The organism is Jezberella sp., from assembly GCF_964834465.1.
The window spans coordinates 1-115,343 of record NZ_CBAZRM010000006.1; the positions used below are offsets into that span (position 1 = coordinate 1).

111 protein-coding genes and 3 tRNA genes (1 of these 114 running past the window's edge) are annotated in these 115,343 nt (G+C 52.9%); 41 read left to right on the plus strand and 73 right to left on the minus strand.

Annotation, left to right across the window (positions count from 1 at the left end):
- Positions 1-302 precede the first annotated feature (302 nt).
- Complete coding sequence (locus AC1W8Y_RS05695) at positions 303-1,361, plus strand: alcohol dehydrogenase (RefSeq protein WP_482013511.1); 1,059 nt, start codon at positions 303-305, stop codon at positions 1,359-1,361.
- On the opposite strand, the gene recO is transcribed toward AC1W8Y_RS05695, so the two are convergent.
- The 18 genes from recO to AC1W8Y_RS05785 all read right to left on the minus strand — a co-directional run bounded on the left by recO (position 1,322) and on the right by AC1W8Y_RS05785 (position 17,016).
- Positions 1,322-1,945 carry a DNA repair protein RecO gene (recO, locus tag AC1W8Y_RS05700; protein ID WP_482013512.1) on the minus strand — a complete coding sequence of 208 codons (624 nt, stop codon included), beginning with the start codon at positions 1,943-1,945 and terminating at the stop codon, positions 1,322-1,324. The genes AC1W8Y_RS05695 and recO overlap by 40 nt on opposite strands.
- On the minus strand, positions 1,938-2,837 hold the full coding sequence (gene era / locus AC1W8Y_RS05705; protein ID WP_482013513.1) for a GTPase Era: 900 nt from the start codon (positions 2,835-2,837) through the stop codon (positions 1,938-1,940). Before era ends, recO begins: the two co-directional genes overlap by 8 nt.
- The gene (gene rnc / locus AC1W8Y_RS05710; protein WP_482013514.1) at positions 2,834-3,592 is read right to left on the minus strand and encodes a ribonuclease III; all 759 of its coding nucleotides are present in this window, start codon (positions 3,590-3,592) and stop codon (positions 2,834-2,836) included. The genes era and rnc overlap by 4 nt, the downstream gene beginning before the upstream one ends.
- Entirely contained in the window at positions 3,592-4,479 is an 888-nt protein-coding gene (lepB, locus tag AC1W8Y_RS05715) for a signal peptidase I (RefSeq protein ID WP_482013515.1), read from the minus strand. Before lepB ends, rnc begins: the two co-directional genes overlap by 1 nt.
- Positions 4,480-4,502: 23 nt before the next feature.
- Complete coding sequence (gene lepA / locus AC1W8Y_RS05720) at positions 4,503-6,296, minus strand: translation elongation factor 4 (RefSeq protein WP_482013516.1); 1,794 nt, start codon at positions 6,294-6,296, stop codon at positions 4,503-4,505.
- Positions 6,297-6,455: 159 nt separating this feature from the next.
- Positions 6,456-7,931 (minus strand): Do family serine endopeptidase, encoded by a 1,476-nt coding sequence (locus AC1W8Y_RS05725; protein ID WP_482013666.1) that lies wholly within the window; start codon positions 7,929-7,931, stop codon positions 6,456-6,458.
- A 121-nt stretch (positions 7,932-8,052) separates the two neighbouring features.
- On the minus strand, positions 8,053-9,060 hold the full coding sequence (locus AC1W8Y_RS05730) for a MucB/RseB C-terminal domain-containing protein (RefSeq protein ID WP_482013517.1): 1,008 nt from the start codon (positions 9,058-9,060) through the stop codon (positions 8,053-8,055).
- Positions 9,057-9,620: a sigma-E factor negative regulatory protein gene (locus tag AC1W8Y_RS05735; RefSeq protein WP_482013518.1), complete on the minus strand. Its 564-nt coding sequence runs from the start codon at positions 9,618-9,620 to the stop codon at positions 9,057-9,059. The genes AC1W8Y_RS05730 and AC1W8Y_RS05735 overlap by 4 nt, the downstream gene beginning before the upstream one ends.
- A gap of 11 nt (positions 9,621-9,631) precedes the next feature.
- The gene (gene rpoE, locus AC1W8Y_RS05740) at positions 9,632-10,231 is read right to left on the minus strand and encodes an RNA polymerase sigma factor RpoE (protein ID WP_482013519.1); all 600 of its coding nucleotides are present in this window, start codon (positions 10,229-10,231) and stop codon (positions 9,632-9,634) included.
- A complete protein-coding gene (locus AC1W8Y_RS05745) occupies positions 10,228-10,740 on the minus strand; it encodes a hypothetical protein (protein ID WP_482013520.1) in 513 nt (170 codons plus the stop codon). The genes rpoE and AC1W8Y_RS05745 overlap by 4 nt, the downstream gene beginning before the upstream one ends.
- Before the next feature lies 1 nt (position 10,741).
- The gene (fabF, locus tag AC1W8Y_RS05750; RefSeq protein ID WP_482013521.1) at positions 10,742-11,971 is read right to left on the minus strand and encodes a beta-ketoacyl-ACP synthase II; all 1,230 of its coding nucleotides are present in this window, start codon (positions 11,969-11,971) and stop codon (positions 10,742-10,744) included.
- Between the two features lie 94 nt (positions 11,972-12,065).
- Complete coding sequence (gene acpP / locus AC1W8Y_RS05755) at positions 12,066-12,302, minus strand: acyl carrier protein (RefSeq protein ID WP_482013522.1); 237 nt, start codon at positions 12,300-12,302, stop codon at positions 12,066-12,068.
- Positions 12,303-12,361: 59 nt separating this feature from the next.
- Positions 12,362-13,105 (minus strand): 3-oxoacyl-ACP reductase FabG, encoded by a 744-nt coding sequence (gene fabG, locus AC1W8Y_RS05760; RefSeq protein WP_482013523.1) that lies wholly within the window; start codon positions 13,103-13,105, stop codon positions 12,362-12,364.
- 12 nt (positions 13,106-13,117) lie between these two features.
- Positions 13,118-14,056 (minus strand): ACP S-malonyltransferase, encoded by a 939-nt coding sequence (gene fabD / locus AC1W8Y_RS05765; RefSeq protein ID WP_482013524.1) that lies wholly within the window; start codon positions 14,054-14,056, stop codon positions 13,118-13,120.
- Positions 14,057-14,117: 61 nt separating this feature from the next.
- A complete protein-coding gene (locus AC1W8Y_RS05770) occupies positions 14,118-15,104 on the minus strand; it encodes a beta-ketoacyl-ACP synthase III (protein WP_482013525.1) in 987 nt (328 codons plus the stop codon).
- A complete protein-coding gene (plsX, locus tag AC1W8Y_RS05775) occupies positions 15,101-16,171 on the minus strand; it encodes a phosphate acyltransferase PlsX (RefSeq protein ID WP_482013526.1) in 1,071 nt (356 codons plus the stop codon). Before plsX ends, AC1W8Y_RS05770 begins: the two co-directional genes overlap by 4 nt.
- Positions 16,172-16,220: 49 nt before the next feature.
- Complete coding sequence (rpmF, locus tag AC1W8Y_RS05780) at positions 16,221-16,403, minus strand: 50S ribosomal protein L32 (protein ID WP_106227879.1); 183 nt, start codon at positions 16,401-16,403, stop codon at positions 16,221-16,223.
- A 73-nt stretch (positions 16,404-16,476) separates the two neighbouring features.
- On the minus strand, positions 16,477-17,016 hold the full coding sequence (locus tag AC1W8Y_RS05785; RefSeq protein ID WP_482013527.1) for a YceD family protein: 540 nt from the start codon (positions 17,014-17,016) through the stop codon (positions 16,477-16,479).
- A 79-nt stretch (positions 17,017-17,095) separates the two neighbouring features.
- Here AC1W8Y_RS05785 and AC1W8Y_RS05790 point away from each other — a divergent pair, with 79 nt between their 5' ends.
- Genes AC1W8Y_RS05790 through AC1W8Y_RS05800 form a run of 3 tightly spaced genes read left to right on the plus strand, consistent with a single transcriptional unit; the run spans position 17,096 to position 19,253 of the window.
- A complete protein-coding gene (locus AC1W8Y_RS05790) occupies positions 17,096-17,701 on the plus strand; it encodes a Maf family nucleotide pyrophosphatase (RefSeq protein ID WP_482013528.1) in 606 nt (201 codons plus the stop codon).
- Entirely contained in the window at positions 17,698-18,420 is a 723-nt protein-coding gene (locus AC1W8Y_RS05795) for an SAM-dependent methyltransferase (RefSeq protein WP_482013529.1), read from the plus strand. The genes AC1W8Y_RS05790 and AC1W8Y_RS05795 overlap by 4 nt, the downstream gene beginning before the upstream one ends.
- Positions 18,420-19,253, plus strand: coding sequence for an N-acetylmuramoyl-L-alanine amidase (locus tag AC1W8Y_RS05800; protein ID WP_482013530.1), 834 nt, complete (start codon positions 18,420-18,422; stop codon positions 19,251-19,253). The genes AC1W8Y_RS05795 and AC1W8Y_RS05800 overlap by 1 nt, the downstream gene beginning before the upstream one ends.
- Here AC1W8Y_RS05800 and AC1W8Y_RS05805 read toward each other — a convergent pair.
- From AC1W8Y_RS05805 to AC1W8Y_RS05820, 4 genes are read right to left on the minus strand one after another with little or no spacing between them, the layout of a single operon-like run.
- Positions 19,172-19,843 carry a protein-methionine-sulfoxide reductase heme-binding subunit MsrQ gene (locus AC1W8Y_RS05805; RefSeq protein WP_482013531.1) on the minus strand — a complete coding sequence of 224 codons (672 nt, stop codon included), beginning with the start codon at positions 19,841-19,843 and terminating at the stop codon, positions 19,172-19,174. The genes AC1W8Y_RS05800 and AC1W8Y_RS05805 overlap by 82 nt on opposite strands.
- 22 nt (positions 19,844-19,865) lie before the next feature.
- The gene (gene msrP, locus AC1W8Y_RS05810) at positions 19,866-20,834 is read right to left on the minus strand and encodes a protein-methionine-sulfoxide reductase catalytic subunit MsrP (protein WP_482013532.1); all 969 of its coding nucleotides are present in this window, start codon (positions 20,832-20,834) and stop codon (positions 19,866-19,868) included.
- A gap of 55 nt (positions 20,835-20,889) precedes the next feature.
- The gene (locus AC1W8Y_RS05815; protein WP_482013533.1) at positions 20,890-21,570 is read right to left on the minus strand and encodes an HAD-IIIA family hydrolase; all 681 of its coding nucleotides are present in this window, start codon (positions 21,568-21,570) and stop codon (positions 20,890-20,892) included.
- Positions 21,567-22,571: an RluA family pseudouridine synthase gene (locus AC1W8Y_RS05820; RefSeq protein WP_482013534.1), complete on the minus strand. Its 1,005-nt coding sequence runs from the start codon at positions 22,569-22,571 to the stop codon at positions 21,567-21,569. Before AC1W8Y_RS05820 ends, AC1W8Y_RS05815 begins: the two co-directional genes overlap by 4 nt.
- A 418-nt stretch (positions 22,572-22,989) precedes the next feature.
- Between AC1W8Y_RS05820 and AC1W8Y_RS05825 the strand changes: the two genes are divergently transcribed.
- Both AC1W8Y_RS05825 and AC1W8Y_RS05830 read left to right on the plus strand, forming a co-directional pair.
- A complete protein-coding gene (locus AC1W8Y_RS05825; protein WP_482013535.1) occupies positions 22,990-25,932 on the plus strand; it encodes an Rne/Rng family ribonuclease in 2,943 nt (980 codons plus the stop codon).
- A gap of 67 nt (positions 25,933-25,999) precedes the next feature.
- Entirely contained in the window at positions 26,000-26,257 is a 258-nt protein-coding gene (locus AC1W8Y_RS05830; RefSeq protein ID WP_482013536.1) for a hypothetical protein, read from the plus strand.
- Here the strand turns inward: AC1W8Y_RS05830 and AC1W8Y_RS05835 are convergent.
- The 5 genes from AC1W8Y_RS05835 to AC1W8Y_RS05855 are packed head-to-tail and all read right to left on the minus strand — an operon-like array spanning position 26,233 to position 34,169.
- Entirely contained in the window at positions 26,233-27,504 is a 1,272-nt protein-coding gene (locus AC1W8Y_RS05835; protein ID WP_482013537.1) for a CaiB/BaiF CoA transferase family protein, read from the minus strand. The two genes, AC1W8Y_RS05830 and AC1W8Y_RS05835, sit on opposite strands and share 25 nt — an antisense overlap.
- A gap of 35 nt (positions 27,505-27,539) precedes the next feature.
- Positions 27,540-29,330 carry an acyclic terpene utilization AtuA family protein gene (locus tag AC1W8Y_RS05840; RefSeq protein ID WP_482013538.1) on the minus strand — a complete coding sequence of 597 codons (1,791 nt, stop codon included), beginning with the start codon at positions 29,328-29,330 and terminating at the stop codon, positions 27,540-27,542.
- The gene (locus AC1W8Y_RS05845) at positions 29,327-31,348 is read right to left on the minus strand and encodes an acetyl/propionyl/methylcrotonyl-CoA carboxylase subunit alpha (RefSeq protein WP_482013539.1); all 2,022 of its coding nucleotides are present in this window, start codon (positions 31,346-31,348) and stop codon (positions 29,327-29,329) included. Before AC1W8Y_RS05845 ends, AC1W8Y_RS05840 begins: the two co-directional genes overlap by 4 nt.
- Positions 31,348-32,517, minus strand: a complete 1,170-nt coding sequence (locus AC1W8Y_RS05850; protein WP_482013540.1) for an acyl-CoA dehydrogenase family protein — start codon at positions 32,515-32,517, stop codon at positions 31,348-31,350. The genes AC1W8Y_RS05845 and AC1W8Y_RS05850 overlap by 1 nt, the downstream gene beginning before the upstream one ends.
- A 26-nt stretch (positions 32,518-32,543) precedes the next feature.
- Entirely contained in the window at positions 32,544-34,169 is a 1,626-nt protein-coding gene (locus tag AC1W8Y_RS05855) for an acyl-CoA carboxylase subunit beta (RefSeq protein WP_482013541.1), read from the minus strand.
- Between the two features lie 106 nt (positions 34,170-34,275).
- On the opposite strand from AC1W8Y_RS05855, the gene AC1W8Y_RS05860 reads away from it, so the two are divergent.
- Both AC1W8Y_RS05860 and AC1W8Y_RS05865 read left to right on the plus strand, forming a co-directional pair.
- A complete protein-coding gene (locus AC1W8Y_RS05860; RefSeq protein ID WP_482013542.1) occupies positions 34,276-35,040 on the plus strand; it encodes a TetR/AcrR family transcriptional regulator in 765 nt (254 codons plus the stop codon).
- A gap of 2 nt (positions 35,041-35,042) precedes the next feature.
- Positions 35,043-35,894 (plus strand): enoyl-CoA hydratase-related protein, encoded by an 852-nt coding sequence (locus AC1W8Y_RS05865; protein ID WP_482013543.1) that lies wholly within the window; start codon positions 35,043-35,045, stop codon positions 35,892-35,894.
- A gap of 72 nt (positions 35,895-35,966) precedes the next feature.
- On the opposite strand, the gene accD is transcribed toward AC1W8Y_RS05865, so the two are convergent.
- The 6 genes from accD to pncB form a co-directional block, all read right to left on the minus strand.
- On the minus strand, positions 35,967-36,848 hold the full coding sequence (gene accD / locus AC1W8Y_RS05870; RefSeq protein ID WP_482013544.1) for an acetyl-CoA carboxylase, carboxyltransferase subunit beta: 882 nt from the start codon (positions 36,846-36,848) through the stop codon (positions 35,967-35,969).
- Positions 36,845-37,705, minus strand: coding sequence for a tryptophan synthase subunit alpha (gene trpA / locus AC1W8Y_RS05875; protein ID WP_482013545.1), 861 nt, complete (start codon positions 37,703-37,705; stop codon positions 36,845-36,847). Before trpA ends, accD begins: the two co-directional genes overlap by 4 nt.
- A 14-nt stretch (positions 37,706-37,719) precedes the next feature.
- Positions 37,720-38,919: a tryptophan synthase subunit beta gene (trpB, locus tag AC1W8Y_RS05880; RefSeq protein ID WP_482013546.1), complete on the minus strand. Its 1,200-nt coding sequence runs from the start codon at positions 38,917-38,919 to the stop codon at positions 37,720-37,722.
- Positions 38,920-39,068: 149 nt separating this feature from the next.
- A complete protein-coding gene (locus AC1W8Y_RS05885) occupies positions 39,069-41,213 on the minus strand; it encodes a RelA/SpoT family protein (RefSeq protein WP_482013547.1) in 2,145 nt (714 codons plus the stop codon).
- Between the two features lie 6 nt (positions 41,214-41,219).
- The gene (locus tag AC1W8Y_RS05890) at positions 41,220-41,570 is read right to left on the minus strand and encodes a RidA family protein (RefSeq protein WP_482013548.1); all 351 of its coding nucleotides are present in this window, start codon (positions 41,568-41,570) and stop codon (positions 41,220-41,222) included.
- Positions 41,571-41,594: 24 nt separating this feature from the next.
- Positions 41,595-42,770 carry a nicotinate phosphoribosyltransferase gene (pncB, locus tag AC1W8Y_RS05895; RefSeq protein WP_482013549.1) on the minus strand — a complete coding sequence of 392 codons (1,176 nt, stop codon included), beginning with the start codon at positions 42,768-42,770 and terminating at the stop codon, positions 41,595-41,597.
- 131 nt (positions 42,771-42,901) lie between these two features.
- On the opposite strand from pncB, the gene fdxA reads away from it, so the two are divergent.
- The 11 genes from fdxA (at position 42,902) to AC1W8Y_RS05950 (ending at position 52,515) form a co-directional block, all read left to right on the plus strand.
- Positions 42,902-43,231 carry a ferredoxin FdxA gene (fdxA, locus tag AC1W8Y_RS05900; RefSeq protein WP_482013550.1) on the plus strand — a complete coding sequence of 110 codons (330 nt, stop codon included), beginning with the start codon at positions 42,902-42,904 and terminating at the stop codon, positions 43,229-43,231.
- A 5-nt stretch (positions 43,232-43,236) separates the two neighbouring features.
- Complete coding sequence (locus tag AC1W8Y_RS05905; protein ID WP_482013551.1) at positions 43,237-44,067, plus strand: ferredoxin--NADP reductase; 831 nt, start codon at positions 43,237-43,239, stop codon at positions 44,065-44,067.
- A gap of 173 nt (positions 44,068-44,240) precedes the next feature.
- Entirely contained in the window at positions 44,241-45,470 is a 1,230-nt protein-coding gene (locus AC1W8Y_RS05910; protein ID WP_482013552.1) for a polyhydroxyalkanoate depolymerase, read from the plus strand.
- A gap of 10 nt (positions 45,471-45,480) precedes the next feature.
- A complete protein-coding gene (gene rsxB / locus AC1W8Y_RS05915) occupies positions 45,481-46,110 on the plus strand; it encodes an electron transport complex subunit RsxB (RefSeq protein ID WP_482013553.1) in 630 nt (209 codons plus the stop codon).
- Positions 46,107-46,745, plus strand: coding sequence for an endonuclease III (nth, locus tag AC1W8Y_RS05920; RefSeq protein WP_482013554.1), 639 nt, complete (start codon positions 46,107-46,109; stop codon positions 46,743-46,745). The genes rsxB and nth overlap by 4 nt, the downstream gene beginning before the upstream one ends.
- 119 nt (positions 46,746-46,864) lie before the next feature.
- Positions 46,865-47,638, plus strand: a complete 774-nt coding sequence (locus tag AC1W8Y_RS05925; RefSeq protein ID WP_482013555.1) for an ABC transporter ATP-binding protein — start codon at positions 46,865-46,867, stop codon at positions 47,636-47,638.
- Positions 47,635-48,345, plus strand: coding sequence for an ABC transporter ATP-binding protein (locus AC1W8Y_RS05930; RefSeq protein ID WP_482013556.1), 711 nt, complete (start codon positions 47,635-47,637; stop codon positions 48,343-48,345). The genes AC1W8Y_RS05925 and AC1W8Y_RS05930 overlap by 4 nt, the downstream gene beginning before the upstream one ends.
- Before the next feature lie 158 nt (positions 48,346-48,503).
- The gene (locus AC1W8Y_RS05935) at positions 48,504-49,667 is read left to right on the plus strand and encodes an ABC transporter substrate-binding protein (RefSeq protein ID WP_482013667.1); all 1,164 of its coding nucleotides are present in this window, start codon (positions 48,504-48,506) and stop codon (positions 49,665-49,667) included.
- 72 nt (positions 49,668-49,739) lie between these two features.
- Positions 49,740-50,627, plus strand: a complete 888-nt coding sequence (locus tag AC1W8Y_RS05940) for a branched-chain amino acid ABC transporter permease (protein WP_482013557.1) — start codon at positions 49,740-49,742, stop codon at positions 50,625-50,627.
- Positions 50,624-51,607 carry a branched-chain amino acid ABC transporter permease gene (locus AC1W8Y_RS05945; protein ID WP_482013558.1) on the plus strand — a complete coding sequence of 328 codons (984 nt, stop codon included), beginning with the start codon at positions 50,624-50,626 and terminating at the stop codon, positions 51,605-51,607. Before AC1W8Y_RS05940 ends, AC1W8Y_RS05945 begins: the two co-directional genes overlap by 4 nt.
- A 35-nt stretch (positions 51,608-51,642) precedes the next feature.
- Positions 51,643-52,515 (plus strand): metal-dependent hydrolase, encoded by an 873-nt coding sequence (locus AC1W8Y_RS05950; protein ID WP_482013559.1) that lies wholly within the window; start codon positions 51,643-51,645, stop codon positions 52,513-52,515.
- Here the strand turns inward: AC1W8Y_RS05950 and AC1W8Y_RS05955 are convergent.
- From AC1W8Y_RS05955 to AC1W8Y_RS05965, 3 genes are read right to left on the minus strand one after another with little or no spacing between them, the layout of a single operon-like run.
- Entirely contained in the window at positions 52,512-53,069 is a 558-nt protein-coding gene (locus tag AC1W8Y_RS05955) for a biotin transporter BioY (protein WP_482013668.1), read from the minus strand. The genes AC1W8Y_RS05950 and AC1W8Y_RS05955 overlap by 4 nt on opposite strands.
- 12 nt (positions 53,070-53,081) lie before the next feature.
- Positions 53,082-53,681 (minus strand): energy-coupling factor transporter transmembrane component T family protein, encoded by a 600-nt coding sequence (locus AC1W8Y_RS05960; protein ID WP_482013560.1) that lies wholly within the window; start codon positions 53,679-53,681, stop codon positions 53,082-53,084.
- Complete coding sequence (locus AC1W8Y_RS05965; RefSeq protein WP_482013561.1) at positions 53,678-54,358, minus strand: energy-coupling factor ABC transporter ATP-binding protein; 681 nt, start codon at positions 54,356-54,358, stop codon at positions 53,678-53,680. The genes AC1W8Y_RS05960 and AC1W8Y_RS05965 overlap by 4 nt, the downstream gene beginning before the upstream one ends.
- A 54-nt stretch (positions 54,359-54,412) precedes the next feature.
- On the opposite strand from AC1W8Y_RS05965, the gene msrB reads away from it, so the two are divergent.
- Genes msrB through AC1W8Y_RS05985 form a run of 4 tightly spaced genes read left to right on the plus strand, consistent with a single transcriptional unit; the run spans position 54,413 to position 56,441 of the window.
- Positions 54,413-54,817, plus strand: coding sequence for a peptide-methionine (R)-S-oxide reductase MsrB (gene msrB, locus AC1W8Y_RS05970; RefSeq protein ID WP_482013562.1), 405 nt, complete (start codon positions 54,413-54,415; stop codon positions 54,815-54,817).
- A gap of 12 nt (positions 54,818-54,829) precedes the next feature.
- Positions 54,830-55,393, plus strand: coding sequence for a septation protein A (locus AC1W8Y_RS05975; RefSeq protein ID WP_482013563.1), 564 nt, complete (start codon positions 54,830-54,832; stop codon positions 55,391-55,393).
- Complete coding sequence (locus AC1W8Y_RS05980; RefSeq protein WP_482013564.1) at positions 55,390-55,668, plus strand: BolA family protein; 279 nt, start codon at positions 55,390-55,392, stop codon at positions 55,666-55,668. The genes AC1W8Y_RS05975 and AC1W8Y_RS05980 overlap by 4 nt, the downstream gene beginning before the upstream one ends.
- On the plus strand, positions 55,665-56,441 hold the full coding sequence (locus tag AC1W8Y_RS05985; RefSeq protein WP_482013565.1) for a peptidylprolyl isomerase: 777 nt from the start codon (positions 55,665-55,667) through the stop codon (positions 56,439-56,441). The genes AC1W8Y_RS05980 and AC1W8Y_RS05985 overlap by 4 nt, the downstream gene beginning before the upstream one ends.
- A gap of 62 nt (positions 56,442-56,503) precedes the next feature.
- Here the strand turns inward: AC1W8Y_RS05985 and ligA are convergent, their stop codons facing one another.
- Genes ligA through smc form a run of 3 tightly spaced genes read right to left on the minus strand, consistent with a single transcriptional unit; the run spans position 56,504 to position 63,162 of the window.
- Entirely contained in the window at positions 56,504-58,537 is a 2,034-nt protein-coding gene (ligA, locus tag AC1W8Y_RS05990; RefSeq protein WP_482013566.1) for an NAD-dependent DNA ligase LigA, read from the minus strand.
- 17 nt (positions 58,538-58,554) lie between these two features.
- On the minus strand, positions 58,555-59,616 hold the full coding sequence (locus AC1W8Y_RS05995) for a cell division protein ZipA C-terminal FtsZ-binding domain-containing protein (RefSeq protein WP_482013567.1): 1,062 nt from the start codon (positions 59,614-59,616) through the stop codon (positions 58,555-58,557).
- Positions 59,617-59,631: 15 nt separating this feature from the next.
- Positions 59,632-63,162: a chromosome segregation protein SMC gene (gene smc / locus AC1W8Y_RS06000; RefSeq protein ID WP_482013568.1), complete on the minus strand. Its 3,531-nt coding sequence runs from the start codon at positions 63,160-63,162 to the stop codon at positions 59,632-59,634.
- Between the two features lie 156 nt (positions 63,163-63,318).
- On the opposite strand from smc, the gene lplT reads away from it, so the two are divergent.
- Complete coding sequence (lplT, locus tag AC1W8Y_RS06005; RefSeq protein WP_482013569.1) at positions 63,319-64,620, plus strand: lysophospholipid transporter LplT; 1,302 nt, start codon at positions 63,319-63,321, stop codon at positions 64,618-64,620.
- Positions 64,621-64,663: 43 nt separating this feature from the next.
- On the opposite strand, the gene AC1W8Y_RS06010 is transcribed toward lplT, so the two are convergent.
- Both AC1W8Y_RS06010 and tsaB read right to left on the minus strand, forming a co-directional pair.
- The gene (locus AC1W8Y_RS06010) at positions 64,664-65,455 is read right to left on the minus strand and encodes a uracil-DNA glycosylase (RefSeq protein ID WP_482013570.1); all 792 of its coding nucleotides are present in this window, start codon (positions 65,453-65,455) and stop codon (positions 64,664-64,666) included.
- Positions 65,452-66,702 carry a tRNA (adenosine(37)-N6)-threonylcarbamoyltransferase complex dimerization subunit type 1 TsaB gene (gene tsaB / locus AC1W8Y_RS06015; protein WP_482013571.1) on the minus strand — a complete coding sequence of 417 codons (1,251 nt, stop codon included), beginning with the start codon at positions 66,700-66,702 and terminating at the stop codon, positions 65,452-65,454. The genes AC1W8Y_RS06010 and tsaB overlap by 4 nt, the downstream gene beginning before the upstream one ends.
- Before the next feature lie 123 nt (positions 66,703-66,825).
- On the opposite strand from tsaB, the gene ompR reads away from it, so the two are divergent.
- Together ompR and AC1W8Y_RS06025 are read left to right on the plus strand one after the other, a co-directional pair.
- Positions 66,826-67,560, plus strand: coding sequence for an osmolarity response regulator transcription factor OmpR (gene ompR / locus AC1W8Y_RS06020; protein WP_482013572.1), 735 nt, complete (start codon positions 66,826-66,828; stop codon positions 67,558-67,560).
- The gene (locus tag AC1W8Y_RS06025; protein WP_482013573.1) at positions 67,532-68,479 is read left to right on the plus strand and encodes an ATP-binding protein; all 948 of its coding nucleotides are present in this window, start codon (positions 67,532-67,534) and stop codon (positions 68,477-68,479) included. Before ompR ends, AC1W8Y_RS06025 begins: the two co-directional genes overlap by 29 nt.
- On the opposite strand, the gene ispF is transcribed toward AC1W8Y_RS06025, so the two are convergent.
- Positions 68,425-68,925: a 2-C-methyl-D-erythritol 2,4-cyclodiphosphate synthase gene (gene ispF, locus AC1W8Y_RS06030; protein ID WP_482013574.1), complete on the minus strand. Its 501-nt coding sequence runs from the start codon at positions 68,923-68,925 to the stop codon at positions 68,425-68,427. The genes AC1W8Y_RS06025 and ispF overlap by 55 nt on opposite strands.
- Positions 68,916-69,644 carry a 2-C-methyl-D-erythritol 4-phosphate cytidylyltransferase gene (gene ispD / locus AC1W8Y_RS06035; protein WP_482013575.1) on the minus strand — a complete coding sequence of 243 codons (729 nt, stop codon included), beginning with the start codon at positions 69,642-69,644 and terminating at the stop codon, positions 68,916-68,918. The genes ispF and ispD overlap by 10 nt, the downstream gene beginning before the upstream one ends.
- 45 nt (positions 69,645-69,689) lie before the next feature.
- Between ispD and mfd the strand changes: the two genes are divergently transcribed.
- Together mfd and serB are read left to right on the plus strand one after the other, a co-directional pair.
- Complete coding sequence (gene mfd / locus AC1W8Y_RS06040; protein ID WP_482013576.1) at positions 69,690-73,127, plus strand: transcription-repair coupling factor; 3,438 nt, start codon at positions 69,690-69,692, stop codon at positions 73,125-73,127.
- A gap of 43 nt (positions 73,128-73,170) precedes the next feature.
- Positions 73,171-74,028: a phosphoserine phosphatase SerB gene (gene serB, locus AC1W8Y_RS06045; protein ID WP_482013669.1), complete on the plus strand. Its 858-nt coding sequence runs from the start codon at positions 73,171-73,173 to the stop codon at positions 74,026-74,028.
- A gap of 95 nt (positions 74,029-74,123) precedes the next feature.
- On the opposite strand, the gene AC1W8Y_RS06050 is transcribed toward serB, so the two are convergent.
- The 22 genes from AC1W8Y_RS06050 to tpiA form a co-directional block, all read right to left on the minus strand.
- Positions 74,124-74,429 carry a DUF2818 family protein gene (locus tag AC1W8Y_RS06050; protein ID WP_482013577.1) on the minus strand — a complete coding sequence of 102 codons (306 nt, stop codon included), beginning with the start codon at positions 74,427-74,429 and terminating at the stop codon, positions 74,124-74,126.
- Positions 74,430-74,451: 22 nt separating this feature from the next.
- Positions 74,452-75,936 (minus strand): NADH-quinone oxidoreductase subunit NuoN, encoded by a 1,485-nt coding sequence (gene nuoN / locus AC1W8Y_RS06055; protein ID WP_482013578.1) that lies wholly within the window; start codon positions 75,934-75,936, stop codon positions 74,452-74,454.
- Positions 75,937-75,944: 8 nt separating this feature from the next.
- Positions 75,945-77,447 (minus strand): NADH-quinone oxidoreductase subunit M, encoded by a 1,503-nt coding sequence (locus AC1W8Y_RS06060; protein ID WP_482013579.1) that lies wholly within the window; start codon positions 77,445-77,447, stop codon positions 75,945-75,947.
- Positions 77,444-79,480, minus strand: coding sequence for an NADH-quinone oxidoreductase subunit L (gene nuoL, locus AC1W8Y_RS06065; protein ID WP_482013580.1), 2,037 nt, complete (start codon positions 79,478-79,480; stop codon positions 77,444-77,446). Before nuoL ends, AC1W8Y_RS06060 begins: the two co-directional genes overlap by 4 nt.
- Before the next feature lie 17 nt (positions 79,481-79,497).
- On the minus strand, positions 79,498-79,806 hold the full coding sequence (gene nuoK, locus AC1W8Y_RS06070; RefSeq protein ID WP_482013670.1) for an NADH-quinone oxidoreductase subunit NuoK: 309 nt from the start codon (positions 79,804-79,806) through the stop codon (positions 79,498-79,500).
- A complete protein-coding gene (locus AC1W8Y_RS06075; RefSeq protein WP_482013581.1) occupies positions 79,806-80,456 on the minus strand; it encodes an NADH-quinone oxidoreductase subunit J in 651 nt (216 codons plus the stop codon). Before AC1W8Y_RS06075 ends, nuoK begins: the two co-directional genes overlap by 1 nt.
- 18 nt (positions 80,457-80,474) lie before the next feature.
- Positions 80,475-80,963, minus strand: a complete 489-nt coding sequence (gene nuoI / locus AC1W8Y_RS06080; protein ID WP_482013582.1) for an NADH-quinone oxidoreductase subunit NuoI — start codon at positions 80,961-80,963, stop codon at positions 80,475-80,477.
- Between the two features lie 28 nt (positions 80,964-80,991).
- Entirely contained in the window at positions 80,992-82,068 is a 1,077-nt protein-coding gene (gene nuoH, locus AC1W8Y_RS06085) for an NADH-quinone oxidoreductase subunit NuoH (RefSeq protein WP_482013583.1), read from the minus strand.
- Entirely contained in the window at positions 82,068-84,395 is a 2,328-nt protein-coding gene (gene nuoG, locus AC1W8Y_RS06090) for an NADH-quinone oxidoreductase subunit NuoG (RefSeq protein WP_482013584.1), read from the minus strand. Before nuoG ends, nuoH begins: the two co-directional genes overlap by 1 nt.
- 14 nt (positions 84,396-84,409) lie before the next feature.
- On the minus strand, positions 84,410-85,777 hold the full coding sequence (gene nuoF / locus AC1W8Y_RS06095; protein WP_482013585.1) for an NADH-quinone oxidoreductase subunit NuoF: 1,368 nt from the start codon (positions 85,775-85,777) through the stop codon (positions 84,410-84,412).
- Positions 85,774-86,268, minus strand: a complete 495-nt coding sequence (gene nuoE / locus AC1W8Y_RS06100) for an NADH-quinone oxidoreductase subunit NuoE (protein ID WP_482013671.1) — start codon at positions 86,266-86,268, stop codon at positions 85,774-85,776. Before nuoE ends, nuoF begins: the two co-directional genes overlap by 4 nt.
- A 32-nt stretch (positions 86,269-86,300) precedes the next feature.
- Positions 86,301-87,557, minus strand: coding sequence for an NADH-quinone oxidoreductase subunit D (locus AC1W8Y_RS06105; protein WP_482013586.1), 1,257 nt, complete (start codon positions 87,555-87,557; stop codon positions 86,301-86,303).
- A 2-nt stretch (positions 87,558-87,559) separates the two neighbouring features.
- Entirely contained in the window at positions 87,560-88,180 is a 621-nt protein-coding gene (locus AC1W8Y_RS06110) for an NADH-quinone oxidoreductase subunit C (protein WP_482013587.1), read from the minus strand.
- Between the two features lie 22 nt (positions 88,181-88,202).
- Positions 88,203-88,682, minus strand: coding sequence for a NuoB/complex I 20 kDa subunit family protein (locus tag AC1W8Y_RS06115; RefSeq protein ID WP_106227940.1), 480 nt, complete (start codon positions 88,680-88,682; stop codon positions 88,203-88,205).
- A 24-nt stretch (positions 88,683-88,706) separates the two neighbouring features.
- Entirely contained in the window at positions 88,707-89,066 is a 360-nt protein-coding gene (locus AC1W8Y_RS06120) for an NADH-quinone oxidoreductase subunit A (protein WP_482013588.1), read from the minus strand.
- Between the two features lie 207 nt (positions 89,067-89,273).
- The gene (locus AC1W8Y_RS06125) at positions 89,274-90,482 is read right to left on the minus strand and encodes a porin (protein WP_482013589.1); all 1,209 of its coding nucleotides are present in this window, start codon (positions 90,480-90,482) and stop codon (positions 89,274-89,276) included.
- Positions 90,483-90,746: 264 nt separating this feature from the next.
- Entirely contained in the window at positions 90,747-91,949 is a 1,203-nt protein-coding gene (locus AC1W8Y_RS06130) for a porin (protein ID WP_482013590.1), read from the minus strand.
- 342 nt (positions 91,950-92,291) lie between these two features.
- Positions 92,292-93,494, minus strand: coding sequence for a porin (locus AC1W8Y_RS06135; protein WP_482013591.1), 1,203 nt, complete (start codon positions 93,492-93,494; stop codon positions 92,292-92,294).
- Positions 93,495-93,829: 335 nt separating this feature from the next.
- Positions 93,830-95,041, minus strand: coding sequence for a porin (locus tag AC1W8Y_RS06140; RefSeq protein ID WP_482013592.1), 1,212 nt, complete (start codon positions 95,039-95,041; stop codon positions 93,830-93,832).
- Between the two features lie 441 nt (positions 95,042-95,482).
- A tRNA-Leu gene (locus tag AC1W8Y_RS06145) sits at positions 95,483-95,567 on the minus strand.
- A 146-nt stretch (positions 95,568-95,713) separates the two neighbouring features.
- A complete protein-coding gene (gene secG / locus AC1W8Y_RS06150) occupies positions 95,714-96,151 on the minus strand; it encodes a preprotein translocase subunit SecG (protein WP_482013593.1) in 438 nt (145 codons plus the stop codon).
- A 29-nt stretch (positions 96,152-96,180) separates the two neighbouring features.
- Positions 96,181-96,969: a triose-phosphate isomerase gene (gene tpiA, locus AC1W8Y_RS06155; RefSeq protein WP_482013594.1), complete on the minus strand. Its 789-nt coding sequence runs from the start codon at positions 96,967-96,969 to the stop codon at positions 96,181-96,183.
- A gap of 85 nt (positions 96,970-97,054) precedes the next feature.
- Here tpiA and AC1W8Y_RS06160 point away from each other — a divergent pair.
- The 3 genes from AC1W8Y_RS06160 (at position 97,055) to AC1W8Y_RS06170 (ending at position 98,671) form a co-directional block, all read left to right on the plus strand.
- Positions 97,055-97,144, plus strand: a tRNA-Ser gene (locus AC1W8Y_RS06160).
- 202 nt (positions 97,145-97,346) lie between these two features.
- Positions 97,347-97,724, plus strand: coding sequence for a nucleotide pyrophosphohydrolase (locus AC1W8Y_RS06165; RefSeq protein WP_482013595.1), 378 nt, complete (start codon positions 97,347-97,349; stop codon positions 97,722-97,724).
- A gap of 191 nt (positions 97,725-97,915) precedes the next feature.
- Positions 97,916-98,671, plus strand: a complete 756-nt coding sequence (locus AC1W8Y_RS06170) for a metallophosphoesterase (RefSeq protein ID WP_482013596.1) — start codon at positions 97,916-97,918, stop codon at positions 98,669-98,671.
- A 29-nt stretch (positions 98,672-98,700) separates the two neighbouring features.
- Here the strand turns inward: AC1W8Y_RS06170 and AC1W8Y_RS06175 are convergent, their stop codons facing one another.
- From AC1W8Y_RS06175 to AC1W8Y_RS06190, 4 genes are read right to left on the minus strand one after another with little or no spacing between them, the layout of a single operon-like run.
- Positions 98,701-100,494 carry a peptide ABC transporter substrate-binding protein gene (locus AC1W8Y_RS06175; RefSeq protein WP_482013597.1) on the minus strand — a complete coding sequence of 598 codons (1,794 nt, stop codon included), beginning with the start codon at positions 100,492-100,494 and terminating at the stop codon, positions 98,701-98,703.
- A gap of 41 nt (positions 100,495-100,535) precedes the next feature.
- A complete protein-coding gene (locus AC1W8Y_RS06180; protein ID WP_482013598.1) occupies positions 100,536-101,213 on the minus strand; it encodes a glycosyltransferase in 678 nt (225 codons plus the stop codon).
- Positions 101,182-102,237 carry a tetratricopeptide repeat protein gene (locus tag AC1W8Y_RS06185; RefSeq protein WP_482013599.1) on the minus strand — a complete coding sequence of 352 codons (1,056 nt, stop codon included), beginning with the start codon at positions 102,235-102,237 and terminating at the stop codon, positions 101,182-101,184. Before AC1W8Y_RS06185 ends, AC1W8Y_RS06180 begins: the two co-directional genes overlap by 32 nt.
- A gap of 34 nt (positions 102,238-102,271) precedes the next feature.
- Entirely contained in the window at positions 102,272-103,201 is a 930-nt protein-coding gene (locus AC1W8Y_RS06190) for a tetratricopeptide repeat protein (protein ID WP_482013600.1), read from the minus strand.
- Positions 103,202-103,424: 223 nt separating this feature from the next.
- On the opposite strand from AC1W8Y_RS06190, the gene moaA reads away from it, so the two are divergent.
- From moaA to AC1W8Y_RS06225, 7 genes are all read left to right on the plus strand, one after another.
- A complete protein-coding gene (gene moaA / locus AC1W8Y_RS06195) occupies positions 103,425-104,447 on the plus strand; it encodes a GTP 3',8-cyclase MoaA (RefSeq protein ID WP_482013601.1) in 1,023 nt (340 codons plus the stop codon).
- Positions 104,448-104,536: 89 nt separating this feature from the next.
- Positions 104,537-105,772 carry a molybdopterin molybdotransferase MoeA gene (locus AC1W8Y_RS06200; protein ID WP_482013602.1) on the plus strand — a complete coding sequence of 412 codons (1,236 nt, stop codon included), beginning with the start codon at positions 104,537-104,539 and terminating at the stop codon, positions 105,770-105,772.
- A 3-nt stretch (positions 105,773-105,775) separates the two neighbouring features.
- On the plus strand, positions 105,776-106,039 hold the full coding sequence (locus tag AC1W8Y_RS06205; protein WP_482013603.1) for a MoaD/ThiS family protein: 264 nt from the start codon (positions 105,776-105,778) through the stop codon (positions 106,037-106,039).
- 12 nt (positions 106,040-106,051) lie between these two features.
- Positions 106,052-106,552 (plus strand): molybdopterin synthase catalytic subunit MoaE, encoded by a 501-nt coding sequence (gene moaE, locus AC1W8Y_RS06210; RefSeq protein WP_482013604.1) that lies wholly within the window; start codon positions 106,052-106,054, stop codon positions 106,550-106,552.
- Positions 106,553-106,610: 58 nt separating this feature from the next.
- The gene (gene mobA / locus AC1W8Y_RS06215; RefSeq protein WP_482013605.1) at positions 106,611-107,240 is read left to right on the plus strand and encodes a molybdenum cofactor guanylyltransferase MobA; all 630 of its coding nucleotides are present in this window, start codon (positions 106,611-106,613) and stop codon (positions 107,238-107,240) included.
- On the plus strand, positions 107,237-107,719 hold the full coding sequence (gene moaC, locus AC1W8Y_RS06220) for a cyclic pyranopterin monophosphate synthase MoaC (protein WP_482013606.1): 483 nt from the start codon (positions 107,237-107,239) through the stop codon (positions 107,717-107,719). The genes mobA and moaC overlap by 4 nt, the downstream gene beginning before the upstream one ends.
- A gap of 138 nt (positions 107,720-107,857) precedes the next feature.
- Positions 107,858-107,944: transfer RNA gene (locus tag AC1W8Y_RS06225), tRNA-Leu, on the plus strand.
- Positions 107,945-107,979: 35 nt separating this feature from the next.
- Here AC1W8Y_RS06225 and AC1W8Y_RS06230 read toward each other — a convergent pair.
- From AC1W8Y_RS06230 to AC1W8Y_RS06245, 4 genes are read right to left on the minus strand one after another with little or no spacing between them, the layout of a single operon-like run.
- Positions 107,980-108,708, minus strand: a complete 729-nt coding sequence (locus AC1W8Y_RS06230; RefSeq protein WP_482013672.1) for an amino acid ABC transporter ATP-binding protein — start codon at positions 108,706-108,708, stop codon at positions 107,980-107,982.
- 26 nt (positions 108,709-108,734) lie between these two features.
- Entirely contained in the window at positions 108,735-109,421 is a 687-nt protein-coding gene (locus AC1W8Y_RS06235) for an amino acid ABC transporter permease (RefSeq protein WP_482013673.1), read from the minus strand.
- A 16-nt stretch (positions 109,422-109,437) separates the two neighbouring features.
- Positions 109,438-110,187, minus strand: coding sequence for an amino acid ABC transporter permease (locus tag AC1W8Y_RS06240; protein ID WP_482013607.1), 750 nt, complete (start codon positions 110,185-110,187; stop codon positions 109,438-109,440).
- 55 nt (positions 110,188-110,242) lie between these two features.
- Complete coding sequence (locus tag AC1W8Y_RS06245; RefSeq protein WP_482013608.1) at positions 110,243-111,157, minus strand: amino acid ABC transporter substrate-binding protein; 915 nt, start codon at positions 111,155-111,157, stop codon at positions 110,243-110,245.
- A gap of 330 nt (positions 111,158-111,487) precedes the next feature.
- Between AC1W8Y_RS06245 and mdeB the strand changes: the two genes are divergently transcribed.
- The 3 genes in view from mdeB to AC1W8Y_RS06260 are tightly spaced (at most 51 nt apart) and all read left to right on the plus strand, a layout consistent with a single transcriptional unit that may run on beyond the window.
- A complete protein-coding gene (gene mdeB, locus AC1W8Y_RS06250; protein WP_482013609.1) occupies positions 111,488-114,121 on the plus strand; it encodes an alpha-ketoglutarate dehydrogenase in 2,634 nt (877 codons plus the stop codon).
- Between the two features lie 14 nt (positions 114,122-114,135).
- Positions 114,136-114,720 carry a PIN domain-containing protein gene (locus AC1W8Y_RS06255; protein WP_482013610.1) on the plus strand — a complete coding sequence of 195 codons (585 nt, stop codon included), beginning with the start codon at positions 114,136-114,138 and terminating at the stop codon, positions 114,718-114,720.
- A gap of 51 nt (positions 114,721-114,771) precedes the next feature.
- Positions 114,772-115,343, plus strand: the 5' portion of a protein-coding gene (locus AC1W8Y_RS06260; protein ID WP_482013611.1) for an alpha/beta fold hydrolase. It continues 445 nt past the right edge of the window; the window shows 572 of its 1,017 coding nt (coding positions 1-572); its start codon is at positions 114,772-114,774; the stop codon falls past the right edge of the window.

Genomic DNA, 115,343 nt, shown 5'->3' on the forward strand with positions numbered 1-115,343 from the left:
CCGTCAGACCGGATCGCACGTCGAAAGAGGTTTGTGCGTGGTCACGCGCGGGATGTTGTAGCAGAGGCCGCAAGGTCAATGCGAGAGCCCGCGAACCCCTCGCAATCTGCCTCCAGAACCCCCTGCCTTTAGGCATGGGGAGAGTTCAGCAGGTATTAAAACAATTTTGTGTTCAGCCCGATATCGTTGAGCGGCTGGTTTTAATGATCAACATTGCCTCACCGAGCTGAGGCCGTCGCGATGAACCAGGTTATGTCACAATACCAATTGCTATTCTTAAAAATATAGACGGAGACAAAGTCATGAAATGTTATTGCGTCATCAACTTCCAACAAGCCCTGCAGATGGTAGACCGCCCTACCCCAGCGCCCACAGGTACGCAAGTATTGCTACAAGTGCGCGCGGCGGGTGTTTGCCATAGCGACCTGCATATTTGGGAAGGCGGTTATGACCTGGGTCATGGCAAACGCCTTTCGCTAAAAGATCGTGGTATCAACCTACCCTTGGCGATGGGGCATGAAACAGTCGGTACCGTCGTCTCGCTGGGCCCCGAAGCCACGGGCGTCGAAAAGGGTAAAAACTATGTGGTGTTCCCCTGGATTGGTTGCGGCAAATGCGTGGCCTGTCAGGATGGCATGGAAAACCATTGCTCCGCCCCTCAATACTTGGGCGTTTATCGTGACGGCGGATATGCAGACCATATCGTCGTGCCCGATGCACGATACCTGATTGATATTGGTGACTTGGATCCAGCAACAACGGCCCCTTATGCCTGTTCAGGGCTGACAACGTACAGTGCGTTGAACAAAGTCGGGGCCAAAACCTTTCAGAACCATCCCATTGTCATCATGGGCGCAGGTGGCCTCGGGCTCATGTGTCTTGAGCTCGTCAAAGCGCAGGGTGGCGCGGGCGCTATCGTGGTCGATATCGATCCCGTTAAACGCCAAGCGGCGCTCGACGCGGGCGCGATAGCTGCCATTGATGGCAATGCACCCGATGCCGCACAGCAAATCATCAAAGCCAACGGTGGCAAAATGGTTCAAGCGGTCATCGATTTGGTAGGTGCCCCCTCAACCACGCAAATCGGTTTCGACAGCATCATCAAAGGTGGCAAACTGATTATTGTTGGTTTGTTCGGTGGTGCTTCGCCATGGCCGATCGCGTTTATCCCCATGCGGGCGATGCACATCATCGGCAGCTATGTCGGCTCACTACAAGAGTTTCATGACTTGATGGCGTTGGTAAGGGCGGGTAAGGTCAAGCCGATTCAAGTGACTCGTCACAACCTCAGTGAAGCGGATGCTGTTCTGTCATCACTGCATCAGGGTAAGGTCACAGGTCGGGCTGTTTTGACTGCCTGATATTTTTGTAGTGCAAGAAACACCTGTCGAGTAGCCAAGGGCTTACCCGCCAGGTGTTCAGTCAGTTGCTCACGCAACAGCGTACGTAGTTCAGGCTCTTTTTGCGGGTCATTGAAGTCTGGCTCTTCAACATCCAGACCGTATCCTGTCTCTCTCAATAGTATCCATTCAAAACGACGTAAAGCACCTGCCGCAGCATCACCTGCTGCCAGTCGCTGCAAGGTTGTCACGTAGACATCGAATAAACCAGGATGAGCATCTTCACGAGGCAACAAGCGAAAGAGCAATTCGTTGAGATACCAACAGGACATCATGGCAGGCCCCGTCAAGGCATGGATACCTGCACACTCGGCACGCGTCAACGTCTTCACCTCACCCGCACCTGTCCAAGATAGCAACAACGGTTGAAACACCGACAGTACCGACCTCAACGCAGAATGAGGTCGTTTGGCCCCTTTTGCGACCATGGTGACCCAGCCATGATCTCGGGTAAAAGTTTGAAGAATGAGGGAGGTTTCTCGCCAGGCGGTTGAATGCAACACATAGCCTGGTACTTCATGCACGCGTTGCGTGCGTTTATTCATAGCCCAGGTCGCGCAGACTGCTCTCTTTATCTGCCCAGCCTTTGCGAACTTTGACGTACACCTCTAAGTGCACCGGCTTATCCAGCAGTTTGGCGATATCTTGTCTGGCTTCCGATGCAATACGTTTCATGTGACCACCGCCCGCCCCTAACAAAATGGGGCGATGGCTGTCGCGTTCGACAATAACGCATGCAGAAATCTGAGCCCCTTTATCGGTCTCATCCCAAAGCTCAATCATGACCGTACAGGCATAAGGTAGCTCATCGCCGACCAAGCGGAAGATTTTTTCGCGAATCAGTTCAGCCGCGATAAATCGCATCGAACGGTCAGTCAATGTATCTGCTTCAAAAAATGGTTCATTTTCGGGCAGACGCTTGGCGATCTCATCGAGCAACTGATCCAGCTGATGCTTTTTGTTGGCGCTGACCGGCACCACGGCATCGAAAGGGTACTGGGCCACAATGCCACCGACAAAGGGATACAGTTCGTCACGATTTTTTATCTCGTCAATCTTACTGATCACCAAAATCGTTCGCGCTGGCGCATGCAAGAGAGACAGCAGTTTGGCATCACCAGGCGACCATTTGCCTGCTTCGACCACGAACAGCACGACATCCACGTCAGCCAAAGTCTGGGTGACGACGCGATTCATCATCTTGTTCATGGCACCGCCATGCCGTGTCTGAAACCCGGGGGTATCGACAAACACGAATTGTTCGTCATCGCGCGTCAGCACGCCCTGAATGCGGTGTCTGGTCGTTTGCGCTTTGCGCGAAACGATGGAGATCTTGCTGCCAATCAAGGCGTTGGTCAACGTCGACTTGCCAACGTTCGGTCGCCCCACCACTGCGATAAAACCACAACGGTGGGCGGGTGCTGTCGCATCTGTCATTTGAGTTCCTGAGCGACCGCAACGGGTAAGGTTAACTGAGTAGTTTTACGCGCACGGCTGGCGCGCTTTTTGGCGGGTGCCGGATTGGCTGCCAGTGCAGCTTCAAGCGTGAGTTTGGCGGCAGACTGTTCTGCAGCCCGACGACTGGATCCTGCCGCTACCAACTTAAGATCAAGAATAGGCACGCTGCACTCGACCTCAAACTGCTGACTATGCGCGGCGCCGTGTGTCGCAATCACACTATAAATCGGCAAGGCGAGCTTGCGACTTTGTAAAAACTCTTGTAGCAACGTCTTGGCATCCTTGCCTAAGGTCAACGGATCAACGCTCGCCAGGATCGGAACATACAGACTCTCGATCACATGTTTGGCCGCCTCAAAGCCGCCGTCAAGAAAGACCGCCGCAAGCACTGCCTCGAACGTGTCGGCCAAGATCGAAGGCCGTCTAAAACCGCCACTCTTGAGTTCACCTTCGCCTAGGCGCAAATACCGGGATAAATCAAGCTTCTGTGCAATATCAGCTAAAGACGCCTGCTTCACCAAGTTCGCTCTGACCCGAGAGAGATCCCCCTCGTCTAACGAACCATAGTGCGTGAACAGCAATGCCGACACAGCCACGTTAAGCACTGAGTCGCCCAAAAACTCGAGCCGCTCATTGTGCCTTGCCCCGTGACTGCGATGCGTCAAAGCCTGCTCAAGCAGAGCAGGCTTTTTGAAGGTGTAGTCGATCGAGGATTCAAGTACGGCGAGTGACATTAGTTAAAAGTACCGATGCGGCCCAGGCTGCCAAAGTTCATCCAAATAACAAAAGCGCGTCCAACAATATTGCGATCAGGGACAAAACCCCAATAGCGCCCGTCCAGACTGTTATCCCGATTATCGCCCATCATAAAGTAACTGCCCGCCGGGATGGTGCATTTGACACCATTGCTAAGATACTCGCAGTTTTTACGGTCAGGGAAATTCCAGGTTGGAGACAAATCCTGATATTTTCGCTCATCAAGCAGTATTTTGTGATTAACATCGCCCAACTGCTCATTATATTCAGCAGTGTAAGCAACGCGATCAGGCTCAAAGTATTCGCCCGCTTTGGTTCGAACGACTTCTTTGCCATTGATAAAGAGCTTTTTATCCAGGTAAGCGAGTTCATCGCCTGGCAAACCGACGACGCGTTTAATGTAATCAAGGCTGGGGTCGACTGGATATCTAAACACCATCACATCACCGCGTTTGGGGGAACTCACGGGGATAATTTTCTCGTTCAAGATGGGCAACCTGATCCCATACGTGAATTTATTCACCAAAATCAAATCACCGGACTCAAGCGTCGGCAACATCGACCCTGAGGGGATTCGAAAGGGTTCGACCACAAACGAGCGTAAGACAAACACGAACAAAATCACCGGAAAAAAGCTCACTGCGTACTCGACCAACCAATTCGTGCGGCCTTGAGTAGCTCGCAACTCAGTCTCGTAACCTTGTGCCTCTTCTGTCGATAATCCAGCCCAATTGGGCCTGGCGTTCGCCAGGGCCTGCTCGACTCTCGCGGCTCGTGCACGGCGAAGCCAGAAATAATCAAGACCGTAAATCACTCCAGTAAACACCAAGAGGATGAACAATATCAGTGCGAAATTCCAATTCATAGTTGACCTGAGTGGCAAAAATTTTATTTATCTTCTACCTGCAAGATGGCCAAGAAGGCCTCTTGCGGGATTTCAACACTACCGACTTGCTTCATGCGCTTCTTACCTGCCTTTTGTTTTTCAAGCAGCTTTTTCTTTCGGCTGATATCACCGCCATAGCACTTCGCCAAGACGTTCTTGCGCAATGCCTTGACGTTTTCGCGCGCGATGATTTCTGCACCAATCGCCGCCTGAATGGCCACATCGTACATTTGCCGGGGGATCAGCTCGCGCATTTTGGAAACGACTTCACGGCCACGGTATCTCGCGTTCGAGCGGTGACAGATGGTGGATAAGGCGTCGACCTTGTCCGTGTTAATCAAAACATCCACCCGAACCACATCAGCCGAACGATACTCTTTAAACTCGTAATCCATCGACGCGTAGCCGCGCGACACCGACTTTAACTTATCAAAAAAATCAAGCACGATTTCAGCTAGCGGGATCTCATAGTGCAAGTGCACTTGGCGGCCGTGATAGGTCATATCGAGCTGATTGCCGCGCTTACTGTTACACAACGTCATCACCGCACCAACATATTCTTGCGGCATGAAAAGCGTCACCGTGACGATCGGCTCGCGAACCTCTTCCAGTTTACCAACCTCGGGCATGCGCGAGGGGCTCTCGATATGAATCACGGTGCCATCGCGTTGCAAGACCTCGTACACCACCGACGGGGCAGTGGTGATGATGTCCATATCGAATTCACGCTCGAGCCGCTCTTGCACGATCTCCATGTGCAACAGGCCCAGAAAGCCACATCTGAAACCAAACCCGAGTGCTTGAGAAACCTCAGGCTCAAACATCAGCGCCGCGTCGTTGAGTTTGAGCTTCTCGAGCGAGTCACGTAGTTGATCATACTCGCTGCTTTCAACGGGATAAAGACCTGCAAAGACCTGTGGCTTGACTTCTTTAAACCCAGGCAGCGCACGGTCAGCGGGCTTACCGGCAATCGTGATCGTATCGCCCACTTTGGCATCGGCCAGATCTTTGATCCCAGCAATGACAAATCCGACTTCACCCGCAGACAGTTCAACACGGGGTTGCGACTTGGGTGTAAAGACCCCAATCTGTTCGCACAAATGAGCCGCACCGGTGGCCATAAACAAAATTTTATCTTTAGGCTTTAATTTGCCATTCACGATTCGAACCAGCATCACCACACCAACGTAGTTATCGAACCATGAGTCGATAATCAAAGCCTGCAACGGTGCTGTCGGATCACCCACCGGGGCTGGGATTCGCGCAACAACCGCTTCGAGGATTTCGTCGATCCCCATGCCAGTCTTAGCACTCGCTAAGATCGCATCGGTGGCGTCGATGCCGATCACATCTTCAATTTCTTCGCGTGCACCTTCGGGATTGGCAGACGCCAAATCCATTTTATTCAGGATGGGGACAACTTCAACCCCTAGCTCGATCGCGGTGTAACAGTTGGCAACCGTCTGCGCTTCTACCCCTTGAGATGCATCGACGACCAATAACGCCCCCTCGCAGGCCGACAAGGACCGGCTCACCTCGTATGAGAAATCGACGTGACCAGGCGTGTCAATCAAATTAAGCGCATAGATCTGACCATCTGCAGCCTTGTACTGCAAGGCTGCCGTTTGAGCTTTGATGGTGATCCCGCGCTCGCGCTCAATATCCATTGAATCAAGAACCTGGGCTGACATCTCACGGTCTGCAAGACCGCCACAGCGCTGAATTAAACGATCTGCGAGGGTGGATTTGCCATGGTCAATATGGGCAATAATCGAGAAATTGCGGATGTGCTGCATAACGCCTGAGAAGAAGTCTAGCCGCCTGGGCGAGCCTAACGAAGGCTGCCAATCGAGCAAAAGGGGCGATAAACGCCCCTTACGATGCGGCAAACCCCTATTCTAGCCTTTCTGCATAGAAATATTGGTCGCCGCCCAACTTACTGGCAATATCTGCAACTATTCTTCGCTTTTACCCTGCCGAATCACCATCCACTGCGTTTGCTCACCTCGGCGAACCATCAAACCAACGGGCTTGTTCTTGTCGGTTGACCCGATTGTCTTAGCGAGCTGCTCCGGGCCGGTCACATCGATGTCGTTGACGGCCAGAATGATGTCGCCCTCAGCAATGCCTGCTGCGGCAGCCAAACCAGTAGCCTGGTTGACCAAAGCGCCACCTTTGATGCGCAACTTCTTCTGTTGCTCGGCGGGTACTGCAATGACCGTCATCCCCAATACTTCGGTGGTTTTTTCGGTCTTTTTATCCTCGGGAGTGGCTTCCTTTTCAGCCGCCTTATCCGTGACCTTCATCTGAGCAACGGTCACGCTCAGCGTCATTGGTTTACCTTTACGCCAGACTTCAAGCGATGATTTGGTGCCTGGCTTGGTCTCACCCACCAAGCGCGGCAAATCAGACCATTTCACGATCGATTTACCATTGAATTTGAGGATCACGTCACCTGGTTGAACACCCGCTTTATCAGCCGGTGTGTCGGCCTCAACGCCACTCACCATCGCCCCCTCTGCACGAGGCAAACCCAACGCCTCTGAGACTTCCTTAGTCACCTCGCCAATTTGTACGCCGATACGACCGCGGGTAACTTTGCCATTCGAGCGTAACTGGTCAACAACCAGCATAGCCTCATCAATTGGAATCGACAGAGACACACCCATATAGCCGCCACTGCGGGACACAATCTGCGAATTGATCCCAACAACTTCGCCATTCAGATTGAGTAACGGGCCGCCGGAATTGCCCGGATTAACGGCTACATCGGTTTGGATAAAGGGCAAATACTCACCTGTATCGCGACCAATGGCGCTGACGATACCTGAGGTGACGGTAGACTCAAGCCCAAACGGTGATCCGATGGCAAGCACCCACTGGCCCTTTTTGAGCAACTTGGGGTTACCAATTGCTAGCGCCGTCATACCCGTTGCATTGATTTTGATCAAAGCAACATCTGAGCGTTGATCGCTACCAATAACCTTTGCTTTATATTCCTTGCCACCGGGGACGGTGACCATGATCTCTGAAGCACCATCGACCACGTGGTAGTTGGTCAGAATATAGCCATCCTCAGAGATAAAAAAGCCGGTGCCAATACCACGTGGCACGGATCGTTGTTCTGGTTCAGGTTGGTTTTTACCTTGAGGACCGGGCTTTCCTTGAGGGGGAAGTGGTGGCATCCCCGGCATTTGAAAGTCTGGGCCAAAAAAGTGACGGAAAGCCTCGTAGGGATCTTGCCCGCCACCGGGTCCAAAGCCCGGTTGTCGCACTGCCACCATTGCTGAGGTGCGGATATTGACAACCGCAGGCTCAACCTTTTCAACGATGCTTGTGAAATCCGGCAACGCCACCGTCGGCATCGGCACGGTATTTTGAGCATGCGAAATAGTTGGATTGATCACACAGACGCCAACGAGCAGCGCCATTGTCAAACCCAGCGTCACCAACGTACGATGGGTCATCTGGCGAGGCAGATGACAAGATAAACGATACATATTTTGCATCTTGAACTCCGTTAATTGCTAGGGCCGCGAAGTATGCGCGGCGTTACTCAGGCTGATATTTAATCGATGTTGCGATCTGTTCGACGGCGCGAGCAGGAACCTCACCCAACACTGTCAACCAAAAATGCCCCACTTGCACGCCGTACAAGTTCACCGATCCGTTACGTGCAGGACCATGAGGCTTATAGTCAGACCGCTCTTCGTGATAAGGTTCAATAAAAATTGAGATCGTCGCCAGACCATCGGACAAAATCAGTTGATTCACCAACCGGTCACCGGCAAATACTCGACTGACTTGAAGCGTTGAAACAAAGCCCGGTGGTGCTGGGATCCGCCACCCGAGGGCGAAGAGATCAACGGGTTTCTCGTTCGGTTCAATCGTTCGCCAAGTATCAATTGGCCAGGACGGCTCAAGATCTTTGTCGGTAATGTGGGGATTGATCGTCAATTGTGCAAAAGAAATTTGTTCAATGAGACGGGCTTCGTCTGACACGGTTCGCGCCCTGAGCAACAATCCTGTCTCATCGTCTGCACACAACCGGTAGCCAAATCGGTAATCGTCCTTGGGGATGATATCCACGACCCGACACGCCCGCCCGGCGACCCGATTCAAATCGGGGCGCACCTGAATCCGGTAGTGATGATCAATGGCGCCTGGATCGGAAAGCAGCAAACCGGGAAACAAATCGCCCTGCCGACGCTGATGCCTAATGATCTGTGCCTCTGGAATCAACTCACGCACCTCATTGTTTAAACGAAGAGACTCTCGAGGCTTTCCGTCTAACTGTTCGAGACGCTCACGTTCATCCTTGCCATCGAACGTGTGAATAATTCGGGAAGACTGCATGGTATGGCCATGCTGATAAGCGAACACGCCCCGATAATTTAATTGATGAGCAGCACGCTGCATCATCACTAACAACGCCGCGTTTTCAGGCCAAGGTTGACGCCCTGCTGCCTCAACCGAGGATTGAGCGTGCGCTGGGGCCAACCATAGCGCGATGACGATTGCCACACACCCTTTGACCCCGCCTTTATGCTTGAGAATCACTTTATGCCACCAAACGATACTTGTCTGACAGCGGCAGGGCCGGCAAGCTGTCGGTGGGCAGCCACGTAATCGGGCGCAATGGACGACTCGGTGGCGTCAGCTGAGGCTGCAGTCACCGCAGAGACAGCAGGTTTAGACAAAGCAATGCTCGCTTGCCCCGATGCAGGCCCCATATCTGGTGCAAAGAAAGGTTTAACGACCCAAACCACAGCTGCCACTGCGGCTGCCATGGCAAACGATGACACACCATACTGACGCCACAAGCTCTGCTTGTTCGTGGGTGCAGGCGCAATTGATCTGGGGGCAAGCACAACAGCTTCTTGGGCAAGCGCCTTCGTCAGACGCTCTTCAAACGAAGAACTGACCGGCACAGCCAATGCTGGTGTACGCAAGACATCACCGATCAAATGGTAGGTTTGCCATGTTTGACGAGCACCTTCAGACATCGCAGCTGGGGGCAACTCGGTTTCCAGGTCGCCATCCATCCAAGCGGAAATCGATTGTGCTAAGTGCTCATCGAGGATGAGTTTCTCGTGTATCGGGTTCGCGGATTTGGTCATAATGTGATCTCCTACCAACGTTTGTCGCCGTTGCCACCCAGAACGGGCCGCAACTTTGCTGCAATAGCTTCCCGAGCTCTGAAAATACGCGAACGAACCGTCCCGATCGGGCAGTTCATCGTTGCAGCGATATCTTCATAGCTCATCCCTTCAATCTCTCTCAGTACGATCGCCGTCCGAAGATCTTCAGGTAAATCTTCGATACTTTTGTTGACGGTTTCCGCGATTTCTCGGCTCGCCATCGCGGATTCGGGCGTATTGTTATCTGTTAGGTTGTCAGTTTCGTTAAAAGTTTCACCATCTTCGTTCTCATACGCATTCGGCGCGCTGGGACGGCGGCTATTACTGGCTAACCAATTACGGCCGGTATTGATGGCAATTCGATACAGCCAGGTGTAAAAGGCACTTTCGCCTCGAAATTGAGGCAAGGCGCGATAGGCCTTGATAAAGGCTTCTTGCGCAACGTCCTCTACCTCTGAAGGGTCTCTGACCATCCGAGACAGCAGACGAATGATTTTGCGCTGATATTTCAATACCAGCAGATCAAATGCCTGACGTTCTCCTTGCTGAACTCTGGCGACAAGTTCAGCGTCAACATCTCGTTCACTCAAACCTTATCTCCGAAGTACCGCAATCGGTCACCCTGCCGTTGTCGCCAGTTAGTCAGCATTGAAAAATAACGAAATACCTGTTGATCGTATGGATGGAAAGCGGTTCGCCAAACCATGACATTGACTGATTTTCTGGCATTTTTTGTACCTTGGTCGCACTCACCCGCTGGTATCAATGTCAGATAATACCCAAACACACTCTTTATACACTGAGACAACACCACCGTTTGGAGATCCCCGCGCGGGCCTCGCAAACGCCAGTCTCGCTGTGAGTCAAGCAGCAAAGACCATCCATTGACCTTTTTTTTCACCATTTGTTCCCACTTATTTTGAATCAAGATAGGCGCTAGCGCTGAAAACACGATGGCAGCCAACGGGGCATCGTTGAAAATTAACGTGGCGGCGGTCGACGTTGCGATAAAGACAGCCAGCCAGAAACGAATTCGGCTTACCGTGCGTGGTATATCCAACGCAACAGTAAGCCGTAATCTTGCTAATGGATCGGTCAAATTAGATTCGACGCACAGCCATTGATCCGTTGGTACCCCCAAATCCGAATGAATTTGATAGTGCGACGTCGATTTTCATGTCTCGAGCCGTGTTAGCACAATAATCCAAATCGCACTCAGGGTCTTGATTAAAGATGTTAATCGTTGGTGGTGAAATCTGGTGATGCACAGCAAGCGTCGTAAACACCGCCTCAATGCCACCAGCCGCCCCTAACAAATGCCCAGTCATTGATTTGGTCGAATTGACCACCAAGTTCTTGGCGTGATCACCAAACGCAAGTTTCAAGGCTGCCGTTTCATTTTTATCACCTAACGGTGTCGACGTCCCGTGGGCGTTGACATATTGCACCTGATCGGGATTGATTGCCCCGTTGCGCAACGCAAGTGCAATCCCGCGACGCGGCCCGTCGCGGTCTGGTGCCGTGATGTGATGCGCATCCGAGCTCATTCCATAGCCAGCGAACTCGCCGTAAATTTTTGCGCCACGCTGCTTAGCGTGTTCGTATTCTTCAAGCACCAAAACGCCAGCACCCTCACCCAGCACAAAGCCATCCCGATCGACATCCCACGGCCGCGAAGCGGTGGTTGGATCATCATTACGGGTCGATAGCGCACGCATGGCGGCAAAACCGCCGATGCCCAGCGGTGACACCGTCGATTCGGCCCCGCCTGCCACCATCACATCGGCGTCACCATACTCAATGAGTCGAGCAGCATCACCGATCGAGTGCAGACCGGTGGTACAAGCCGAGACAACCGCGTAGGACGGGCCCTTCAACCCCAGCATGATGCTGAGATGCCCTGAAATCAAATTGATGAGAGATGCTGGCACGAAAAACGGTGAAATCCGCCGAGGGCCACGCTCTAAGTAGTCAGAGTGTGTCTCTTCAATGCGCTGCAGTCCGCCAATGCCAGAGCCAACAATGACCCCAACACGATCTGCATTCTCTTCAGTGATGGTCAACCCCGCATCTTTCCAGGCTTGAACACCCGCAGCGATGCCGTAATGGATGAAGGTATCCATCGTACGAGCTTCTTTGACAGGAACATAAGCACTGACGTCAAACGCTTTGACTTCGCCCGCAATGTGCGAGTTGAAAGCAGCAGGATCAAATCGCGTGATGCGCCCAATCCCAGATCGACCATTGACGATATTGTCCCAAGCTGTGGCGATGTCATTGCCTACTGGGCTGACAATGCCTAAGCCCGTAATGACGACGCGTCGTTTCACAGACTACTCCTTACATACTTGAGGGTCAACGTACCACATTGACCCAAGAGGATCGGCGCTGCAGGGCAGCAACCAATCCAACCTGAAACGGCGATTAGGCCGAATGTGAAGTGATGTAATCAACGGCCTGTTGAACAGTCGTAATTTTTTCAGCTTCTTCGTCAGGGATTTCAGTCTCGAACTCATCTTCAAGTGCCATGACCAACTCGACCATATCGAGCGAATCGGCACCGAGGTCGTCAAGGAATGAAGACGCGTTTTTGATCTCGGCTTCGTTAACGCCAAGTTGTTCAGCGACAATCTTCTTGACGCGCTGTTCGATGCTTTCCATGCAGATCTCCAAAAGGAAAAGTCCCGCGCATTATAGCGAAGCGGGGAAAAAAAAACTGGTTACAAATACATTCCGCCGTTCACATGGAGGGTAATCCCTGTGATATAGGCGGCCGAGGGTGAAGCCAAAAAGGATACCGCGTGTGCAATATCAGCTGCTGAACCTAAACGACCCAGCGGAATTTGCCCGAGCAACGCGGCAGTCTGTTGATCATCCAACGCTTTGGTCATATCTGTTTCAATGAAACCAGGAGCAACGCAATTCACCGTCACGTTGCGGCTTCCCAGCTCGCGAGCGAGGGCGCGACTCATCCCTGCAACACCTGCTTTGGATGCCGCATAGTTTGCTTGGCCGGGATTACCACTTGACCCAACAACAGACGTGATGTTGATGATTCTGCCCCATCGCGCTTTCATCATCGGTTTCATCACGGCACGGCTCAAGCGAAAGACCGATTTCAAATTCGTATCGATCACCGAATCCCATTCGTCATCTTTCATTCTCATCGATAAATTGTCGCGCGTAATACCGGCGTTATTCACCAGAATTGCAACCCCACCTGCTTTGCTCAGGCTATCGACGAGTGCATCACAGCCGGCGGCATCCGTCACATTGAGAACGACCCCTTGCCCGCCATAGGGTTTGAGCATCGCTGTCACTTCAGCGGCACCTGGTTCTGTGGTTGAGGTACCAGTCACCACAGCACCGCGGCTGGCGAGCTCTAGGGCAATGGCCTTACCAATGCCTCTCGAGGCGCCTGTGACCAGGGCTATCTTGTCTTTGAGTTCCATGTTTTTTTCCATTGACGCGTGCAATCAGGCGCCTAGCTTGACGGCCTCGATCGCCGCTTGCATCGAATCGGGATCGGTCACCGCAAAGGATTGAAGGTCAGGGTCAATGCGTTTGACCAAGCCTGACAACACCTTGCCAGGACCGCATTCAACGATATGGGTGATGCCCATCGCCTTCATCGCCTGAATAATTTCTACCCATCGTACGGGATGCCAGGCCTGTCTGATCAAAGCATCAACAATTGCCGCCGGCTCATTTGGCATCGCCACATCAACGTTATTGATCACTGGGATCAAAGGGGATTTCAAGGTCAGCTTTGCTAGGGCAACTTGCAGAACATCTGCTGCTGGCTTTAACAAACTTGAATGAAAAGGAGCAGATACGGGCAGCTGTATGGCACGCTTAGCGCCGGCGGCCTTCGCTGCTGCCATTGCCCTTTGCACGGCCGTTGCGTGTCCCGCAATCACCACTTGCATTGGGGCGTTGTAATTAACCGCTTCGACGACTTCACCTTCAGCCGCAGCCAAACAAGCATCACGCACCACCTGATCTTCAAGACCGAGCACAGCCGCCATGGCACCCGTGCCCACTGGCACAGCCGCCTGCATCGCATCGGCACGAACTCTAACAAGTCTCACCGCATCGGCCAGCGACAATACCCCTGACGCCGTCAATGCTGCATACTCACCCAAGCTATGGCCTGCCATGACGCTGGCCTGAGGACCACCGGCAGAAAGCCAAGCTTGATAGGTCGCTAAGCCTGCGGTCAACATCACGGGTTGAGTATTCGTGGTGAGGTTGAGCTCTTCGGCTGGGCCGGTGGCCATCAACGCAGCCAAATCAGTGCCCAGTGCCTCAGAAGCCTCGGATACAACGCGAGCCACCTCAGGATGATCTGTCCAAGCATCAAGCATGCCAACTGACTGCGACCCTTGACCAGGAAATACAAACGCAAATTTCATCACGGTATTTTTTAAAATTTACAAATTAATGCGGGAGTGTAAGCGAGGTTCGCTAATTAGACTACATTTTTACGAGAACCGAGCCCCAGGTGAAGCCCCCACCCACGCCCTGCAACAATAACAACTGTCCCGGTTGAATGCGTCCATCACGGCGAGCAACATCCAGTGCAAGCGGCACACTTGCCGCCGACGTGTTGGCGTGTTGATCAACGGTCACCACTACTTTTTCAATGGCGATGTCGAGTTTGCGTGCCAGGAAATTAAGAATACGGATATTCGCTTGATGGGGGATGAGCCAATCCACATCCTTCAGGTCAAGACCCGCCTGCTCGACCACGGCTCTTGCCGATCTATCGAGCACAGTCACGGCTTGTTTGAATACCGCCTGGCCATCCATTCGCAAGAATGGATCGCCCACCACTTCGCCGTGCGAAACATTGCCTGCCGCTTTCAGAATATCCATTTGGCTACCGTCAGCACGCAATTCTGCTGCCATGACACCAGGCGTTTCAGAGGCACGTAACACGACCGCACCCGCCCCATCGCCAAACAACACGCAAGTACCGCGGTCAGACCAGTCAAGGATGCTCGAAAACACCTCAGCGCCAATCACCAATGCGCACTTGGCGCGACCCGCACGAATGAAACTGTCTGCGGTCGTCAAAGCATAGACAAAGCCACTGCAAACGGCTTGCACATCAAAAGCTGCGGCCCCCCGATTACCAAGGCCTGCCTGCACCAGACAAGCCGTACTCGGAAAAACAAAATCGGGGGTCGAGGTAGCAACAATGATTAAATCCAGCTCGCTGGCATCCATCCCTGCATCGTGCAGGGCAGCTTTAGCAGCATGAATAGCCAACTGGCTGGTGGTGACGCCGGGGTCAGCAATATAGCGCTGGCGAATACCCGTTCGATCGACAATCCATTGGTCAGAGGTTTCAATCCCTCTGGTGGCCAACTCAGCGGCCAGATCGTCGTTAGTGACACATCGAGGAGGCAAGTAACTCCCTGACCCTACAATTTTTGAATAAGACATGGCAGCTGTCATGCATTGTCTCCTGCAGCGCTCTGTGTATCCAGTGTTCTGGATTGATTCATCTGGGCTATCGAAGCGGTGATGCGGTCTAAAAGACCGGTACTAACCGCGCTGCTTGCTCGTTCAAGCGCGCAACTAAAACCGAAGACATCTGCCGAGCCGTGGCTTTTGATCACAACCCCACGCAAGCCCAGCAGCGCCGCACCGTTATATTGACGATTATCCACGCGTCGACGAAAGCGTGACAACACCGGCATGGCGGTGAGGCCCATCAACCGTGTCAACCAACTTCGATTGAATTCTTCTTTGATCATGCTGCCTAGCATGCGAGCCAGCCCTTCGGCTGACTTGAGCACAACATTGCCAACAAAGCCGTCACAGACAACCACATCAACGGTACCTTTGAAAATGTCGTTGCCTTCGACGTTGCCATAAAAGTTCAGATTGCTGGTTCGCAACAAGTCAGCGGTCTGCTTGACGACATCGTTACCTTTGATGACTTCTTCGCCGATATTGAGTAGACCGACAGAAGGCTGTTGACCCGAGGCGTTGGCTTGCGCCAGCGCGATCCCCATGATGGCAAACTGAAAAAGATGTTCTGCGGTGCAGTCGACGTTCGCGCCCAGATCGAGCATGATCGTCGCGCCGCCCGTTTGATTAGGCAGAAACGTGGCAATGGCCGGACGGTCGATCCCGTCGAGCGTTTTAAGCACGTACCGAGAAATTGCCATCCACGCACCCGTATTGCCAGCCGACACACAGGCGTCAGCCAACCCGTCCTTGACCAGTTGGGCAGCCACGCGCATGGAAGAATCTTTTTTGCGCCGCAAAGCGACCTCGACCGGGTCATCCATCTGGACAACCTCGGAGGCAGGAATCACCTGATACCGGGCAGGGTCAACATCGGGATATGACTTCTTAGCAGAGGCCAAGGCCGCTTGAATGTCGTCAGGGAGACCGACGAGTAACAAAGCGACATCCGGGTACTTCTGGGCAAATGCTAGACAGGCGGGAACAGTCACGGGCAAACCCGAATCCCCCCCCATGCAGTCAACCGCGATGCGAATAGCGTAGACCACGACTAATTAACGCGTCACACAAATGAGCGACATGCGCCTTAGACCAAGCTTACTCGTCTGCCTTCGTTTTTAGAACCTTGCGACCACGATAAAAGCCATTGGGGCTGATGTGGTGACGCAGATGCTGCTCGCCAGTATTTGGCTCAATCGCTGTTGGCGGATTGATGATGAAATCATGCGAGCGGTGCATGCCGCGCTTGGATGGTGACTTTTTATTTTGCTGAACAGCCATGACTACTCCTGTGGATCTGCTAATTGTACGACAGACCGCTTAATGACAAACAACGCTTAATAAACAAACAAATTTACTTACTCTTCATGTTGAGCTGCCCCAACACAGCGAAAGGGGATGGTCGCTTTGCCGCTTCAGGCTCATTCGTCGACCCCGCTTCATCAACCGACGTCTCAACCACACATGCTTCATGCTTCGGGACGTAGGGCACTTCTAAAATCAATTCATCTTCTATTAGCTCACCCACATCAAATCTGGGTGAACCCACAATCTTTTCTGGCGCATCAGGGTCATCTTCTTCTTGATTGTCAGTATCAAGCTCAGACGCTTGCCTGACCAACTCAAGCACAACTTGGTGATTGATATTCAGTGCCAAATCACCCAGACACCGTTGACACTCAAGCACAATGGTCGTCTGCACGCCTAAACTCAATCTTGGGCGGCCGTCTAAGCTTCGAAGACCTGATAGTTTGTACTGCACCATGCTTGAATCGGGTTGCTCTGGCAAACCCTCAAGTAATCGCTGAAGCCGGCTGACATTAAACTCGCCAACAATTTCTTGCTCACGACGCGCAAACTCAATTGCATCAACCTGTGGGGGATAACCGTGCATATAGCCATCCGAGCAAAATGCAGCAAAGCATAAGATAATACCGTGTTTTCACTGACATCGTCAATCATAGCGAGCACTTATGTCCGACATGCACCACACGCTAATCCTGGGTTCTAGCTCTCGGTATCGTCAAGAATTACTGCGACGATTAAGAATTCCTTTCCTGACAGTTAATCCGGAAATCGACGAGACCCCACGACCAGGCGAATCTCCTCAGACGCTAGCGCTCAGATTATCCAAAGAAAAAGCCATGGCGGTCGCACACCAGTATCCTGAGGCAGTCGTCATTGGTGCCGATCAGGTGGCCAGTCTGCACAACCAGCCTCTGGGCAAAGCCGGCGCACCATCAGCTGCCAAAGAGCAACTGGCAAGACTCTCTGGTCAAACAGTCGTCTTCCACAGCGCCATGACGGTGCTCTTTAAAGGCCAGATGCAAACCTGTGACACCCCAACCACCTGTGTGTTTAGACAACTCGACGCGAAAGCGATCGAACGCTATGTGGACCTTGATCAACCCTGGGATACGGCAGGTTCGGCAAAAGCAGAGTGTTTGGGTATTGCGTTAATGCACAGCATGACCAGTACCGACCCCACTGCTATCATTGGATTGCCGCTCATTGCCTTGACTGGCATGCTTGCCGCGGTGGGGCTTGATCCTCTCGAATACGCTCAAACTAATTTATGACGACGAACAACGGCACCCTGCACTTAATCCCGGTCGGCCTAGGCGAGGCCGCTATTGACCATTGGTTACCCACCGCTGCACAAACGCAAGCGGCAACGCTCAGGACTTATATTGCTGAGAATGCCAAAACGGCTCGGGCCTTTTTAAAGCTCACACCCTTAACAGGGCCATTACAGGACATCACCATTCATGAACTTGGCCCCCGCGTTGACGACAAAACATTGACGGTCTGGTTGCAACCCCTTCGACAAGGGATTGATATCGGCTTGGTCTCTGAGGCAGGTTGTCCTGCTGTGGCAGATCCGGGCGCCCGAGCCGTCGCGCTTGCCCATCAGTGGGGGGTCTGCGTCAAACCCTGGGTCGGCCCGTCGTCACTATTGCTTGGGCTGATGGCCAGTGGTTTAGATGGTCAGCGATTTGTTTTTCATGGCTATGCCCCCGTTGATGGCACTGACCGAGCTCGCCAGATCAAAGTGTGGGAGCAAGCGTCAGCCAAACAAAAGCAAACGCAGATGTTGATTGAAACCCCGTATCGAAACCAGGCGATGTTCACCACTTTGATCGAACAACTCAAGGGCAACACCCGGTTGTGTATCGCCCGATCATTGACCACAGCAGACGAGTACGTGAGAACGCTCACCGTCAATCAATGGAAGCAACTCACGCCCCCAACTCTCGATAAACATCCAACCCTTTTTCTTTTTCAGGCAGCCGAATAATGCGCACCCTGATGCTTGGCAGAACGCTTGGTCTCGCTTGGTTGATCTTGCTCGCGGGTTGCACCCCGAACTCGACCCGCACGAGTGGCAACCTCAAGATTGATGAGTCCCTATCGAGTCACGCCAAAAAGGCAAGGATCGAGGTCATCGTGCTGCACTACACCGCATCAAATACGCCGATTGCAAAATTGACACTCACGCAAGAGGAAGTCAGCGCGCATTATTTAGTCTCAGATGAAAACCCGCCAGTGATTTATCGAATCGTGCCTGAAACCTTCAGCGCTTGGCATGCGGGGGAAAGTAGCTGGTACGGGAAGGCAAGCCTGAACTCAAACTCAATCGGTATCGAGATCGTTCACCCCGGTTGGGTCAAGAATGCAACAGGCAGCGTTGGTCCTGCTTATCCAAACGATCAAATCGATACAGTGATTAAACTCGTCAAAGACATCGCCGATCGGTATCAAGTGTTACCCGAAAATATTGTGGGGCACAGCGACGTCGCACCTATGCGAAAACAAGACCCGGGACCTGCCTTCCCCTGGAAACGATTATCAGAGGCAGGTTTGGGCCGATGGTATAACGAAGCGCAGGCTCACCAGCATTTGCAAAAATTCAATGCTAATGGGGTTCCCGATGCCAGATGGTTTCAAATCCAACTCAAACGGGTCGGCTACGGCATCCTCGAAACGGGTCGATTAGACAACCAAACGAAAGCTGTCATCGGGGCATTTCAAATGCACTATCGACCAAGTCAGGTATCTGGATTACCTGATGCAGAAACGGCAGCACGTTTGTTGGCATTGCCAACGACGGGTAGCGGTTTGAATTTTTGATGGGCCCATCTGCCCACGCGCCAGGCCAGCAGCAAAAACAACACAGCGGCATAAATCGACACCGTCTGAAAGTTATGTTTGGCCGCTTTGTGCCACCAATAATGCAAAATTGCCAAGCCACCGATCAAGTAGATGAACTGGTGCAAACGTTGCCAGCGTTTACCAAGTCGTTTCATTGAGAATTGATTGGACGTCATTGCTAAAAGGGACATGAGCAGAAAAGCGGTGGCCCCTACCAGAATAAAAGGCCTCTTCGCGATATCACTGACCATATCAGTCAATTCGAAACCTTGATCCCAACCGCTCCAGGCGAGCATATGCAAGGTGCAGTAAAAAAAAGCAAACAACCCGCACATGCGCCTGAGTCGCACGAGTGCGGGCTGCTTTAATGCCTGACGGATGGGGGTGATGGAAAGCGTGACCAGCAAGCAAACCAGTGTCCATGTCCCGGCCGAACGCGTCAAAAACTCAGCCGGATTCGCCGTTAAACCGTCATTGAAACCCAGCCATACCCAACGGCCCAAGGGAAACAAACCCAGTAAAAACAGGAAAGGTTTTAAGCGTCCAACTTGCTTTGCGGATAAAGACATAGCAACCTTGCTGGGATAAATTTTAGAAATTCTTGACCAGATCCATGCCTTGATAGAGTGAGGCGACCTCGGTCTGATAACCGTTGAACATCAGCGTCTTTCTGCGCTTGCTAAACAGCCCATCCTCCCCAATCCTTCTCTCGGTCGCTTGACTCCAGCGGGGGTGCGACACCTCGGGATTGACGTTGGCATAGAACCCATATTCATTGGCAGCCGCTTTCATCCAACTAGACACTGGCTGCTTTTCAACAAGCCGAATCTTCACTATCGATTTCGCAGACTTGAACCCGTACTTCCAGGGCACGACGGCTCGCACTGGCGCACCATTCTGATTTGGCAGCACTTTGCCATATAAACCGAGCGTCAGAAGCGTCAAAGGATGCATCGCCTCATCCATCCGAAGGCCTTCGTTATAGGGCCATTGAATCACGCGAGCACTGACGCCCGGCATGTTTTCTGGCTGCAAGGCCGTCACAAATTCGACATACTTGGCATTGCCGGTCGGCTGAACCTGTTTCAGCAGTTCGGATAGTGAATAACCGACCCAGGGGATCACCATCGACCAGCCTTCAACGCAACGCATGCGATAGATGCGGTCTTCGAGTGGCGCTAATTTACGCAAATCATCGATATCAAAGGTTTTAGGCTGAGCCACTTCACCCTCAACCGTCAGCTTCCAGGGAGAAGTCTGCAAGGTGTGTGCATGCTGCGCGGGATCGGCTTTATCCAGCCCGAACTCATAGTAATTGTTATAAGACACCACATCTTTCTCGGAGGTGGTCGACTCCATCACCACGTATTTGGCGTTGGGGGTGGAGGGTAATTTATCCAACGGCGCGGGCGCTGCCGCAAAGATGTCTGTTGACAGGCCAGATAAGCTCGCGCTCGCTGCCATCAGCCCAGCGGATTTCATCCATTCACGTCGGGAATGCCAAACGGCTTCAGGGGTTATTTCTTTAGGTGAAACCTTAGGATAACGATAGACAGACATTCAAAACCCCTTTTCGATCAGGCTATTTAGCCGCAACAAGACAATCTTACACAGATTAAGACGTTGAATTGACAGATTGTGGCCCTGATTTCTCTAGTAGCCAAGCCCGTAATTGCGAAACATCGGATGCCAATCCGACATGCGGACACTTTTTGAGTTCTTCAGGCGGGTGCGCGCCATAGGTTACGCCCAAGCCGTGCACACCTGCATTGGCTGCCATCTGCAGATCATGCGACGTATCACCCACCATAACAACCTCTTCGGGTGAGACCATCAGCTCATCGATAAGTTCAAGCAACATCCCTGGGTGCGGTTTGCCAAAGGTTTCATCGGCACATCGTGTGGCTGCAAAATGCTGACCCAAGTCGCTTGCGGCCAACGCGCGGTTCAAGCCCACCCGACTTTTACCAGTTGCCACCGCTAGCGTGACGCCCTGCCCCCTCAACGCACTCAACATATCAGCGGCGCCGTCGAAGAGTTTTAGGCCATGATCTTTCGACAAATAATGATAGCGGTAGCGTTCAAGAAAAAGAGGCGCCATGCTTTCTGATAATTGAGGCACCGCCTTGCGCAGTGCTTGATCCAGCGATAAGCCAATGACCCAGGCCGCTTCAGCATGACTGGGTACGGGCAATTCAAGATCATGGCAGGCGAGGCGAATGGATTGCGCAATGCTGTAGGTGGAATCCATCAAGGTTCCGTCCCAGTCAAACACAACAACTGAATAGGGTTTCATGGCTGATGATCGGCGGGTTGATTAAGGCGAGTCAGGATGCGCTCGCAAGCAGCAGGCAGAGGCGCCTTTAATATGAGCGGCGCTTTCGTGACCGGATGGGGCATTTCTAACTGATGTGCATGCAAAAACATTCGGTTGAATCCTAGCAGACGAAAGTGGTCTTTCGTGTCATCTTTGCCATATTTATCGTCTCCGACAATCGGAAACCCACTCGACGCCAAATGCACGCGAATCTGATGGGTACGACCTGTGCGCAATTCGGCATCCACCAGACTGTATTGACCAAAACGTTTGACCTTCGAGACGATCGTGTGTGAAGGCTGCCCGAGCGGGTCAACTTTGACCCTGCGCTCGCCCGATTGGGTTGTCCATTTACTGAGTGGGGATTTAATGTGCTGCCGGTCGTTGACCCAGTCACCCTCCACAAGAGCATAGTAATGCTTATGACCGAGACCTTCGCGAAACATGTCGTGCAGGCCGAGCAAGGCATTGCGCTTTTTAGCAATGAGCAGCAAGCCCGATGTATCTCTGTCCAAGCGGTGAGCAAGCTCTAGAAATTTTGCCTCAGGCCGGGCCATGCGCAATTGTTCGATCACCCCGAACGACACCCCGCTACCCCCATGAACCGCCACGCCGGCCGGTTTATCGATCACCAGCAGGCCATCATCCTCAAACACGATCGGGAATTCAGCAGCAGGCACGTGCGGGGTTTGGTTAGGCGCTGGCAGACGCATAGGAGGGACGCGCACCATGTCGCCCACCTTGAGTTTGGCATCCGGCGCCACGCGGCCTTTGTTAATCCGCACCTCGCCGCCCCTGACCGCTTTATAGATATGACTCTTGGGCACGCCTTTGCAGAGTCGCAAGAGAAAATTATCCAGCCGTTGGCCCTCGTGTTCGACGGTCACTTCAACCATTCGCACGACAGGCGCGTTCTCTCGATCAGCTTGAGGTTTTTTCGGTAAAACCATGTTTTCTTTGCGCATTACGAAAAGCGGCATATAATCGGGAGGCCTTTAAGGGATAAGAAAGCCCTCCGGCGTAGAGATGCAGACTTATTTGTCGCGTCTCCGTCTGGATCGCGAACGACATTGTACCGTTTGCTTTTTTATCCCCCGGGTAACTGGTTGCTGATCCTTTTTCAGCAAGACACCGTCGTATCCCCGCACCAGGCGATTTGAATATCGTCGTCTGTTGTTCTCAGCACCTTTAATACTGTCACCCACTATTGTGATCCTGACCATTTTGCTGAACGAACCTAGCGCCCCAAGGCGCACCGTGCTGGTCTGACCGACCACCAGCCTTTTGCGCCTGTCCATGGTGCAAGGCTCGTCTTGCTTGTTTGAGTGCTTCGCCCCTCAGTTTCCCGTGGCGGCTTGTCGCCTTTGCGATTTGCCAATTGAAACGGAGAAACTACACATGAAACGCATGTTGTTTAATGCAACGCACCAGGAAGAACTGCGTGTTGCGATCGTCGATGGCCAAAAGCTCATCGACCTCGACATTGAAACCGCCGGTCGCGAACAGCGCAAAGGCAATATCTATAAAGCTGTCATCACACGCATCGAGCCTGGTCTTGAAGCGTGCTTTGTCAATTACGGCGAAGAGCGTCACGGATTCCTTCCCTTTAAAGAAGTCGCTCGGTCTTATTTCAAAGAGGGTGTGGACGTTCGCACCGCTCGCATCCAGGATGCCCTGAAAGAAGGTCAAGAGTTGATCGTTCAGGTCGAAAAAGAAGAACGCGGCAACAAAGGGGCAGCCCTCACCACCTTTATTTCGCTCGCTGGACGATATCTGGTGCTGATGCCCAACAATCCGCGCGGCGGCGGTGTGTCGCGCCGCGTCGAAGGCGAAGACAGACAAGAACTGCGCGAGAACATGGATCAGCTCAATATCCCCACCGGCATGAGCATCATTGCTCGCACCGCAGGGATTGGGCGCTCTGTTGAAGAGCTGCAGTGGGATTTATCCTATCTGATGCAACTCTGGACAGCCATCGACGGTGCGGCCAAAGAAAACGCTGGCCCCATCCTGATCTACCTTGAATCAAGCCTGGTGATCCGTGCCATCCGTGATTATTTCTCGGCAGATATTGGTGAGATTCTCATCGACACCGACGATATCGCAGACCAAGCCAGCGCCTTCATGAGCGTGGTCATGCCGGATAACGTCTCGCGCGTGAAGCGCTACCAGGACGACGTCCCTCTCTTTTCACGGTTTCAGATCGAACACCAGATTGAGACCGCGTACTCTCGGACGGTTGATCTGCCTTCAGGCGGCTCGATCGTCATTGATCACACCGAAGCCCTAGTTGCGGTTGACGTCAACTCTGCCCGCGCAACCCGCGGTGCTGACATTGAAGAAACGGCCCTGCGTACCAATCAAGAGGCAGCAGACGAAGTTGCCCGTCAATTGCGTTTGCGCGACTTAGGTGGCCTGATCGTGATCGACTTCATCGACATGGAAGACACGAAAAATCAGCGTTCTGTCGAAAACCGTTTGCGCGACGCCCTGCACTTTGACCGCGCCCGCGTTCAGATGGGCAAGATCTCACGCTTCGGTCTCATGGAGCTTTCCCGCCAGCGCTTACGTCCTGCACTGAACGAAGGCTCGCACATCACTTGCCCTCGTTGTAACGGCACGGGTGTCATTCGTGATGCCGAGTCGAGTGCGCTGCAAGTCCTGCGTTTGTTGCAGGAGGAGGCCATGAAAGAAAACACGGCAGCCGTTCATGCTCAGGTGCCAGTCGACGTGGCGACCTTCTTGCTCAACGAGAAGCGTAGCGACATCACCAAGATTGAATCCAGACTCAAAGTGAATTTGATTCTGATTCCTAACCGTCATCTTGAGACGCCTCATCATCACATCGAACGCCTGCGTCACGACGATCCTCGCCTGGAAGACGTCAAAACCAGTTTCGACCTGGTGGATGCGCCTTCAACAGACATGAGCTGGGCGCCAAAAGAGCAAGAAGTCATTGCTAAACCAGAAGCGTTGGTCAAAGGGATTACGCCTGCCAAGCCGGCACCGGTGTCGAGCCCTTCTCCCGCTCGGACAGCAAAAGCAGTCAGCGAAGTAAACACTGAAACGCCTGGATTGTTCAAGCGGCTGATGGGCTGGTTAACCGGTAGCAGTGCGTCACCGGCTGAACCTGTTGCAGCGCCTGCAGCGACCGAGACACGTGACCGACCTCGCCGTGAAGGCGGCGATCCACGCCGTGGCAATGGTCGCAATCAGCGTGGTCGTCGCAATAATGAGCCCAGAGGTGAGAACCGCAATAAAGTGAATGGCGAGGAGGTCTCTACAGACAATAATCGTCGGCCACCGGCCAAGCAAGCACGTGATGAGGATCGTGACAACCCTGCAACGCGCGCGCCGGCAACCAATAGCGGTGAACAGAGCGAAGACCAAGGTTCACGTAACAATCGCAATCGTCGCGGTCGTGGTCGTAACCGTCGAGAAGATGGTCAGGATGTCTCGCGCGTAGCTGCGGATGACGAGAAATTGCAAGGGCTGGATTCCGTCGACGCGGCTCAGTCAGCTGGGTTCGCCAAATCGCAAGCGGACACTCAAACTGATGAGTTGGATACGTTGCGCGATGAGGTTCAAGCGGGTGAACAAAGTGATCCAGAACGCAAACGCCGTCGTCGTCGCAGCCGTCGTGGTCGTCGCCCTAACGAAGATGGTCAAACGACCCAAGGCAGTGACGAACAACAGGCAGATCTTGAGCACGGTGAAGATGATGCCGATCAAACCTCGATTGATACGCACTCAACAAGCGTACAGCCCACGCAGGCGGTGGCACTGCACCCAGCAACGGGCTCAGCAGATTCAATGGCATTCTCTGTCCCGGCGTCAGTGTCTGTCACCCCAGTCGCTGCACATGAGACCCAGCCTGCGCATAGCGTGCCAGTGGTTGCAACAGCCGCTGCCGTGCCAGTGATGGTTGAATCGGTTGCGTCGACACCTGTCGCGGCACCTGCTTTGTTCCCGACGACGGCACCTTCCGCCGACGCCTCGGCTGCCGTTTCAGCCCCGGTAGTGCAGACGGCAGTTGCTGCCCCCGAGGTTGTGGCGCCGGTGGTTGACACAGCCGTCGCTGAAACCGCCGTCGATGCCAAGTCGATAGCAGCGCCTGCACCGGTCGTCACGCCAGCCCCTGCACCGGTTGCCGACAAGGCAACGTTGCATGCCATCGTGCAAGCAGCCGGATTGACATGGGTCGAGAGCAACCCAGACCGCGTCGCTCAGGCACTGGTCAGTTTGCAAACCGTCGTGCCACAGAAGCTGGGCCGCGAACGCAAGCCCCCGGTCATTGTCTCAAGTGCACCATTAGTACAAGTCGAGACACGACAAGGATAACCAGTCGTTGATCTCGGTAAAAAGGGCAATCGATTTGATTGCCCTTTTTATTGGTTGCGCGAAATCAATGAATGGAAGTCAAGAGGTCGTCGCCATCGGCTCGGCAGGGATGACGAATATGAAAGCCAAAATGCCCGATCGCGTTGAAACACTTGATGAACTTAAGGATCGACTGGAAACCCTATTCACCGATTCAACCATAGACATGAATGCTTTCCGTACCCATCAATTGTCTTTCGTGGTACCCGGCACACCAAAGTCTGTGATAAGCCAGTTGTCACGAACAACAGACGCCTCAAATCAATCTCGCCCTGCAATCACCTGAGCCGCTTTCAACGCCTCAATCTCGTCAGTGGTCAGCGTTAACCAGTCTCGCAAGATTTCATTAGTATGCTCACCTAACAGGGGTGGCGCACGACGATAGTTAACGGGGGTGTCAGAGAAACGAATTGGGTTAGCAATCAAAGGCACTGCTTTACCCAACCCATGCGGCAATTCAAACCGAGTTTCGAGATGCTGCACCTGAGGGTGAGCCATTGCTTGCGCATAGTCATTAATTGGCCCTGCGGGTACCCCTGCTTTCAGAAAAACTTCTTCCCAGTGCGCACGTGGTTGCTTGCACATGACTTCTGCAAAGCAGGCGCGCAAAGCGGGGAGATTGACCATCCGTGCCGGGTTATCGACAAAGCGCGGGTCGGTTGCCCACTCAGGGTGCCCCAGCGCTTTAGACAGGGCTGAAAACTGGCCTTGGTTTGCGCTAGCGATAATAATGTCGCCGTCGGCACAGGGAAACACACCGTACGGGGTGATCGCAGGTGATGCGTTACCCGTGCGTTGCGGGACTTTACCCGTGTTCATGTAATTTGAGAGTTGACCAGAACTCAGGGCCATCGAAACCGCCAACAAAGACAAATCGATGTATTGACCTTTGCCTGTCTCATCTCGGTGATGCAGAGCCGCCAAGATAGACACTGACGCGTACATGCCAGTAAACAAGTCGATCAAGGGCACCCCAGACCGCTGAGGCCCACCCCCGGGTAAATCGTCACGCTCACCCGTGACGCTCATTAAGCCGCTCAGGCCTTGAAACAAATAGTCGTAGCCAGGTCGTTTAGCGAAAGGGCCGTCCTGACCAAACCCCGTCACCGAGCAATAGATAAGACGTTCGTTCAGGGCGGACAACGATGGGTAATCCAACCCATAGCGTGCCAGATCACCCACCTTGTAATTTTCGATACAGATATCAGCCTGCATGGCAAGCTGGCGGATGAGCGCTTGGCCTTCTGGTTTTGACAAGTCGACCGCCATCGAGCGCTTATTGCGATTGGCCGACTGAAAATACGATGATTCACGTGTCGGTTCGCCGTTGGCGTCTGGCACCCAGGGCGGTCCCCATTGTCTCGATTCATCCCCGGGGCCAACGCGTTCTATCTTGATGACGTCAGCACCAAGATCACCGAGTAACTGCGTACACCAAGGGGCCGCCAGCACACGCGACAAATCAAGGACACGCAAAGCTCGCAATGGTCCAGTCGCTTCATTTTTTGTTTTCACTGTCTTTTGATCAGTCATTTTTATCTTTGTCTCCAACTTGTCGCCATGCTAAGTCATTTTTTTGCAAGCGACAACAATCGGCTGGGCACACGCACCGGCATGTCCAGCAGTATTTGTGCAAAAGACTTGGCCAGTGGGTCAGACCGCAAGCTCGACGTCCCACCACCGCCCAAGGCCTGATGTAACAAGAAGTTCACCGCATGAATCCCAGGCAAATCAAACCGTTCAACCTCACCTTCGACCAAATGTGCCAAGTAGCTTTTGACTCGTTCTGCGGTGAGCTGCTGGCGCAAGAGCGGCAGGTACTCGGCTCGACGGGCGATCACGCCAATATTTGCGTCGTTCCCCTTGTCGCCACTGCGCGCCCAGGCGATCGTCACCAGTGGGACGTCAAGACCATCGGTGCCCATGCCCTCACCTGCCTCCACCACCGAGACCTCGGTCGGATCGCTTCGCACGATAGCGTCGACCATGGGCATTTCCAGCATCTGATCGCCCACACTGACCTGCACGTTTACCTGACGCTTGTCGATGAGAAAGGAGAATAGCCTGATGACCGGTTGAATATCTGCTCGTCCCCCGAAGTGACTTCGCGTGCCTGGCCCCATCGAGGTACCCGCAGAGATTGATTCTTTTTGCAGAAATACCAGCGCCTTTGCGTGTGCGTGGCGAGCCCCGATCCGCAACACCAATTCGCGTGACGCTTGAATCTGTGCGTGCGCACCATAATGAGACTCGCAGCCAAGCAACTCGACGCGATGTTCGCTGTAGTCTCCAAACCCATTGGTTTGAAGTTGTCGGCGCGTGCGAATCAGCAGGGCCTCTGCAGTCTTATGGGCTTTCGTGATGGCATCGATCCCCCTGATCAACTGATGCGTCGTAATCTGATAACCATCCTGCCACGTCACGCTCACTTTATAGGATGGCGATGGGGGACGTCCGACGGCGTGATCGATTCGCACGCGGTTTGCATCGATTTGTCGAATCCGCACTTGCCTGAAATCACAGACAACATCCGGAAGTTCGTAACGAGCGGGATCCCCAATTTCGTACACGAGTTGTTCAGCAGCTGCCCCAACACACACTAGCCCACCCGTATTGTCAGGTTTGATCAAATCAAAACTGCCATCTTCGCTGACCTCAAGCACGGGATAGCCGATGTTGGCCCAATCGGGCACCTCTTGCCAATCGGTAAATAAACCCCCCGTGGCTTGTGCGCCGCATTCGATCATGTGACCCGCTAGACTACCTTGCGCAAGACGATCCCAATCCTGCCAACTCCAACCAAATTCATAAGCTAAAGCACCCAAGGTCACGGCGCTGTCGACACACCGCCCGGTCACCACGATCTGGGCACCTTCGGCCAGTGCCCTGGCAATCGGTTGCGCCCCTAAATAGGCATTCGCTGACAATACCTTAGCGGGAAGCGTCAAGCCACTCTGCATCTCGACGATCCCCTGTTCACGCAGACCGTCAATCAATGGAGAAACATCGTCGCCCAACACCACTGCCACCGTGGGATCAAGACCCAGTTCACGGGCAACATCCCTGATCGCCTGCGCGCAAGCCTGAGGATTCAAACCGCCAGCATTCGCGATCAGTTTGACGCCTTGTGCCATACATTGTTGCAGATATGGTTTGATCACCGCGCTGACAAAGTCGGTCGCATAGCCCAACTGAGGGTCTTTCATTCTGGCGCGTTGCAAGAGAGACATGGTCGTCTCTGCCAGATAATCAAAGACGACATAATCCAGTTCGGGAACACTCAGGAGTTGAGGCATCGAGATGGTTGAATCACCCCAAAAACCACTGGCGCCTCCTATTCGCACGATCGCCTTATTCATGTGGATGCCTTTGGTACCGAACCATCCACCGTAGCCTTGATTCGAACCAGCACCCGACCTGCCATCACTTGATCGCCAGACTGACAAGACACCTCTTGAATCTCACCATCGATTGCTGCAAATAGGGTGTGCTCCATTTTCATCGATTCGATCACGATCAGCGGATCACCGGCTTTGAGGTGTTGACCAACCAGCACCGGTACTTGCGCGACTCGCCCTGCCAGAGGGGCTCGAACCACCCCGGCGTTTGCCGATACCCCAGCATCTTTAGCTTCGTGAACGTGGGTCAAGTCAGTTGCACAGTAAAACGCCCCTGCGTGCTGCAACCAGCACTGCCCTTGACTCGCCACCGCGAAACGGACTTGATGGCGCTTGCCATTCAGGTCAAACGTCAGTAGCGATGGTGTTTGATCGACATGCATCAGAGAGACCACCTCTTCATTGCGGTCAACGGATAGTCGCACTTGCCCTGCAACACTGGTCGCATCAACAGACCAGAGCCGGGCGGGCAAACCATCGAACGCCACTTTAGTGACATGATTTAAACCCAGTGCGTTGGTCCAACTACCCCCTGTTGCTGCCCGAGTCAAGAGCACCGCCGCAGCCACTTCGACCACTTGGGGCGTTTGGCGCCGAGCCATGACCTCATCGTCAAAGCATTCATCAATAAAGGTGGTGGTGGCATGCCCCTCTTTGAAGCGTTGATGCGCTAAACAGGTTTGCAAGAAAGGCAAGTTATGCCGAAGCCCGAGCAAGACCGTCTGATGACACGCGTTAAGGAGTTTATTAATGCATATTTCACGGGTGTCGCCCTGCACCATGATCTTGGCGAGCATCGAATCGTAAAAGGCAGAAACTTCAAGACCTGCGTATAGCGCCGCATCAGTGCGTGCCGTCGTCGAAGGATCCCAGGCGAGTACTCGACCGGTTTGTGGCAAGAAGCCAGACGTCGTGTCCTCGGCACACAAGCGAACTTCCATGGCGTGTCCCGACCAAGTGATGTCCTCTTGAGCCAGAGGCAGAGGCTGACCCATAGCCACCTTCAGCTGCCACGCGACCAGATCAAGGCCTGTCACCAACTCGGTCACCCCATGCTCGACTTGAAGACGAGTATTCATCTCCATGAACCAAAAATTGCCATCATCACCCAACAGAAACTCAAGCGTACCAGCGCCCACGTACTGGATCGCTTGACCCGCAGCGACCGCAGTCGCCCCCATTCGACTTCTCAGCGCGGCATCAACGGCGGGTGACGGTGATTCTTCAATTAACTTCTGATGGCGTCGCTGAACCGAGCAATCCCGCTCGCCCAAATGAATCACGTTGCCCATTTGATCGCCAAAGATTTGAACTTCGACATGCCTTGCATTCAAGATCGCTCTTTCAAGAATCAGTTGATCTGAACCGAACGATGCCAACGCCTCAGATCTAGCCGACTGCAAGGCCGTTAAGACATCACGCTGGTCGCGAACCAGTCGCATCCCGCGACCACCGCCGCCGGCAGCTGCCTTGACCATCAACGGAAAGCCAATCCGAGCTGCTTGACCGATCAGGGTTTTATCATCTTGAGCCGCGCCCTGATACCCTGGGATACAAGGCACCCCTGCCGCGATCATGATGTCTTTTGCCTGAGCCTTATTACCCATCAACCGGATGGCTTGAGCAGAGGGCCCAACAAAGACCAGCCCTTGCGCGACCACCGCTTCTGCAAACTCGGCATTCTCGGCCAAGAACCCATAACCGGGGTGTATGGCGGTTGCGCCACTGGCCTTTGCCGCAGCAATGATTTTTGGGATCGAGCGATAAGATTCGGCAGCAGCACTGGATCCAAGACAAACCGCTTCATCCGCGTACGTCACATGAGGACTGTTGCGATCCGCTTCTGAATAAACGGCGATCACTCGCAACCCCTGTTGACGAGCCGTGCGCATGATGCGCAAGGCGATCTCACCACGATTGGCCACCAAGACAGAATCAAAAGAAGCGTTCATCACCGGCACATCCATGACGTTCTTCATTAGGCTGGACGTTTAGGCAAAATGCCCATGTTCTTACAAATGATTTGCAGCATCACTTCATCAGCGCCACCGCCAATCGAAATCAACCGCAGATCGCGATACGCACGTGACACGGGGTTGTCCAAGGTAAACCCCATCCCACCCCAATACTGCAAACAAGCATCGGTGACTTCCCGGCAAAGCCGGCCCACTTTCAGTTTGGCCATCGAGGCGAGTTGAGTCATGTCTTCACCAGCCATATGCGTATCAGCGGCACGATAGACTAATGAGCGCAGCAGCTCTACCTCGGTCTTGAGCTCGGCCAATTTAAAGTGGACCACTTGGTTATCAAGAATCGGCCGCCCGAATGCGACGCGACCGCGGGTATATTCAATGGTTTCGTTGATGCACATATCCAACGCTGTGACGCGTCGCGCCGCGGCGGACAGACGCTCTTCTTGAAATTGCATCATCTGATAGATAAAACCTTTGCCCTCTTCGCCAATCAGATTGCGCTGCGGTACGCGGACATCGTCGAAAAAGATTTGCGCGGTATCAGACGACCACATACCGATCTTGTCAATTTTCTGAACGGTAACCCCTTTAGCTCGTTTGCCATTTTCTTTTAACGGCACGCAAATCAATGATTTGCTTCGATGAGGGGCATCACTTGAAGTATTCACCAACAAACAGACCCAATCGGCCTGTGTCCCGTTGGTGATCCACATTTTAGATCCGTTGATGATGTAGTCATCCCCGTCTTTACGTGCATGCGTTTTAATCGACGCGACATCCGATCCTGCACCGGCTTCAGAAACGCCAATGGAAACGACGTGCTCACCAGAGATCGCTGGCGCCAAGAAATTCCGTTTCAAGTAGTCAGAACCAAATTGCGCCAAGGCGGGCGTGGCCATATCCGTCTGCACGGCAAGTGCCATGCTCACCCCTTGTGCTGCGATGCTGCCGATGGCTTCGCAAAAGGCGATTTCAAAGGAGTAATCCAAACCCAGCCCACCGTATTCGACTGGCTTATGAACCCCTAAATAGCCTAACTTGCCCATTTTTCCAAACACTTCGTGGGCCGGAAAAATCCCCGCACGTTCCCACTCGTCCACATGGGGATTGACTTCTTTGTCGATGAATTGCCGCACGCTATCCTGCAGTGCGATGTGTTCGCTGGTGTAATGCATTACGTCTCCTTGATATCTTTTTTAATTTAAAACCGAGCTACGCCGTACTGGATAGGATTGAGCGTTTTCGATTGCGCCTCGCGGCACGTGGATAACGTCAGTGCGAGCACGCGACGTGTGTCTCGCGGGTCGATGAGGCCGTCATCAAGCATCAGACTACTGGTGTGAATGGCGCCAGACTGTCGTTCAAAATTTTCAATGATGGCCTGCTTCTGCTGATCAAGTGCTGCCCGATCAGGCGCCTCGCCTCTGCGGGCCGCCACCCCCATAGCGACGATCTCCATCGTGTCAGCAGCTTGCTGCCCACCCATGACGGCTGTTTTTGCGTTGGGCCAACTGAAGACGAAGCGAGGTCCGAAGGCTCGTCCACACATGCCGTAATGCCCTGCACCAAAAGACGAGGCACACAAAAAGGTGATTTGCGGAACACGAGCGTTGGTGAGCGCCTGAATCATTTTTGACCCATGCTTGATCATGCCAGCTTCTTCTGAGGCTCGTCCAACGATAAAGCCCGTGGTGTTCTGCAAATAAACAATCGGCGTGCCTGCTTGATCACACAACTGAATAAACTGCGCCGCCTTGGTTGCCCCTTGCGGATCAAGCGGTCCGTTATTACTAATAAAGGCTACCGCATGCCCTTCCAAAAACCCTTGAACACAAAGCGTTGCTGACCCGTAACTCGCTCTGAACTCGGTAAACACTGAGCCGTCCACCAAACGGGCAATCACTTCATGCATATCGACGGGTTTTCGCGTGTCTGTTGGCATAATGCCAACAAGTTCATCAATATCCAGCGCAGGCGATAAAAACGAACGCGTCTCGCCGAGAGCTTTGTCGCGATTCCAGTCTAGATTGCGCACAATCTCTCGTGTGAGTGTAATGGCATGGGCGTCGTCTTCTGCCACAAAATCAGCAAGACCTGAAACAGTTGCATGCATATCAGCGCCACCCAAGTCTTCTTCGGTGGCAATTTCGCCCGTTGCAGCCTTCAGCAACGGCGGGCCCGCGAGAAACGCACGCGCCCGACCGCGCACCATCACGACATAATCCGAAAGACCAGGCAAATAGGCACCACCCGCCGTCGAAGAGCCGTGCACACAAGAGATAACCGGTAGCCCTGCAGCAGATAAGCGAGCAAGATTGCGAAACATGCCACCACTATTGACGAAACGTTCAACTCGATAACTACGCAGATTTGCACCAGCACTTTCAACCAATTGGATGAAGGGTAATTTATTCTCTAAGGCAATTTCTTGACAGCGCATGATCTTTCGACCAGTCATGTTCTGCATCGCGCCCGCCTCGATGCCCGAGTCATTGACCACCACCATGACGCGTACGCCATGAATGAAGCCAATGCCAGCGATGACCGCACTGCCAGGAATACTGGTTGCGGGATCTGGATTTTCGATGCCGCAATAGCCCGCAAGACTCATCAATTCAAGAAAAGGTTGACCGGGGTCGAGCAGCCTGGCTAGTCGATCCCGAGGCAACAACTGCCCTCGTTTTGCAAAGCGGTCTGCGGCACGTTGCGACGCAATGACGGTGCGCTGCTGTAGCGACTTCACCTCATCGATCAGCGCATGCATCGCGGCACGTTGCTCACGATAGGCGGCCGAAAATGAGTCAATGGCGGTTGAGAAAACTTGCATACGGGAGCGCTTTGCCTCTAAGATAGCTTATGGTTTTTGTTGCATTAAAATATAATACGATTGAATTATTTCGTCAAACGCCGACCGAACAGTCGATGGTCAAACAATGAGTCAGAAAATAAAATCTTCGCCAGCCTCTTCAGCCAAAACGCCGACCTCAAACCCTTCTGCGCAAGTACGTTCAATCGAAACCAAGCTTGAGTTAATACGCGCAGCTGAAAAGCTTTGCGCCCTGAACGGATTACTCGGTGTATCGATTCGGCAAATTGTGGCTGAAGCAAACCAGCGCAATGCCTCGACCATTCACTATCACTTTGGTTCTCGGGATGCCTTGATTTATGCGATTTGCGAACACCGCATGATCGAAATCGAAAAAGATCGAGCGCAACGCCTGGCTCATTTTTTAGAGCAACCTCATCAAACGTCAGATCGTGTCGTTGAACTGCTGAGCGTATTCATTTGGCCGAGCGTTCAACCGATCATCACTCACCACGGCCACAGCTATTTCCGGCGTTTCTTAGCGCATAGTTTCGTGAATGGCGGTGTTGACTTACCGGGCTTTATCAAAGGCAAGTTCGACACAGGCATGAGGCAAATTGCGGGATTAGTGCAACAAGAAGTGAAGCATTTATCTGAAGCAACTTTTCGCCTTCGGTGGGCATTGATGGTGAGATCAGTAACTTATCTACTTGCCAACCTTGAAGCGCGCGCCGAGGGATTATCAAAGGCAAAGGCGACCTCACTGCTGCAGCGCGGTGTTCTGGACATCAGCAAAAGCTTTGCCGGCATGCTGCAAGCCCCTGAACACAGCTTACCGTCTGCTGATATCGACCCAAACGCGAAGTCAATCACGAAAAAGAGAAAACGTTAACCATGAATACCAGCGAAAAAGACGAGGCCATCCAACAAGAAACCATTGCGGGTTTTTTGCTCTTGACCTTCAACCAGCCAGATATACGTAACCCGCTTGGGCCAAATGTCGTTGCAGCACTCTCATCGGCCATTGATCAAGCCAGCCTCGATCCCAGCATACGCGCAGTGGTGCTCAGAGGGTACGGGTCAGTTTTTAGTGCCGGGGGTAATCTTGGCAATTTCCAAGAGCGCTTGGCGGCGCCGATGAATGCAGATGGTAGCGATCCCATCGCGACCAGCAATCGCTCCTTTGGGACTTTTTTAGAGCAATTAAGAAAGTTTCCCAAACCAGTGGTGGTTGCCGCTCAAGGGGCAGCCATGGGTGGCGGTGCTGGCTTAGTGGCCGCTGCTGACATCTCGATGGCGATTGTCGACACCAAATTCTGCTTCACAGAAGCCAAACTGGGTTTACTGCCGGCACAGATCCTACCATTCGTGATTGAACGTATCGGCGCTAAAGCCGCGCGCCGATTGATGCTAACCGCCGAAAGGTTCAACGCAAGCGACGCCTTGCAGCTAGGTCTGGTCGATTTTGTTGAGCCGGATATGGATGCCATGCGCAACCGACTGGTAGCCGTCCTCGACAACATCAGTGCCTGCGGCCCAAATGCAGTCATGGCAACCAAGCGACTGTCTTACCGCAATGATTGGGCAGTTTCCGAGCGGGGGCTCACCACACTGCTCGATGATTGCGCGACCGCCTTTGCGCAAGCCATGCGTGATGAAGCACACGAAGGCTTAACCGCGTTGCGCGAAAAACGCCCTGCCTCTTGGAAGACCAGTTTTCCGCGTGAAGCCCTCATGGTTTGGTAAGTTCAAGACAACAAAAAACCCAGACCTGATCACAGTGCCTGGGTTGCTTTCATCATCACGATTGACGCTCGTCTAACTAACCACCGCGTCAATCGCTTGATTGGTCAGCAGCGCCAATAACTTGGCGATTTCTTGGCGCAGCTGGCGACGATCAACCACCATATCTACGGCACCTTTCTGCTGTAAAAACTCTGACCGTTGAAAACCCTCGGGCAATTTTTCGCGCACAGTCGATTCAATCACACGCGGCCCAGCAAAGCCAATCAAGGCACGGGGCTCAGCGATCACCACGTCACCCATAAAAGCAAAGCTGGCAGAAACACCACCCATGGTCGGATCGGTCAAGACACTGATGAACGGTTGGCCCGCTTCAGACAGGCGAGTCAGCATGGCATTGGTCTTGGCCATTTGCATGAGCGAGAAAAGGCTCTCTTGCATGCGTGCGCCACCTGAGGCTGCGACACAAATAAACGGGATACGGTGCTCAATGGCTGTTTGAACACCGCGAACAAAGCGCTCACCCACGACCGAGCCCATTGAGCCGCCCATGAATTGAAACTCGAAGCACGAGACTACGCAGGGAATGGTCATGATCGTCCCACTCATCGTGACCAGCGCATCTGTTTCACCGGTTTGCTCAACCGCTTCTTTCAGACGATCCGGATATTTTCTCGAGTCTTTGAACACAAGCGGATCACCTGACTGGATGTCGGCGCCGATCTCAACACGCCCTTCTATGTCCAGTAGCGAATCAAGTCGGGTGCGGGCGTTGATCCGCATGTGATGATCACATTTTGGACAGACGTGTAAATTTGCTGACAAGTCTTCGCTGTAAAGGACCGCCTCGCACGACGGGCATTTCGCCCACAGTCCCTCAGGTACTCTTCTTGCAGCGATATCTGCCGGCAACGCCTTATTGATTCGAGGCGGCAGTAATTTACCCAACCAACTCATGAGTGCCTCCCAGTGGCCCCACGCCCCTGATCGAGCGCCAGGCGTATCGTATGCAACCAAGCCGCGCCTGCCTTGATCGCCGCGTCAGACTGTTGATCGACTGGCAAACCTGCCCAAGCCTTTGTCATGGTGTCGATCAGCTTACTGCCAATCACCACGGCATCGGCGACTTGACCGATTTGCTGCGCGCTCTGACTATCGCTGATGCCAAAGCCAACACCGACAGGTAAAGTGACGTGCTTGCGAATACCCGCCAAGCGTGTCGCCACATCATTGACATCCAGGTTACCCGCACCTGTGACCCCATTGAGCGACACATAGTAGACGTAACCCTTGGCCATCTGGCCAACGGCTTTGATTCTGTCTTCTGTCGAGGTTGGTGCCAACAAGAAGATGGGGGCAATGTGATGCTGGGCCAACATGTCGGCGAATTGCGTGATTTCTTCAGGAGGGTAATCAACCACCAGCAAGCCATCAACCCCAACCACCTGGGCTTTTTCGGCAAACGCCTTTTGTCCCATGCGCTCAATCGGATTGGCATAGCCCATCAAAACGATGGCGGTCTGTTGATCGGTTTCACGAAACTGAGCCACCATATCCAACACGTGCCTCAAGCCCACGCCGAGTCGGATCGCATGTTCTGACGCACGTTGGATCACAGGACCGTCTGCCTGGGGATCCGAAAAAGGGATACCCAATTCGATGACGTCAGCACCCGCTTGAACGAGCGCATGCATCAGCGGCACGGTTGATTCACGTAATGGATTGCCCGCAGCGATATAAGGGATCAGCGCAGCGCGGTTTTGAGTGGCGGCACGGGTAAACGCGCGACCGATACGATTTATATTCAAAGACATCTACCTATCAACCTTTACAGCGTCAGACCTGAGTGTTGAGCGACTGTGTTCATATCCTTGTCGCCCCGACCTGACAAGCTCACCAAAATAACTTGGTCGGGACGCATGGTCGCCGCCAGCTTGGCTGCGTGTGCGAGTGCGTGTGAAGTCTCAAGGGCCGGAATAATCCCTTCGATGCGGCAACAATGATGAAAAGCTGCCAACGCCTCTTCGTCTGTCACACTGACATATGATGCGCGGTCACTGTCTTTTAACCAGGCATGTTCGGGACCAACGCCTGGGTAATCCAGACCAGCAGAAATCGAGTGAGTCTCAATCACCTGACCGTCTTCATTTTGCAAAACATAAGTACGATTGCCATGCAAGACACCCACAGTCCCTGCGGTCAGTGAGGCAGAGTGTTTGCCTGTCGCAATGCCCTCGCCTGCAGCCTCAACCCCCACGAGTTTGACGCCCTCGTGCGGGATGTAGGGGTGGAAAATCCCCATGGCATTAGAGCCGCCACCGACGCAAGCAATGACGCAATCCGGTTGCTTACCTGCGTAGAGTGGCATCTGTTCAATGGATTCATTGCCAATCACAGAATGAAAGTTACGCACCATCATCGGGTAAGGATGTGGACCAGCCACAGTACCGATGATGTAGAAGGTGTCGTCGACGTTGGTGACCCAGTCACGCATCGCTTCGTTCAACGCATCCTTCAGGGTTTTAGACCCGGATTCGACGGGGACAACCGTCGCACCCAGCAACTTCATGCGGTAGACATTAGGCGCCTGACGCTTGACGTCTTCGCTGCCCATGTAGACCACGCACTCCATCCCGTAGCGTGCGCAAACGGTGGCGGTAGCAACACCGTGTTGGCCAGCACCCGTCTCTGCGATGATGCGTTTTTTGCCCATGCGTCTGGCCAACAGGGCCTGACCCAGGCTGTTGTTGATCTTATGCGCACCGGTATGACAGAGGTCTTCGCGTTTGAACCAAATCTGCGCCCCCCCCATCTCTTCTGACCAGCGTTTGGCGTGATAAACCGGCGTTGGACGGCCTACAAAGTGTTTGAGCTCGTCGGCAAATTCAGCGAGAAAGTCGGGGTCGTAGCGATATTTTTCGTACGCGACACGCAGTTGTTCGATCGCCTGCATCAAGGTTTCAGCAGCAAAAACACCGCCGTAAGGGCCAAAGTGCCCGCGGGCATCAGGAAAATCATAGGGTTTCAAAACGGGCTCCCCAAAAAAGGACTGATGTAGGCAACAATATGCCATTCATCCACAGCACTCAATCGTCAAGTTTAGCAGTATGTGCCAATAAATATCGCTAGTGTCGGTAGGGGCTTACGCTGAGTTTGCCTCTCGAACGATCGCCTGGTTTAGCGCCGTGTGGCACTCATGACGCCTTTGACATCCATCAATGCTTGCAAGCCACGTTGCAACTCGACGCCATCATGCACTTCAACGGTGAACCCCATCTGGGCTAACGACCGTTTACTCTGAGTATTGACGGCGACCACGTTGAGTCTGAGTCGAGCGAAAACTTCGGAAAGATCTCTCAGCAAGCCTGAACGGTCTTGCGCCTGCACAAGCAAATCAACGGGATAAACGACGCCCGTGGCAACCGCGCCCCACGCGACGTCAATGACTCGCTCAGGCTGTCGCGCCCGCAACTCAGTAAAACTTGAGCAGTCGGTTCGGTGAACCGAAACGCCGCGACCGCGCGTGACGAAGCCTTGAATCTGATCGGGTGGCGCTGGGCGGCAGCAACGCGCCAACTGGGTCAATAGAGAATCTACCCCAACCACCAAGACACCGCTCTTGCCACCCTGCGCCGCATTGCCGGCACTCGAATGATGGGTAACTAAATCCTGTGCCCCGATCTCTTGGGGCGCTTCGACCGGTTGGAAGGCACTATCAATCTGCCGCAGACTGAATTCTTCTTTTGCCGCCGAGACGTATAGATCTTCAGCATTGGCAAACCCGAGTTGTTGTGCAAGTTGAGACAGATTAACGGCGGTTTTACCTAAGCGCTGCAATTCTTTTTCGACCAGCACTTGACCCTGCACGACGCGTTGCTGCAACTCGATGGCATTGAACCACGCTCGTACTTTAGCCTTGGCCCGATGACTGGCCAGAAAGCCAAGCTGTGGATTGAGCCAATCGCGAGAAGGTCCTCCCGATTTCGTCGTCACAATTTCGACCGTCTGCCCCGTTTGCAATTTGGTTTGCAGTGGCACCATTTGACCGTCAATGCGAGCCCCTCGGCAACGGTGTCCCAGGTCAGAATGTAAGTGGTAAGCAAAATCGACCGCTGTCGCCCCCACGGGGAGTTCAATCACGCGGGCTTGGGGAGAAAGGACATAGATCCGGTCGTCTTGAGGGACGGCCAAGGGGATTGAGGTGGTCCCCTTGCCGCCCGCATCGGCCTTCCAGGCAAGCAGCTGCCTCATCCAGGCCAGTTGACGGTCATAGCGACCTGAGGCGCTGACTTGTCCCCCTTTTGCACCAGACTCTTTGTAGCGCCAGTGGGCCGCCATCCCGAATTCAGCGAACTCGTGCATGGCTTGCGTGCGGATCTGGATCTCGAATGGTCTGCCTTGATCGTCTGCGACAACGGTATGCAGAGACCTATAACCATTGGGTTTAGGGCGCGATACATAATCATCGAATTCGTTAGAAACGGGCACCCAGCGCTCATGCACAACGCTCAAGGCCGTGTAACAATCGCGCTCGTCATCAACAATGATTCGCAACGCTCGCACATCAAACAGCTCGCTAAATTCAATCTGTTTCGTCAGCATCTTGTTATGGATACTGTAGATGTGTTTGGGTCGACCCGAGACCTCCGCCTTTACGCCTAACTCGGCCAACGATCGAGTCAGCTGATCGATCGACGCTTGTATAAATAGCTCACGTTCGACTCGCTTTTCTTCAAGCAAACCAGCGATCGCTTTATAGCGCTGAGGGTCGGTAAAACGAAAGGCCAGATCTTCCATTTGCCACTTAAGTTGCCAGATGCCCAGGCGATTAGCTAATGGTGCGTACAAATCAAGCGTTTCGCGTGCCAGAAGGGGATCGCACGGGGTTTTCGATGCAGCAAACCAGCGTAAGGTTTGAAGTCGGGACGCAAGGCGAATCAGCACGATGCGCAAGTCAGCAGCCATCGCCAACAGCATCTTGCGCAACATTTCTTTTTGACCACTGCTATCGGACGCCGTTGAATCCGCGCCGCTCACGATGGAGCCAAGCCGCAGCAAGGCCTTGGTGCCTTGAACCAAGGACGCAATTTCAGCGCCAAAGGTCTGACTTATTTCGTCGTGCTGCGAAGATCCAACCGCCTCAGGAAGGCCGATCAACAACGCAGCAGCCTGAGTCACCGCATCGGCCTGAATATCTCGCAAAATGTCTGCAGACCCCGTCGCGTGAGCAAAATAAGACTCGCCAGCCGGGGTCTCGAGCGCTGCGCAGCGGGGCTCAGCCCATTGCCTCACCCTGCCGAGTAAATCGGCGTCCTCTTTCATCCCCGCTTAGACGGCTGCCGTCACCACAATCTCAACTTTGTAATCAGCATTTGCCAATCGTGCTTCGATGGTCGCGCGCGGCGGGGCAAAGCCCTCTGCAACCCAAGCGTCCCACGCTTTATTCATGCCGTCAAACTCTTTCATATTGGCAACAAAAATCTGAGCCATCAGAATGCGGGTCTTGTTGGTACCAGCTTGCGCGAGCAAACTGTCGATGGTTGCCAAGATCTGTGCCGTTTGACCGGTGATGTCCTGCGTCACATCATCGGCGACCTGACCTGCCAGATAAGCCACGCCGCCGTGCACGGCCATATCGGAAAGACGCTTTCCTACGTTGACTCGAGTAATGTCGCTCATTGAGACTCCTTCAGTAACTTACATTTAAACAGGGGGTAGTTCAAACACTTGCCGCAGGTAGGCAAGGTAGGCTTGATCATCGCACATCGTTTTCTCGGGTGCATCCGACACTTTAGCGACAGGCTGACCATTACATCTCACCATTTTCATGACAATCTGCAAAGGTTCGTGCCCCAAATCGTTGGTGAGATTGGTACCAATACCAAAAGAAGTTTTACACCGACCCGCAAAACGCCGAGTGATTTCAATGGCGCGCGGAATCGTCAATGCATCAGAGAACACCAGGGTTTTGGTTCTGGGGTCGACGCGATTGTTGGCGTAGTGGGCCAGCATTCGCTCGCCCCAATCCAACGGATCCCCAGAATCATGCCGCGCACCATCAAACAGTTTGCAAAAGTACATGTCGAAATCGCGTAGAAAGGCATCAAGCCCATACACGTCGGATAAGGCGATACCTAGGTCACCCCGATACTCTTTTGCCCATGTCTCTAACGCAAATACTTGAGAATCTCTCAGTCGGGGGCCCAACGCTTGGCAGGCTTGAAGGTACTCGTGCGCCATCGTCCCTAAGGGGGTGACCCCATGCTTCATGGCAAACCAAACGTTGCTGGTGCCAGCAAAGTGTTCGCCCATCTGGGCCTTCATGGTCAAGACAACTTCTTCATGCCAGGCATGCGAAAACCGGCGGCGTGTACCGTATTCTGCCACTCTGAACTGCGCGAGATCGGGGGCATCGAGAACAAGATGCATCTTGGTTTGTAGCCGTTTGCGGCCCTCCTCCCAAGGCGGATTAGGGCAAACGTTACGAAAATATACTTCGTTGACAATCGCCAACACGGGGATCTCAAAAAGAATCGTGTGCAGCCATGACCCTTTGACCGTAATCTCTATCTCGCCGGGGTTCTGGCCTTCAGTGACTTCAATTCGTTTTTCAGACAGTTGAAAAAAGTCGAGAAAGTCAATGAAATCGCTTTTGATAAAGCGCAACCCACCTAAGTAGGTTAGTTCTTGTTGGGTAAACCGCAGCTGGCACAACGCTCTGATTTCGCTGCGGATTTCTTCCATGTAGGGGCGCAGGTTCACCCCGGGCGTTCTGCAACGGTACCGGTATTCAACCTGTGCGGCCGGAAAATGATGCAAAACAACCTGCATCATCGTGAACTTATACAGGTCGGTATCGAGTAGTGACTTAATAATCATGATTTTTCAACAATGAGCCTAACCATAGCATAGCCGCCATGATCGATAGGGCTTTTCGGGCCTCTTTCGCACGATTAGGTAAAATCCCTGATCTGTACTTCTGCAAATAACTTTAAACGCTGGTGAGCCCGATGACGCACGTCGTGACTGAAAACTGTATCAAATGCAAATTTACCGACTGTGTCGATGTCTGTCCGGTCGATTGCTTCAGAGAGGGGCCGAACTTTCTCATCATCGATCCCGACGAGTGCATTGACTGTGCAGTCTGTATCCCTGAGTGCCCTGCAAACGCTATTTTCGCTGAAGAAGATTTGCCCGCGGATCAAGTTAAATTCATCGCCCTGAACGCCGAGCTGGTGAACTCGCCCGCGTTTACCAGCATTAGTCGGTCGAAAAAGCCACTTCCTGATGCTGACAACTGGAACGGCATGACCGACAAACTCAAATACCTTGAAAGGTAATTAGCTTGGGTAACGCGAGCGACGCAAGCGAGGCCAATAACGACCTTCGGTACACCACCCAGACGGTGACCGCGACCAAGGTCTGGCTGGATGAGAAATTGTTTTCGCTGCGCGTCACGCGCGATACAGCGTTCAATTTTTTACCGGGTCAATTTGCGAGACTAGGGCTCTCAGTCGATGATCAGAGCGGTGGTGTAACCCCAAACCAGTGGCGCGCGTATTCCATGGTATCCGCCCCGGCAGACGACGAACTTGAGTTTTTGTCGGTGCTCGTCCCCAACGGCACGTTCAGTCCACCCATGGCGAAGCTCTGCGTTGGTGATCGGATTTTCGTCGATAAGACTGTCTATGGATTTTTGACCCTTGAGCGGTTTATCGACGGAGAAGACCTCTGGTTGATCTCCACCGGCACTGGCCTATCGGCCTACCTTGCGATGCTGCGAGATGACGCGGTCTGGTCCAAATTTAAAAGAGTGATTCTCATTCATGGGGTAAGGCAAGCCAACGAGCTTGCTTACCGCGAGGAGTTGCTCGAGATGATACAAGCTGGCAAATCGCTCATCTATTTACCGGTGACCTCGCGAGAGCCGACCGACAAAGCACTGTCACCCCACGTCCACCCGACGCTCACGACTGCCGCACGAATGACAGACCTGCTATCCACCGGCGAGCTTGAGCAAAGATTGCAAGTACCGCTCAACGCTGAAACATCGCGAATCATGTTGTGCGGCAATCCTGCGATGGTGACCGACATGCGCGCACTGCTGGCTGCGCAAGGGTTCGCTGCGGGCCGCCGTGGCGTGCCGGGCAATCTTGCGGTTGAAAACTACTGGTGATTCCTAGTATTAACGCGCACAAATGGACTTTGTTCGTCGTACTTTAGCCACAAAGCAGAGGTAAAACACTTAGTTCACTCGACTTGTTGCGGCGCAGCATTGGTTTGAGCGATAATAAGTTTGAGCCATAGTAATCTACCAACGCTAATCACAACTATTATTGGGACACCGGCATGCTTTATAAGTTGCATGATGAAGTACAGCACGCAATCCTCGGGCCGATGGCTGCCTTTGCAAATATCAGCTCAGCTCTATTTTCTCATCCTAGCAGCCCACTTGCCTACACACCGTTGGCGCGCAACCTTGCTGCGGGTTACGAACTGATTCATCGCTTGGGCAGACGCTACGAAAAGCCCGAATGGATGTTGACCGAGACTGAAGTCAACGGCAACAAAGTCGCTGTCACGATCGAGACGGAATTGGCGACGCCCTTTTGCAATTTGATCCATTTTGCGCGAGACCTTCCCGCCAAGACCGCCGTGACACAGCCCAAAGTCCTGGTGGTCGCGCCACTGTCGGGTCATCATTCAACACTCTTGCGCGATACCGTCCGAGCCCTTATCCAGAACCACGACGTTTATGTCACTGATTGGGTAGACGCACGCATGGTCCCGTTGTCTCATGGCCCATTCCACCTGAACGATTACGTCAAATTGGTTCGCACGTTTGTAGAACACCTGGCGCCAGACCTGCACGTCATTTCAGTTTGTCAGCCAACCGTTCCAGTGCTTGCCGCGATTTCACTCATGGCGTCGGACAAGAGCCCAGCATTGCCAAAAAGTATGGTCATGATGGGGGGGCCAATCGACCCCCGCTGCTCACCCACTCAAGTAAACCGGCTGGCGACCACGCGGCCCTATGAGTGGTTTGAGGATCAAGTCATTCATCCCGTTCCTCCGCGCCATCCAGGCTTTGGTCGTCGGGTGTACCCCGGGTTTCTGCAACACGCCGGGTTCATTGCCATGAATCCTGATCGCCATATGAAATCTCACTACGATTTCTACCTCGATCTGTTGCGGGGCGATGATGACGATGCGCAAGCACACCGCCGTTTCTACAACGAATACAACGCCGTGCTGGATATGCCCGCTGAGTTCTATCTGGACACCATCCGCATTGTGTTTCAGGATTTCGATTTGCCCAACGGCACTTGGGAAGTCGACGGAAAGCTCGTAAAACCAGCAGATATCAAGTCTGTGGCCTTGTTCACGATCGAAGGCGAATTGGACGACATCTCTGGCGAAGGTCAAACCAGAGCCGCTCAAGATCTGTGTAAAAACATCCCGAGTGCTCGCAAAAAGCATTACACCGCGCCTGACTGTGGCCATTACGGTATTTTTTCGGGTAGCCGCTGGCGCAACGCCATTTGTCCGCAGATAGCCGAGTTCATCCGCCAGGCCTGATGGTTTTCGTATGCTAGCCGATCAGATCAACGATCTGCTGCCTCAGACCCAGTGCACAAAATGCGGCTATCAGGGATGCCGACCTTACGCTGAGGCGATTGCCTCAGGTGGGGCGGCGATCAACCGATGCCCGCCAGGTGGGGATGATGGCATCATCAAACTGGCCAGACTGCTGAAGCAGGATGCCATCCCGCTGGATCTTACTTGTGGCACGCATCGTCGCCTACAGGTGGCCGTCATTGACGAACAACACTGTATTGGGTGCACGCTTTGCATACAGGCATGCCCGGTTGACGCCATTGTCGGTGCGGCGAAACGCATGCACACCGTGATCGCAGATCACTGCACAGGTTGCGATTTATGCCTTCCCCCCTGCCCGGTGGATTGCATCAGCATGGTGGATGTTGAACCCGAGCGAGCCTGGACATCGGCCGATGCCTCACTCGCCAAAGGGCGCTACCTTGCGCGTCTGAACAGAGCAACCAACACGCCCGACACGCTCAGATTTGATCCTCCTGACGCTTCACCGGATGCGGCTTCCAACGCCTCACCGGTGGGTTCGCCGGCGACTCAAGAGGACAAGCAAGCGCTGATCGCTCAAATGCTCGCTCGCGCGCGCGCGCGCCGCGCAGACCCATGAACAAGCTCAAACGGCACGAAATTTTCTCTCGCTTACGGACGGCGAACCCCAGCCCCACGACAGAACTTGAGTACGCGAGCGTCTTTCAGTTGTTGATCGCCGTTATCTTGTCGGCACAAGCGACCGACAAATCGGTCAACCTTGCCACACGCAAATTGTTCCCAAGCTACGGCACGCCTGACGCCCTGCTCGCGCTCGGTGAAGCTGGGTTATGTGATTACATTAAAAGTATCGGTCTCTACAAAACCAAAGCTAAGAACGTCATCAGCACCTGTGCTTTGCTGATCGAGCGGCACGACGCAGAAGTGCCACAAACAAGAGAAGCGCTAGAGGCCTTGCCCGGCGTTGGTAGAAAAACCGCCAATGTCGTGCTGAATACAGCCTTTGGTCAGCCGGCAATGGCGGTCGATACTCATATCTTTCGAGTGTCCAATCGAACGGGGATCGCCCCGGGCAAAGATGTCCTCACCGTCGAGAAGAAACTCCTCAAATTTATCCCCGAAGAATTCCTGCTTGACGCCCACCACTGGCTTATCTTGCAAGGGCGTTACGTCTGTGTCGCAAGAACACCCAAGTGCCCACAATGCGGCATCGCCGATCTATGCGAATATCGAAACAAGACCAAGGCACAGTGAGTTAACCTAAAGTCAAGTCGTCCGAGCGAAAATTGGGCACTATGACAAACCCGAATTGAAGTTTTAGTCACATTTGCTCATACTCGAACATCTATATCGGTATTTTCGGAATCTCCAGCATGAGCGACATTATTCTTCAGACTCAGGGGCTCACCAAAGAGTTCCGCGGCTTTGTAGCCGTCAACGATGTCGCGCTCAGCGTCCAACGCGGGCACATTCACGCATTAATTGGCCCTAACGGGGCAGGCAAGACGACTTGCTTTAACTTGCTCACAAAATTTTTGGCACCCACTCGAGGCAAGATTCATTTCAACGGCATCGACATTACTGAAGATCGCCCTGCGCAAATTGCCCGGCGCGGGATTATTCGTTCGTTCCAGATTTCTGCTGTTTTCCCGCATCTGACGGTTCTTGAGAACGTGCGTATTGGCCTGCAACGGCAGACGGGGCTGTCTTTTCATTTCTGGCGCAGCGAGCGCTGCCTCGATCAACTCAATGATCGTGCAAGGCAACTGCTAGATCAAGTAGATCTCGGCGAGTTTGCCGACACGATCACCAGCAGTCTTCCATACGGACGCAAACGCGCCCTTGAAATTGCGACGACCCTCGCGATGGAGCCCGAGCTCATGCTTCTCGATGAACCGACGCAAGGCATGGGGCATGAGGATGTCGAACGAGTCACGCAGCTGATCAAACGAGTCAGCGAAGGTCGCACCATTCTGATGGTCGAACACAATATGAGTGTGATTTCTAAAATCGCGAGTCAAATCACGGTGCTGGCCAGAGGATCCGTTCTCGCGGAAGGTGACTATGCCAGCGTATCCCGCAATCCGTTGGTCATGGAGGCCTATATGGGCACCACCCAGGGCGAACTCGAAGGAGCCCACGCATGACCACGCCAGCGCTCGAGATTTCAGGCCTGAACGCCTGGTATGGTGAATCTCATATCCTGCACGGGGTAGATTTGACGGTCAATCAAGGTGAGGTCGTGACCTTGCTCGGCCGAAACGGGGCTGGTCGCACGACCACCCTGCGGTCTATCCTGGGGCTCACTGGCTCACGTAAAGGTTCTATCCGTATCCACGGTACTGAATCCATTGAAATGCCCACGTACAAAGTCGCTCACCTTGGGGTCGGTTATTGCCCAGAAGAAAGAGGGATTTTTGCTAGCCTTTCTTGTGAAGAGAATCTGCTTTTGCCACCCCCCGTTGGCGCGCTGGGCGGCGGTATGTCGTTGTCAGAAATATATGAAATGTTTCCCAATTTGCTTGAGCGAAAGAACTCGCCTGGCACTCGCTTATCTGGCGGTGAGCAGCAAATGCTGGCAGTGGGGCGTATCCTGCGAACGGGTGCAAATCTGCTGCTGCTCGACGAAATCTCAGAGGGTTTAGCACCGGTGATCGTGCAAGCACTCGCGAGAATGATCACGACGCTAAAAGCCAAGGGCTACACCATCGTGATGGTCGAACAGAACTTTAGGTTTGCGGCGCCGCTAGCGGATCGCTTTTACGTCATGGAGCACGGGCAAATTGTCGAGCACTTCGACGCTAAAGAGCTGGCTTCAAAACAAGGCGTCCTGAACGAACTGCTTGGGGTTTAAGCCCGAAGTTCCTTGTATGATCGCAGTCTTGATAGTTGTTACCACCGTTATCCCTTATTTTGCACCGGCGCATGAGCCAGTTTTGGCACTTGCCCACCAAGGAGAATGTCTTGAAATTAAGTAACTTGAGCGCAGCACTGCTTTTGGCGGGTCTCGGTATGAGTACCCAAATCGCATCAGCGGCAGTGTCCGATGATGTCATTCGAATTGGTTACATCACCGACATGTCTGGTGTTTACGCTGATATCGACGGCCCCGCTGGCGCCGAGGCGATCCGCATGGCCATTGAAGACGCCGGTGGTAGTATCAACGGCAAGAAAATCGAATTGCTGGTGGCAGACAATCAAAATAAATCAGACATCGCGACCGCACGCGCCCGAGAGTGGTTCGATCAGAAAAATCTCGACGTGTTGATCGGCGGCACCAACTCAGGCGTAAATTTAGCGCTGGCAACCGTGGCTGCTGAGAAGAAAAAGCCCTTTATTTCAATTGGTGCGGGCACCTCCGATCTCACCAACAAGCAATGTACGCCCTACACCGTTCATTACGCCTACGACACCGTTGCGATGGCACGTGGCACGGGTGGTGCAGTCGTTAAAGATGGTGGTAAAACCTGGTTCTTTTTGACAGCTGACTACGCCTTTGGTCAAGCACTTGAGCGTGACACAACAGCCGTGATCAAAGCGAACGGCGGTGAAATCAAAGGTGCCGTCAAAGCCCCGCTCAATACCTCGGATTTTTCTTCCTTTCTGCTGCAAGCGCAAGGGTCTGGCGCTCAAATTCTCGGCTTAGCGAATGCCGGCGGCGACGCTGTCAATTCTATTAAAGCGGCTGACGAGTTTGGCATCACCAAAACCATGAAAATGGCTGGCCTGTTGCTGTTTATTAATGATATCCACGCACTGGGCTTGAAAGCAACACAGGGCATGTATCTGACGGATGGTTGGTACTGGGATCAAAGCGACGCCTCGCGTGAGTGGACGAAAAAATTTGTCGCTCGCAGCAAACATCAGCCTTCCATGTTGCATGCTGCCGATTACTCTTCAGTGAGCTTTTACCTGAAGGGGGTCAAAGAGACTGGTTCGGACGACGCTGAGACCATGATGAAATGGATGAAGTCCAACAAGGTCAATGACTTTTTTGCCAAAGACGGTTACGTCAGGGCAGACGGTCGCATGATTCATGAAATGTATCTCATGCAAGTGAAAACACCGGCCGAATCGAAAGCACCTTGGGATTACTACAAAGTGCTCGCGGCGCTGCCCGGTGAAGACGTGTTCACCAAATTATCCGAGTCGACTTGCTCGCTCGTGACCAAGTAACACTCTCAGGCCCCTGTTCTCTCTCGACAGGGGCCTTTTAGTACAGATTATTTTCTTGCTGCGCCACACACGATGATGACAATTTTTGGTATCCCAATACAAGCTTTTCTGGGCCAGCTCTTGCTAGGCCTGGTGAATGGCTCTTTTTATGCAATTTTGTCTCTCGGTTTAGCCGTTATATTCGGCCTTCTCAACGTCATCAATTTTGCGCACGGTGCACTCTATATGTTGGGTGCCTTTCTTGCTTGGATGGGTATGTCTTATCTGGGCTTGAATTATTGGGTCATGCTCGCTGTTGCGCCGATCTTGGTGGGTATATTCGGCATCTTCATTGAAAAATTCCTGCTCAAGCATCTCTACAAGCTTGATCATTTATATGGCCTGCTGCTGACGTTCGGGATCACACTGATGCTAGAGGGATTATTGCGAAGCTTTTACGGGGTGTCCGGCCAGCCCTACGCGACACCTGACGCCCTTCGAGGCGCGACTAACTTGGGCTTCATGATTCTGCCGAATTACCGCGCCTGGGTGGTTGTCGCGTCGGTCGTGGTGTGCTTCTTCACCTGGTTCATCATCGAACGAACCCGTCTTGGGGCTTTACTGCGCGCCGGGACAGAAAATCCTCGACTGGTCGAAGCGTTCGGGGTCAATGTCCCCTTGATGGTAACGCTCACCTATGGCTTTGGCGTCGCGCTCGCTGGGTTTGCTGGCGTCTTAGCAGCACCCGTGCTGCAGATTTCGCCCCTGATGGGATCTAACCTCATCATCGTTGTGTTTGCCGTGGTCGTGATTGGTGGCATGGGATCCATTCTTGGTGCCATTGTGACTGGCCTCGGCTTAGGGATTATCGAAGGACTTACCAAAGTTTTTTATCCTGAAGCCTCAAGCACCGTGGTTTTCATCATCATGGCCATCGTCCTCTTGTTCCGTCCCGCCGGGCTCTTCGGTAAAGAAAAATGAATCGTCAAGCTTTTGGTTATCTTGTCTTTCTGGTCCTGCTGGCGCTCGTGCCGGCAGCAGGGATTTATCCTATCTTCGTGATGAAAGTCATGTGCTACGCCTTGTTTGCATGTGCTTTTAATCTCTTACTGGGTTACACCGGGTTGCTCTCCTTCGGCCATGCCGCTTTCCTCGGGACATCGGCATACACGCTCGGTCACGCGATCAAAGTTTGGGGATTCTCACCAGAACTGGCGATTGTCGTTTCAGTCTTGGCCGCCGGGCTACTTGGTTTGGCGATCGGTGCTCTCGCCATCAAACGCAGCGGTATTTATTTCGCGATGATTACCCTTGCCATGTCACAAATGGTGTTCTTCTTCTTTCTGCAAGCCAAGTTCACCGGGGGTGAAGATGGTCTGCAAGGGGTGCCACGCGGGGTGTTATTCGGATTCGTCGATCTCAAGAACGATAACAACCTTTACTTCCTCGTGATGGGTATCTTTGCGCTCGCTTACTTTCTGATCTGGCGCATCGTTCACTCACCGTTCGGTCAAGTGCTCAAAGCGCTGCGTGAAAACGAAGCCAGAACGACCTCTCTCGGTTACGACGTGGATAATTACAAGCTATTGGCCTTTGTGCTGTCTGCCATGCTAGCTGGGCTTGCAGGCGCCACCAAAACGCTGGTATTTGTGTCTGCCACTCTCTCTGATGCAACCTGGCAAATGTCAGGCTTGGTGGTGTTGATGACACTCGTGGGTGGGATGGGTACCTTGGTCGGGCCTGTCGTGGGTGCCTTCATCATTGTTTTGTTAGAAAACAAGGTTGGGGATTTCGGTGCCGCGATCTATGCTTGGACGGGTATCGAGTGGTTTAACCATTTAGGTGAGTCCGTCACGATTGTCATTGGTTTGATTTTTGTCATTTGCGTACTGGCTTTCCGCAAAGGGATAGTGGGTGAGCTCAATGCTTGGGTCGATCGTCGTCGAAGCGCCCGAGTTTGATGCTTTGCAATTTCAACTTTTTTTTGAGATAACCAATGATTTCTCTGAAAAGAACCGCTTTGCACTGCGCTCTGGCGTTTGTCACGCTTTGGGCTGGTGCAGGATTTGTTGCTGGCGTCGCAGCGCAAACTACCCAAACGACATCTGATCTGTCGAACGTACGTCCTGCCATACAAGTCGAATGGTTAGGCCAGGCTGGGTTTCGTATCACGACCCCTGGTGGCAAATTGATCGTGGTCGACCCCTGGATCAAAGGTGGCCCCAAAGCCCCCGCCAAGTACAAAGATGATTTAGCTGCCCTCGGTAAGATTGATTTGCTGTTGGTGAGCCACGGGCACGTTGACCACTTAGGTGACGCCCCTGAATTAGCAAAGATGAATAAAACCAAGCTGTATGGCCCCGCAGATATGGTGACCCCCTTAGTCACCATTGGCGCCCTGCCAAGCGAACTGGGCCATCGGTTCAACAAATCAGGCACGGTCAAGCCTCTCGATGGCATTAAGGTCACCGCGGTCAAAGCTGAGCACTCGTCCTTGATCGTTTGGCCAGATGCACAGGGCAAGCCCGTCAGTTATGCGGCTGGCGAGCCCATTGGTTTCATCATCGAGTTAGAAAACGGTTTCAAAATCTGGCATATGGGCGACACCGGCTTGTTTAGCGACATGTCGTTTATTGCACAGTATTACAAACCCGACCTCGTCATGATCCCGATTGGTGGCAACTTCACCATGGGGCCTACAGAAGCCGCTTATGCGATCAAGACGTGGGTCAAACCCAAGATGGTCTTGCCCATGCACTACAACTCAAACCCCATGACGCCAGGTACTTTGGCTGAGTTTGAAGCTGCCATGAAAGGCAGTGACATCAAGATAATCCGGATGACTGAAGGTCAAACCGTTAATTTCTAAACCCGAATAGATCGCTTCACCTGATAAGCCAGCACTGAAGCGATCGCTGCCTTGGCAACGTCGATCGGGATAAATATCGCAACGGCCAGTAGTGCCTTCAGTGGCGTGAGGCCTGTGACCCAAATCATCCACGGTACGCCGAGCGCGTAGACCACCACCACCCCACCCATCACCCCAGCAAAGGTACCCAAGGCCATTTGGCTACCTGGGGATTTGACCGCCCACGCTGGGCTTTTTGAACGATAGCCAAGCAAGCCGACGACCGCAGCGCCGGGTATCATGCCCAGCAGAAAACCACCCGTTGGCCCAGTTAGAACGGCGAGCCCGGCTCTCCCCCCAGGTAACACAGGGATCCCGATCATGGCCATCGACACATAGAGCAACACCGCCAATGCCCCCCGCAGCGGCCCTAACATCAAACCAATCAACATGACCCCCAGCAGTTGTAGCGTCACAGGGACGGGAATCACCGCAATCGGCATGGGTGGCACCAGTGACAGGGCGACCAAGAGCGCTGTCATCAAGGCAATCAACACCAGATCAATCGTTTTCAATTTCAATTTTTATTACCTGTTTAGTTGCCGGGCATCGATGGCATCAGCGATGTCTTGGGCACGTTTCAACGTCCGTACCATCATGGGCACGATACAAATCAATAGATGACGATCTAACCCGCGTGAGATCTGCGCCTCGCGGATTTCACGCCATTGTAGGGACAGTTCGGGGATTAATCTCAGCGTAAGTCCAAACGTCAGGGCAACTTTTTCGCTGTCCACCCAACCGAGCCGAGCAATAGGCGTTAAGAAGGCTTGTACGACATCCATCAGGGCTGAAACAGGCGTTGTCATTGACAACGCCAAGGCAAGCAACAACAAGGTGCTCATTCTCAGGCTTGTCACTAACGCTTGCACCCATCCCTGTAACCAGGTGCTGTAAGCAGCAATCACCACCATGAACCAGAAAAATGGTTTGACGCTTTGCCATAACCGCGGCGTCAACAACTTCGACGTTGCCAATACTAACAGTGCAAAGACAAAAGCGAACGATTGCAGCAAAAGCGTCTGCACGCCTAACAACAGCGATGACACCACGAGCAAAAACAATAACTTGTCACCCGCTCGCCGACGGTGCAACCATGAATCAATCGGGCCTTGTCTCACGCTCATCTGTCGCACTCGGTTTCATACCAAGCGATCGCAGCCGACGCGTCAGCATCGTGCACGATGCGACCTTGATCAATCACCAGCACACGATCCATCTCTTTGAGCAGAGACAAATCATGGCTCACGACGATACAGGGCTGTGTCAGTGCGGCGAGCAAACGTACAAAACGCCTCGCATGCTTGAGATCGAGTTGAGTGGTGGGCTCGTCAAAGACGAGAATCTCTGGTGATGTTGCTAGCACCGCCGCCAAAGCCACGAGCTGTTTTTCACCGCCCGAGAGGGTATGAACCACTCGATCAATCAAATGCTCGCCCGCTACCTGCTCAAGCGCTGCACGGACGTGCTGAACTCTAACCGCCCGCTCGGCAAAGCGCCTTTTGAGGCCTAGATCGATATCTTCCCCGACAATCGGCAACACCAACTGATTGTCGGGGTTTTGAAAAATAAAGCCGACGCGTCGTCGAATCTCTGTCAAGTGCACCGAGACATCCAGCCCATCAAGTAATACTTGACCTTGGTCGGGGCGTTGTAAACCATTAAACAGCCGAAGCCACGTGCTCTTGCCAGAACCATTGGCACCTAAAATACCCACCCGTCTCTCGGACAACTCGCAAGAAAGATCATGCAGAATGATTTGACCGTCTTTTTCAACGGTGACATTTTTAAACTGGATTAACATGGATGGGGATTATGCAACAGAACTTTTCCCAAACTTTCGACTCAAAGCAGAGCTATGGCAAAAATAAACAAAACTGATGCAGAGTGGCAGCAGCAACTCTCCCCCCAAGAGTACTACGTTGCCAGACAGAAAGGCACTGAACGTGCCTTCACAGGCCGGTATTGGGATCATAACGAGCACGGCATCTATCGCTGCGTGGGTTGTGGTACAGCACTGTTCGCCTCGGATACCAAATTCGATGCAGGCTGCGGCTGGCCAAGCTATTTTGATCCGATTAATCCTGAAAACGTCCGCGAAGAAAAAGACACGAGCCACGGAATGGTTCGTACCGAAGTCATTTGCAACGTGTGCGACAGCCACCTCGGACACGTGTTTCCGGATGGTCCGCCCCCTACTGGGCTTAGATACTGTATCAACTCGCTTTCGATGACTTTTGAGCCAATCGACGGCAAGAATTAAACCAAGTAAGACATGAAAAAATTCCTCTTCGACCTCTTCCCGCTGATCCTGTTTTTCGTCGCCTACAAAATCAACGGGATGTACTTTGCGACAGCCGTCGCCATTGCAGCGGGCATTGCCCAACTCATTTGGCTAAAGCTGACTAAAAAACCCATCGAAAGTATGCACTGGATCAATCTGGGGGTCATTGTGGTGTTTGGTGGCGCGACCCTTTGGTTACAAGATGACACTTTCATTAAATGGAAACCAACGGTTTTGTATTGGATTTTTGGTGGTTCACTGCTGATTGGTCAGATTGCTCTCAAACGCAATTTGATGCAAAAGTTGCTTGGCGAAAAAATTGTGATGTCCCCACAAACCTGGTCAAAAATGAACCTGAGCTGGGGGATTTTCTTTGTTTGTGCGGGTATCGCTAATTTATTTGTCGCGTTTTCAGGGCACTTCACCTTAGACCAGTGGGTCAACTTCAAGGTCTTCGGTTTAATGGGGCTTCTGATTGTGTTTGTGATTGGCCAATCCATCTGGCTGGGCAAGCACATGCAACCCGTCTCTGACGAACCCACAGACCAGCCATGAGTCAAAATCCGCACTACACCCTTTTACTTGAAAGACTTGAAACCTTGAAAGCAACTGAACTACTGCTTGAGGATGAATCCCATCTTCATGCGGGTCATGCTGGCAATCAAGGGGGTGCTAGCCATTTTCGAGCCACCATCGTGGCCGATTGTTTTGAAAAACTGCCGATGATTGCGCAACATCGGCTGGTGTATGATCTCGTGCGCGATTTAATCCCCTTCCCAGTCCACGCTCTTGCGTTAAAGACTCGGGCGCCATCCAAAGGAACTTCATGAAACGTATTGCTTTATTGACGGCAGCAATTTTGGTTGCTTCACCTGTTTTTGCTCAGAATATCGCAACGGTGAATGGCAAAGCCATTACGCAAAAAAGTATGGATCAATTCGTTGAACTGCTCAAAGGCCAGGGCGCAACGGATTCACCTGAGCTGCGCAAGCAAGTCAAAGAAGAGATGATCAATCGCCAGGTGATGGTGCAAGCTGCTGAAAAAGAAGGGATTGCAAAAGACCCTAACGTCGTGACTGAACTTGAACTCGCGCGCCAGGGCATTTTGGTCCGTGCCATGATGGCCGATTATCTCAAGAAGCACGCGATCAGCGATGCTGATTTAAGAGCCGAATACGAAAAGCTCAAAAAAGCTGAAGACGGCGTGATGGAATACCGTGTTCGCCATATCTTGGTCGAAGAAGAGAAAAATGCCAATGACATCCTCGAGAAACTGAAAAACAAATCAGCCAAATTCGAAGATTTGGCAAAAAAGAACTCGAAAGACCCTGGCAGTGCAGAAAAAGGCGGCGAACTCGATTGGGCGCCAGCGACTAACTACGTTGAGCCTTTCGCCGTTGCCGTGAAAGCGACCGCCAAAGGCACGTTGGTTGACAAGCCTGTCAAAACGCAATTCGGTTGGCACGTCATTGAGGTCGAAGACACACGCCCTGTCGAAGTACCCAGCTTTGAGAAAGTGAGACCACAAATGGAAGAAATGCTTCGTCAGCAAACCCTTGCCAAGTATCAACAAGAACTGCGTCAAAAAGCAAAAGTTCAGTAAACTTAGCTCACGCTTGGTGATACTTGTTGGTCAAAAAAGCCACGACACAGTCGTGGTTTTTTTTAGCCCAGCAAACGTCGCAAGCCTGCTTCATCGATCACAGTAACGCCGAGCTCAATAGCCTTTGCCAGTTTGCTACCTGCTTCAGTGCCTGCCACGACGAAACTCGTTTTTTTAGAAACCGACCCGCTCACTTTGCCTCCAGCCGCCAAAATATTGGCCGCAGCCTCATCGCGTGACCAAACGGGTAAGGTGCCCGTCAATACAAAGGTTTTACCGGTTAGGGCAGACGCTTGAGCCACAGGTTCTGGCGCTGGGATCACACCCTGTTGCGCTAACGCAGTGAGCACATCCACGTTATGAGTTTCGCTGAAAAATCGCTTGATAGATCCCGCTACCACTGGCCCGACATCGGGTGCGGCCTGAAGCGCGTCGAGATCAGCGTCGACCAGGGCGGGTAGCGACCCAAAATGAACGGCTAAATCGCGTGCGGTCGTCTCGCCAACGTGTCGGATACCCAAGGCGAAAATCAAGCGCCCGAGGTTTGGCCTGCGTGCCAATTGAATGGCGTCAACCACATTTTGTGCCGATTTTTCACCCATCCGATCATAGGCGGCAAGTTCCTGCGCCGTTAGAGTGAAGATATCAGCAATGGAATGCAGCCGGTCGCTATCGACCAACTGGTCGATCAACTTTTCGCCCAAACCTTCGATATCCAGTGCCTTGCGACCCACTGCGTGTACGAGGCTTTGCTTGCGCTGAGCCGCGCAGAATAAGCCACCGGTACATCGGGCAATGGTCTCATCCTCGACGCGTTCGATGGTTGAACCACAAACGGGGCACGCGCTAGGCATCACAAAGCGCACGGCGTCGATTGGACGTTGCTCAAGGATAGGGGCAACCACCTCGGGGATCACATCACCCGCCCGTCTCACCACCACGCGATCACCAATTCTGAGATCTTTACGATGGATTTCGTCTTCGTTATGTAAGGTGGCGTTGGTGACGGTGACGCCACCGACGAAAACAGGCGCCAACCTGGCAACTGGGGTGATGGCCCCTGTTCGACCGACCTGAACATCAATCCCCATCAGGGAAGTGGTGGCCTCTTGCGCGGGGAACTTATGCGCAATGGCGAACCGCGGTGCGCGAGCAACGAAGCCAAGGATGCGTTGGGCAGACAGTTCGTTGACTTTGTATACAACGCCGTCAATATCGTAGGCGAGCGTAGAACGCTTGTCGCCTACCTGCGCATAATAGGTCAGCAACTCGTCCGCCCCACGCGCGAGCAAATGCTCAGTGTGGTTCACCGGCAAACCGAGTGAAGAAAACCAATCGAGCATGTCGCTGTGCAAGCGAGGCATTTCTCGGGACACCTCGCCCCAAGCATAGGCAAAAAATCGCAACGGTCGTTGCGCGGTGATTCGAGGATCAAGTTGGCGCAAGCTCCCTGCCGCGGCGTTGCGAGGATTGACAAATACCTTCTCGCCTCTGCCACGCTGCATGTCGTTGAGCGAGGCAAAATCCGCGCCATTCATGAAAACCTCACCCCTCACCTCAAGCACAGCTGGGACAGGACCATGATCATCGCGAAGCTTGAGCGGAACCGACTTGATGGTTTTAATGTTGCTCGTAACATCCTCACCCGTCTGCCCATCACCACGGGTTGCTGCTTGCACGAGAAGGCCATTTTCGTAGCGAATGCTGATCGCCAAACCATCGAGCTTTAGTTCACAAAAGTATTGGACAGGTTCATCAGCAGCGAGTTGACCAGCAGCCCGCAACGCGTCGCCAACACGCTTATCAAAAGCCCTCAACTCGTCGTCTTCGAACGCATTGCCCAAGGACAGCATGGGAACTTGGTGCGTCACCGAGCCAAAGGCGGTCAGAGGGGCTGAACCAACCCGTTGGGTGGGTGAGGCTGACGTGATTAATTGGGGATGACATTTTTCAAGCTCGACCAATTCGCGCATGAGTGCGTCGTACTCAACATCAGAGATGGCGGGCGCATCGTTGATGTAATACCGATGATTGTGTTGATCTATTTCAGCGCGCAGTGTGGCCACTCGCTCACTGGCTGCAATCAGATCAAGCATGATTCAGCGCTGCAGGTTTACGCAAAAACACGCAGCGCCCGCGGGCTGCCGGCCGCAAACCCCGCGTTCGCCAATTGAGCGAACAAGACTTGAAGCTGCTCATCGATCGCCGCATCCGATCCCTGCACGACCTCGCGTCCCACATCATCGACCAGTTCAGCGCCAAGACGGCGCGACAACTCAAGGCCCACTTCCACCATTCGTCCGAAGGCGTGGGTATCTGCCGGGGTGCAAGGCACATCCAGCAGCAACGTCAAACTATCGACACCTGCCATGCCAGCATCAAACGATTCAGCATCAGCACGAAAAAGGGTGAAGCAAACCATCCCGTGATCACCACGCCAGGCCAACACCCCTTTTTCAGACAGGAACCCCATGCTTTTCGCTGCGCTCACCACATCGGCAACGGATCGAGTAGACCTTGTGCGCAGGGTAAGGACAACTTGCCGATCCAGCGCAGCGCAGGCGCTGTCGAGGCGCAAAGCCGCTTCCAGAACGGCTTGCTGTTCGGGGCCTTCAATCGTCGCTTCCATTTGATCCGCCAGGGATTGGAGTCGATTCCATATTTGCGACCATTCGATGGCTGTCAATGCACCGCTTCGATTGGCCAGTAACACTGCCACCTGCATTGAGATGTAGGCACAGTCTGGATCGATTTTTCGCGACAAATGACCCTCGGTGGTTTGGGCAAAAACGCGAACTGGCTTACGACCTGCGCTACGAAGGGGTTGAGCAATTTCAGCCAAATCCTGAGCGCTGATGGGGGATTGAAAAGTCACCTCAATGACGATTTCAATCGTTGGATCAGGTTCGTCGCTCTCTTGCAACAAATTCGGGTCTGACAGTGAGCTTTGACCCGTCGCTGACAGGCCGGGAGCGTCGTCCAAACCACCCCAGATCGGGTCGCGTCGAATGGCTAAACCATCCTCGACGTCATTGAACAGAGGGTCTTTTTCAACAGACGGCAACGTCGCCTGCATCCGTCGACGCACACGACGATCTTGCCACCAGTTAAAGCCCAACAACATAACGATGACAACGCCACCAATGGCGAGTAGGGCAATTTGCAACTCAGGCATATATAAGCTCAGTCCTCACGCTGCTTCAGCTGCAAACTGAAGCGCCGATTCGATATCTACAGCCACGATACGCGATACGCCCTGCTCTTGCATCGTGACACCAACCAATTGTTTCGCCATTTGCATCGCAATCTTGTTATGCGAAATAAACAAAAACTGAGTTTGATCGCTCATGCTACCCACCAGATTTGCATAACGCTCAGTGTTTGCATCATCCAACGGCGCGTCGACCTCATCTAGCAAGCAAAACGGTGCTGGGTTCAGCTTGAAGAGAGCAAACACCAAGGCTGTCGCCGTGAGCGCTTTTTCTCCGCCAGACAACAGATGGATACTGGTGTTTCGCTTGCCAGGTGGTTGCGCCATCACCTGCAAGCCCGCGTCCAGAATCTCATCACCCGTCATGATCAGGCGCGCTTCGCCGCCCCCAAATAATTTGGGGAATAGGTCACCGAAATGACCATTGACCTGATCAAACGTCGTCTGCAACAGTTCTCTAGTTTCACGATCGATTTTACGGATCGCATCTTCGAGCGTTTCGATAGCCGCGTTCAAGTCTGCCACTTGAGAATCCAGAAATCCTTTTCGCTCACGCGATGTCGTCAATTCGTCAAGAGCCGCTAAGTTAACAGCACCCAAGGCCTCAATTTGACGCGTAATTCTCTGTACCTCAGTTTGCAACCAGCCGGTACGCGACCATTGCTCAGGCTGACCATTCAAGTCAGCCTTGACTTTTTCGCGGTCAACCTCACGCGCGTCGAGTTGCTCGGCAAACTGCTCGGCCGCCAAGCGCGAGGCTTGCTCTTGCAATTGCAAACTCACAATCCGTTCACGTTTGGGCTCAATCGCACGCTCGAGCGTCATTCTCTCTTCGTCAGCCTGACGCAACTGTGCACTGAGACTATCCATCTCAATACGAGCCAAACCTAAGGCCTCTTCGCACACCACCCGAGACTCTAGCGCGTCTTGCAAGCCCGCCTGTGCCGCAGCGGCATCGAGCGTTTGCAATTCTGCTTCGAGACCGACCAACTCTTGTTGCGCTCTGGTTAATTGATCCCTCGCCAGTTGCAAGTTTCTTTGCAACTCGGCGATCCGAGAACGAACCCCTCTTTCGTGAAACTCTGCCTCTTGTGCGCCACGCTCTTGATCACGAAGCAGAGCTCTAGCGGCATCTGCCTCTGCGGCCAGCGCCTCGCCAGCCATTTCAGCGTCGGCGTAAGCTTGCTGTTTGACAGCAAGCTCAGCATCAAGCTCTTCAAACTTGATATTGGCCTCTTCCTGCGTCGCGAGCAAGTCTTCTTGCTGAATCTTGACCTCAGCGATATCTTGCTCTAAGCGCCCAGACTGCGCCCTGGTCTGTTCGACCTGCTGTTGCACTCGGGTGAAGCTCAGTTGCAGATCGTACAGTCGGTTGGTGAGTTCACCCACACGCTGTCGGGCGGGTGCCAAGGCATGGGTAATTTGTTGCCACGCTGCCTCTGCTTGAGAAACCGCGGTTCGAGCCTGATCGGCAATTAACTGATTCGCTTTGATTTCACGTTGCAGATTCTCTATCTCTTGCTGCCGTGCCAGCAAGCCAGACTGCTCAGAGTCAGGCGCATAAAAGCGCACGCTGTGCGCATCGATCACATGACCAGACTGCAGAACCAGCGAGGTACCCATTGGCAGGCTTGCGCGCTTGGCAAGCGCCTGGGCAAAATCGGTGGCCACAAAGACCTGCCCGAGCCAACCGTTGAGCAAGGTGCGCAGTTCGGGATCGCTGATCCTGAGTAAAGACGTCAGCGGCGTCAAGCCAGCAACACCCGCAGGGGTCGCTGTTGGCACCGGCAACTGATAGAAAGCGACACGGGCGGGTGGATTATCTTGAGCAAACGCACGTGTCCAGTCGAGATTACGCACCTCAAGACTGGTCATACGCTCATGTAACACCGCCTCGAGCGCCGTTTCCCAACCCGCCTCAATATGCAACTTCTGCCACAACCTGGCGAGCCCTTTTAACTCATGTTTTTCTAACCAGGGCTCAAGCGCCCCCTTCTTTTGAACATCTTCTTGCAGGCTGGTCAACGCGGATAAGCGAGCCTCCAGGCGAGCAAGTGCCTCAGCATCGGCCATGGCTTTGATCCTCGCCTCACTGCGACGCGTTTCAGCTTCTGGCAGTTGGCCTTCGAGCTCAGCCAAGCGGCCGGTCGCCTCTTCGAGCAGTTCTTGCGCCACTAACTTGTCGCCATCTAGCTGCTCAAGCTCGGTCGAATCGGGAGACTTCACGCCCGAGAGTTCAAGCTTAAGTCGTTCACGTCTCAGTTCAAGCGCCTCGAGCTGGCGGTCGGTGTCGCGTTGACTTTGGGCCACCAAGGCTAAGCCTTGCTCAACCCGAGACAATCCAACACGCATCTCTTCTCTGACCGACGCAGCCTGACGAACACGTGCTTCGATTTCAGGCAATCCCGCTTGGGCGGTTTCAGCAGACAGGCGAGCTTCATCGAGTCTGGCCTGACTGGTCGCCAAATCCTCTTCGCTCTCGAGGATCTGCGTCTGGCAGTGCTCTTGCTGCGACTGCCACTCGGCCATTTGTTCTTGCAACTGTGTTCGGCGCGTCTGCAGGCGATTGCGCGATTCGACCACATGCCGAATCTCGGCTTCAAGGCTGCTGACTGCGGCATTGGCCTCGTAGAGCCGACCCTGGGCGGCATGCACTGCATCGCTTGCCTGGTAATGGGCCTGACGCCGAGACTCTAAAGCGGCCTCTTGCGCACGCAAACCAGCCATGACTTCTTCAAGCTGATTTTGCGCTTGCTCGATTTCAGCAGCGACTTTGGCGCGCTCTTCGTGAGCAGTGAGCTCTTTGAGATACCAGAGGGCGTTTTGTTTGGCCTCACCATCGGTCTGCAAGGCCCGGTATTCACGCGCGACCTCAGCTTGGGTTTCAAGCTTGGCGAGCTGGGCATTGAGCTCTCGCAGGATGTCATCCAGACGAGTCAGATTTTCACGGGTGTCGGAGAGCCGGTTTTCTGTCTCTCGGCGGCGTTCTTTGTATCTCGAAACGCCTGCCGCTTCCTCGAGATAGACCCTGAGTTCTTCTGGCTTGGCTTCGATCAACCGGTTGATCATGCCTTGCCCAATAATGGCATAGCCTTTTGAGCCGAGCCCTGTCCCCAAAAAGATATCGTGGATGTCTCGACGCCGAACTTGCTGATTATTAACAAAATAGCTACTGGTGCCATCACGGGTTAACACGCGGCGAACCGCGATTTCGGCATACGTTGCCCACTGACCAGCCGCTCGTCCATCCGCGTTGTCGAAAACCAGCTCAACAGACGCCCGAGCAGACGCTTTGCGCTGACTGGATCCGCTGAAAATGACGTCTTGCATCGACTCGCCCCGCAATTCGGACGCACGGGTCTCGCCCATCACCCAGCGAACGGCATCAATGATGTTCGATTTACCGCAACCGTTAGGACCGACCACCCCCACCAACTGGCCTGGTGTGGGAATAACGGTCGGGTCAACAAATGACTTAAAACCCGCAAGTTTGATTTGGGACAGACGCACGATAGCCGGTTAAATATACGTAACCTCTCAATGATAACGCAGGCCAGACAAAACCGACCACTAAACGGGTATCTCACTGCAATTCGGCCGTCACAGCTATACTCTGCCCAACGTCCGAAAGTTGGCTAAAAAACATATTTTGAGGATCACGAATCCGTGAATCGTGGCTTTTACTTAGTTGTTGCGGCACAAGCACTATCCTCCATTGCAGACAATGCACTGTTCATCGCAGCAATCGCGCTCATCCAGCAGTTGCATGGTCCTGACTGGATGGCACCCGTCATCAAGTGGTTTTTTGCCATGTCGTACGTGACCTTGGCAGCTTTCGTCGGTGCGTTGTCAGACTCCTATCCGAAAGGTCAGGTCATGTTTGCAACCAATGGCCTGAAAGTCGTGGGATGTCTGATGATGTTCTGCTATGCCCTGTTCAACCTGTCGGCATCCGGGCAGGTGACCTTCGTTTGTGTCGCTTATGCTCTGGTTGGCATTGGCGCGGCTGGTTACTCGCCTGCAAAATACGGTATCGTGACTGAGATGCTGGCCCCCATGGACCTCGTCAAGGGAAACAGCTGGATCGAGGGCATGACGGTGCTGTCCATCATCCTTGGCACCGTGATCGGCGGCGTTCTGATTTCGCCCACGGTCTCAGAATTATTTTTGCACCATGCCCTACTGTCAAAACTGGTCACGACACCCGCAGAAGCCGCCATTTTAATGATTGCCTTCATTTACTCGGCGGCGGCCATTATCAACCTCGCCATCCCCAATACTCGTATTTGTTACCCGATCCAGCAAAAAAATCCGCTCAAGCTGGTCAAAGCCTTTGGCGGATACGTCATGATCTTGTGGCGCGATAAGCTCGGTCAGATCTCGCTAGCTGTGACAACGCTATTTTGGGGGGCTGGCGCCACGCTTCAATTGATCGTGATTGAATGGGGCAAACAGCATATGGGTTACCGGTTAGATCAAACCTCCATTCTTATGGGGATCACGGCACTGGGGACAGCTGTCGGTGCCGTGGCAGCTGGCAAGGTGCCGCTCAACAAATCGCTTCGTGTGCTGCCCATCGGGGTCGTCATGGGGTTTCTTGTCATGCTTATGCCGTGGATTAACACGGCCTGGTCTGCCTATATTCTGTTATTTGCGATTGGGGCAACCTCGGGTTTCTTTGTGGTGCCGATGAATGCACTGCTGCAGCATCGGGGTCACGTCTTATTGTCGGCTGGCCATTCAATTGCCGTACAAAACTTTAATGAGCAGATCAACATTCTGTTGATGGTAGCGATCTACACGTTTCTGTTGTATCTGAAATTACCCATCAATACCATCATCACCCTGTTCGCCTCCATCGTTGCCGCGCTGATGATCGTGCTGATCCGCTGGAGCCATCGCAACTTGCGCCGTGACCCCGAACTCTGCAAACAGATCGGTCAAGAAGGTCACGGTACAGCGCTATAGCGCCTCGGATTTCGCCTGCGTTATGTCAATGCGATGTCAAGCGCTAACTCAACGGTTGTAAATCCCGCCATGCGACTGCTTTTTCTTCAGGACGACGCAGTAAATACGCGGGGTGATACGCCACCACCACGGGTATTGACTGGCCCTTAGGTGCATAGTCGACCGGTTTGCCGCGTGAGGTACGCAGCGATTGCTCATCCCCCAGCACTGCACTCACGGCACTCTGCCCAAGCAACAGGATCTGTTTGGGGCGCAACAACTCGATCTGCCGCTCGAGAAAAGGACGACAGGCGGCTACCTCTTTGGGTTTCGGATTTCGGTTGCCCGGTGGCCGACATTTAATCGCATTTGTCATGTAGACTTTTTCACCACGGTCGCGTCCGATGGCATGCAACATATTGTCAAGTAATTTTCCAGACTTACCCACAAATGGTTTTCCCTGGCGATCTTCTTGATCGCCGGGTGCTTCACCGATAATCATCACCTCGGGCTGGGGCGACCCTTCACCCACCACCACATGCTCTCGCTCATGACAAAGACTGCAGGCAACGCATTGCGCAACCGCTGCAGCGAGTGCCTCCAGGGTGTCCAATTCTGCCACCCGAGGGGCAAGGAGGTGTGCCCGAGCGGGCAACGCCTCAGCAGAAACGCCAGGTGAACCCTCAGACGACGACGCAGCAGGCAGCGCAAAAGCAGCTTCAGTTGAGGGCGTGGCAGAAAGCACCGGGGCAAGCGCTGGCAGCCACGGCTTCTCAATCCCAAGCTCACGCAGCCAGGCCATCTGCAGCGCAGAAACCGTCGACCTCGTCCTAGCGTTCAGATCAGTTGACATCATTGAACCCCGAGAAATACCTTCTGCAGCACCAGCGCGTCTTCGCGGCCGCCTCTGCCGGCGGGATAATAATCGCGTCGTGTCCCGATTTGTTCAAAGCCGTAGCGCGCATAAAAGCTAAGGGCTGATGTATTGGACGGACGCACTTCAAGCAAAAGCCCATCAGCGCTTCTAGCTCTTGCGTCACGACTGACCTGCTCAAGCAGCATCGTTGCAATCCCTTGGCGCTGAACGTCTTTGGCCACGGCCACGACCAGAATATGCGTGACATCCGGTGCTGCCATTGCAACACAAAACCCGAGCGCCTTTTTTTTGTCGCGAACGACCCACGCCTCATACCCAGAGGCCAGTGCATCCTGAAAATTTCTTTCTGTCCAAGGAAACGACTGCACGGCACGTTCAATATCCAGCACATCCGCCAAATCTGCTGAGGTCATGGGCAGCAACGAAATATCCGAACGCATCGAGGCTCGTGGGTTTCCGCCATCACCAAGCGCTCGCTCAAGCGTCGTAAAAGCGACTTTATCGCGTAAGTAAAGCGGCGCAGCGTGCTCTGGCGCAATGACCTGACCCAAGGCCAGATAGTCGCGTGCAAGTTGAGCCACCCACTGCGCGTGTGGCAATTCAGTCTCATTGACCAGCACGCATCCAAGTGCTCTTAGCGACTCACGGGCGGTGGCGTCAGCCAATTTCCAGCCTTCTCCGGTCAGTTGAATCGCAGAATTAACGCTGAGCCCCTGCAGGGCAGCGTTGCGCAGCCACAAGTCTCGCCTGGTTTCAATGAGTAAGCATGCATCTGCCGCCGGCACTAACACGGGCGGTTGAAGGGTAATGAGCTTGCCGTCGGCCCCCGTGAAGTAAGCTGCCACATACATCTCGTCCATCCGTGCATCGAGCGCGCTCACAATCACATGACCTGACGTGGTGCCCATGGCAGCGGCAATAGCAGTGAGTGCCCCGACAGGGATCAGCGGGACATCCAGTGCCATGCCAAGCCCTTGGGCGACCCCGCACGCCAACCTTAAACCTGTAAACGCACCTGGGCCTTGATCAAAGGCGATCGCCGTCAAATCGGTCTTTTTGATCGCATGTGCGAGCAACAGTTCATCGACCAAAGGGAGCAGATGTTGCGCATGGCCAGCGCTGGCGGTGAGGCTGCGCTGATCACGGACAACCGTCGACGCTCGCTCAACCAGCAAGGCGACACTGCAGGACTGAGTGGAGGTTTCTAACGCAAGTAAAACGGTCATCTGTCTATTGTAGTGAAAGAATTTTGTAACTTTTTGTTATAGAAACGTAAGCTTTTTTCATATTGTGTAAAACCTTATGAAATACGGCGTCGATGCACACCAATGCCTGCTATATTTTTTTGCATGAATACAAAGTACCCCTCTCTATCCAGAAAAATTCTGATTGTTGACGACGACGAAAGATTGCGTGATCTGCTCAGCAGATACTTCACCGACCAAGGCTTTCAGGTCTTTACCGCCGAAGATGCCAAAGAGATGTCGCGCCAGTGGCAACGAGAATACTTCGATCTGGTCATTCTCGATGTCATGATGCCTGGTGAAGATGGTTTGTCAATTTGCAGGCGCATGCGTGGCGGGCAAGACGACACCCCTGTCATCATGCTCACGGCAAAAGCTGAAGACATTGACCGCATCATTGGCCTTGAAATGGGTGCCGACGATTATCTCGCCAAACCCTTCAATCCTCGCGAATTACTCGCCCGAGCCAATGCGATTTTACGCAGACGCAGTCCAGACGAACACCCCGGTGCACCCAGTCAAGAGACCGAAGCGATTACCTTTGGCCCGTTCGTCTTGAATTTATCCAGCCGAAGCCTGACTCGCCAAAACAACCCCATCACGATCACGACTGGCGAGTTTGCCGTGCTGAAAGCGTTCGCTCGCAACCCCCGCTCACCGATGTCACGCGACAAACTCATGGAGCTCGCCCGAGGTCGCGAATACGCTGCTTATGACAGAAGCCTGGATGTGCAGATTTCAAGGTTACGCAAGCTCATTGAGACTAATCCGTCTAAACCCGCCTACATACAAACTGTCTGGGGTCTTGGTTATGTTTTTGTACCCACGGGCCATCGCTAAAAAGCAATCCGTCTTTTTATTCTTGCGGGCATTGGTTCTGCTTGCTTTGATCACGGTCACAGGCTTGCTCTTTGAAGCGGTGCTTGAGCAGACCATCGACGAAGATCCTTTGTTAAACACGGCTTCAGATATATTCTGCGCGCTAGGCCTTGCGTTGATCGGTGCCCTTGTCTTCATGAACTACGTTGACCGTACGGCAATCAAACGGCAAAAGGCCGAAAAAGAACGTGAAATTCTGCTGGCTGGCATCTCACACGATCTGCGCACGCCTTTGACCCGAATGCGGCTTGAAATTGAGCTGAGTGCCATGAGTGAACACGCTAAAACAGCGATTGATCACGACTTGGCGCAAATCGAGCACACCTTGGGTCAATTGATGAATTACGCCAAACCGTCGCGTGCCAAGCCCATGGAAACCATCAACTTATCTGATGTCTTGCAGACCTTTATTCAAACTGAAAAGAGGCGATGGATGGGTTTGAAGGTGACCCTGTCGGTAAAAATTGCGCCGGATGTACTGATCAGAATTGGCAGACAGGATGTCTCTCGTGTACTGATGAACTTGATTGACAATGCCTTGCGCTATGGTCGCAACGACAAAGGCCAACTTGATTTGCTGATCCGCCTTGAACGAACCGATGCGCTGGCTTTTCTTGAAATTTCAGATCGTGGTCGCGGGGTGACCCCCGAAGATACAGAAAATCTTATCCGTCCCTTCGTCAGAGGCCAACGACAGGCCAGCGATGTGGGTGGCGCTGGTTTGGGGCTTGCCATCGTTGAACGTCTGCTCAGACGAGCAGATGCCGAGCTAACGTTATTAGCCCGAGAGGGTGGTGGCCTAACCGCGCAAATTTGCATCCCTTGTCAAGCGTCGATTGCCACCAACAGTGCCACGACGGTGGCCGCAATCCCTTCTTGACGCCCTAAATAACCCAGGCCTTCATTGGTTTTAGCCTTGATATTGATGACACCCGGTGACACGCGCAGGTCAGCGGCAATATTGGCCACCATCGCATTCGCATGAGGCCCAATCTTAGGGGCTTGCGCATGGACGGTGGCGTCAAGGTTCACCAACCGCCATCCTGCCTCGTTGACTTTTGCATAGGCAGCTCGCAGCAAGACGCGGCTGTCTGCCCCTTGATAGGTCGGGTCCGTATCTGGAAAATGACGACCAATGTCACCCAGGCCCGTTGCACCCAGCAGTGCGTCGGTGATCGCGTGCAACAACACATCCGCATCTGAATGGCCGAGTAAACCACGCGGATGAGGGATGGTGACACCACCAATGATCAACGGACGACCCTCAGCAAATGCATGTACGTCAAACCCTTGTCCCACTCTCATCGCCGACCCCTTTAAAGCCATGATGCCACCCAAGCGAGGTCTTCAGGCCACGTTACTTTGACATTACGGCCTGACCCTTGCACTAATAATGGACGAAACCCAGCAGCCTCCATTGCCGAGGCCTCGTCTGTGATGGATAGCCCCAACTGAATTGACTGCGATAGCGCCCGAGTCAGTTGCCCAGCTCGAAACATCTGCGGGGTCTGCGCCAACCACAAGCCCTCTCGCTGAACCGTCTGCTGAACGACACTATCCTGAGTCGTTGATCCCGTGCTTGCTGGGTCTATCCTTTTGAGCGTGTCAGCCACGGGCATCGCCAACAAACCGCCGTCGCCCCCAGCCAAACAGGCATCGATTAAGCGGGTAAGCGCTTGCTGAGGTAAGCCTGGTCGAGCCGCATCATGGACCAATACCCAGTCGTCAGCCGCTAGGTGCGCGCGCGCCAGCCCATTCAACACCGTCTGAGCCCGCGTCTCACCGCCGCAAGGGTACCAGGCCGTTCGAGGCAAATCTGACAGGACGCCGATCACTCTCTCGTCCCCCGGCGCGACAATCACGCAGACCTCTGAGACGCGCCCATCCTGAAGCAAGGCCTTGACCGCGTGGCGCAGCATCGGTTCGCCTGCAAGTAATTGATATTGCTTAGGTAATGGCGGCTGCCCTCGCATCGCCGCACGGGCACCAACACCGGCAGCAGGCACGAGGGCAATTATTTTCGAAGAGGGAGAGGTTTCACGCATCACTATGATTTTATAATCGTTCTTTGCTTTTTAGATTGTTATGACATGTCGGTCGCTTTGACTGCTGTTCCCGCGCTGCTTGCCGCATTAAAACCCGGTTTGCGATTTGCACACCCCCGTCCCGCCGGCTCTGGGGATGCCATGCTATTGGCCCAGATCGCTCGCCAGGCACGTCAGACACTGGTCGTTTTGACGGCTGACCCGCTTGAGGCGCAGCGATTATCCGAAGAAATCAATATCTTTGACCCTAGCTTGCGGGTGCGGCCGTTGCCCGACTGGGAGACCCTGCCTTACGACAGCTTCTCGCCGCATCAGGATTTGATCTCAGAGCGGTTAAGAACCTTGCACGCACTGCTGCAATCTCATGTCGATATTCTGACGGTACCCGTGACGACGGCGCTGTACCGGTTGCCTCCACCAAGCTTTCTCGCGGCTTACACGTTCTCGTTCAGACAAGGGGACAAGCTTGACGAGGCTGCCCTGCGCCAGCAACTGATGCTGGCCAACTACGCGCATGTGTCTCAGGTCACGATGCCAGGCGAGTTCTGCGTCAGGGGCAGTCTGATTGACTTGTTTCCCATGGGGTCCGTTTTACCCTACCGAATTGATTTGTTTGACGACGAGATAGAGTCGATTCGGGCGTTCGATATTGATACGCAGCGCAGTCTTTATCCCGTCAAAGACGTGCAGTTATTGCCCGGCCGTGAGTTTCCGATGGATGAGGCTGCGCGCAACCTTTTCCGAGCCAAGTTTCGAGAGGTATTTGAAGGTGATCCGTCGCGCGCCCTCCTGTACAAGGATATTGGTGCGGGTATCCCTTTTGCTGGGGTCGAATATTATTTGCCCTTGTTTTTTGAAGCAACCGCAACCCTGTTTGATTACCTCGGGCCCAATACCCTGATGGTGACCACGGGTGATATCGATGATTCGATGCTCAGATTTGCCCGGGATACCAGCAGTCGATACAACTTTCTGAAAAGCGATCGAGAGCGCCCCGTGCTGGCGCCTGAAGCGTTGTTCTTGAGTCAAGAGGCCTTATTCGAACAGCTCAAACGCTTTCCACGCATTGCCCTGACCAGCGATACTCCTCATCCTGACTTTACGGCGGCCCCTGAAGTCGGGGTAACGCGACGGGCCGAAGACCCTCTCGCCAAGTTACGTGCGCTACTCAGCAATCAATCGATGCGAGTATTGCTGTGCGCCCAGTCGCACGGGCGCCGTGAGACGATTCAGCAAATGCTGGGCGAGCATCAGATCAGGCTAGATGCGCAAACCGAGTCGGTCTCTGAGTTCATCGACAGCACAGCGCATTTCGCCATTGGCGTTGCCGCCCTAGACAAAGGGTTTTGTGTCGCTGGTCAGTCGCTCATTTTTCTGACTGAAAATGATCTGTACCCGAGTCACGGCACCTCGGCCAGACGCGGGCGTAAAGACCAAGAGCGCGCCAGTGACGTCGAAGCCATGGTGCGCGACTTGTCTGAACTCAGGCCAGGGGATCCCGTCGTTCACACGCAACATGGCATTGGTCGTTATCACGGTCTGGTCAATATGGATTTGGGTGAAGGGCAAACTGAATTTCTGCATTTAGAGTACGGCAACGAAACCAAACTCTACGTGCCAGTATCGCAGCTACATGTCATCGCACGCTATAGCGGCGCAGATCCGGATGCGGCCCCCCTGCACTTGCTGGGATCTGGACAATGGGACAAAGCACGCCGTAAGGCGGCTCAGCAAGTCAGAGACACCGCCGCAGAACTGTTAGATCTCTATGCCAAGCGGGCAGCGCGCGAAGGCTTCGCGTTTAAGCTGCCCATCGGGGATTACGACTTGTTTGCCGAAGGCTTTGGCTTTGACGAGACGATTGATCAAGCGCAGGCCATTCAATCCGTTCTAGCCGATATGACCTCAGGCAAACCGATGGATAGATTGGTTTGTGGAGACGTCGGGTTTGGTAAAACCGAGGTGGCTTTGCGCGCTGCGTTTCTTGCCATTGCCAACAATCGTCAAGTGGCCTTGCTCTGCCCGACGACCTTGCTCGCGGAGCAGCACGCACAGACCTTTGCCGATCGTTTTGCTGACTGGCCCGTGCGGGTGGTTGAGCTATCCCGTTTCAGATCGGCGAAAGAAGTCGCCACTGCGATCGAAGGAATCAATGCCGGGACGGTCGACATCGTCATTGGTACGCACAAAATCCTATCAAAAGACGTCAAGTTCAAGCAATTGGGCTTGGTTATCATCGATGAAGAACATCGATTCGGGGTCAGGCAGAAAGAAGCGCTGAAGGCCTTGCGTGCTGAAGTCGATGTGTTGACCTTAACCGCAACCCCTATCCCTCGCACACTCGGTATGTCATTGGAAGGCATTCGCGATTTCTCAGTGATTGCCACGGCACCGCAAAAGCGCTTGGCGATCAAGACTTTTGTGCGCAGAGAAGACAACAGCACCATCCGAGAGGCACTGCTGCGAGAGCTCAAACGAGGTGGTCAAGCCTACTTTTTGCACAACGAAGTCGAAACCATTCACAACCGACGCGCGCGCCTGGAGGAACTTGTCCCAGAGGCGCGTATCGCGGTGGCTCACGGGCAAATGGGTGAACGTGACCTTGAACAGGTCATGAAAGGTTTCTATCAGCAACGGTTTAACGTCTTACTTTGCACGACGATCATTGAAACAGGGATCGATGTGCCAACCGCCAACACCATCATCATTCACCGGGCAGACCGCTTCGGTTTAGCTCAGTTACATCAGTTGCGAGGACGAGTCGGCCGATCGCATCATCAGGCTTATGCCTATTTAATGACGCCCGGCGAAGATGCCATCACCAAGAACGCCAGAAAGCGACTTGAAGCGATTCAAGCGATGGAAGAGCTTGGGGCCGGATTCTTCTTGGCGATGCACGACCTCGAAATCCGCGGTACAGGTGAAGTGCTGGGGGATTCACAATCGGGCAACATCCAGGAAATCGGCTTTTCGATGTACAACGACATGCTCAACGAAGCTGTGCGTGCCATGAAAGCAGGTGAAGAACCTGATCTCGATGCACCGTTTAGCGCAGGCTGTGAAGTCAACCTGCATGCGCCTGCCCTCTTACCTTCTGACTACTGCGGTGATGTGTCAGCTCGACTGTCGGTTTATAAGCGCTTGTCGAATGCCAAAGATGAGGACGGTTTAATTCGGATTCAAGAAGAGTTAATCGACCGTTTCGGCAAACTGCCTGATGCAGCTCGGGGATTGATCGCGACGCACAAAATTCGGTTAACCGCCATCGCGCTCGGCTTGCAGAAAATTGATGCCAGTGAGTCTCAGATTCTGTTGCAGTTCAAACCAAGCACGACCGTCGATCCGTTAAAGCTCATTGAGCTCGTGCAAAAACAGCGGCACATCAAATTTGCCGGTCAAGATAAACTGCGCATTGAAGTTCAAAGCACTGACCTCAATACGCGAGTCGATGCCGTTAAAGCCATGCTGCGCGCTATTAGCTAGTTTCTACTCTATTCATTGGTTTCTATTCATGAATGATCGAATGCTGTCCAACACCCACGTTGTTATCCAAGCCCCAGGTTTAGGGGCTAGCCTGATTGAGCAAGCCGCAGCAATCGCGAGTTGCGCGGGCCTTCATCGCATTAGTCACACCGCCACGCGTTTACTCAACGTCAGCGACGATTCGCAAACCAAAGCTGATCTGGTTGCTTGGGGTGATAAAGCGGGTGTAGATATCGCCTATATTCAGGCTGGTGCAAAACTTGCCGATTGCAAAATCCTGGCGATGGATATGGATTCAACCTTGATCAATATCGAGTGTATTGATGAGATCGCGGCCTTCGGTGGGGTCAAAGAACAGGTGTCATCCATCACCGAAGCGGCGATGCGTGGCGAGATCAAAGACTTCAGTGAAAGTCTCATCCGACGAGTGGCGTTTCTTAAAGGGCTGTCTATCGATGTGCTTGACGCCGTCTATGAACAGCGCTTGCAGTTGAACCCTGGCGCTCAAACCTTAATCGACTCGGCAAAACAGGCTGGGATAAAGATCTTGCTGGTATCAGGCGGTTTTACCTTCTTTACGGACAAGCTGCGAGCAAGACTCGGTCTTGACGCCGCGCATTCAAATACGCTTGAACAAATAGATGGCTGTCTGACGGGACGAGTTTTGGGCCGCATACTTGATGCACAGGGTAAAGCCGACACGCTGGCTGCCTTTGCCAAAGCCCATGACGTGTCACCGGATCAGATTATTGCGATTGGTGATGGGGCCAATGATTTAAAAATGCTGGCATTGGCCGGCTATTCGGTTGCCTACCGCGCAAAGCCAGTCGTCCGTGCACAGGCGAAATACGCCCTGAATGTCGCTGGGCTAGATGGGGTATTGAATTGGTTTGAACAGTAGGCGTTTGATCAGTCGAGAGCCGAGATGAGCGGTTGGGTTCGCACGTTGACCGCTCAAGACATCACGACAAGTACTTCTGGGCTGATCTAACCAGATCAGCGCTTGAGTAGATAACGGTAAACAAAACCCGGGAAGGCCAACACCACAAAAAGGCAAAAGGTGATGGCGTAGAAATCCCAGTTTTGTGCAAACACATTGCCCAAAGCTGATTCAAAAGCCCAGCCTACAGCGCCGACCACACTATAAAACACCATCAACTCGGCCGCTCTGACCCAAAAGGGCTTGACCCGCTGAAAGCTAGTCACTGCCACTAGCCCAAACACGCGTTCGCTCATGAAAGGCAAATTTGCGAGTGCAACGGCCAAGGCGATCAACAACCAGACTGCTATCGATTGATTCATGCGGTTACCGACACCGCTCGCATCAAATGAAGGCTGATTGGATGGCGCGCACGCACAGATTGATCAAATCGCTGGGCAACACGCCCAACGCCAGCACAGCCAGGCTGTTGACCGCCATGAGCGTGCTGGTCGGCCAAGCCGCTTTGGCCACCGGCCCAGCATTGATCTCTGGATCATCAAAGTAGATGACCTTGAGCACACGCAGGTAATAAAAGGCACCGACCACCGAAAACAAGACAGCGAAGACGGCGACCCACAGATGATCAGATTGCAGCAACGCCTGCAAAATCAGCAACTTGGCCGTGAAACCGACCAGAGGTGGCAAGCCGGCTAACGAGAACATCGTGACTAGCAAAACACCCGCCATCCAGGGGCTGCGACGGTTCAAACCTTTTAAATCTGAAATCTCTTCGCACTCAAACCCTTCTTTAGATAAGAGCATGATCATCCCGAAGGTGACGAGGGTGGTCAGCACATAGGTCAACATGTAGAAGAGCGCAGAGCCGTAAGCATAGGCATCACCGCCTGCCGCTTCATTGGACGTACCCGAGGCAACCCCGAGCAGCACAAAACCCATATGCGAAATGGTCGAATAGGCCAACATGCGCTTGAAGTTGGTTTGCATGACAGCCGTCAGGTTACCAATAGCCAGCGACAACATCGCCAAGATCAATAGCATCGGTTGCCAACTGGCTTGCATAGAGATCAAGCCGTCAGCCAACATCCGCAACAAGATCGCGAGCGCCGCCAATTTGGGGGCGCCAGCCACGACCAGAGTCACCGCTGTCGGTGCACCTTGATAAACGTCGGGTACCCACATATGGAAGGGGACAGCACCGAGCTTGAACGCCAAACCAGCAACCAAGAAGACCAAACCAAACACGAGCGGATACTGTTTTGGCTGCCCCGACATGATGGCATCACCAATATCAGAGATATCGATCGAACCCGTCGCGCCGTAGATCATCGACATACCATACAACATGAATCCCGACGCGAGTGCCCCGAGTACGAAATACTTCATGGCGGCTTCTGTTGACACCTCGTGATCTCGACGTAAAGCAATCAGGGCGTATAGCGACAACGACATCAACTCGAGCCCAAGGTAGATGCTCAGGAAACTATTGCCCGAGATCATGATCATTTGACCGAGCAGTGCAAATAGCACCAATACATAGTACTCGCCCCCGCGCAACATATCTCGGCTCTGCAGATACTCGCGGCTATAAACAAGGGTTGCAAATACGGCTGCGTAAGAGGCTATCTTTAACACGGTGGCGAGCTGGTCAACGACGAATAAACCAGAGAAGCTTGCCCCCTCAATACCGTTGGTGGCCTGAAGACCAGTGAGCAGGGCCAGACCGACCAGCGTCAGCAGTGACAGGCTATAAGCCAAGGTGCGTCTGGGATCATTACTTAACGCATCCAGAACGAGAATGACCATACCCATCACGAGTAGGAAAATCTCTGGCGCGGCCAAAGCAAAGTCGAATTGGGATTGCATCATGGCGAGGCTTACAGTTTAGAAATTGAAACGTGTTGCAGCAGGGCCTGAACTGATACGTGCATAACGTCAGTAAAGGGCTTGGGGTAGAGACCCATGAAAAGCACCGCGATGGCCATCACCCCGAGGATGAAAAACTCTCGGCTCGAAACGTCTTTGAGCGCACGAACGTGATCGTTAGCGATTTCACCAAAGACGACTCGCTTTGCCATCCACAGGGTATAGGAAGCACCCAAGATCAGCGCGGTCGCCGCCAGCAACCCAACCCAGAAGTTGGATTTGACGGCCCCCATGATGACCATGAACTCACCCACAAACCCGCTGGTCGCAGGCAAACCCGCGTTCGCCATACTGAACAGTACAAAGAAGGTCGCAAACTTCGGCATGGTATTCATCACACCACCGAACTTGTCGATTTCATGCGTATGCATCCGGTCGTACAAGACACCGATGCAATAAAACACGGCCCCAGACACAAAACCGTGCGAAATCATTTGAACGATCGCACCCTCTAGACCAGCGGTGTTAAACAGAAACAAGCCCAGTGTCACAAACCCCATATGGGCGACCGACGAATAGGCCACCAGCTTTTTCATGTCGTCCTGAACGATAGCCACCAAGCCGATGTAGATCACGGCAATCAATGACAGCGTGATCATGAAGGGGGCCAACGCCAGTGAAGCATCCGGCGCAATGGGTAGGGATAACCGGATGAAACCGTAAGCGCCGAGTTTCAACATGATCGCAGCCAGCACAATCGAGCCACCGGTTGGTGCTTCCACGTGCGTGTCAGGCAACCACGTGTGCACAGGCCACATCGGCATTTTGACCGCAAACGCCGACATGAAGGCGAAGAAAATCATCGTCTGTTCAGTCATCGTCAGAGGCAGTTTATGCCACGTCAAAATATCAAACGAGCCGTCTGCACGACTCCAGAGATAAATCAAGGCGATTAACGTCAAGAGCGAACCGAGGAGGGTGTACAAAAAGAATTTGAACGCCGCGTATACGCGATTTTCGCCGCCCCACACCCCTACGATGATGTACATCGGGATCAACGTTGCTTCGAAAAACACATAAAACAACATGCCGTCCAGGGCGACAAAGACGCCGACCATCAAACCCGACAAAATCAGAAAACATGCCATGTACTGAGCCACGCGGCTCGTGATCGCTTGCCAGCCAGCTAACACCACGATGATCGTGATGAACGAGGTCAATAGCACAAACCACAATGACAGCCCATCAATACCAAGATGATAGAACACCCCGAAAGACGGAATCCAGTTTCTAAATTCCACAAACTGCATGGCAGCTGAGGTTTGGTCGAAATTGAGGTAGAGAGGAAGGGTGATTAAAAAGCTCACCACCGCCGCGACCAGCGCCAGCACCCTGACAAGGGGTGCTCGCTGGTCGTTGCCGATTGCCAGAATAATTAAACCAAATGCGATAGGAACAAATATCGCAAGCGTGAGCCAAGGGGTAAAGTTAGAAGCCATCTCGCTTGCCATCATTTATTAAACAGGACAAAGAAGCTGATCATGGCCATGAGGCCCACGATCATCGCGAATGCGTAGTGATAGATATAGCCAGATTGCCCACGACGGACGACAGCGGCAATGGCACCCACCAAGCGAGCCAAACCGTTGACAAAAACCCCGTCAATGATCGCTTTATCACCACCTTTCCATAAGCCGGTGCCAAGCAGACGTGCGCCGCGTGCCACCACCTGCTCATTGAACCAGTCAAAGTAATACTTGTTGTTTAACACCGTATTGAGCCCAGACAGATGTTTCTCGATCGCAGCAGGGACTTTTGGGTTAATCAAGTAGCAATACCAAGCCACCACAAAACCAGCCGTCAACAGTAGAAACGGCACACTGATAAAACCGTGTAAGGCCGCCTCAACGAAGCCGTGCCATTCGTGCGCCAACTCATGCATGGCGGGGTGCTGATGCAAGACCGTGATAGCGTCGTTGAAGTAGGTACCGAACAGCAATGGATCGATGGCCAGTGCGCCCAAAATCAGCGAAGGGATGGCCAGGGCGATCAGCGGCACCGTGACCACCCACGGTGACTCGTGTGGCACGCCACCATGGTGCCCGTGGTCATCGTGCCCGTGGTCAGCATGATCACCGTGATCGTGGTTGTCATGGCTATGATCAGCGTGGGTGTCAAACCGCTCTTTGCCGTGAAACACCAAGAAGTAAACACGAAACGAATACAAAGAGGTGATGAACACGCCACTCAACGTTGCGTAATACGCAAAGGATGAACCCCACACATTCGCCGCGGCTGCCGCTTCGATGATGTGATCCTTCGAGTAAAAACCGGCAAAGAACGGCGTGCCCACCAGTGCCAGCGTCCCGATCAAGAAAGTGATCCAGGTGATCGGCATATATTTGCGCAAGCCACCCATGTTGCGAATATCCTGATCGTGGTGCATACCCATGATCACCGAACCAGCCCCAAGGAACAGCAACGCTTTGAAGGCGGCGTGTGTCATGAGGTGGAAGATCGCCACCGGATAAGCCGACGCCCCGAGCGCAACCGTCATATAACCGAGTTGAGAAAGCGTTGAATACGCTACCACCTTCTTAATGTCATTTTGCACAATACCCAGGATGCCTAGAAACAACGCACCAATAGACCCGATCACGATAACGAAGGACAACGCGGTATCGGAGAGTTCAAAGAGGGGTGAGAAACGAGCGACCATAAAGATACCCGCGGTCACCATGGTTGCGGCATGGATCAGTGCAGAAATCGGGGTTGGGCCTTCCATCGAATCTGGCAACCAAGCGTGCAAAGGCACTTGAGCCGACTTACCCATTGCCCCAATGAAGAGGCAAATACAAGCAACGGTAATAAGCAACCAATCTGAGCCAGGCAACTTCAACGTGGCCAAATGATCTGCCTGTTTGAAAATCTCACCATAGTGCATCGAACCGGCATATGCAAACAACAAACCGATGCCAAGAATGAAGCCGAAATCACCCACGCGGTTGATCAGGAAGGCTTTCATGTTGGCGAAAATTGCCGTCGGCTTGGTATACCAAAAACCGATCAGCAGGTAAGACACCAAGCCCACCGCCTCCCAGCCAAAGAACAGTTGCACCATGTTATTCGACATGACCAGCATCAGCATTGCGAAGGTAAACAACGAGATGTAGGCGAAGAAACGCTGATAGCCTGGGTCTTCTGCCATATACCCGATGGTGTACAAGTGCACCATCAAGGAAACGGAGGTGACGACCACCATCATCAGTGCGCTGAGCGGGTCAATCAAGAAACCAACTTCAAACTTGATGTTGTCCAACATGGCCCAGGTATAGACCGTGCCATCAAACCGAGCCCCATGAATGACATCAAGCAGCACCATGACTGAACCAATCGCAGAGACCGCGACTAACGCAATGGTGATGACGTGGGCTGCCCGACGGCCCACCTGGCTGCCCATAAAACCGGTCCCGAACAGGCCAGTCAACAATGCCCCTAACAGCGGAGCCAGGGCAATAATCAAATAAATCGAAGGTACGCTAGACATATCTTATATTCGTCCGGTCAGCCTTTGAGGCGGTCAAGTTCATCGACATTGATGGTGTTCAGATTGCGGAACAACAGCACCAGAATGGCCAAACCGATAGCGGCCTCTGCAGCTGCGACGGTAAGGATAAAGAAGACAAACACCTGACCGATGGAATCGCCGTACCAGGTAGAAAACGAGACAAAATTCATGTTCACCGCGAGCAACATCAATTCGATGGACATCAGCAGCACAATCAGGTTTCGGCGATTCAAGAAGATGCCGAACACCCCAATCGCGAACATCACTGAACCCAGGACGAGAAAATGGTTCAAGGTCAAGGTCATCATGCTTTGTCTCCTGAAGGCGAATCCTCTGTGACAGCGGGCGTAGGATTCGCACCAATCGCTGCCTGGCTTGGCATATCGACCAAGCGGACCCTATCTTTTGCACGAACCCGGATGGCCGCAGCAGGATCGTTATATTTGACGTCGCGACGATGGCGCAGTGTCAGTGAAATGGCGGCAATCATACCCACCAGCAAAATAACAGCGCCTACTTCAACCGCAAATGGGTATTCGGTATACATGACCGTGCCAAGCGTCTTTGCGTTGTTGTAGTCAGCCCCCATGTCAGCGGCTGGGCCGACATCTTTAAAGCTTGTCGTCAGCACCAGCGACATTTCGACCACCAGAATGGCACCAATCGCCAAACCAAGGGGCAGATAAGTCTTTAGGCCTTGGCGTAACGCTTCCATTTTGACGTCAAGCATCATGACCACGAACATGAACAAGACCATCACCGCGCCGACATACACCAACACAAGCAACAATCCCAGAAATTCAGCACCTAACAAAATCCAGATCATGGAAGCGTTGGCAAACGCGAGAATCAAGTGCAGCACAGCAATGACTGGCCCAGAGGCGGTAATCACTCTCAGACCCGCGTAGACCAACACCGCTGAGAAGAGGAAGAACAGGATAGTATCGAGTGTCATATTTTCAAGCCCTGATGATCAGCGATAAGGCGCATCAGCTGCACGGTTTTTTGCGATTTCATCTTCATAGCGGTCACCGACGGCCAGAAGCATGTCCTTCGTGAAGTAAAGATCTCCCCGCTGTTCGCCATGATATTCGTGGATGTGTGTCTCGACGATTGAATCCACCGGACAACTTTCTTCACAGAAACCACAGAAAATGCACTTGGTCAGGTCAATGTCATAGCGTGAGGTACGGCGCGAACCATCTTCACGCACGTGGGATTCGATGGTAATCGCCATGGCTGGGCAAACAGCTTCGCAGAGTTTGCAAGCGATGCAGCGCTCTTCCCCATTGGGATAGCGACGTAACGCATGCAAGCCGCGAAACCGCGGCGACATAGGCGTCTTCTCTTGTGGATAGCGCAAGGTGATCTTGCGTTTGAAGAAATACTTGCCCGTCAGCTTCATGCCTTTGAGCAACTCGATAAGCAGCAGACTGCCGAAAAAATCTTTGATCGCTTCCATTACTTGCCTTTTTGCCGTTTTGTCGCGTTCATTTCCAGATGTTCCAAGGGGTCTGCATCCAGATCGCTACCACCACTAACCAAACACCGGTTAACGGGATGAAAATCTTCCAGCCCAAACGCATAATCTGATCGTAGCGATACCTCGGGAAAGAGGCGCGGAACCAGATAAACAAAGACACCACCACGAAAGTCTTGAGCGCAAGCCAGATCCAGCCGGGGATCCAGCTCAGCGGCACAATATCAATGGGCGAGGTCCAGCCGCCCAAGAACATGATCGATGCCATCGCAGACAAGAAAATCATGTTGGCATACTCGCCCAGGAAGAACAGCGCAAACGCCATGCCTGAGTACTCAACCATATGGCCCGCCACAATCTCAGACTCGCCCTCGACCACGTCAAAAGGATGCCGATTGGTCTCAGCAACGATTGAGATCACGTAGATCACAAACAGAGGTAGCAAGGGCAACCAGTTCCAGGACAGGAAAGTCAAGCCCATACTGGCGAACATACCGCGCGACTGGCCGTTCACGATGGCAGACATATTCATACTGCCCGAGACCAGCAACACGGTCACCAACACGAAGCTCATCGCCAACTCATAAGACAGCATCTGCGCCGAGGCACGCATCGACGCCAGAAACGCATACTTTGAGTTGGATGCCCAGCCTGCCACGATCACCCCGTAGACGCCCACCGAACTGAGTGCTGCCACGTAGAGCAAACCCGCGTTGACGTTAGCCAGCACAACCTCCGGGCCAAAGGGTACGACAGCCCAAACCGCGAGTGCTGGCATCAAGGTAACCACAGGCGCCAAAATGAACAATATTTTGTTGGCCTGGCTAGGCACAATAACTTCTTTGGTGAGCAACTTGAACACGTCAGCAAAGGGCTGCAGCAACCCTCTGAACCCAACCCGGTTAGGGCCGCGACGCACGTGCATAAAACCGATCATCTTGCGCTCCCAGTAGGTCAGGTAGGCCACGCAAATAATGACAGGCAAAGCAATAACGATGATTTTGATCAGAATCCACAGCACATACCAGACGGTCGGGCCGAGCAAGGCTGCACCGTAAGATTCAACCATATTGAGCAAATCCTTCATCAGGCACGCTCCACGCTAATTTCTGTAAATGCGCCACCGAGGGCCATCGTCTCATCAAATCCAGCCGATAACCTGATGGTACCGGGCGTCACTTTTCTGTCAGTTTGGGCTGCGATCATGATCTGACCGGTCGCCGATTTGACGCGCACCATCGACGACACATCAAGGCTTAAGGCAGTCACGGTGTCTGGGTGCAAGCGAGCAACAGGTGCTTGTGAGGCTGCAGAGAGTTGCAACGCTGTCGCCCGGCGAACCATGGCATCGCTACGGAAGATTGGCAGATCAGCGACACGTTGTAACCCAGCACCAGAGGCGCTCACGCCAATCTTGGCGTCTATCTGATTGGACAGTCGAGCTTCAACGCCCCCTGAGAGCACCGCGTCGCGAACCGACTCTGACGACTCTTCATCAAACCCGCTCAACTTCAGCAGGTTACCGAGTACGCGAAGCACCTTCCAGCCTGGCCGCGTTTGGCCGAGTGGGGCAACCGTGCCTTTAAAGCTTTGCGCAGTGCCTTGGGCATTGACATAAGTGCCCGATGTCTCAGTAAAAGGAGCAATCGGCAACATCACGTGCGCCCACTCACGGGCGGCTGAGGCAAACGGCGTTAAAGCAACTACAAACTGAGCTGCGTGCAAGGCTGCCAAGGCCTGCTGGCCGTTGTCGGCATCCAGACTTGGCTCAGCATGCATGACCACATAGGCTTTCAACGGCTCGTCAAACATGGCGGCCGCGGTTTTACCACTCTGCTTGGGTATAGCGCCGGCCAAGTAGCCGCCGACGGTATTCGCACCCGCTGTCAAGAAGCCTAAGGTGCCACCCGAGAGTTGGGCGACGAGCTGTGCATTGGCTGCAATCAGCGAGGCTTGGGGTGAATTCACCGCGACGCTCCCCAGCAACACGGCGGTCGTTTCACCACTGGCCAAGCTTTGAGCGATCGCAAGCGCTTGTTCACTAGGCTTCACGCCAGACAGCGCGTCAGGCACTGCTACTGCTTTCAGACCCGATAACGCAACTGCGACTTCAGCCAAGGTATTAGCGATGGCATCAGGTCGCACCAAGGCACGCGCGGCCAATTTGATCAACGCATCGTCACCGGCAACATCAATCGTCGACACCTGAGCACCTTGCTTGGCTGCTTGACGCAAGCGTTGGGCGAACAGGGGGTGATCTTTACGCAAGAAAGAGCCGACGACCAACACACGATCACGCGCGCCCAAATCGGCGATAGGCATCCCCAGCCAGGGCACGCCAGTGAGCGCCGAGTCAAACGCAGCATCGGTCTGACGTAAGCGGAAATCAATGTTGTCTGAGCCCAAACCGCGGACGACACGGGACAACAGTGACAACTCTTCCAGGGTTGAGTATTCAGCGGCTACGGCACCAATCTGTGTCGCACCAGACTCTTGTTTGACCGTCTCTAAACCTTGTACGACTGCTTGCAGGGCATCTGCCCAAGACGATTCACGCCACTGGCCGTCACGACCTTTAATCATGGGCATCTGCAGACGATCGACAGAATTCAGCCCTTCATACGAGAAACGATCGCGGTCACTGATCCAGCACTCGTTGATCTCTTCGTTTTCAAAGGGCACCACACGCATGACCTGATCGTCTTTGACCTGAATCACAAGATTCGAGCCAACGCTGTCATGCGGAGAAACAGAGCGGCGACGGGCAAGCTCCCAGGTGCGGGCGTGATAGCGGAATGGTTTAGACGTTAAAGCACCAACGGGACAAACATCAATCATATTGCCCGACAACTCGGACTCAACCGCTTGGCCGACGAACGTGGTGATCTCAGAATGCTCTCCACGACCGATCATGCCGAGCTCCATCACGCCGGCGATCTCTTGACCAAAACGCACACAGCGCGTGCAGTGGATACAGCGTGACATCTCTTCGGCCGAAACCAGCGGCCCGAGGCTTTTGTGAAACACCACCCGTTTCTCTTCGGCATAGCGCGACGAAGATGAACCATAACCGACAGCCAAATCTTGTAATTGACACTCGCCGCCCTGATCGCAAATCGGGCAATCCAGCGGATGGTTAATCAGCAAGAACTCCATGACGCTTTTCTGTGCCGCGACCGCGCGCTCAGAACTGGTGTGAACCACCATGCCATTCGTTGCAGGCGTGGCACAGGCAGGCATGGCTTTAGGCGCTTTCTCGACTTCAACCAGACACATGCGGCAATTGGCTGCAATGGACAGTTTCTTGTGGTAACAGAAATGCGGCACGTAGACGCCAAGCTTGTGGGCAGCGTGCATCACCATGCTGCCTTCTTGCACTTCGACTTTCTTGCCGTCGATGGTTAACTCAACCATAACTTGTCCAGACCTTAAATGTAGGGAGCCACCACACATCGCTTGTGCTCGATGTGGTGTGCAAATTCGTCACGGAAATGCTTGATAAATCCTCGAACGGGCATGGCAGCTGCGTCGCCCAGCGCGCAGATGGTACGCCCCATGATGTTGAGCGCCACTGAATCCAGCATCTCTAGATCATCCGCTCTGCCCTGGCCATGTTCGATCCGGTTCACCATGCGATACAACCAACCTGTCCCTTCGCGACAAGGGGTGCACTGGCCGCAGCTTTCTTCATGGTAGAAGTAAGACAAACGCAACAGTGACTTGACCATACAGCGACTCTCGTCCATGACGATGACGGCGCCAGAGCCGAGCATCGAACCGGCCTTGGCAATCGCGTCATAATCCATGGTGGTGTCCATCATGATGTGAGCAGGCAATACTGGGGCACTGGATCCGCCTGGGATCACCGCTTTTAACTTGGCGCCATTGCGCATCCCGCCTGCGAGTTCTAGCAGCGTTGAGAATGGGGTACCGAGTGGGATTTCATAATTACCTGGCCGCTCTACATCACCGGTAATCGAGAAGAGCTTGGTACCACCGTTGTTGGGCTTGCCAACTTCGAGGTAGGCTGCCCCACCGTTGCGGATAATCCAAGGCACCGCAGCAAAGGTTTCAGTGTTGTTGATGGTGGTGGGCTTGCCGTACAAACCGAAGCTGGCGGGGAAAGGCGGCTTAAACCGTGGCTGACCCTTCTTGCCTTCAAGCGACTCAAGTAACGCGGTTTCTTCGCCACAGATATAGGCGCCGTAGCCATGAAACGCATGCAATTGAAAGTTGAACGCAGAGCCTAAGATCTTGTCACCGAGAAAGCCAGCCTGACGCGCTTCTTCGAGTGCCTCTTCAAACCGTGAATAGACTTCGAAGATTTCACCGTGAATGTAGTTGTAGCCAACATCAATGCCCATCGCGAAGGCAGCAATCGCCATCCCTTCGATGACAATGTGCGGGTTTAATCGCAAAATGTCACGATCTTTAAACGTACCAGGCTCACCCTCGTCTGAATTACAGACCAAATACTTTTGACCAGGAAACGTCCGGGGCATGAAACTCCATTTCAAGCCAGTGGGGAAGCCCGCACCGCCACGCCCGCGCAATCCAGAGGCCTTGACCTCGGCAATGACTTCTTCTTGCGTCATCCCCGATGTCAGAATCTTGCGCAGCGCTTCGTAGCCACCTCGTTTGACGTAATCGGCCAGGCGCCAGTTTTGACCATCGAGCCCCGCCATGATTTGCGGTGTGATGTGCCGATCATGCAAGGCCATTGAGGCTGGCAAATCATTGCCTGGGGCTGCGTCAAGCCCTTGAGAATACTTTTCTAACACGGCTGCGGTATTCATGCTGCACCCCCAGTGCTTGCCAGGTCGGCGATCATGGCATCGATCTTTTCGGCAGACATCCGCACGCACATATGCTTGTTGTTGACCAACAGCACAGGCGAATCACCGCAGGCGCCCATGCATTCACCTTCGATGAGCGTGAAGACACCATCAGCGGTTGTCTCTTTCAAGCCTATCCCCAACTTCTGTTTGAGATACTCAACCGTTTTCTCGCCATCGCGCAAGGCACAGGGCAAGTTGGTGCACACTGATATTTTGAATTTCCCAACGGGACGCACATCGAACATGTTGTAAAACGTCGCATTCTCTTGCACCAGAATCGCTGGTTGGCCGAGATAGTTCGCAACATCTTCAATCACTTCGGGCGATACCCAACCTTTCTCGCTCTGCGCAATCGTCAGCGATGCCATGATGGCCGACTGTTTTTGATCAGCGGGGTACTTGGCGACTTCGCGATCGATTTGTTGGTAAGCCTGTTCAGATAGCAGCATCATTTAAATCCGTTATAGATCTCTTGACCGCTTTAGCGATCAATCTCACCAAAAACAATATCCTGAGTACCAATGATGGTCACAGCATCCGCAATCATGTGTCCGTTAGCCATTTCATCCAGCGCTTGAAGATGCGGGAAACCGGGCGCCCGGATCTTCAAACGATAGGGTTTGTTGGCGCCATCAGAAACCATGTAAATACCGAACTCGCCCTTGGGGTGTTCAATTGACACGTAGGCCTCGCCCGCGGGGACACTGAACCCTTCCGTAAACAACTTGAAGTGGTGAATCAATTCTTCCATGTTGGTCTTCATGCCCGTGCGATGCGGGGGAGAGACCTTGTGGTTATCCGACATCACAGGACCAGGGTTGTTACGCAACCACTGGACACACTGGCTGATGATGCGGTTACTTTCGCGCATCTCGCCGATCCGAACGAGATAACGGTCATAAGAGTCACCGTTAGTACCCACGGGGATATCGAAATCCAAACGGTCATAGACTTCGTAGGGCTGCATTTTGCGTAAATCCCAGGCGACGCCCGAGCCACGCAACATCGGGCCAGTAAAACCCAAGGCCATCGCACGTTCGGGGCTAACGACACCGATGCCCACGAGACGTTGCTTCCAGATACGATTGTCGGTCAATAAAGTTTCGTATTCATCCACACAGCCGGGGAAGCGATTCGTGAAGTCTTCAATGAAATCAAGCAAAGACCCAGAACGAGCTTCGTTCATGGCCTTCAATTCTTTGGGCGCGCGGTACTCGCTGCTTTTGCCATATTGCGGCATCGCATCGGGCAAATCGCGGTAAACCCCGCCCGGACGGTAGTAGGCGGCATGCATCCTCGCCCCTGATACCGCTTCATAGCAATCCATCAAATCTTCGCGCTCACGGAACGCGTAAAGAAAGACTGCCATGGCGCCGACATCGAGCCCATGAGCCCCGAGCCACATCAAATGATTCAGCAGACGGGTGATTTCATCGAACATCACGCGGATATACTGTGCGCGCAAAGGAGGGGTGACGCCCATCAACTTCTCGATCGCCATCACGTAGGCATGCTCGTTACACATCATCGAGACGTAATCGAGTCTATCCATGTAGGGCAAGGCCTGCAGAAACGTGCGATGCTCAGCCAGCTTTTCGGTGCCTCGGTGCAGTAACCCGATATGCGGATCGGCCCGCTGAATGACCTCGCCGTCAAGCTCGAGCACGAGTCGCAAGACCCCGTGGGCAGCAGGATGCTGAGGCCCAAAGTTAAGCGTGTAGTTTTTAATATCAGCCATGATTAGCGCCCTACCCCATAACCATCCTCGCGAATGACGCGAGGGATATTCTCACGAGGCTCAATCGAAACAGGTTGATAAATGACGCGACCTGCTTCGGGGTCATAGCGCATTTCAACATTGCCGTACACGGGAAAGTCTTTGCGGAAAGGATGGCCGATAAAGCCATAGTCGGTCAAAATACGACGCAGATCTGGGTGCCCTTCAAACACAATCCCGAACAGGTCGAACGCCTCGCGTTCAAACCAGTTCACACTGGGCCAGACACGAACTAAAGAATCAAGCACCGGGAATTCATCGCTGCTTGCAAAGGTGCGAACCCGCAGCCGCCAGTTGTTGGTGATGGACAACAAATGCGCCACCACGGCAAAACGCGCCTCGGGTTTGATTTCCGCCTGAGCGGCTTCCCCAACACGACCAACGCCGTAGGTCGAGTAGTCGACGCCGCAGAGGTCTATGCAAGATTCAAAACGCAGCGACGGATCATCACGCAGTTTCAAACATGTGTCTTCCCAACGATCAGCAGGCACAACAATCGTCACTTCATCCAACGCCACACTGACTGTTACTTGTGGCCCTAAGACAGTTGCCACCCGTTGTTGCAAGGTTTCTAACCTGGACATATTTCAAGCCTGTTCTGTTTAACTAAGCGCGAGCAATGGTGTTGGTTCTACGGATCTTGTTTTGCATCTGCAAAAGACCGTAAACAAGAGCCTCTGCTGTAGGAGGGCAACCGGGGACATACACGTCGACCGGCACCACACGATCACAACCTCGAACGACAGAGTAAGAGTAGTGGTAATAGCCGCCGCCGTTTGCACAGGAGCCCATGGATAACACCCAACGTGGCTCAGGCATCTGGTCGTAAACTTTGCGCAAGGCTGGCGCCATTTTGTTACAAAGCGTGCCTGCCACAATCATCAAATCGGATTGACGTGGGCTTGGCCGAAACACCATGCCCCACTGATCCAAATCGTAGCGGGCGGCCCCTGCGTGCATCATCTCGACCGCACAGCAGGCCAAGCCAAACGTCATGGGCCACATCGAGCCCGTCTTGGCCCAGTTGATGACCTTGTCAGCACTGGTGGTGACAAAGCCTTGTTTCAAGATACCGTCAATTGCCATATTTGCTCTCTGACCGTGTGGGGATTATTCCCAATCCAACGCGCCTTTTTTCCACTCGTAGACAAAGCCCACGGTGAGGATAGCGAGAAAAATCATTACTGTGACAAAGCCAACCATGCCAACCGAACCGCTTGCGTTCGCCCAAGGGAACAGGAAAGCGATCTCGAGATCGAACAAGATGAAAAGGATAGCAACCAAGTAGTAACGAATGTCGAATTTCATTCGGGCATCGCCGAAAGCTTCGAACCCGCACTCGTAGGCGGATAGCTTTTGTGCATCAGGCCTATTGGGGCCGATCAATGAACCCGCAGCAATCAAAGCAAAGCCAATCAGGCTGCCTACAATGATAAAGAGCAAAACAGGAAAATACTCTTGCAAATTCATCCAGATCATCCATTGGTTGATGACATTTGTAGCTCACAAAACCTCGCAATCTTAACAAAACTCATGCTGTCAGAATTGCGCCTACGAATTCTAGCATTTAGATAAGGGGAATTACTGATGTCCGATAAAAAAACAGGTCACCACAGTGGGTGACCCGTTAAACCCAAGCGTGACTAGCCCAGTTGGGCTAATCCCTTGAGGTAATGCTTAGAATGTGTGACGTAGACCCACTTCAACCTGAGTCGCGTTCAAACCACTAACCATGGCGTAGTTGCTGGTGTACGAACCAAAAGCGTACAAGTTTGTGCGCTTAGAGAAGTTATACGTATAGCCCAGTGAGTAAGTGCTCTGGTTAGACTGCGACACGTACACTGCGTTTTGCGAGAAGGCACTGTTGGGGTTAGCCATTTGCCACGAAGCCAGGAAATTGCCATTGGTGCCGATGGGTGCCGACAAGCCCAGCAAGAAGGCATTGACTGCGACGCCCGGTGCAAAAACGACGTTACCCGTCGTAGCCGCAGAAGGATCGGTGATATCAGAGGTCGTAATCCCCTGCATTTGCTGATTGCCACCAGCCAACAAGCCATTGTATTGGCGACCGTAGTCAGCATAAACCTTGACCACGCCAAAATCGTAGGTACCACCAAGGATGAAGGCATTAACGTTGCTCAGGCCACCAACGATATTTTGGTTAGGATTGAGTTGCTCGTAGGTTGCGACAAGGTACAAGGGGCCATTAGCATACTTCAGACCAGCCGTGAAACCGGTCAGGTTGTTTTGCGTATTAAAGTTATACGTGGCAGCAGCCGAACCTGCGGTGTAACTCGTGGCACCTGTCGCCGTCGACGTTTGATAATAAGAGGCATTACCGGCAGCGAACGAGTAGCCCACTTTGGCCTGGAAACCACTCAGCACTGGCGTTTCATAGCTCAGCAAATTGTCATAGCGATTTGAGTTCCAGGTGAAAGCCGTTGTCGAACCGGTCAAAGCGTTAGCGATCTCGAAGGGATCAGCTTTCAAACCCATGTAGTCATAAGAGACCGAGTTTTGACGACCGAACTTAACCGCCCCCCAAGAAGCACCTTGAACGCCGAACCATGACTGGCGATTAAATTGGCGTGCAGAATCAGAAGCTGAGCCGTTACCGGGATTAAAGCCTTGCTCGAGCTGGAAAATGGCTTGATTGCCACCGCCGAGATCTTCAACACCCTTCATGCCCCAGCGCGAACCAGATTGCTGACCATTGCGCGCGCCGAATTGCGACGTGCCAACGCTGCCAGTCGTGCTGTTGGAATAAGAATAATTTGTATAGGCTAACGCAGCATCGACAACGCCGTAGAGGGTAACGCTGGATTGGGCTGAGGCAACACTGGCAAAACCGACAAGCAATGCCGTTGCTAACAGGGTCTTTTTCATTTAAGAACTCTCCGATGAGTTGGGTGGTTGAAGCAAAAGTAGCAATCTCTAACAACGCTATGCTATTGGCTCAACCTAGTGATCTTTATGACAGCGAAGCGTCTATCGACGTTTGTTCTTTGAAGTGTTGACCACACGACACAAACTGACAAATCAGATCTACGGAAGACCTATCTTATTCGTCATCTAAAAGAAAAAAGCCACCCGAAGGTGGCTCTTTTCGTGTCGAACTAGCCTAAGCTAGTTGCTTGTCTAAGCGTGAGCTTAGAACAAGTGACGCAGACCAACTGTCACTTGAGTTGCATTCAAGCCGCTGACCATCGCGAAGTTGTTTGCGTATGAAGCAAACGTGTACAGGTTTGTACGCTTCGAGAAGTTGTAGGTGTAACCCAATGAGTACACGTTTTCGTTAGCAGTTGACACGTAGCCATTTGCCAATGAAGAGAATGTACCGTTAGGCTGAGCCATCTGCCATTCAGCCAAGAACGAACCGTTAGCGCCAACTGGAGCTGACAGACCGAGCATGTAACCGTTGACTTGAACGCCAGGAGCAAAAATCACTGAACCTGTTGTTGCACCTGATGGATCGGTGATGTCAGCAGATGACAAGCCAATCAATGAAGAAGCACCACCAGCTAACAGACCACCGGTTTGACGGCTGTAGTTAGCGTAGACTTTAACAACGCTAAAGTCGTAGTAACCACCAACGATCAGACCGTTAACGCTGTTCAAGCCACCAACGATGTTCTGGTTGGGGTTGATCTGGTCATACGTTGCTGTCAGGTACAAAGGACCATTCGAATACTTGATGCCAGCTGTAACAGCTGTCATGTTGTTTTGCGTATTGAAGTTGTACGTTGCAGCGCTCGAGCCAGTTGTGTAGCTAGTACCGTTCGAGTTCTGGTAAGCAGAAGCTTGACCTGCAGCAAACGAGTAACCCACTTTAGCCTGGAAACCGCTCAGGTTAGGTGTCTCATAGCTCAGCAAGTTGTCGTAACGGCTTGAGTTCCAGGTGATGGTCGTGGTTGACGAAGCTTGGCTACCAGCGATCTGGAATGGATCGGTAACAACGCCCATGTAATCCCATGCCAATGAGTTCTGACGACCGAACTTGACGTTACCCCAAGCAGCGTTCTGAACACCAAACCATGACAAACGGTTGAACTGACGTGTACCATCAGCTGCTGAACCATTGCCTACGTTGAAGCCTTGTTCGAGGTTGAAAATAACCTGATTACCGCCGCCGAGATCTTCGACGCCTTTCATGCCCCAACGGTCGCCTGACTGGCCACCATTACGCCAGCCGAACTGTGACGTACCGACGCTACCAGTGGTGGCGTTGGAGTAGGAATAGTTTGTATAGCTGAGACCGCCGTCAATAATGCCGTACAGTGTAACGCTGGATTGTGCCGAAGCAGCACCAGCAAAGCCGGCTAGCAGGGCGGCAGCGAGCAGAGTCTTTTTCATTTAAGAAATCTCCGATGATTTGAGTGACAAGAGCAACAAACAGGTTTGTCTGCAGCCCCCCTAACTCCGCTAAGGGAAGTTGGTATCTATTTCATCAAAGTTTCCCATTCGTGGCTATCAACACGTGTATATATCGACCAAATCACGCCAAAACTGTTGCGACATTGCAACAATTTGAGCACTACCACTCGCGATCAGTGACGGCTTTGCTTCGTGTATTGTGACAAAAATAATGCAACTATCAAGACAGACTTGAGCCTTGCATTCATCACCAGAAATACAAATGGCCCGACAGTGATCGTCGGGCCATTCATCTAGAACAGCGACTTTCTAGCTAACTGCTTAGAAAATGTGGCGTAAACCGACCGACACCTGCGTCGAATTCAAACCACTGACCATCGCATAGTTGCTCGCGTAAGAGGCGAAAGCGTACATGTTGGTGCGCTTAGAGAAGTTATAGCTGTAGCCCACGCCATAGACGTTCTCATTCGCAGTTGACACCACACCGTAGGTTGAAGCCAAGCCATTCAGGGTGCCGTTAGGTTGCGACAACTGCCACAGGGCCAGTACTTTGCCGTTCGCGCCGATTGGCGCAGAGATACCCACGTCGTACGAATTCACGCTGACGCCCGGTGCAAAAATCACGCTTCCGGTCGAATTGCTTGCCGCATCGGTGATGTCGCTGGTCGAGATACCCACCATTTGCTGGTTACCACCGCCAATCAAACCACCTGATTGATGGCCATAGTTAGCATAGACTTTAACGACTTCGAAGTCATAGTATCCACCAATGATCAGGCCGCTCACGCTATTTAAGCCGCTGACGATGTTCTGATTAGGGTTGATCTGGTCATACGTCGCAACCAGGTACAAGGGGCCATTGCTATATTTGATACCGGCGTTGAGGGCCGTCATGTTGTTCTGGGTGTTGAAATTGTACGTAGCGCTGCCTGAGCCAGCTGTGTAACTCGTGCCGTTTTGGTAATAAGACGACTGGCCTGCAGCGAACGAATAGCCAACCTTAGCTTGAAAACCACTCAACACTGGGGTTTCGTAGCTCAGCAGGTTGTCGTAGCGGCCTGAGTTCCAGGTCAAGGTGGTGTTTGACGACACCTGGCTGTTTGCAATGGCAAACGGATCGGTAATCACGCCTTGGTAATCCCAAGCGATCGAGTTTTGGCGACCGAATTTGATGTTACCCCAGCTTGCGTTCTGCACACCGAACCATGACAAACGGTTAAAGGCACGTGTACTGTCGGCAGCTTGGCCATTACCACCGTTGAAACCAGCCTCTAAATTAAAAATAACTTGATTTCCGCCACCCAGATCCTCGACACCTTTAAAGCCCCAGCGGTTGCCGGATTGTGACTGAGTACGAACACCGAACTGTGAATCACCGACACTGTTGCCAGAGTTGTTGGTATACGAGTAGTTGGTGTAGCTTAAAGCGGCATCGATGATACCGTAGAGCGTGACGCTAGATTGAGCTGAGGCAGCGCCGGCAAAGCCAGCCAGTAAGGCGGCAGCGAGTAGAGTTTTTTTCATTTGATATACAAATCTCGGATGATTTAAGAAACTAAGGCGATGAGCTGATTTTTGCTTGTCACCCACTAACTCCATCAACGGAAGCTGGTGTTATTTCATCAAAGTTTCAGTTTTATGACCATAGTTCCCACCTTGAAAGTGCGAAAATCTGTAAGCTATTTGGCGTATAACAACAGTTTTTAACATTTGGGGTCAAAACAACAGGGTTTACCCCATGAGGCAATGGCAAAACTTATCTTAGCCTAAGCGCTGAGCAATCGTACGCAATCACAAAAAAGGGAGCAATGGCTTAGCTGCCTAGCTCCCTTCTGACTACCAAAAAGTTAAATTTAACTTTAGAATTTGTGACGCAAACCGACGGTGAACTGTGTCGAATTCAAGCCACTGACCATGGTGTAGTTGCTTGCATAAGACGCAAACGCATAGAGATTGGTGCGCTTAGAAAAGTTGTAGTCATAGCCCAAGCTATACACATTCTCATTTGCCGACGATACAGTCGTCGAATTGGCAGAGAAGGATCCATTGGGCTGAGCCATCTGCCACGACGCTCTGAACAGCCCGTTGGCACCGACAGGCGCAGACAAACCAAGCAAATAACTGTTGGTCGAAACACCAGGTGCAAAAATCAAGTTGTAGGTCGAATTGCCGCTCGCAGACGCATCAGTAATATCAGTGGTCGATACGCCAAGTGCCTGAGTGCTACCGCCGCCCGCCAAACCGTTGTGTTGCTGGGCAAAATCTGCATACACTTTGACGACATTGAAATCGTAATAGCCACCCAGCACATAGGCAGTGATGTTGTTCAACCCACCGACCACATTCTGATTCGGGTTGTACTGTTCGTAGGTGGCAACCAAATAAAGAGGCCCCTTCGAATAGCGAACACCCGCCGTCAAAGCAGTCGTATTGTTCTGCGTATTGAAGTTGTAGGCCGTCCCGGTATCAGACAGGAACGTCGTCGCCCCTTTTGCTGTCGTGGTTTGGTAATAAGCTTGATTGCCGGTAGCAAACGAATAGCCTACCCGCCCTTGAAAGCCATTCATCTCAGGGGTTTCATAGGTCAGCATATTGTCGTTAGTACTCGCGGCCCAACCGATGGTCGAGGTCGACGATACTTGGCTGCCATGAATGAGAAACGGATCAGTCACTTCCCCCATCCAGTCATAGGTTGTTGTCGTTTGGCGACCAAACTTAACGGTGCCCCAGGTTGAATTCCGCCATCCAAAGTATGACCGTTTGTTGAACGTACGCGTGCTATCGGCAGCAGCGCCGTTGCCTAATTTATAGCCAGCCTCAAGACGAAAGACCACGGCATTGCCATCACCCAGGTCTTCTTCGCCCTTCAAGCCCCAGCGATTGCTTTGCTCGGCACCGCTACGAACGCCGAATTGTGAAGACCCCGCGTTGACACCCGCATTGTTGGTGTACGAAAAATTGGTAAAGCTTAAGCCCGCGTCAACAAGGCCATAAAGTGTCACGTTTGACTCTGCGAGCGCAACAGTAGAGAAACCAGCCAACAAGGTGGCGGCGAGAAGCGTTTTTTTCATTGAATTCGAACCAGGATTTTTTATCGTTGAAATGAAGCACAAAACTACGTTGTCGTAGTTCAACCCATCTTGCCAGAGGCAAAGACCGTTCATTACAGCGATTTTTTATGACATTTAGATTACAAATTTTACTTTGAAATGAATAAATAAATAAAAAACAACAGCTAATTAGCCTATAAACCAACTATTTTTAAAAAATAAAAATATGCTTAGCCGAGAGTGTGCTTGGATTTGCCCCCGTATGACAGCACCACTGAGTGCGTGAGGCACTAGGACACTGCAGGTGGGATATTGAAGGTGGCGCTATTGGTGCACAGGCAGACGGGGTCAGAACTGTTGCGACAGCTATGCAGATCAGCCGGTCGGGAGGTGGGCCAATCAAAGGGGATCGATCGACTGGAGGATGGGGTAGCGCCGGGTAGAGCCTGATGATCTAAAGACTGGTGCCGACGGCGAGACTCGAACTCGCACAGCTTTCGCCACTACCCCCTCAAGATAGCGTGTCTACCAATTTCACCACGTCGGCATGAGCACTGCATCTTTAGATCTGTTTGAACGTCGACTTGACTGAACCTGAGAGCTGTCAAGCTGTTCGATGACCGAACATCCGAATTCAAACTAAGCCAAAAATTGTAGCACGCATCGATTGCATTCAATGCGCGCCAAGGCAATTTATTTGGAAACTGGTGCGGTCGGCATCGTTGGCGCAGGTACAATCGGCACCGTTGCGGGTGCGACTGAGGGCGCAGCGGACGGGACGGATGACGCGCCAGGCAAAGATGGCACGGCCGGTGTCGCGGGCGTTGCTGGTGTGCTTGATGGTGGTGTTTGCGTGAAATTCTGCATCACGCCTGTATCCTGCCCTCTCGTGCCGCGATTAGAAACATAGGCCAAGCCAATCGTAGTAATGAAAAAGACAACGGCTGCCCACTTGGTTGCTCGTGACAAGAAGTTTGCTGCTCCAGTGGCACCGAACAGGCTACCGGCGGATCCGCCCCCGAAAGACGACCCCATATCGGCGCCCTTACCTTGCTGCAATAACACCAGCGAAATAATGGTGAGCGACGCAATGATCTGAATCACCAACAAAATATTAAACATCAACGACATTGAAAGACTCCGAAAACCAATCTGATGAATCAGGCGCCGATGCGCAAGAATTCTTCAGCAATTAAAGATGCCCCACCGACTAACGCACCGTCGATATCAGGCATTGCAAATAAACTGGCCGCGTTACTCGCTTTCACGCTACCACCATACAAAACTTTGACCGCGGGGGTGCCAGCAGCATGAAGCGCCTTGCGAATCCCGGCATGCACCTCTTGCGCTTGCTCTGGCGACGCGGTGCGCCCCGTACCAATGGCCCACACGGGTTCGTAAGCGATCACCATCTTGTTGAGCGACTCGGCCCCCAGCGCAATGACTGGGGCCAACTGTTGTGCAATGACTTCGTGCACCTGCCCTGCATCGCGTTCAGCCAGAGACTCACCCACACAAACCACTGGAGTGATGCCCTTAGTAAGCGCTGCATTTGCTTTGTCTGCGACGAGCTGACTACTTTCACCGTGCATTGAGCGACGCTCTGAATGACCAACCAGCACCCAATCACACGCAAAATCTTTGAGCATATAGGCGGCAACTTCACCGGTATAAGCCCCAGCCTCGTGTGCACTGACGTCTTGGGCACCATACGTGATGGCACTGCCCGTCAAGGCTTCAGACGTTTGCGTCAAGTAAGGGGCTGGGACGCAGACCGCAAACTGGATATTGGTCTTGGTTGCCTGCGCCGCAAACCCTGCGCGCAGATCGGCCAGCAGTTTGGCGTTTGAGGCCAAGCTGCCGTTCATCTTCCAGTTGCCCATGACTAGAATTGGCTTAGCGCCAACGCCAGCGGCATCACTTGAATGAGGTGCAGAGGAAACAGTCATGATCATCTTATCGACAAATTTGTCAGCTAACCTAGCATTGTAGCCTCATATCCGCCGCAAATGGGGTATGATAACGGGCTTAGCAGGAAGCGTGGCCGAGCGGTTTAAGGCACCGGTCTTGAAAACCGGCGAGGGTTCACGCCCTCCGTGAGTTCGAATCTCACCGCTTCCGCCAAGAGCCCCAACTGTGGGCTTTTTTTTCGTCTATGCAAAACGCAATGAGCGGGCCCTACCCCTTGGACGCCCCGATTTGAGCGATCCATCACCTTCAGCCCCTTTGCGTTACAGTCAACTATTACAATTACAACGAATTGTTTCTGACGCATGGCGCACCTCGCGATACCTAGTCTCCCCTACCCCAATGAGCCAACAGCAATATGACCGAGAGAAAGGATGAGAAGCTAATTGATGCCGAGAAGTTGGCGTCTGCACTTGATACATTTGCGAATGAACGTGATTGGCGTCAGTTTCACTCCCCTAAAAATCTAGTCATGGCATTAAGTGGCGAGGTTGGCGAACTCACCGAGATCTTTCAATGGATGAGTGAAGGCGACTCTTGGGAGGCAGCGCGTCATCCAGGCACTGCGAACAGCGTTAAAGAAGAAATAGCAGATGTACTGTTGTATTTGGTGCGACTGTCATCAGTTTTAGGGATCGATCTCAACCAAGCAGCCGCCGATAAATTGGCGCTCAATGCCATCAAGTACCCAGCCGAACAATCACGTTGTTCAAGCAAAAAATACACAGACCTCTAGACTAAGGTGTCACTGTGATCGTCTACGAATCAATAAAACGACAATTCTTAAAGGATCATGACGACAACAACATTGAGGATGTCATTCTTCAATAACAAATAGCTAACCGGGTTAAGGCATTGGGATCAACGTTCAGTAACCAAGATGCCATTGTCTCAACATTTGTCGGTGGCGGATAAGAGGAGCAAGTGGTGCTAAGGAAATTTGCCCATAATCAGCTTGGTCGTGACTTCGTCCTCGGCGATCTGCACGGTGAATACGATCGCCTTCAGCAATTGCTTAAGATGATTCAATTCAACGAATCCACTGATCGCATGTTCTCGGTTGGTGATTTGATTGACCGAGGACCAGAATCAGACAAGTGCCTCACGCTGCTCGATGAACCTTGGTTCTTCGCGGTCAAAGGCAATCACGAAGATATGCTGGTAGATGCCTACCGAGATCCCGCTCACGGGCCCGATTTTTGGCATCAAAATGGGGGGATGTGGGGCAAATCGCTTGATCGTGATCAATTGAGGCGATACGCAGAGAAACTCAACAAGCTACCTGTTGTCATCACTGTTGGCCACCTGAGCAATGAAGAACTCGCCAACGGCAGTAGTTTGAATGACGACATGGCCGACATCAAATGCAACGAGCATCGTTTCAACGTATTTCATGCTGAATTCTTCGGCAACGATGAGCAACTCGACGCAGGGCAATACACGATTACTGTGCACGAGCGTCTACTTTGGGGTCGTGGCATCCTAACCGCAAACAAGCAGTCCAAAAAACTGCCGGCGCACCAGACACCAGGTCTCTCTCCCTCCTTTTGCGGTCACACGCCTGTGCCAAAACCTATACGCATCGGTTCACACATTTTTATTGATACGGGTTGTGGCAAATCCAAGTCACAGGGTTACCTTAGTGCCGTGAACCCGAGAACAATGGAGTTTTTTCATTATTAGCTAACCGGTTATCAAGACCGAGAACGCCCTCACTCGGTTACCCGGTACCAATCCTTCAAAATCGCCAACTCGTTATCCCATCCCGACTTAGCGGTCCTCAACGACTTGAGGTTGGCTGAGTTAGACGAGCCGTGGTAGAGCGGCACGATGCAATGGGCGTTGCATACAAGGTCATTCATCTGAATGAATAGCGCCGCACGTTTGACGGGATCCAGCTCATGCTGCGCAAGACCGTACAGCCGGTCGTATTCGGGGTTCACATAGCGCGATAGGTTACGCCCCTGCCATTTGTTGGCTTTGCAAGCAACTTCCGTTGAAACGAACTGATCCATAAATCGCTCAGGGTCAGGTTGCACTTGTGTCGTCGTATACATCTGCATATCGGCATAGAACTTGAGGTAGATGTCGTCGTTGCCGATATCAGTCGAGAAGAAGACCGATGGCGCGACCTGTTTCAGATCAACGTCAATACCTGCCTTCTGAAAAGCCTGCTTGATGATCTGTTGACACTTTTGGCGCGGGGCATTGATTGACGCCTGAAACAGCAGCTTAAACGGTTGACCGTTTTTGCTTCGAATCCCGTTAGCACCCGGCACCCAACCGGCCTCATCGAGTAGCTTTTTCGCCTTCTCGATGTTGAATTCTGATTTCGTATTTTTAGACACGAATTGTGGCGGGCCGTTTTCGAAATTGGCGGTCACGCGAGCGGTTCGGCCATAGATGAATTTCTGAATACTTTCTTTGTCAATCAGCAACGCCAGTGCCTCACGCACTTTAGGGTCAGACAAAATCGGGTGTGGCGCTTTAATACTAGAGCGCTCGCCATCCACGTCTTTGAATGGGTCTGTTTGATTGAACACAACAAGTTCAACGTTACCACCCCATCGCAATTTCACAACGCCCTTGCCTTCTTGCTCAAGGCGTTTGAGCACTTCGTCATCGACTTGCAGACCCCAAGCGTAATCAAACTCGCCGGTTTGCAACACTGCGCGGGCCGCTGAGGTCGAATCCCCCCCACCCTTGAGCTCGATGCTATCAAAGAACGGGCGATTCGCTTCGTGGTAATTCTGGTTGATCACCCCTTTGAGCATATCGCCTGGTTTGAACTCAACAAACTTGTAGGGCCCTGTGCCAACGGGTGCAAAGTTTGTTGGCGCTTCACGCGACTTGGTGCCGGTATAGTTTTCAAACAAATGCTTGGGCAAAATGCAGCCATAAATACCGCAGTAAGGATCGGACCAGAACGGCGTCGGCTGCGGGAAATCAATCCGAACCGTATGGTCATCGATCTTGGTAAATTTGCGACCCCGGTACGAACCAATCGAAGCCGAACTCGTCTCTGGGTTCGAGACATAGCTGGCGGTAAACACAACATCATCTGCCGTAAAGGGTTTGCCGTCGTGCCAGGTCACGCCCTTTTTTAAAGACCAAATGACCCAAAGGCCGTCTTTCGAGACACCACCGTTCTCAACACTGGGGATAGTTTCAGCCAATATAGGAATCAGGCCACCGTCATTATCAAAAGCGGCCAGCGGTTCGTAGAAAATACGCGAGCTCTCCTGATCTTTGGTACCCGAGGCGAAATGCGGATTCAGCAGCGTCGGGGCTTGCCAGAACAGGACTTTCAGTGCACCCCCACCCCCTCGCTTGGTGGGCGGATAATCAGCTTGGTAGGCCGCCTGCGCAACGCCTGCATGCGCCAACAACTGGGATGCGATCGGCGCGGTCAAACCTACCCCAACCATGCATCGAAGAAAGCGCTGCCGAGACATCTTGTGGCTTTTTACGCAATCGATCAGCTGATGAATCTCGTTTTCGTTCATATCGTTAATCCTCGCTGGCCTCCGATTTTGACATCTGAGTTTTAATGTCGCATCACCTCTGCAACCCGATCCGCAAACACAGACAGACATTCTCTCTGTCTTTGCACTGAATACTGGCTTCTCAATCGTCTGACTTGCTCAATCAAAGCGGGTTGCTTTGGCAAACCGTTGTCCACCTCGTCGATCTTTTGAATGACAGCGAGCACAAAAGCGTGAATATTGCTGCTCTCAATGACTTCAAACAGAGGTGCTTCAAAATATTCTCTTGCGCCTTGCCCAGTATAGCCAACCACAACATTGCCACAAAAGGCGGCCTCAAGGGGGGGTAGCCCGAAGCCCTCCAAATCACAAAAAGACATAAAGATTGAACTGGCGCTCAGCGCCCTGGCGACAGCGTCTGCCTTCAACTTACCGATCTCAACGAGGGCCCAGTCGGTTGGCAAGTAGGGTTGTAAAAAATAACAAACCTTGGCCGCGTGATCAGGTAGCCGATGACTCATATAGGTCACGGATTTTCGACGCACTGGTGCGGCCAGATCGCGATCAAGATAAACCTCACCGACGCTCGGTAGCACTTGAAGGATTTTGCGAGGATCAAGCGTGGGGTAAGCCAGCAGGATCATTTTTGTCGTGTCTGCCGAGATCGACAAAATCACCTCAGCACTTTCGTATATGCGTTGCAAATTCTCAAAGCCGAGCGGCCAGCGGCCATTCATCATGATGTAACAGCGCCGTTGCTTGATGACGGAACTCACCGCTCACGTAACCAATATTTATTTTTTCTTTAGCTTTTATCTGAACACCTGGTCGAACTTGACCGGGGTGCATGGCTTTTGAATACACCTGCGCGGCTTTCTTCAACATCGCTTCTGACTCAGCCCATCCTTGATAGGCGAAAGGCTGCACGGTGAGTTGATGTTTCTTGACGTCTTTATCAATCTGTTTGAGCATGGACTCGATGCCAGTCCAGTGACAACCGTGCATTTTCATATGCAAGAGCAATCCGCGCAGCATGGGTGCATCGGGTACTCGGGCGTAGAGATCGCTTAAGACATGAACAGCAGCTTCAATTTGCTTAGCTTCGAACAAAAGGTTGGCAAGGTTAATGCCCGCATCAACGAAATCCGGTTGCAGACTCAGCGCCTGGCGATAGCTAGCTTGCGCGTCGTCAAAGCGCTTTAACGCAGTGAAAATGACACCTAAATTGAAATGCGACAAACCTCTGAGCGGGTCTAATACTGCAGCCTTCTGATAAGCAACCAGCGCCCGATCCAAGTTGCCCGCCTCATGGCAAGCCTTGGCGAGGTTGTCCCAGGCAGCGGGCAATGATTCATCCAGGGTGAGCGCATATTCAAACTGTGTGATCGCCGCAAGCGGCTGAGCCGATCCAGCCAGACTGATGCCGTAATTGAGTTGCGCCCAGACAGATCGCGGATCGAGCGTGATGGCTTTCTGGTGAAACGCCAAGGCCCTGTGGTGTTGACCGAGAGCAATCAAAGCACAACCCAAGTTGTAGTTGGCACCAAAGTCGTCAGGCTTTAGCTTAGTCGCTTTAAGCAAAAAACTGACGCTTTCGGTCGCCTTACCTTGCTGCAGCAAAGCCATACCAAGCAAGTGCTGAACATCAAAATGATCTGGTTGTTGGGCCAGCACTTTCCTCAGGGCTTTTTCAGCGTCAGCAAAACGCCCTGACTGAAGATAGCCAACCGCAACTTGTAACGGGGACTGCGAAGCACTCGTCATTAATGTTCAAAGCGCCCTGATAGACAGATTCACCTTAATCCCAGTCGTTACTGCCGTCGCCACCACCGTCATTGCCACCACCGTCATCCCACGACGAGGCATCATTTACCCCGAAGTTCTGCCCGCCCATGTCAAAGGGCTGGGGCGCAGGGTTATCCCAAGACGGATCAGGCTGTGCCGCATAGGCAGGAGACATGAAATCATTTGAACCCCTGTCGTGATGACCGTCACCCATGACACGATGCATCAGCGCCTCGCCAGCGACAACCCCAGCGCCAAGGGCGGCACCGGTTGCCAAGCTGCCCATCAGACCTGAACCCAGTCCCCCGGCAGCAGGTGCAGCAGGTGCTGGCGGCGCTGCGGGTGGATAGCCCATCGGTTGGCCTGGCATCCCACCCGCGGGGCCCGCCGGTGGCACAGGATTACCAAAACCGCGTCCAAACGTCGGTGTAGGGCCAGCACCGTTGGTCGGCATGGGTGCGTAGGTGGGTGCTTGTTTGCGGCCGAAAGCAACATATAACAACACCCCCATCAACGCCAAGCCACCGATGACCCAGCCCCACGGGAAGGATGGTTTGACCTGTTGCACGACGACTTGCTTGACCTGATTCGCACTCGCTACAACGCCGCCTGAAGCAAGGTACTTGCGCAGAGCTTGCACGGCCTCGGGCTTCTCACCCGGCAGGCCGGGCGAGAGTTGCTCAGCTGTCGCCAATTCGGCCTTGGCGCGATCGAGTTTGCCTTCTTTGGCAAAAATCTCGGCCTGTACAAAATGTGCCTTTCCACTGTTGGGGTGATCTTTGAGCACCTGATCCATCATGCTCTGGGCGGCTTTGAAATTACCCGATTGCGCCGCCTGATATACCTCTTGCATACTGGGTTCTGCGGCAATCGCCTGCCCCATGACACAAGATAGTGCTAATACAAACGCAGACATCAGTCCAATCATTGAACGACGTAACATAGCGCAAACTCCTGAAAAAGAACTAAACATACAATACCGCAACAATTCGTTACATGGGGGTGGTGACCGCAGTTCACAAGCCCCCTTTTTCACATCAAGTATGAGTGAATCCCCTAGGTTTTTGTCTTAGGTATGACCTCAAACTGGAGGATTGGTTCAGATTACCCCTACAAAGACGCGTGCCAAGTAGCGAAAAACCGATAAAAGTCGCACAATAGGGTCTATGGTGACAAACACGGCACTTCAAACCACAGTCGCAGGCAATGCCCCTTTAATCGATCGCTTCGGACGACGGATCGAGTACTTGCGTCTATCTGTAACAGATCGTTGCGATATGAAGTGCACCTATTGCCTACCGAAAAGCTTCAAGGGCTACCAAGAGCCAAAAGACTGGTTGACGTTTGACGAAATCGAACGTGTGGTCCGTGCTTTTGCCAAGCTGGGCACATCAAGAGTCCGTTTGACCGGCGGCGAACCGCTGCTTAGACGCAACTTGCCCGATCTAGCCGCGCGGTTAAGCGCTTTGCCAGGTATCGCAGATTTATCGCTCTCGACCAATGGATCGCGTCTACCTGAATTTGCCACCGCCTTGCGTGCCGCTGGCGTGCGTCGCTTGAATATCAGCCTTGACAGTCTGGATCGTGAATGCGTCACACAAATTACCGGCCGCGACTCGATCGACGACGTCATGGCAGGGCTTGACGCAGCGCAGGCAGCTGGTTTCTCACCGATCAAACTCAATATGGTGGTCATGCCTGGTGTAAACGCGCACGAGGTAGAAGCCATGGCGAAGTTTTGCATGGACAGAGGTTTCATCCTGCGACTGATCGAAACCATGCCCATGGGTAGCACGGGCTTGGGCTCTGGTTATACGCCCTTAGGTCCTATCCTGGATCAATTGCGCGACAAATTCGATTTGATCCCCGAGATTAATAAAGAAATGGGGGGTGGGCCAGCACGCTATTGGCGCACACAAGACGGTCGTGGGCAGATTGGTTTAATTACGCCGATCAGTCAACATTTCTGCGAAACCTGTAACCGCGTTCGGCTCTCAGTCTCTGGCACGCTATACATGTGCTTGGGGCAGGAAGAGAAAGTTGAGCTTCGTCCCATGTTGCGCGACGGTTGCTCAGACGAAGACTTGGTTCAACGCCTGAGGGAAGGCATTGAGCTCAAGCCTGAGAAGCATGAGTTTCGTGAAGCGCCCACCAAAATTATCCGATTCATGTCGCAGACTGGCGGCTAAGTTTTCGCTGTTTCGGTTCAACATAACGTTTGTTTTTGCCCCTTCGGCTTGCGTGAGTATGCAGACCAAACAAAGCATACAATCGGCCTATGAAACCACGTGTCCAATTACTCGATTTCGACGCAGCAAGGCTGCACCTTCTTGAGCAAGCTCTTGAGCCTGCTGCCGAGTGCCGTCCGACGCTGAGCGTTCAGCTGCTTGATGCGTTGGGTCGTGTGTTAGCCGAACCGGTCGTGTCACCGATCAACGTTCCGGGCTTTGATAATTCAGCGATGGATGGTTACGCACTCAATGTCGCTGATTTCGCGTCATTACCCGAGAGCTTCGCCGTGACTCAACGTATCGCAGCTGGGCAGACAGGCGTTTGGCTCGAACCGAATACGGCTGCGCGGATTTTTACTGGCGCACCCATCCCGCAAGGTTGCAACGCTGTCGTGCCCCAAGAGCACACAGCCGTCGAAGGGACAGACGTCAAACTCACTCAAAGGATTGAACTAGGTCAAAACGTTAGGTTTTGTGGCGAAGATATTAAGGCTCAATCCGAAATCTTGCCGGCTGGCGTCAAACTTGGGCCCCAGCATCTGGCCATGATTGCCTCGATCGGTGTTGCAACCGTCGCGGTTTATGAGCCCTTGAAAGTGGGCGTTTTTATGACCGGCGACGAGCTGACCGAACTGGGTCAACCCCTGGCACCCGGGGGCATCTACAACAGTAATCGCTATGCCATCGTGAGTCTGCTCACTAAGCTTGGTTGCGTGGTCAGTGATTACGGCATTGTGCGAGACTCAGCCCTCGCCACTCGTGAAGCTTTGACGAAAGCGGCCGGTGAAAACGACGTCGTCATGACCTGTGGTGGTGTTTCAGTGGGTGAAGAGGATCATATCAAAGGTGCTGTGCAGGCGTTGGGGCAACTTGATCTCTGGCAGATATCCATGAAACCAGGCAAGCCCTTGGCTTACGGCAAAGTGGGCAAGGCTGACTTTATTGGTTTACCGGGCAATCCCGTCAGCGCCTTTGTGACGTTTTTATTGATGGCACGGCCTTTTTTATCCAAACGCATGGGTTTGAAAGATTTTGACCTCAAGTATCTTGAGGCGGTGGCTGGCTTCGACTGGCCTCGCCCGGATGGCCGCCGCGAATTTTTGCGAGTCGCACGCAAGATTGATGCCGCAGGTAAAACCGTGCTTGAGCTTTATCCCAATCAGGGCTCTGGGGTGATGAGCAGTCTTGCTTGGGCTGAAGGCCTGGCAGATATTGCCGCCGGCACTAAAATACAAAAAGGCGACACGCTGCGCTATCTGGCACTGTCAGACTTACTGAGTTAACTCATGGCCTGCCCCGTCACGCTGCTTTATTTCGCGCAATTCAGAGAACTCTTCGGCTGCAGCCAAGAGAAGCTAGAGCTGCCCGACGACATCTCGACGCTGAGCGACCTCCTTCATTGGCTGTGTGAGCGCGGCGGGGTCTGGCAAGAGCAATTGGGCGGTGACAAGGCCTTTCGGATTGCCTTGAATCAAGAAATGGTGGAGATCACTGCGATCATTCCGGCGAATGCAGAGATTGCACTTTTCAAACCCGTGACGGGTGGCTAAGGAATCAGCACGATGACGAGTCAAATGAGCGATGTGCTTGAACTGATATCCACGAGGATCTCTGTCGCCGTACAAGCCGAGGATTTCGATCTGGCGAAAGAACACACAGATTTGCTCGCAGGTGATCAAAGTATTGGTGCAGTGGTCAGCTTTATTGGTTTGGTACGAGATCTGAATCTCGCAGACGATGTCGTTGCGCTTGAGCTCGAACATTATCCTGGCATGACTGAGAAAGCCCTGTGCCAGATTGCGACCCAAGCGTCACAGCGTTGGCCTTTGCAGGCGGCTCGCATTGTGCATCGCGTCGGTAAAATGTATCCCGGCGATCAGATCGTGATGGTACTCACAGCCAGCCCGCATCGACATGACGCCTATGAAGCCAATCTATTCATGATGGACTATCTAAAAACAGAAGCCCCCTTCTGGAAGAAAGAATGGACACCCACAGGGCCGCGCTGGATTGAAGCGCGGGAAACGGATTCAGTCGCTGCCACCCGTTGGTCTCGAACATAAGCAACCCACGATCGCCAAATTCACATTGACTACTTTCGCTTCCACCACTAAAGCTGACATGACAGATCCAAATCCTCTAGAACCCATCGACGAACCGGCTTTTTACTACGAAGCCTTGGTGTTAGCAGGTGGCCGTGGCAGTCGCATGGCGGGTCGGGATAAGGGTTGGATCATGTGGCAGGGACATCCTTTGATCGAACACGTCCTGGATCGCTTAAAGCATCAAAGCGTCGTGCCGCATCGAATCACCATCAGTGCCAACCGCAATCTCGATGCGTACGAACAGACCGGTAATGTGGTGCTGACGGATGATCGACCAGGCTACCTCGGGCCACTGGCTGGGGTTGAGTCAGCGTTATTACGTTGCCGACAACCCTTGCTCTTGGTGCTGCCCTGCGACACGCCAGCTGTCCCGCTGGACCTCGCTGAGCGATTGCATCAAGCACTAGCGGATCAGCCGAGCGCTCGAGGGGTCTATGCCACGACGGCCGATGGCCCGCATCCTCTTTGCTGTTTACTCAAACCCTCGGTGGGGCCTTCATTGTCGAAGTTTCTGGATGCTGAACCCGGCAGAATTGTCGACTGGCTCAACGCAGCGGGTGCCATTGCTGTTCATTTCGATGAGGCGAATGCCTTTATGAATTTTAATGACGCGACAATGCTGCAAGAAAAGGATCAGTCATCGTGAGCGCTGATCTGACCCATTTTGATGCAGCGGGCCATGCGCACATGGTGGATGTGTCAAACAAAAATGAGACTCACCGCAGGGCGGTAGCCAGTGGCACAATAACCATGCATCCGGCGACCTTTGCAAAGCTGGCACAGGGCACTGCAGCCAAAGGCGATGTTCTAGGCGTAGCGAGACTGGCAGGGATTATGTCGGCCAAACAAACAGGCACGCTCATCCCGCTTTGTCATCCCCTGCCTCTGAGTCATGTGTCGGTCGAGTTCAGCCTGAACGAGACCAGCAGCGTAGTGACCTGCACGGCGACCACAGAAACCGTTGGCCGCACCGGCGTTGAGATGGAAGCCATGACTGCCGTGAGCGTTGCCCTGCTCACTATCTACGACATGCTAAAAGCGGTAGACCGTGGCATGGTCATCAATGCGATTAAATTAATTGAAAAACATGGCGGAAAATCAGGGAGTTGGGTGGCCGATACCTAACTCAGTCGGCATTGCAACTTAACGACTAAGCCGTTGCTCGCGGCAAAGAGAAGGGTTATTGCGTGGTCGTCCACAAGTCTCAACTTTGTCGTACAATCTGCCCCTTAGAAAAATCCTGACCCACAGGATAGCTACCCCGCCCGGGTGGTGAAATTGGTAGACACAAGAGACTTAAAATCTCTCGCCTTTACGGGTGTACCGGTTCGATTCCGGTCCCGGGCACCAGACAAGCGCGCAAGACGTCTGACGTACCGTCAAGTTCAATGCTGCAGAATCTTAGATAAAAATTGAATGGCCCGATCGCTTTTGGGTTGAGTAAAAAAATCTTCTTTCGCAGCGTCCTCAACAATTTCACCCTGATCCATAAAGATCACTCGATTGGCGACTTTACGGGCAAAGCCCATTTCGTGGGTCACGACCATCATGGTCATCCCTTCTTTAGCCAAACCCACCATGACATCCAACACCTCACCCACCATTTCAGGGTCTAGTGCCGAGGTAGGTTCGTCGAACAGCATGACATGCGGATCCATACTTAATGCACGCGCGATGGCGACGCGCTGTTGCTGCCCACCAGACAGTTGCCCCGGAAACTTATCTTTATGGGCAGTCAAGCCTACCCTATCCAACATCTTCAAGCCACGCGTCAGTGCATCTTCTTTGCTTCGCCCCAAAACTTTGACCTGAGCCAAGGTCAAATTCTCGGTCACGTTCAAATGCGGAAACAATTCAAAATGCTGAAACACCATGCCGACTTGGCTGCGCAGTTTGGGCAAATTGGTCTTCGGATCGTGAACCGGTTGCTCATTAATAAAAAGTTTGCCTTGTTGAAATGGTTCGAGCGCATTGACGCACTTAATCAAAGTGGATTTACCTGATCCCGAGGGCCCGCAAACCACGACCACTTCGCCTCGCGCGACATGTGTTGTGCAATTTTTCAAGACATTAAAGTTACCGTACCATTTTGATACATCGTCAATGACGATCATTTTTGCTGACATGATGGGTCTCTAAATTAAGCAACAGCCAAACGACGCTGCAATTGCTTTACAGCAAATGACGCGACAAACGAAATCACAAAATAAACAATGGCAGCAAAGAGATACATTTCGACGAGACGACCATCTCGTTGCGCCACCTTGCTTGCTGCCCCCAAAAAGTCTGTAATTGACAGGACGTAGACCAGGGACGTATCTTGAAACAGCACAATCGTTTGTGTGAGCAAAAGCGGCATCATGGATCGGAAAGCCTGTGGCAGAACGATATACGCCATCACTTGCAGGTAGGTCATCCCGAGTGCTCGTGCTGCATTGGTCTGCCCACTGGGCACAGCCTGAATGCCGGCCCGCATGATCTCTGAGAAGTAAGCCGCCTCAAACAACGAGAAGGTTACAAAGGCGGACGTCAACGCCCCCACCGTCATAGGTCGAGCGGCGCCTGTCACCCACTGCCCGATGTAAGGCAACAAAAAATAGAACCAGAAAATAACCAAGACCAACGGCAACGCGCGAATCAAATTCACATAACCCGTGGCAATTTTCTGCAGCACGACAAACTTGGATAATCGCATCATCGCGATCAAGGTCCCCAGCACAATGCCGCTGGCCGCGGCGAGTGCGGTCAGCGTCAAGGTAAAACTCATCCCATCCCGCAAGAGATACATCCAAGATCTGGCGATGACATCAAAATCGAAATTGCTCAACACGACCTAACCGCCTTTAATGAGTAGCAGCGCTGGGTGGATGCCCCAGAAACCCGGGCACAGCCACTGCACGTTCAAGTTTGCGCATTAAAAAGGTCACCACCAAATTGGTCACCAGATATAAGAGTGTTGCCGCTGTAAACGCCTCGAACACTTGGAAAGAAAACTCTTGCATGGATCGAGCTCTGGCGGTGAGCTCCATTAAGCCGATTGTCAACGCAACCGATGTATTTTTAATCGTGTTGAGAAACTCAGACGTCATCGGGGGCAACATGACCCGCAAAGCAATTGGCAACAAAATGTAGCGGTAGGTTTGTGCCAGCGTTAAGCCCATTGCGATCGCGGCCAGCTTTTGACCCTTCGGCAACGACAGGACACCAGCGCGCACTTGTTCGGCGACACGTGCCGACATGAACAAGCCCAAACCCACGACAGCCGTGTAGAACGAAGCGTTAGGCATTTGTTTGATCATGTCCCCTAAGTGCTTGGGTACGAGCTCTGGGATCACGAAATACCAGAGAAACAGCTGAACCAACAAAGGGATGTTTCTAAATAACTCAACATACGCATTACCGAGCAGGCGCCCAAAGCGGTTAGGTAAGGTGCGCAACACACCCACCCCCAAACCAAGCACAAACGCGATGACCCAAGCGCAGACCGCCGTGATGAGCGTCCAGCTCAAGCCCGACAGCAGCATCTGCAGATAAGAGCCTTGCCCTTCTGGCGACATCTCAAAGAGGATGCCCCAATTCCATTTGTAATTCATGGTGCTCCACAAAAAAACCCTGCCAGATGAGACAGGGTTAGCGGTCAGGTGCTAATTATTTATAAGAATCGGGATCGGGATTATCACTTGGATGAGCAAATGCCCGCTTGAGTTGATCTGAGGCCGGTTGATTCAATACGATGCCTTTCGGTGGGATGGGCTTCTCAAACCACTTCGCATGCAGGGTCAACATGGCTGGGGATGTGTAGAGTTTGCCCGCTGCCTCGTCCACCACCTTTTTAAAGGCAGGATCATCGCGTGGAATCATAAAGCCATAGGGCTCAGCCTTAGAAAACGCGTCTTTAGAGATTTCAAAATCGCCGGGTGTTTTAGATGCCCCGACCAAACCCGCTAAGATGATGTCGTCCATCACAAAGGCTGCTGCCCGGCCAGTCTCAACCATCAAAAAAGCCTCAGGATGATCTTTGGCGGTCAACACGGTCAGATTCAAGTTTTGCGCCGTATTCGCTTCAACAACTTGTTTGATATTGGTTGTACCTGCGGTTGACACCACGGTCTTGCCTTTCAAACTCGCGATATCGGTGATGCCTGACCCTTTCTTAAAGACGTACCGGCTTGCGGTCAAGTAATAGCTTGGCCCAAATGACACTTGCTTCTGACGCTCAGCATTATTGGTGGTGGATCCGCATTCGAGATCGATCGTGCCATTGGCCATCAAGGGTATGCGAGTCGCTGAAGTCACTGGATTCAATTTGACTTGCAAATTCGGCAAGTTGAGCTTGGTCTTGATTTCGTTGACGACGGCCATGCAAATGTCGACGGCATAACCAACAACTTGCTGCTTGTCATCGTAATAAGAGAAGGGGACTGACGCGTCGCGATGACCAATGGTGATCGTATTGGTTTCTTTAATTTTCTTCAGCGTACCGGTCAATTCTTGCGCCACGGCAGCGCTTGAGAGGACAATGCCCATCGCTGCCAATACACCCAACTGAATATATTTCTTCATGCAAGACCTCGCGTTAAATTAAGTCATTGAAAAAACTTCGACACGTCGCTATTTTGCACCGCAACAGACAAAAAAAGCCAGCACTTGTTTACCCTGATGCGCACCCACCAATTGGCGAGCGCTGGTCTCTCGATTCGCGCACGTTTCAGTGCAAAAAAATCCCACATGGACTTGTTAAATCACTAAAATGGGGCGCTTATTGAAAAACAGCGGTCAACCCAAAACCGAACTTTTCCTCCAGTAACAGCTGGGATGTCATGATTAAGTTTTTTCAACTGTCAGCCCATTGATCTAGTCGCCTATCACTCAACTCATCGTACACAACCCAGCATGCTTAGCCCATTAAAAAACCATGACAGCGATCATCTTGAAACCGACGAATGGCGAGAGGCTTTTCTTGCTATCGTTCAAACACAAGGGCCTGAGCGTGCAAAATTTTTACTCGACGAGTTAGTCAGAACAGCTCATACAGCCAAAATTGGTTGGCAACCTGAACTCAACACGCCCTACGTCAATACCATTTCGGTTGATCAGCAACCCGTTTTCCCCGGGGATTTAGCCATCGAAGAGCGACTCGCCTCACTGATGCGCTGGAACGCCCTAGCCATGGTGGTGAGAGCCAATCAAGCTTATGGCGAACTCGGTGGTCACATTGCCAGTTACGCCAGTGCGGCGGATTTGTTTGAGACGGGTTACAACCATTTCTTTCACGCCCGCGAAGGGCTTGAGCCCGGTCAACATCGTGGTGACCTGGTGTTCTTTCAGCCCCACAGTGCGCCGGGCGTGTATGCACGAGCCTATCTCGAAGGCCGGTTGACCGAGCAAGACCTCTTGCATTACCGCCAAGAGATCGAAGCGAACAAGCAAGGCGTGCAGGGCTTGTCGAGCTATCCTCATCCGTGGCTGATGCCAGATTTCTGGCAGTTTCCTACGGGATCGATGGGCATCGGCCCAATTAGTTCGATTTACCACGCACGATTCATGCGCTACCTGACCCATCGCAATTTATTGGACTGCAACCGCCGCAAGGTATGGGGCGTATTTGGTGATGGCGAGATGGATGAACCTGAATCCATGAGCGCTCTCACGCTTGCGGCACGCGAAGGTCTCGATAATCTGGTGTGGGTCGTCAATTGCAATCTGCAACGCTTGGACGGCCCTGTGCGTGGCAACGGCCGCATCATTGACGAGCTCGAGAAGCTGTTTCTGGGTGCCGGCTGGAACGTCATCAAACTGGTGTGGGGCAGTGATTGGGATGGGCTCTTCGCGCGCGACCTGACAGGTGCTCTCACCCGTGCGTTTGCCAACACGGTTGACGGTCAAATGCAAACGTTCGCCGCCAAAGACGGCCGCTTCAACCGCGACACGTTCTTTGGACAAGATGAAGAACTGGCAAGACTAGCGCAAGGGATGACTGACGAACAGATCGATCGACTCAAGCGCGGTGGGCATGACTTGGTCAAGATTCACGCGGCTTACGCCGCTGCTGCCAACCATCAAGGCCAACCCACCGTCATCTTGGCGCACACCAAGAAGGGCTATGGCATGGGCAGCGCGGGGCAAGGAAAAATGACCACACACAGCCAGAAAAAGTTCGATGAAACCGACCTGATTGAGTTTCGAAACCGATTCAATCTACCCTTGAGCGATGAGCAAGCGACCTCGCTCAGCTTTTATCGCCCCGCCAACGACAGCCCAGAAATGCAATACATGCAATCGCATCGCCAAGTCCTTGGTGGCTTTTTGCCTAAGCGAGAAATTCTCTGTGACATGGTCCAAGTGCCAGATCTCATGCAGTACGCCAGTTTTGCAGTACAAGCCGACGGTAAAGAAATGAGTACGACAATGGCGTTCGTCCGCATGCTCGGCGGCCTGCTCAAAGACACCCAACTCGGGCCACGTATTGTGCCCATTGTTGCCGATGAAGCACGCACGTTCGGCATGGCCAATCTGTTCAAGCAAGTCGGCATTTACTCGAGTGTCGGGCAACGCTATGCACCCGAAGACATCGGTTCAGTGTTGAGCTATCGTGAAGCCCTGGACGGACAGATCTTGGAGGAAGGCATTTCTGAGGCTGGCGCGATTGCCAGTTGGACGGCCGCCGCAACGAGCTATAGCGTGCATGGATTAGCCATGTTGCCTTTTTACATTTATTACTCGATGTTTGGTTTTCAACGAGTGGGCGATCAAATCTGGGCAGCTGCAGATCAGCGGCCTCGTGGCTTTTTGTTGGGTGCAACTTCCGGTCGTACCACCTTGGGCGGCGAGGGTTTGCAGCATCAAGATGGCAGCAGCCATGTGCATGCTTCCACGATCCCAAATTGCAAAGCTTACGACCCAGCCTTCGCGGGCGAGATGGCCATCATCATCGACCGAGGCATTCGCGACATGTTGATCGACCAGAAAGACGTGTTTTATTACGTCACGCTGATGAACGAGAACTATGCTCAACCAACGCTTAAAGCTGATATCGCAGATCAAGTCATCAAAGGTTGCTACTTATTTAACACCTACGCACCGACCAAACCCGCCAGTGGGTCACCCTATGTGACGCTTTTAGGCTCTGGCGCGATCCTGACAGAGGTCATCAAAGCTGCCGAGACACTTGCCAATCATGGCATCAACGTCTTTGTGTACAGCGTGACCAGCTGGAGCGAACTTGCCCGTGACGGCATCCGTTATCAGCAAGCAGCCATCTCGGCAAACCTCGTTGAGGGTCAAGTTTCGTCTGATAAGCCCTTCTTGTGGCAACAACTGAGCCAGAGTAAGGGACCAGTGATTGCAGCAACCGATTATGTCAGGATGGTGCCTGAGACGGTGCGAGCTTACATACCGTCTGACCGCGGTTTTCTGACGTTAGGCACCGACGGCTTTGGCCGCAGTGATACGCGTGCCGCGCTCAGAGATTATTTTGGGGTTGACGCCGCTCACATCGTTCAAACGGCGCTGTTTGCCTTAGCGTGACAGCAGTCAGTATCTTGAGACCTACGCTCGTTTTAGATGCCTGTGTACTGATGTCAGGTGTGCTGCGCCCGGCGCTGCTAGCGATGGCCGAACAGGGGCTCTTTAATCCCGTATGGTCTGAGCGGATTGGGCAAGAGTGGCGACGCAACGCGGCTCGCTTATGGCCGATCGCGGGTGACCTGCTGGCTCAAGAATGGCGCCTGATGGATGAGCGGTTTCCGAACGCGAATCAAGGCGACGTCAGTGCTTTGGAAGAAGGTTTACGTCAGAGTGACAAAAAAGACTGGCATGTGATCGCAGCAGGCATCTCTTCGCGCCGAAAGGATACGTCTAGCGAAACCATCATCCTGACCTGGAACCTCAAAGACTTCAGGCGCTCTGAACTCAGACGAAACGAATTGGGCTTAAGTGATCCCGATACGCTGTTGGCCCGTTGGTGGCCCGTTGAACAAGCCTTGATTCTGACGACCCTTGAGGCTGCTGTTGCACAGCTAATCAAGGATGGTCGCCGTCAACCGGATTCAATGGCGAACTTTTTGAAAAGAGAAAGACTTTTTCGTTTAGCGGCGCTCTATGCCGCGGAGGATATCCGTGGTTAAGATATCTCATCGTCGATGCAAAATGAACAACCGAATTGATAGGGACTGATCATGACCGACTACCCAATTTTTCATGCTGGCAATGTGGTGCTTCAATCTGGCCTCACCTTGCGCAACGCGCAACTGGCGTATCAGACCTACGGCACGCTGAATGCAGATAAATCCAATGTGATTTTGTACATGACGTCGTTTGCAGCGCATCACTATGACGTCGATTGGCTGATCGGCACCGGCAAGGCACTCGATACCAACAAATATTTTGTCGTCGTGCCCAATCTGTTCGGCAACGGGTTGTCATCTTCACCCAGCAATGCGACCGAACCCTTTACAGGCAACCGGTGGCCATACTTTACGATTCTGGACAACATCAGAGTTCAACACAAGCTACTGACCGAATACCTCGACATCCACTCCCTTGAAATGGCTTGCGGTTGGTCGATGGGAGGCCTTCAAGCCTACCAGTGGGCATCTTACTACCCTGAGATGGTTAAGCGCATGGTGGTGCTTTGCGGCGCCGCTAAATGCTCGCCTCACAACCAAGTGTTTATCGAAGGCGTCAGAGCCACGTTAACTTCCGATCCTGCTTTTCAAAACGGCACCTTCGTGAGCCGGCCAGAAAAAAG

What these genes read in the sequence shown, in the direction of transcription:
- AC1W8Y_RS06105 (WP_482013586.1), bottom strand. Translation starts at nt 87,557, where the DNA reads ATGGCTGATATTAAAAACTACACGCTTAACTTTGGGCCTCAGCATCCT.
- rpmF (WP_106227879.1), bottom strand. Translation starts at nt 16,403, where the DNA reads ATGGCTGTTCAGCAAAATAAAAAGTCACCATCCAAGCGCGGCATGCAC.
- tpiA (WP_482013594.1), bottom strand. Translation starts at nt 96,969, where the DNA reads ATGACTGTTTCCTCTGCACCTCATTCAAGTGATGCCGCTGGCGTTGGC.
- nuoN (WP_482013578.1), bottom strand. Translation starts at nt 75,936, where the DNA reads ATGATGCAATCCCAATTCGACTTTGCTTTGGCCGCGCCAGAGATTTTC.
- AC1W8Y_RS05960 (WP_482013560.1), bottom strand. Translation starts at nt 53,681, where the DNA reads ATGAGCGTGAGACAAGGCCCGATTGATTCATGGTTGCACCGTCGGCGA.
- AC1W8Y_RS06135 (WP_482013591.1), bottom strand. Translation starts at nt 93,494, where the DNA reads ATGAAAAAAACTCTACTCGCTGCCGCCTTACTGGCTGGCTTTGCCGGC.
- AC1W8Y_RS06190 (WP_482013600.1), bottom strand. Translation starts at nt 103,201, where the DNA reads ATGTTACGTCGTTCAATGATTGGACTGATGTCTGCGTTTGTATTAGCA.
- AC1W8Y_RS05865 (WP_482013543.1), top strand. Translation starts at nt 35,043, where the DNA reads ATGAATACCAGCGAAAAAGACGAGGCCATCCAACAAGAAACCATTGCG.
- fdxA (WP_482013550.1), top strand. Translation starts at nt 42,902, where the DNA reads ATGACGCACGTCGTGACTGAAAACTGTATCAAATGCAAATTTACCGAC.
- AC1W8Y_RS06180 (WP_482013598.1), bottom strand. Translation starts at nt 101,213, where the DNA reads ATGATGAATGGCCGCTGGCCGCTCGGCTTTGAGAATTTGCAACGCATA.
- AC1W8Y_RS05885 (WP_482013547.1), bottom strand. Translation starts at nt 41,213, where the DNA reads ATGAAAGAGGACGCCGATTTACTCGGCAGGGTGAGGCAATGGGCTGAG.
- AC1W8Y_RS06140 (WP_482013592.1), bottom strand. Translation starts at nt 95,041, where the DNA reads ATGAAAAAAACGCTTCTCGCCGCCACCTTGTTGGCTGGTTTCTCTACT.
- era (WP_482013513.1), bottom strand. Translation starts at nt 2,837, where the DNA reads ATGACAGATGCGACAGCACCCGCCCACCGTTGTGGTTTTATCGCAGTG.
- msrB (WP_482013562.1), top strand. Translation starts at nt 54,413, where the DNA reads ATGGCAAAAATAAACAAAACTGATGCAGAGTGGCAGCAGCAACTCTCC.
- AC1W8Y_RS05995 (WP_482013567.1), bottom strand. Translation starts at nt 59,616, where the DNA reads ATGCCTGAGTTGCAAATTGCCCTACTCGCCATTGGTGGCGTTGTCATC.
- AC1W8Y_RS06075 (WP_482013581.1), bottom strand. Translation starts at nt 80,456, where the DNA reads ATGACACTCGATACTATCCTGTTCTTCCTCTTCTCAGCGGTGTTGGTC.
- rsxB (WP_482013553.1), top strand. Translation starts at nt 45,481, where the DNA reads ATGCTAGCCGATCAGATCAACGATCTGCTGCCTCAGACCCAGTGCACA.
- AC1W8Y_RS06010 (WP_482013570.1), bottom strand. Translation starts at nt 65,455, where the DNA reads ATGATGTCAACTGATCTGAACGCTAGGACGAGGTCGACGGTTTCTGCG.
- ligA (WP_482013566.1), bottom strand. Translation starts at nt 58,537, where the DNA reads ATGCTTGATCTGATTGCAGCCAGTGAGCGAGTGGCCACACTGCGCGCT.
- ispD (WP_482013575.1), bottom strand. Translation starts at nt 69,644, where the DNA reads ATGCGTGAAACCTCTCCCTCTTCGAAAATAATTGCCCTCGTGCCTGCT.
- AC1W8Y_RS05845 (WP_482013539.1), bottom strand. Translation starts at nt 31,348, where the DNA reads ATGAAGAACGTCATGGATGTGCCGGTGATGAACGCTTCTTTTGATTCT.
- mdeB (WP_482013609.1), top strand. Translation starts at nt 111,488, where the DNA reads ATGCTTAGCCCATTAAAAAACCATGACAGCGATCATCTTGAAACCGAC.
- AC1W8Y_RS06185 (WP_482013599.1), bottom strand. Translation starts at nt 102,237, where the DNA reads ATGACGAGTGCTTCGCAGTCCCCGTTACAAGTTGCGGTTGGCTATCTT.
- nuoL (WP_482013580.1), bottom strand. Translation starts at nt 79,480, where the DNA reads ATGTCTAGCGTACCTTCGATTTATTTGATTATTGCCCTGGCTCCGCTG.
- AC1W8Y_RS05940 (WP_482013557.1), top strand. Translation starts at nt 49,740, where the DNA reads ATGATGACAATTTTTGGTATCCCAATACAAGCTTTTCTGGGCCAGCTC.
- AC1W8Y_RS06025 (WP_482013573.1), top strand. Translation starts at nt 67,532, where the DNA reads ATGTTTTTGTACCCACGGGCCATCGCTAAAAAGCAATCCGTCTTTTTA.
- AC1W8Y_RS05910 (WP_482013552.1), top strand. Translation starts at nt 44,241, where the DNA reads ATGCTTTATAAGTTGCATGATGAAGTACAGCACGCAATCCTCGGGCCG.
- fabG (WP_482013523.1), bottom strand. Translation starts at nt 13,105, where the DNA reads ATGGAAAAAAACATGGAACTCAAAGACAAGATAGCCCTGGTCACAGGC.
- AC1W8Y_RS05800 (WP_482013530.1), top strand. Translation starts at nt 18,420, where the DNA reads ATGCGCACCCTGATGCTTGGCAGAACGCTTGGTCTCGCTTGGTTGATC.
- AC1W8Y_RS05835 (WP_482013537.1), bottom strand. Translation starts at nt 27,504, where the DNA reads ATGACTGATCAAAAGACAGTGAAAACAAAAAATGAAGCGACTGGACCA.
- AC1W8Y_RS06165 (WP_482013595.1), top strand. Translation starts at nt 97,347, where the DNA reads ATGACCGAGAGAAAGGATGAGAAGCTAATTGATGCCGAGAAGTTGGCG.
- AC1W8Y_RS05985 (WP_482013565.1), top strand. Translation starts at nt 55,665, where the DNA reads ATGAAACGTATTGCTTTATTGACGGCAGCAATTTTGGTTGCTTCACCT.
- AC1W8Y_RS05860 (WP_482013542.1), top strand. Translation starts at nt 34,276, where the DNA reads ATGAGTCAGAAAATAAAATCTTCGCCAGCCTCTTCAGCCAAAACGCCG.
- acpP (WP_482013522.1), bottom strand. Translation starts at nt 12,302, where the DNA reads ATGGAAAGCATCGAACAGCGCGTCAAGAAGATTGTCGCTGAACAACTT.
- AC1W8Y_RS05945 (WP_482013558.1), top strand. Translation starts at nt 50,624, where the DNA reads ATGAATCGTCAAGCTTTTGGTTATCTTGTCTTTCTGGTCCTGCTGGCG.
- AC1W8Y_RS05815 (WP_482013533.1), bottom strand. Translation starts at nt 21,570, where the DNA reads ATGAAACCCTATTCAGTTGTTGTGTTTGACTGGGACGGAACCTTGATG.
- AC1W8Y_RS05950 (WP_482013559.1), top strand. Translation starts at nt 51,643, where the DNA reads ATGATTTCTCTGAAAAGAACCGCTTTGCACTGCGCTCTGGCGTTTGTC.
- AC1W8Y_RS05890 (WP_482013548.1), bottom strand. Translation starts at nt 41,570, where the DNA reads ATGAGCGACATTACTCGAGTCAACGTAGGAAAGCGTCTTTCCGATATG.
- AC1W8Y_RS05820 (WP_482013534.1), bottom strand. Translation starts at nt 22,571, where the DNA reads ATGCCGCTTTTCGTAATGCGCAAAGAAAACATGGTTTTACCGAAAAAA.
- AC1W8Y_RS05840 (WP_482013538.1), bottom strand. Translation starts at nt 29,330, where the DNA reads ATGAATAAGGCGATCGTGCGAATAGGAGGCGCCAGTGGTTTTTGGGGT.
- AC1W8Y_RS05785 (WP_482013527.1), bottom strand. Translation starts at nt 17,016, where the DNA reads ATGCACGGTTATCCCCCACAGGTTGATGCAATTGAGTTTGCGCGTCGT.
- AC1W8Y_RS06050 (WP_482013577.1), bottom strand. Translation starts at nt 74,429, where the DNA reads ATGAATCAATCGATAGCAGTCTGGTTGTTGATCGCCTTGGCCGTTGCA.
- nuoI (WP_482013582.1), bottom strand. Translation starts at nt 80,963, where the DNA reads ATGGAAGCGATCAAAGATTTTTTCGGCAGTCTGCTGCTTATCGAGTTG.
- AC1W8Y_RS05975 (WP_482013563.1), top strand. Translation starts at nt 54,830, where the DNA reads ATGAAAAAATTCCTCTTCGACCTCTTCCCGCTGATCCTGTTTTTCGTC.
- trpA (WP_482013545.1), bottom strand. Translation starts at nt 37,705, where the DNA reads ATGTCTTTGAATATAAATCGTATCGGTCGCGCGTTTACCCGTGCCGCC.
- AC1W8Y_RS06130 (WP_482013590.1), bottom strand. Translation starts at nt 91,949, where the DNA reads ATGAAAAAGACTCTGCTCGCTGCCGCCCTGCTAGCCGGCTTTGCTGGT.
- AC1W8Y_RS05735 (WP_482013518.1), bottom strand. Translation starts at nt 9,620, where the DNA reads ATGACCAAATCCGCGAACCCGATACACGAGAAACTCATCCTCGATGAG.
- AC1W8Y_RS05725 (WP_482013666.1), bottom strand. Translation starts at nt 7,931, where the DNA reads ATGGCGCTGCTCGTTGGCGTCTGTGTGATCAATCCAACTATTTCGCAT.
- AC1W8Y_RS06245 (WP_482013608.1), bottom strand. Translation starts at nt 111,157, where the DNA reads ATGAAGAAATATATTCAGTTGGGTGTATTGGCAGCGATGGGCATTGTC.
- AC1W8Y_RS05930 (WP_482013556.1), top strand. Translation starts at nt 47,635, where the DNA reads ATGACCACGCCAGCGCTCGAGATTTCAGGCCTGAACGCCTGGTATGGT.
- rnc (WP_482013514.1), bottom strand. Translation starts at nt 3,592, where the DNA reads ATGTCACTCGCCGTACTTGAATCCTCGATCGACTACACCTTCAAAAAG.
- nuoG (WP_482013584.1), bottom strand. Translation starts at nt 84,395, where the DNA reads ATGGTTGAGTTAACCATCGACGGCAAGAAAGTCGAAGTGCAAGAAGGC.
- AC1W8Y_RS06200 (WP_482013602.1), top strand. Translation starts at nt 104,537, where the DNA reads ATGAAACCACGTGTCCAATTACTCGATTTCGACGCAGCAAGGCTGCAC.
- AC1W8Y_RS05770 (WP_482013525.1), bottom strand. Translation starts at nt 15,104, where the DNA reads ATGACAGCTGCCATGTCTTATTCAAAAATTGTAGGGTCAGGGAGTTAC.
- pncB (WP_482013549.1), bottom strand. Translation starts at nt 42,770, where the DNA reads ATGATTATTAAGTCACTACTCGATACCGACCTGTATAAGTTCACGATG.
- AC1W8Y_RS05795 (WP_482013529.1), top strand. Translation starts at nt 17,698, where the DNA reads ATGACGACGAACAACGGCACCCTGCACTTAATCCCGGTCGGCCTAGGC.
- AC1W8Y_RS05830 (WP_482013536.1), top strand. Translation starts at nt 26,000, where the DNA reads ATGAATGGAAGTCAAGAGGTCGTCGCCATCGGCTCGGCAGGGATGACG.
- AC1W8Y_RS05790 (WP_482013528.1), top strand. Translation starts at nt 17,096, where the DNA reads ATGTCCGACATGCACCACACGCTAATCCTGGGTTCTAGCTCTCGGTAT.
- nuoE (WP_482013671.1), bottom strand. Translation starts at nt 86,268, where the DNA reads ATGCTGCTATCTGAACAGGCTTACCAACAAATCGATCGCGAAGTCGCC.
- AC1W8Y_RS05855 (WP_482013541.1), bottom strand. Translation starts at nt 34,169, where the DNA reads ATGCAAGTTTTCTCAACCGCCATTGACTCATTTTCGGCCGCCTATCGT.
- AC1W8Y_RS06120 (WP_482013588.1), bottom strand. Translation starts at nt 89,066, where the DNA reads ATGAATTTGCAAGAGTATTTTCCTGTTTTGCTCTTTATCATTGTAGGC.
- mobA (WP_482013605.1), top strand. Translation starts at nt 106,611, where the DNA reads ATGACAGATCCAAATCCTCTAGAACCCATCGACGAACCGGCTTTTTAC.
- mfd (WP_482013576.1), top strand. Translation starts at nt 69,690, where the DNA reads ATGTCGGTCGCTTTGACTGCTGTTCCCGCGCTGCTTGCCGCATTAAAA.
- AC1W8Y_RS05850 (WP_482013540.1), bottom strand. Translation starts at nt 32,517, where the DNA reads ATGCATTACACCAGCGAACACATCGCACTGCAGGATAGCGTGCGGCAA.
- recO (WP_482013512.1), bottom strand. Translation starts at nt 1,945, where the DNA reads ATGAATAAACGCACGCAACGCGTGCATGAAGTACCAGGCTATGTGTTG.
- fabD (WP_482013524.1), bottom strand. Translation starts at nt 14,056, where the DNA reads ATGAAATTTGCGTTTGTATTTCCTGGTCAAGGGTCGCAGTCAGTTGGC.
- AC1W8Y_RS06115 (WP_106227940.1), bottom strand. Translation starts at nt 88,682, where the DNA reads ATGGCAATTGACGGTATCTTGAAACAAGGCTTTGTCACCACCAGTGCT.
- AC1W8Y_RS05925 (WP_482013555.1), top strand. Translation starts at nt 46,865, where the DNA reads ATGAGCGACATTATTCTTCAGACTCAGGGGCTCACCAAAGAGTTCCGC.
- tsaB (WP_482013571.1), bottom strand. Translation starts at nt 66,702, where the DNA reads ATGACCGTTTTACTTGCGTTAGAAACCTCCACTCAGTCCTGCAGTGTC.
- AC1W8Y_RS05980 (WP_482013564.1), top strand. Translation starts at nt 55,390, where the DNA reads ATGAGTCAAAATCCGCACTACACCCTTTTACTTGAAAGACTTGAAACC.
- nth (WP_482013554.1), top strand. Translation starts at nt 46,107, where the DNA reads ATGAACAAGCTCAAACGGCACGAAATTTTCTCTCGCTTACGGACGGCG.
- AC1W8Y_RS06240 (WP_482013607.1), bottom strand. Translation starts at nt 110,187, where the DNA reads ATGAATTACAAATGGAATTGGGGCATCCTCTTTGAGATGTCGCCAGAA.
- lepA (WP_482013516.1), bottom strand. Translation starts at nt 6,296, where the DNA reads ATGCAGCACATCCGCAATTTCTCGATTATTGCCCATATTGACCATGGC.
- ispF (WP_482013574.1), bottom strand. Translation starts at nt 68,925, where the DNA reads ATGGCTTTAAAGGGGTCGGCGATGAGAGTGGGACAAGGGTTTGACGTA.
- AC1W8Y_RS06175 (WP_482013597.1), bottom strand. Translation starts at nt 100,494, where the DNA reads ATGAACGAAAACGAGATTCATCAGCTGATCGATTGCGTAAAAAGCCAC.
- nuoH (WP_482013583.1), bottom strand. Translation starts at nt 82,068, where the DNA reads ATGAAGGATTTGCTCAATATGGTTGAATCTTACGGTGCAGCCTTGCTC.
- nuoF (WP_482013585.1), bottom strand. Translation starts at nt 85,777, where the DNA reads ATGAATACCGCAGCCGTGTTAGAAAAGTATTCTCAAGGGCTTGACGCA.
- lepB (WP_482013515.1), bottom strand. Translation starts at nt 4,479, where the DNA reads ATGAATTGGAATTTCGCACTGATATTGTTCATCCTCTTGGTGTTTACT.
- AC1W8Y_RS05805 (WP_482013531.1), bottom strand. Translation starts at nt 19,843, where the DNA reads ATGTCTTTATCCGCAAAGCAAGTTGGACGCTTAAAACCTTTCCTGTTT.
- moaA (WP_482013601.1), top strand. Translation starts at nt 103,425, where the DNA reads ATGGTGACAAACACGGCACTTCAAACCACAGTCGCAGGCAATGCCCCT.
- moaE (WP_482013604.1), top strand. Translation starts at nt 106,052, where the DNA reads ATGACGAGTCAAATGAGCGATGTGCTTGAACTGATATCCACGAGGATC.
- secG (WP_482013593.1), bottom strand. Translation starts at nt 96,151, where the DNA reads ATGTCGTTGATGTTTAATATTTTGTTGGTGATTCAGATCATTGCGTCG.
- AC1W8Y_RS05825 (WP_482013535.1), top strand. Translation starts at nt 22,990, where the DNA reads ATGAAACGCATGTTGTTTAATGCAACGCACCAGGAAGAACTGCGTGTT.
- AC1W8Y_RS05695 (WP_482013511.1), top strand. Translation starts at nt 303, where the DNA reads ATGAAATGTTATTGCGTCATCAACTTCCAACAAGCCCTGCAGATGGTA.
- AC1W8Y_RS06060 (WP_482013579.1), bottom strand. Translation starts at nt 77,447, where the DNA reads ATGATGGCAAGCGAGATGGCTTCTAACTTTACCCCTTGGCTCACGCTT.
- AC1W8Y_RS06205 (WP_482013603.1), top strand. Translation starts at nt 105,776, where the DNA reads ATGGCCTGCCCCGTCACGCTGCTTTATTTCGCGCAATTCAGAGAACTC.
- AC1W8Y_RS05965 (WP_482013561.1), bottom strand. Translation starts at nt 54,358, where the DNA reads ATGTTAATCCAGTTTAAAAATGTCACCGTTGAAAAAGACGGTCAAATC.
- AC1W8Y_RS05935 (WP_482013667.1), top strand. Translation starts at nt 48,504, where the DNA reads ATGAGTACCCAAATCGCATCAGCGGCAGTGTCCGATGATGTCATTCGA.
- ompR (WP_482013572.1), top strand. Translation starts at nt 66,826, where the DNA reads ATGAATACAAAGTACCCCTCTCTATCCAGAAAAATTCTGATTGTTGAC.
- AC1W8Y_RS06110 (WP_482013587.1), bottom strand. Translation starts at nt 88,180, where the DNA reads ATGTCCAGGTTAGAAACCTTGCAACAACGGGTGGCAACTGTCTTAGGG.
- AC1W8Y_RS06230 (WP_482013672.1), bottom strand. Translation starts at nt 108,708, where the DNA reads ATGATCGTCATTGACGATGTATCAAAATGGTACGGTAACTTTAATGTC.
- AC1W8Y_RS06125 (WP_482013589.1), bottom strand. Translation starts at nt 90,482, where the DNA reads ATGAAAAAGACCCTGTTAGCAACGGCATTGCTTGTCGGTTTTGCCAGT.
- accD (WP_482013544.1), bottom strand. Translation starts at nt 36,848, where the DNA reads ATGAGTTGGTTGGGTAAATTACTGCCGCCTCGAATCAATAAGGCGTTG.
- msrP (WP_482013532.1), bottom strand. Translation starts at nt 20,834, where the DNA reads ATGTCTGTCTATCGTTATCCTAAGGTTTCACCTAAAGAAATAACCCCT.
- nuoK (WP_482013670.1), bottom strand. Translation starts at nt 79,806, where the DNA reads ATGACCTTGACCTTGAACCATTTTCTCGTCCTGGGTTCAGTGATGTTC.